This is a genomic window from Pseudomonas sp. 31 R 17, from assembly GCF_900004915.1.
Taxonomy (GTDB): domain Bacteria; phylum Pseudomonadota; class Gammaproteobacteria; order Pseudomonadales; family Pseudomonadaceae; genus Aquipseudomonas; species Aquipseudomonas orientalis_A.
Genome location: NZ_CVTN01000031.1, coordinates 1 through 115,343 on the forward strand (window position 1 = coordinate 1; position 115,343 = coordinate 115,343).

94 protein-coding genes, 2 tRNA genes and 1 pseudogene are annotated in these 115,343 nt (G+C 61.8%); 39 read left to right on the top strand and 58 right to left on the bottom strand.

Going from position 1 to position 115,343, the window contains the following annotated elements; genetic code table 11:
• Positions 1-38: 38 nt before the first annotated feature.
• The 6 genes from BFP89_RS00860 to BFP89_RS00885 form a co-directional block, all read right to left on the bottom strand.
• Positions 39-881, bottom strand: a complete 843-nt coding sequence (locus tag BFP89_RS00860; RefSeq protein ID WP_065883306.1) for an IS3 family transposase — start codon at positions 879-881, stop codon at positions 39-41.
• Positions 878-1,186 (bottom strand): transposase, encoded by a 309-nt coding sequence (locus tag BFP89_RS29130; RefSeq protein ID WP_065883309.1) that lies wholly within the window; start codon positions 1,184-1,186, stop codon positions 878-880. Before BFP89_RS29130 ends, BFP89_RS00860 begins: the two co-directional genes overlap by 4 nt.
• 129 nt (positions 1,187-1,315) lie before the next feature.
• Positions 1,316-2,869, bottom strand: coding sequence for an ABC transporter permease (locus tag BFP89_RS00870; protein WP_065883311.1), 1,554 nt, complete (start codon positions 2,867-2,869; stop codon positions 1,316-1,318).
• Complete coding sequence (locus tag BFP89_RS00875) at positions 2,869-3,894, bottom strand: iron ABC transporter substrate-binding protein (protein WP_065883313.1); 1,026 nt, start codon at positions 3,892-3,894, stop codon at positions 2,869-2,871. Before BFP89_RS00875 ends, BFP89_RS00870 begins: the two co-directional genes overlap by 1 nt.
• A 158-nt stretch (positions 3,895-4,052) precedes the next feature.
• Positions 4,053-4,139 (bottom strand) — tRNA-Leu (locus BFP89_RS00880).
• Positions 4,140-4,293: 154 nt separating this feature from the next.
• Positions 4,294-4,380, bottom strand: a tRNA-Leu gene (locus BFP89_RS00885).
• Between the two features lie 226 nt (positions 4,381-4,606).
• Between BFP89_RS00885 and rnr the strand changes: the two genes are divergently transcribed.
• The 7 genes from rnr (at position 4,607) to dnaB (ending at position 11,881) form a co-directional block, all read left to right on the top strand.
• On the top strand, positions 4,607-7,237 hold the full coding sequence (rnr, locus tag BFP89_RS00890; protein WP_065883316.1) for a ribonuclease R: 2,631 nt from the start codon (positions 4,607-4,609) through the stop codon (positions 7,235-7,237).
• Complete coding sequence (rlmB, locus tag BFP89_RS00895; protein WP_065883318.1) at positions 7,234-7,989, top strand: 23S rRNA (guanosine(2251)-2'-O)-methyltransferase RlmB; 756 nt, start codon at positions 7,234-7,236, stop codon at positions 7,987-7,989. The genes rnr and rlmB overlap by 4 nt, the downstream gene beginning before the upstream one ends.
• A 307-nt stretch (positions 7,990-8,296) precedes the next feature.
• Positions 8,297-8,719, top strand: a complete 423-nt coding sequence (gene rpsF / locus BFP89_RS00900; protein WP_003236224.1) for a 30S ribosomal protein S6 — start codon at positions 8,297-8,299, stop codon at positions 8,717-8,719.
• Positions 8,720-8,747: 28 nt separating this feature from the next.
• Positions 8,748-8,978, top strand: coding sequence for a 30S ribosomal protein S18 (gene rpsR / locus BFP89_RS00905; RefSeq protein ID WP_002551829.1), 231 nt, complete (start codon positions 8,748-8,750; stop codon positions 8,976-8,978).
• A gap of 36 nt (positions 8,979-9,014) precedes the next feature.
• Positions 9,015-9,908, top strand: coding sequence for a hypothetical protein (locus BFP89_RS00910; protein WP_065883320.1), 894 nt, complete (start codon positions 9,015-9,017; stop codon positions 9,906-9,908).
• Between the two features lie 18 nt (positions 9,909-9,926).
• The gene (gene rplI / locus BFP89_RS00915) at positions 9,927-10,373 is read left to right on the top strand and encodes a 50S ribosomal protein L9 (protein ID WP_003171376.1); all 447 of its coding nucleotides are present in this window, start codon (positions 9,927-9,929) and stop codon (positions 10,371-10,373) included.
• A gap of 110 nt (positions 10,374-10,483) precedes the next feature.
• Positions 10,484-11,881 carry a replicative DNA helicase gene (gene dnaB, locus BFP89_RS00920; RefSeq protein ID WP_003188079.1) on the top strand — a complete coding sequence of 466 codons (1,398 nt, stop codon included), beginning with the start codon at positions 10,484-10,486 and terminating at the stop codon, positions 11,879-11,881.
• 13 nt (positions 11,882-11,894) lie between these two features.
• On the opposite strand, the gene BFP89_RS00925 is transcribed toward dnaB, so the two are convergent.
• Entirely contained in the window at positions 11,895-18,032 is a 6,138-nt protein-coding gene (locus tag BFP89_RS00925) for an NEL-type E3 ubiquitin ligase domain-containing protein (protein WP_176718384.1), read from the bottom strand.
• A 478-nt stretch (positions 18,033-18,510) separates the two neighbouring features.
• Here BFP89_RS00925 and BFP89_RS00930 point away from each other — a divergent pair, with 478 nt between their 5' ends.
• The 6 genes and pseudogenes from BFP89_RS00930 to BFP89_RS00955 all read left to right on the top strand — a co-directional run bounded on the left by BFP89_RS00930 (position 18,511) and on the right by BFP89_RS00955 (position 24,352).
• Positions 18,511-20,814 carry a YgiQ family radical SAM protein gene (locus tag BFP89_RS00930; protein WP_065883324.1) on the top strand — a complete coding sequence of 768 codons (2,304 nt, stop codon included), beginning with the start codon at positions 18,511-18,513 and terminating at the stop codon, positions 20,812-20,814.
• A 245-nt stretch (positions 20,815-21,059) separates the two neighbouring features.
• Positions 21,060-21,475: pseudogene (locus BFP89_RS00935) on the top strand (hypothetical protein).
• Positions 21,472-21,921, top strand: coding sequence for a hypothetical protein (locus tag BFP89_RS00940; protein ID WP_065883326.1), 450 nt, complete (start codon positions 21,472-21,474; stop codon positions 21,919-21,921). The pseudogene BFP89_RS00935 and the gene BFP89_RS00940 overlap by 4 nt, the downstream one beginning before the upstream one ends.
• Positions 21,922-22,216: 295 nt before the next feature.
• Positions 22,217-23,140, top strand: a complete 924-nt coding sequence (locus BFP89_RS00945; protein WP_065883328.1) for an NAD synthetase — start codon at positions 22,217-22,219, stop codon at positions 23,138-23,140.
• Entirely contained in the window at positions 23,133-23,582 is a 450-nt protein-coding gene (locus tag BFP89_RS00950) for a hypothetical protein (RefSeq protein WP_065883329.1), read from the top strand. Before BFP89_RS00945 ends, BFP89_RS00950 begins: the two co-directional genes overlap by 8 nt.
• A 320-nt stretch (positions 23,583-23,902) precedes the next feature.
• Complete coding sequence (locus BFP89_RS00955) at positions 23,903-24,352, top strand: hypothetical protein (protein WP_065883331.1); 450 nt, start codon at positions 23,903-23,905, stop codon at positions 24,350-24,352.
• A gap of 91 nt (positions 24,353-24,443) precedes the next feature.
• On the opposite strand, the gene BFP89_RS00960 is transcribed toward BFP89_RS00955, so the two are convergent.
• Complete coding sequence (locus BFP89_RS00960) at positions 24,444-24,932, bottom strand: Hcp family type VI secretion system effector (RefSeq protein ID WP_065883333.1); 489 nt, start codon at positions 24,930-24,932, stop codon at positions 24,444-24,446.
• Positions 24,933-25,119: 187 nt separating this feature from the next.
• Between BFP89_RS00960 and BFP89_RS00965 the strand changes: the two genes are divergently transcribed.
• The 5 genes from BFP89_RS00965 (at position 25,120) to BFP89_RS00985 (ending at position 33,496) form a co-directional block, all read left to right on the top strand.
• Positions 25,120-26,034: an NAD synthetase gene (locus BFP89_RS00965; protein WP_065883334.1), complete on the top strand. Its 915-nt coding sequence runs from the start codon at positions 25,120-25,122 to the stop codon at positions 26,032-26,034.
• The gene (locus BFP89_RS00970; protein ID WP_065883336.1) at positions 26,031-26,537 is read left to right on the top strand and encodes a hypothetical protein; all 507 of its coding nucleotides are present in this window, start codon (positions 26,031-26,033) and stop codon (positions 26,535-26,537) included. The genes BFP89_RS00965 and BFP89_RS00970 overlap by 4 nt, the downstream gene beginning before the upstream one ends.
• 201 nt (positions 26,538-26,738) lie before the next feature.
• A complete protein-coding gene (locus BFP89_RS00975) occupies positions 26,739-30,029 on the top strand; it encodes a transglutaminase family protein (RefSeq protein WP_065883338.1) in 3,291 nt (1,096 codons plus the stop codon).
• Positions 30,030-30,119: 90 nt separating this feature from the next.
• A complete protein-coding gene (locus tag BFP89_RS00980) occupies positions 30,120-32,606 on the top strand; it encodes a circularly permuted type 2 ATP-grasp protein (RefSeq protein WP_065883340.1) in 2,487 nt (828 codons plus the stop codon).
• Positions 32,606-33,496, top strand: a complete 891-nt coding sequence (locus tag BFP89_RS00985) for a transglutaminase family protein (protein WP_065883341.1) — start codon at positions 32,606-32,608, stop codon at positions 33,494-33,496. The genes BFP89_RS00980 and BFP89_RS00985 overlap by 1 nt, the downstream gene beginning before the upstream one ends.
• A gap of 71 nt (positions 33,497-33,567) precedes the next feature.
• Here the strand turns inward: BFP89_RS00985 and BFP89_RS00990 are convergent, their stop codons facing one another.
• Complete coding sequence (locus tag BFP89_RS00990; RefSeq protein WP_065883342.1) at positions 33,568-33,750, bottom strand: hypothetical protein; 183 nt, start codon at positions 33,748-33,750, stop codon at positions 33,568-33,570.
• A 333-nt stretch (positions 33,751-34,083) separates the two neighbouring features.
• On the opposite strand from BFP89_RS00990, the gene azu reads away from it, so the two are divergent.
• Complete coding sequence (azu, locus tag BFP89_RS00995) at positions 34,084-34,530, top strand: azurin (protein ID WP_065883471.1); 447 nt, start codon at positions 34,084-34,086, stop codon at positions 34,528-34,530.
• Between the two features lie 124 nt (positions 34,531-34,654).
• Here azu and nadE read toward each other — a convergent pair whose 3' ends face one another.
• The 3 genes from nadE to BFP89_RS01010 form a co-directional block, all read right to left on the bottom strand.
• Positions 34,655-35,482: an ammonia-dependent NAD(+) synthetase gene (gene nadE / locus BFP89_RS01000; RefSeq protein WP_065883343.1), complete on the bottom strand. Its 828-nt coding sequence runs from the start codon at positions 35,480-35,482 to the stop codon at positions 34,655-34,657.
• Positions 35,483-35,485: 3 nt separating this feature from the next.
• Positions 35,486-36,700, bottom strand: a complete 1,215-nt coding sequence (pncB, locus tag BFP89_RS01005; RefSeq protein WP_065883346.1) for a nicotinate phosphoribosyltransferase — start codon at positions 36,698-36,700, stop codon at positions 35,486-35,488.
• 209 nt (positions 36,701-36,909) lie between these two features.
• Entirely contained in the window at positions 36,910-37,800 is an 891-nt protein-coding gene (locus tag BFP89_RS01010) for a LysR family transcriptional regulator (protein ID WP_065883348.1), read from the bottom strand.
• Between the two features lie 154 nt (positions 37,801-37,954).
• On the opposite strand from BFP89_RS01010, the gene BFP89_RS01015 reads away from it, so the two are divergent.
• The 9 genes from BFP89_RS01015 (at position 37,955) to BFP89_RS01055 (ending at position 49,017) form a co-directional block, all read left to right on the top strand.
• Positions 37,955-39,445, top strand: a complete 1,491-nt coding sequence (locus BFP89_RS01015) for an L-piperidine-6-carboxylate dehydrogenase (protein ID WP_065883350.1) — start codon at positions 37,955-37,957, stop codon at positions 39,443-39,445.
• Between the two features lie 150 nt (positions 39,446-39,595).
• Positions 39,596-40,879 (top strand): L-pipecolate oxidase, encoded by a 1,284-nt coding sequence (locus tag BFP89_RS01020; RefSeq protein ID WP_065883352.1) that lies wholly within the window; start codon positions 39,596-39,598, stop codon positions 40,877-40,879.
• A gap of 374 nt (positions 40,880-41,253) precedes the next feature.
• On the top strand, positions 41,254-42,387 hold the full coding sequence (locus tag BFP89_RS01025) for a branched-chain amino acid ABC transporter substrate-binding protein (RefSeq protein ID WP_065883353.1): 1,134 nt from the start codon (positions 41,254-41,256) through the stop codon (positions 42,385-42,387).
• A 210-nt stretch (positions 42,388-42,597) separates the two neighbouring features.
• Positions 42,598-43,512: an ABC transporter permease subunit gene (locus BFP89_RS01030; protein WP_034125666.1), complete on the top strand. Its 915-nt coding sequence runs from the start codon at positions 42,598-42,600 to the stop codon at positions 43,510-43,512.
• A 2-nt stretch (positions 43,513-43,514) separates the two neighbouring features.
• Positions 43,515-44,792, top strand: a complete 1,278-nt coding sequence (gene livM, locus BFP89_RS01035) for a high-affinity branched-chain amino acid ABC transporter permease LivM (RefSeq protein WP_065883355.1) — start codon at positions 43,515-43,517, stop codon at positions 44,790-44,792.
• Positions 44,789-45,664: an ABC transporter ATP-binding protein gene (locus BFP89_RS01040; RefSeq protein WP_065883356.1), complete on the top strand. Its 876-nt coding sequence runs from the start codon at positions 44,789-44,791 to the stop codon at positions 45,662-45,664. Before livM ends, BFP89_RS01040 begins: the two co-directional genes overlap by 4 nt.
• Complete coding sequence (locus BFP89_RS01045; RefSeq protein ID WP_065883357.1) at positions 45,661-46,377, top strand: ABC transporter ATP-binding protein; 717 nt, start codon at positions 45,661-45,663, stop codon at positions 46,375-46,377. The genes BFP89_RS01040 and BFP89_RS01045 overlap by 4 nt, the downstream gene beginning before the upstream one ends.
• Positions 46,378-47,141: 764 nt before the next feature.
• On the top strand, positions 47,142-47,906 hold the full coding sequence (locus tag BFP89_RS01050) for an SDR family oxidoreductase (RefSeq protein ID WP_065883359.1): 765 nt from the start codon (positions 47,142-47,144) through the stop codon (positions 47,904-47,906).
• A gap of 205 nt (positions 47,907-48,111) precedes the next feature.
• Positions 48,112-49,017 (top strand): cation diffusion facilitator family transporter, encoded by a 906-nt coding sequence (locus BFP89_RS01055; RefSeq protein ID WP_065883360.1) that lies wholly within the window; start codon positions 48,112-48,114, stop codon positions 49,015-49,017.
• A 123-nt stretch (positions 49,018-49,140) separates the two neighbouring features.
• On the opposite strand, the gene BFP89_RS01060 is transcribed toward BFP89_RS01055, so the two are convergent.
• The 5 genes from BFP89_RS01060 to ureE all read right to left on the bottom strand — a co-directional run bounded on the left by BFP89_RS01060 (position 49,141) and on the right by ureE (position 53,212).
• Entirely contained in the window at positions 49,141-50,250 is a 1,110-nt protein-coding gene (locus tag BFP89_RS01060; RefSeq protein WP_065883362.1) for an AGE family epimerase/isomerase, read from the bottom strand.
• 561 nt (positions 50,251-50,811) lie between these two features.
• Complete coding sequence (locus BFP89_RS01065; protein WP_065883363.1) at positions 50,812-51,384, bottom strand: HupE/UreJ family protein; 573 nt, start codon at positions 51,382-51,384, stop codon at positions 50,812-50,814.
• A 20-nt stretch (positions 51,385-51,404) separates the two neighbouring features.
• Positions 51,405-52,019, bottom strand: a complete 615-nt coding sequence (gene ureG, locus BFP89_RS01070) for an urease accessory protein UreG (RefSeq protein WP_017849719.1) — start codon at positions 52,017-52,019, stop codon at positions 51,405-51,407.
• Between the two features lie 21 nt (positions 52,020-52,040).
• Complete coding sequence (locus BFP89_RS01075; protein ID WP_065883366.1) at positions 52,041-52,715, bottom strand: urease accessory protein UreF; 675 nt, start codon at positions 52,713-52,715, stop codon at positions 52,041-52,043.
• The gene (ureE, locus tag BFP89_RS01080; protein WP_065883367.1) at positions 52,712-53,212 is read right to left on the bottom strand and encodes an urease accessory protein UreE; all 501 of its coding nucleotides are present in this window, start codon (positions 53,210-53,212) and stop codon (positions 52,712-52,714) included. Before ureE ends, BFP89_RS01075 begins: the two co-directional genes overlap by 4 nt.
• A gap of 350 nt (positions 53,213-53,562) precedes the next feature.
• Between ureE and BFP89_RS01085 the strand changes: the two genes are divergently transcribed.
• Entirely contained in the window at positions 53,563-54,060 is a 498-nt protein-coding gene (locus BFP89_RS01085; protein ID WP_065883473.1) for a C40 family peptidase, read from the top strand.
• Between the two features lie 5 nt (positions 54,061-54,065).
• On the opposite strand, the gene BFP89_RS01090 is transcribed toward BFP89_RS01085, so the two are convergent.
• Positions 54,066-54,698 (bottom strand): TetR family transcriptional regulator, encoded by a 633-nt coding sequence (locus BFP89_RS01090; RefSeq protein WP_065883368.1) that lies wholly within the window; start codon positions 54,696-54,698, stop codon positions 54,066-54,068.
• Between the two features lie 150 nt (positions 54,699-54,848).
• Positions 54,849-55,220, bottom strand: coding sequence for a hypothetical protein (locus tag BFP89_RS01095; protein ID WP_065883373.1), 372 nt, complete (start codon positions 55,218-55,220; stop codon positions 54,849-54,851).
• A 358-nt stretch (positions 55,221-55,578) separates the two neighbouring features.
• Here BFP89_RS01095 and BFP89_RS01100 point away from each other — a divergent pair, with 358 nt between their 5' ends.
• The gene (locus BFP89_RS01100) at positions 55,579-57,645 is read left to right on the top strand and encodes an AsmA family protein (RefSeq protein WP_065883375.1); all 2,067 of its coding nucleotides are present in this window, start codon (positions 55,579-55,581) and stop codon (positions 57,643-57,645) included.
• A 131-nt stretch (positions 57,646-57,776) separates the two neighbouring features.
• Here BFP89_RS01100 and BFP89_RS01105 read toward each other — a convergent pair whose 3' ends face one another.
• Positions 57,777-58,307 carry a ferritin-like domain-containing protein gene (locus BFP89_RS01105; protein WP_065883376.1) on the bottom strand — a complete coding sequence of 177 codons (531 nt, stop codon included), beginning with the start codon at positions 58,305-58,307 and terminating at the stop codon, positions 57,777-57,779.
• Positions 58,308-58,404: 97 nt separating this feature from the next.
• Complete coding sequence (locus tag BFP89_RS01110; RefSeq protein ID WP_065883378.1) at positions 58,405-59,295, bottom strand: DMT family transporter; 891 nt, start codon at positions 59,293-59,295, stop codon at positions 58,405-58,407.
• A gap of 138 nt (positions 59,296-59,433) precedes the next feature.
• Between BFP89_RS01110 and BFP89_RS01115 the strand changes: the two genes are divergently transcribed.
• Together BFP89_RS01115 and BFP89_RS01120 are read left to right on the top strand one after the other, a co-directional pair.
• On the top strand, positions 59,434-59,733 hold the full coding sequence (locus BFP89_RS01115; RefSeq protein WP_065883380.1) for a PsiF family protein: 300 nt from the start codon (positions 59,434-59,436) through the stop codon (positions 59,731-59,733).
• Positions 59,734-59,910: 177 nt separating this feature from the next.
• Positions 59,911-60,924: an AI-2E family transporter gene (locus tag BFP89_RS01120; protein WP_065883382.1), complete on the top strand. Its 1,014-nt coding sequence runs from the start codon at positions 59,911-59,913 to the stop codon at positions 60,922-60,924.
• A gap of 123 nt (positions 60,925-61,047) precedes the next feature.
• Here the strand turns inward: BFP89_RS01120 and BFP89_RS01125 are convergent, their stop codons facing one another.
• Complete coding sequence (locus BFP89_RS01125) at positions 61,048-62,316, bottom strand: Hsp70 family protein (protein ID WP_065883383.1); 1,269 nt, start codon at positions 62,314-62,316, stop codon at positions 61,048-61,050.
• A 238-nt stretch (positions 62,317-62,554) separates the two neighbouring features.
• Between BFP89_RS01125 and BFP89_RS01130 the strand changes: the two genes are divergently transcribed.
• The gene (locus tag BFP89_RS01130) at positions 62,555-63,493 is read left to right on the top strand and encodes a DnaJ C-terminal domain-containing protein (protein ID WP_065883385.1); all 939 of its coding nucleotides are present in this window, start codon (positions 62,555-62,557) and stop codon (positions 63,491-63,493) included.
• A gap of 79 nt (positions 63,494-63,572) precedes the next feature.
• Positions 63,573-69,524, top strand: coding sequence for an NEL-type E3 ubiquitin ligase domain-containing protein (locus tag BFP89_RS01135; RefSeq protein ID WP_065883387.1), 5,952 nt, complete (start codon positions 63,573-63,575; stop codon positions 69,522-69,524).
• A 65-nt stretch (positions 69,525-69,589) separates the two neighbouring features.
• Here BFP89_RS01135 and ureC read toward each other — a convergent pair whose 3' ends face one another.
• The 23 genes from ureC to BFP89_RS01250 form a co-directional block, all read right to left on the bottom strand.
• The gene (gene ureC, locus BFP89_RS01140) at positions 69,590-71,290 is read right to left on the bottom strand and encodes an urease subunit alpha (RefSeq protein WP_065883389.1); all 1,701 of its coding nucleotides are present in this window, start codon (positions 71,288-71,290) and stop codon (positions 69,590-69,592) included.
• A gap of 118 nt (positions 71,291-71,408) precedes the next feature.
• On the bottom strand, positions 71,409-71,714 hold the full coding sequence (locus tag BFP89_RS01145; protein WP_065883391.1) for an urease subunit beta: 306 nt from the start codon (positions 71,712-71,714) through the stop codon (positions 71,409-71,411).
• Positions 71,711-72,244, bottom strand: coding sequence for a GNAT family N-acetyltransferase (locus BFP89_RS01150; RefSeq protein WP_065883393.1), 534 nt, complete (start codon positions 72,242-72,244; stop codon positions 71,711-71,713). Before BFP89_RS01150 ends, BFP89_RS01145 begins: the two co-directional genes overlap by 4 nt.
• A 5-nt stretch (positions 72,245-72,249) precedes the next feature.
• Positions 72,250-72,762, bottom strand: coding sequence for a GNAT family N-acetyltransferase (locus tag BFP89_RS01155; protein ID WP_065883395.1), 513 nt, complete (start codon positions 72,760-72,762; stop codon positions 72,250-72,252).
• 9 nt (positions 72,763-72,771) lie between these two features.
• Positions 72,772-73,074, bottom strand: coding sequence for an urease subunit gamma (ureA, locus tag BFP89_RS01160; RefSeq protein ID WP_003171437.1), 303 nt, complete (start codon positions 73,072-73,074; stop codon positions 72,772-72,774).
• Positions 73,075-73,218: 144 nt separating this feature from the next.
• Positions 73,219-74,058, bottom strand: a complete 840-nt coding sequence (locus tag BFP89_RS01165; protein ID WP_065883396.1) for an urease accessory protein UreD — start codon at positions 74,056-74,058, stop codon at positions 73,219-73,221.
• A gap of 31 nt (positions 74,059-74,089) precedes the next feature.
• A complete protein-coding gene (urtE, locus tag BFP89_RS01170; RefSeq protein ID WP_065883398.1) occupies positions 74,090-74,788 on the bottom strand; it encodes an urea ABC transporter ATP-binding subunit UrtE in 699 nt (232 codons plus the stop codon).
• A gap of 132 nt (positions 74,789-74,920) precedes the next feature.
• The gene (urtD, locus tag BFP89_RS01175) at positions 74,921-75,754 is read right to left on the bottom strand and encodes an urea ABC transporter ATP-binding protein UrtD (RefSeq protein ID WP_163032567.1); all 834 of its coding nucleotides are present in this window, start codon (positions 75,752-75,754) and stop codon (positions 74,921-74,923) included.
• Entirely contained in the window at positions 75,751-76,818 is a 1,068-nt protein-coding gene (urtC, locus tag BFP89_RS01180) for an urea ABC transporter permease subunit UrtC (RefSeq protein ID WP_065883403.1), read from the bottom strand. Before urtC ends, urtD begins: the two co-directional genes overlap by 4 nt.
• Positions 76,818-78,320: an urea ABC transporter permease subunit UrtB gene (gene urtB / locus BFP89_RS01185; RefSeq protein WP_065883405.1), complete on the bottom strand. Its 1,503-nt coding sequence runs from the start codon at positions 78,318-78,320 to the stop codon at positions 76,818-76,820. The genes urtC and urtB overlap by 1 nt, the downstream gene beginning before the upstream one ends.
• Positions 78,321-78,457: 137 nt before the next feature.
• Positions 78,458-79,723 (bottom strand): urea ABC transporter substrate-binding protein, encoded by a 1,266-nt coding sequence (urtA, locus tag BFP89_RS01190; protein WP_065883407.1) that lies wholly within the window; start codon positions 79,721-79,723, stop codon positions 78,458-78,460.
• 183 nt (positions 79,724-79,906) lie between these two features.
• Positions 79,907-80,917 carry a FecCD family ABC transporter permease gene (locus BFP89_RS01195; RefSeq protein ID WP_065883408.1) on the bottom strand — a complete coding sequence of 337 codons (1,011 nt, stop codon included), beginning with the start codon at positions 80,915-80,917 and terminating at the stop codon, positions 79,907-79,909.
• On the bottom strand, positions 80,914-81,861 hold the full coding sequence (locus BFP89_RS01200; protein ID WP_065883410.1) for an ABC transporter substrate-binding protein: 948 nt from the start codon (positions 81,859-81,861) through the stop codon (positions 80,914-80,916). Before BFP89_RS01200 ends, BFP89_RS01195 begins: the two co-directional genes overlap by 4 nt.
• Complete coding sequence (locus tag BFP89_RS01205; RefSeq protein ID WP_065883412.1) at positions 81,858-82,646, bottom strand: ABC transporter ATP-binding protein; 789 nt, start codon at positions 82,644-82,646, stop codon at positions 81,858-81,860. Before BFP89_RS01205 ends, BFP89_RS01200 begins: the two co-directional genes overlap by 4 nt.
• The gene (locus tag BFP89_RS01210) at positions 82,646-84,754 is read right to left on the bottom strand and encodes a TonB-dependent receptor (RefSeq protein WP_065883413.1); all 2,109 of its coding nucleotides are present in this window, start codon (positions 84,752-84,754) and stop codon (positions 82,646-82,648) included. Before BFP89_RS01210 ends, BFP89_RS01205 begins: the two co-directional genes overlap by 1 nt.
• A 158-nt stretch (positions 84,755-84,912) precedes the next feature.
• Positions 84,913-86,289 (bottom strand): PepSY-associated TM helix domain-containing protein, encoded by a 1,377-nt coding sequence (locus BFP89_RS01215; RefSeq protein ID WP_065883415.1) that lies wholly within the window; start codon positions 86,287-86,289, stop codon positions 84,913-84,915.
• 140 nt (positions 86,290-86,429) lie between these two features.
• A complete protein-coding gene (locus tag BFP89_RS01220) occupies positions 86,430-88,490 on the bottom strand; it encodes a TonB-dependent copper receptor (RefSeq protein WP_065883417.1) in 2,061 nt (686 codons plus the stop codon).
• Between the two features lie 93 nt (positions 88,491-88,583).
• Positions 88,584-88,973, bottom strand: coding sequence for a DUF2946 domain-containing protein (locus tag BFP89_RS01225; RefSeq protein WP_065883419.1), 390 nt, complete (start codon positions 88,971-88,973; stop codon positions 88,584-88,586).
• 10 nt (positions 88,974-88,983) lie between these two features.
• Complete coding sequence (locus BFP89_RS01230; protein WP_065883420.1) at positions 88,984-89,466, bottom strand: copper chaperone PCu(A)C; 483 nt, start codon at positions 89,464-89,466, stop codon at positions 88,984-88,986.
• 47 nt (positions 89,467-89,513) lie between these two features.
• Positions 89,514-89,906: a DUF2946 domain-containing protein gene (locus tag BFP89_RS01235; protein ID WP_065883422.1), complete on the bottom strand. Its 393-nt coding sequence runs from the start codon at positions 89,904-89,906 to the stop codon at positions 89,514-89,516.
• 282 nt (positions 89,907-90,188) lie between these two features.
• Positions 90,189-90,512, bottom strand: a complete 324-nt coding sequence (locus BFP89_RS01240) for a helix-turn-helix domain-containing transcriptional regulator (RefSeq protein WP_065883425.1) — start codon at positions 90,510-90,512, stop codon at positions 90,189-90,191.
• Positions 90,513-90,635: 123 nt separating this feature from the next.
• Entirely contained in the window at positions 90,636-91,361 is a 726-nt protein-coding gene (locus BFP89_RS01245) for a cobalt-precorrin-6A reductase (protein ID WP_065883427.1), read from the bottom strand.
• Positions 91,358-92,563: a bifunctional cobalt-precorrin-7 (C(5))-methyltransferase/cobalt-precorrin-6B (C(15))-methyltransferase gene (locus tag BFP89_RS01250; protein ID WP_065883430.1), complete on the bottom strand. Its 1,206-nt coding sequence runs from the start codon at positions 92,561-92,563 to the stop codon at positions 91,358-91,360. Before BFP89_RS01250 ends, BFP89_RS01245 begins: the two co-directional genes overlap by 4 nt.
• A gap of 38 nt (positions 92,564-92,601) precedes the next feature.
• Here BFP89_RS01250 and cobG point away from each other — a divergent pair, with 38 nt between their 5' ends.
• From cobG to BFP89_RS01275, 5 genes are all read left to right on the top strand, one after another.
• Positions 92,602-93,948 (top strand): precorrin-3B synthase, encoded by a 1,347-nt coding sequence (gene cobG, locus BFP89_RS01255; protein WP_065883432.1) that lies wholly within the window; start codon positions 92,602-92,604, stop codon positions 93,946-93,948.
• Positions 93,941-94,567: a precorrin-8X methylmutase gene (locus BFP89_RS01260; RefSeq protein ID WP_065883434.1), complete on the top strand. Its 627-nt coding sequence runs from the start codon at positions 93,941-93,943 to the stop codon at positions 94,565-94,567. The genes cobG and BFP89_RS01260 overlap by 8 nt, the downstream gene beginning before the upstream one ends.
• On the top strand, positions 94,567-95,298 hold the full coding sequence (locus tag BFP89_RS01265) for a precorrin-2 C(20)-methyltransferase (RefSeq protein ID WP_065883437.1): 732 nt from the start codon (positions 94,567-94,569) through the stop codon (positions 95,296-95,298). Before BFP89_RS01260 ends, BFP89_RS01265 begins: the two co-directional genes overlap by 1 nt.
• The gene (cobJ, locus tag BFP89_RS01270) at positions 95,298-96,935 is read left to right on the top strand and encodes a precorrin-3B C(17)-methyltransferase (RefSeq protein ID WP_065883439.1); all 1,638 of its coding nucleotides are present in this window, start codon (positions 95,298-95,300) and stop codon (positions 96,933-96,935) included. The genes BFP89_RS01265 and cobJ overlap by 1 nt, the downstream gene beginning before the upstream one ends.
• Before the next feature lie 238 nt (positions 96,936-97,173).
• Positions 97,174-97,953, top strand: a complete 780-nt coding sequence (locus BFP89_RS01275) for a hypothetical protein (protein ID WP_065883440.1) — start codon at positions 97,174-97,176, stop codon at positions 97,951-97,953.
• On the opposite strand, the gene BFP89_RS01280 is transcribed toward BFP89_RS01275, so the two are convergent.
• From BFP89_RS01280 to BFP89_RS01340, 13 genes are all read right to left on the bottom strand, one after another.
• Positions 97,950-98,546 (bottom strand): MarC family protein, encoded by a 597-nt coding sequence (locus tag BFP89_RS01280; protein WP_065883442.1) that lies wholly within the window; start codon positions 98,544-98,546, stop codon positions 97,950-97,952. The two genes, BFP89_RS01275 and BFP89_RS01280, sit on opposite strands and share 4 nt — an antisense overlap.
• A gap of 179 nt (positions 98,547-98,725) precedes the next feature.
• Positions 98,726-101,497, bottom strand: a complete 2,772-nt coding sequence (locus tag BFP89_RS01285; RefSeq protein WP_065883443.1) for a hybrid sensor histidine kinase/response regulator — start codon at positions 101,495-101,497, stop codon at positions 98,726-98,728.
• 101 nt (positions 101,498-101,598) lie between these two features.
• Positions 101,599-102,891: a phosphoribosylamine--glycine ligase gene (gene purD / locus BFP89_RS01290; RefSeq protein ID WP_065883445.1), complete on the bottom strand. Its 1,293-nt coding sequence runs from the start codon at positions 102,889-102,891 to the stop codon at positions 101,599-101,601.
• 137 nt (positions 102,892-103,028) lie between these two features.
• On the bottom strand, positions 103,029-104,636 hold the full coding sequence (purH, locus tag BFP89_RS01295; protein ID WP_065883446.1) for a bifunctional phosphoribosylaminoimidazolecarboxamide formyltransferase/IMP cyclohydrolase: 1,608 nt from the start codon (positions 104,634-104,636) through the stop codon (positions 103,029-103,031).
• Between the two features lie 81 nt (positions 104,637-104,717).
• Positions 104,718-105,038: a DNA-binding transcriptional regulator Fis gene (gene fis, locus BFP89_RS01300; protein ID WP_007250933.1), complete on the bottom strand. Its 321-nt coding sequence runs from the start codon at positions 105,036-105,038 to the stop codon at positions 104,718-104,720.
• Positions 105,035-106,048: a tRNA dihydrouridine synthase DusB gene (gene dusB / locus BFP89_RS01305; RefSeq protein WP_065883448.1), complete on the bottom strand. Its 1,014-nt coding sequence runs from the start codon at positions 106,046-106,048 to the stop codon at positions 105,035-105,037. The genes fis and dusB overlap by 4 nt, the downstream gene beginning before the upstream one ends.
• 184 nt (positions 106,049-106,232) lie before the next feature.
• Positions 106,233-107,468, bottom strand: coding sequence for a DUF3426 domain-containing protein (locus tag BFP89_RS01310; RefSeq protein ID WP_065883450.1), 1,236 nt, complete (start codon positions 107,466-107,468; stop codon positions 106,233-106,235).
• A gap of 30 nt (positions 107,469-107,498) precedes the next feature.
• A complete protein-coding gene (prmA, locus tag BFP89_RS01315) occupies positions 107,499-108,377 on the bottom strand; it encodes a 50S ribosomal protein L11 methyltransferase (RefSeq protein ID WP_065883451.1) in 879 nt (292 codons plus the stop codon).
• 267 nt (positions 108,378-108,644) lie between these two features.
• Positions 108,645-110,006: an acetyl-CoA carboxylase biotin carboxylase subunit gene (accC, locus tag BFP89_RS01320; RefSeq protein WP_065883452.1), complete on the bottom strand. Its 1,362-nt coding sequence runs from the start codon at positions 110,004-110,006 to the stop codon at positions 108,645-108,647.
• Between the two features lie 17 nt (positions 110,007-110,023).
• Positions 110,024-110,485, bottom strand: coding sequence for an acetyl-CoA carboxylase biotin carboxyl carrier protein (gene accB / locus BFP89_RS01325; protein ID WP_065883456.1), 462 nt, complete (start codon positions 110,483-110,485; stop codon positions 110,024-110,026).
• Between the two features lie 24 nt (positions 110,486-110,509).
• Complete coding sequence (gene aroQ, locus BFP89_RS01330; protein WP_057724120.1) at positions 110,510-110,965, bottom strand: type II 3-dehydroquinate dehydratase; 456 nt, start codon at positions 110,963-110,965, stop codon at positions 110,510-110,512.
• A gap of 639 nt (positions 110,966-111,604) precedes the next feature.
• Positions 111,605-113,566 (bottom strand): methyl-accepting chemotaxis protein, encoded by a 1,962-nt coding sequence (locus tag BFP89_RS01335; RefSeq protein WP_065883457.1) that lies wholly within the window; start codon positions 113,564-113,566, stop codon positions 111,605-111,607.
• 53 nt (positions 113,567-113,619) lie between these two features.
• Positions 113,620-115,290 (bottom strand): response regulator, encoded by a 1,671-nt coding sequence (locus BFP89_RS01340; protein WP_065883458.1) that lies wholly within the window; start codon positions 115,288-115,290, stop codon positions 113,620-113,622.
• Between the last annotated feature and the right edge of the window lie 53 nt (positions 115,291-115,343).

The window sequence follows — 115,343 nt, forward strand, 5'->3', positions numbered from 1 at the left end:
TGAACTGGTCAAGTAATCCCGGACACCGATTACGGTGTTTATGCCGCTTTTTGCTCCATGGCTATTGGCGACAGGTAGTTGTTGTAGCTGTGGAGCCTGATTCGGTTGTATCGCATGAAGAAGCTGGTCATATCCCGCCTGGCTTCTTCAACTGTCGTGTAGCCCTTATTGGGCACCCACTCTGATTTAAGCGTCCCAAAGAAACGCTCTGTTGGCGCGTTGTCCCAGCACTGCCCCCTGCGGCTCATGCTTTGCGTTATCCCATGCTCCAGCAGCTCGGACTGAAAGAGCTGGCTGGTGTATTGGCTGCCTTGATCCGAATGAAACATCAAGCCTGCATGTTTGCCTCGAACCTCCACCGCCATTCTCAGCGCCTTGCTAACCAGGTTGGCGTCGTTGATCAGGGAAAACGCCCAGCCAACGATTCGGCGGGCGAACAGATCAATGACCGCTGCCAAGTGATACCAACGTTTACCAACCATCAGGCTGGTAACGTCGCCGCACCAGGCCTGATTGATTGCGGTTGGCTCGAAGTTACGCTCGAGCAGATTCTTGGCCACAAATGCTTCGACGCCTCTAGAGCGATACTGATGGCGGCGGCGCTGTCTGCTGGCCAGATTTGCCTCCGCCATGAGTTTTCCGGCCAGATGCCGTCCCACCTTGATCTGCTGGGCTTTCAAGTGCTGAGAGATCATCCGCGCGCCTGCACTTCCCCGGCTTTGGTCATGCAATTGCACGACTTTTGCTCTGAGCGCGTCACGCTTGGTATTCGGCACTGAGCGACGCTTAAGCCAGTCATAAAACGCGCTGCGGGAAACGCCCAGCGCACTGCAAAGCAGGCAGGTCGGATACGAACTCGACTCTCTCAGCTCCTCGATCAGGAAAAACGATCGGGATCCGACATCAAGAGAGCCGTAGCCTTTTTTAAGATTTCAGCCTCGGTCTCCAGGCGCTTGACCTTGGCTCGCAGCTGTTGAAGCTCTCGCTGTTCATCGCTGATTGCCTTAGTACCTGCCACTGGCTGCCCTTTCTGACGCTCTTTGCGAACCTGCTCAATCCAACGGCGCAGAGCCGTGGGGCCAACCTCCATCGACGCACAGACGTCAGGAACTGAGCAGTTATCATCAAGAACCATGCTTACAGCACGTTGCTTGAACTCGCGGGTGTAGGTCTTTCGCTCTTGCATGAAACCTCCTGATTGGGCGAATCATATCGCCCTTAAGAGGTGTCCGGGAGCATTAGGCCAGTTCAAGCCCCCTCCCACAGGTTGAAACGCATTCCAAATGTGGGAGGGGGCTTGCCCCCGATAGCCATCTCAGCGGCTCAAATACATCCGCGTCGTAAGCAGATACACCGGCAACCCCGACACCAGAATCAACAACGCCGCATAAGGCGCCGCCGCCGCAAACTCCACATTCGAGGTATGCGCCCACACGGCGGTGGCCAAGGTGTTCAGCCCGGTCGGACTAAGCAGCAAGGTCGCAGTCAATTCCTTCATCGCATCCAGAAACACCAGCGCAAACGCGGCGCCCAATGCCGGGAAAATGATCGGCAGCGTCACCCGGCAAAACGCACTGAACGACGATGCGCCGAGCGTGCGCGCCGCCTCTTCCAGCTGTGGTGCGGCCTTGTTCAGCGCCGTGCGAATCGGCGCCTGGGCCAGGGGCAGGAACAACAGCGCATAGGCGATCAGCAGCAGTGCCGACGTTTGATACAGCGCCGGCACGTAATGCAGTGCGAAATACACCAGGGTCAATGCAATCACCAGGCCGGGCAGGGCGTGCAGCAGGTACGGCAGGCGTTCGGCCCAGATCGCCAGCTGGCCTTTGTAGCGCACCACCAGCAGGCCTACCGGCACCGCCAGCGCCAGGCACAACGCCGCGCCACCCAGGGAAAGTGCCAGGGACGATAACAGCGCCTCACTGATGGCGGCGACCGGAAACGCCGCCGATGAGCCCACGGCCAGCCAATAACCGAGCATACCCAAGGGAATGCCGCTGCCAATGATCGCCAGCGCCAGGCAATAGAGTTGGCCAGGCAGCGCCCATTTACCCAGTTTCACCTGCTCGGCCTGTCGCGCCGCGCCCTGGCCGATCCGCACATGGCGGCCCTTGCCGCGCACGCGCAGCTCCAGCCACAACAAACTCAGGCACATCACCAGCAGCACCGCCGAGAGCATCGCGGCGTTGGCGTTGCTGAATTCCAGTTCGAACTGCTGGTAGATCGCGGTGGTAAAGGTCTGCAAGCCGATGATCGACAGGGCGCCGAACTCCACCAGCATGTGCAATGCAATCAACAGCGCTCCCGCGACCAGCGACGGCCACAGCAGCGGCAGGGTAATGCGCCGGAACACGCCCCAGCGATTCAGCCCCAGGGTGCGCGCCGATTCTTCCAGGGCCGGGTCCAGATTGCGCAGCGTGGCGGCTACCGGCAGAAAGACCAGCGGATACTTGGACAGGCTCATCACCAGGATCGCGCCGCCGAGGCCTTCGAAGTTGGCGCTCAGCGACACCCAGGTAAAACTGCTGACAAACGCCGGCACCGCAAACGGCAGGCACAGGATCACGCCCCAGAGGCGTCGCCCCGGCAGGTTGCTGCGTTCCAGCAGCCAGGCCAGGGACAGGCCGACCACGCCGCACACGACCGTCACGCCGACCATCAGCGACAGGGTATTGCGCAGCAGCCCGAACACATAAGGCCGCCACAGCAGATGCACCGCCTGTGCCCAGCCGGCCTGCCAGGCCTTGAGCCCGACATACACCAGCGGCAGCAGGCTCAGGCCAACCAGGAACAGCACCGGCAACAGCAGCCAGATTGAAGGGCGTTTGCGCCGGGGGCGAAAGCCGGCAGCGCTGAGCGACGGGGTCATCAGTTCAAGCCAACGTCACGTTCCAGTTCCAGGGCTTCTTCGGCATTGCCCAGGTCGGCGGGGGTGACTTTCGGCGGTTGCAGTTCGTTGAAGGGCTTCAGGCCGCGGTTGGATTGCATGCCCTTGCGCAGCGGGTATTCCGCCGAGGTGTTGGTGATCACGCGCTGGCCTTCTTCACTGGCCATGAAGGCCAGCAGTTGCTGGGCTTCCTTGGGGTGTTTGCTGGATTTCAGCGCGGCAGCCGAAGACACGGTAATCAGGCCGCCGGCATCGCCGTCGGTGAAATAGTGCAGTTGGGAGTCGAGGTTGGTTTTCTCTTTCTTCAAGGCAAACCAGTAATAATTGTTCACCAGTACGGTGGCCACTTCGCCATTTTCAACGGCCTTGAGGGCCACCATATTGTTGCTGTACACCTTGCCGAAGGCGCGCAGGCCGGTCAGCCACTCTTCGGCCGCTTCGCGCCCGTGCAGCTTGATGATCGCCACGGCCTGTTCCTGAAACGCGCCGCTGGTGGGCACGAAGCCAACCTTGCCTTGCCATTCGGGGCCGGCGAAATCCAGCACCGATTTGGGCAGGTCTTTTTCGGAAATCAGCTTGGGGTTGAAAGCGACGACGCGGGTGCGTGCAGTGACGCCCATCCAGTCGCCATTGCTGCCGACGTAATCCTTGGGCAGCACGTCGAGGGTGCCGGCATCGGTCTTCGCCAACAAGCCTTGCTCGCCGAGTTTGTTCAGCGGCGGCGATTCTTCGGTGTAGATCACATCGGCAGGGGAGCGGTCACCCTCTTCGACGACCTGGCTGGCCAGCTGGTTGCTGCTGCCTTTGCGCACGTTGACGTGAATACCGGTCTTGGCTTCGAAGGCTTTGGCGAGTTCATCGCCGACTTCTTTGTGCTGGCCGTTGTAAAGGGTCAGGGAGACCTTGTCAGCGGAATAGGCGTTGGGTGAGAGGAGAGTCAGGCCGAGCAGAGTAAGAGACAGGCCACGCAGAAGGGATGTCTTGAATCGGGTATCGCGGATCATCATCCGAAGTGTTCCTCGCTTATGTGCAACAAATCACTACAAGGATAAACGATAAAGCTTCTCAAGTGCGGACTTGAGGGTAATCGCGGGGAACGTTTTCAAGCCGGATTTTTCAAACCCCGGAAACGAAAAAACCCGCTTTCGCGGGTTTCATCTGAATTTGGTGCCCAGGAGAAGACTCGAACTTCCACGACCTTGCGATCACCAGCACCTGAAGCTGGCGTGTCTACCAATTTCACCACCTGGGCATTATCAAGCAACGTTGCCGCTGTTGATGGGGCGAACTATACGGCGGGCTTTTTAATCTGTAAACCCCTGATTCGAAAAATATAAATCAATTTTTCCGTTAAAAATCAAAGGTCTGAAACGAAAAAACCCGCTTTCGCGGGTTTGATCTGAATTTGGTGCCCAGGAGAAGACTCGAACTTCCACGACCTTGCGATCACCAGCACCTGAAGCTGGCGTGTCTACCAATTTCACCACCTGGGCATTATCTGACAACGTTGCCGTCGTCGATGGCGCGCACTATACGGAGCGATATTTACCCTGTAAACCCCTGCCATGAAAAAAGCCTGGAAAATTTCGCCAATGGTCGTGCAAGGTGCGCGCCGAGGGCTGCAAAGGGCTTTTAAAAGGCTTGATGACGTCTGAAATTTCCCGTTTCAATACGCGTATGCCAAACTAACCCGCATATAGACAAGGTGAAAACTCTCTAATGGCCGATTGGCAGTCCCTCGATCCCGAGGCCGCTCGTGAAGCGGAAAAATATGAAAACCCTATTCCTAGCCGCGAACTGATCCTGGCGCACCTCGCCGATCGTGGTTCGCCTGCTAGCCGCGAGCAGTTGGTTGAAGAATTCGGTCTGACCACCGAAGACCAGCTCGAAGCCCTGCGCCGCCGTCTGCGTGCGATGGAGCGCGATGCTCAGTTGATCTACACCCGCCGTGGCACCTACGCGCCGGTCGACAAGCTCGACCTGATCCTGGGCCGCATCGCCGGCCATCGGGACGGCTTCGGCTTCCTGATCCCGGACGACGGCAGTGACGACCTGTTCATGAGCCCTGCGCAGATGCGCCTGGTGTTCGATGGCGACCGTGCCCTGGCGCGCGTGTCCGGCCTGGACCGTCGTGGTCGTCGCGAAGGCGTGATCGTCGAAGTGGTGTCCCGTGCCCACGAGTCCATCGTCGGTCGTTACTTCGAAGAGGGCGGCATCGGCTTTGTGGTGCCGGATAACCCGAAGGTCCAGCAGGAAGTGCTGATCACCCCGGGCCGCAATGGCGCCGCCAAGGTCGGCCAGTTCGTCGAGGTGAAAATCACCCACTGGCCGACTGCGCGGTTCCAGCCCCAGGGCGATATCGTTGAGGTGGTCGGCAACTACATGGCGCCGGGCATGGAAATCGACGTGGCGCTGCGCACCTACGATATTCCTCACGTCTGGCCTGATGCCGTGCTGAAGGAAGCCGCCAAGCTCAAGCCGGAAGTTGAAGACAAGGACAAAGAAAAACGCATCGACCTGCGCCATCTGCCGTTCGTCACCATCGACGGCGAAGATGCCCGCGACTTCGATGACGCGGTCTACTGTGAAGCCAAGCCGGGCAAGCTGCGCCTGTTCTCCGGCGGCTGGAAGCTGTACGTCGCGATTGCCGACGTGTCCAGCTACGTGAAGATCGGTTCGGCCCTGGATAACGAAGCCCAGGTGCGCGGCAACTCCGTGTACTTCCCTGAGCGCGTGATCCCGATGTTGCCGGAGCAGTTGTCCAACGGCCTGTGCTCGCTGAACCCGAAAGTCGACCGTTTGGCCATGGTGTGCGAGATGACCATCTCCAAGACCGGTGAAATGACCGACTACCAGTTCTACGAAGCGGTGATTCACTCCCAGGCGCGCCTGACCTACAACAAGGTCAGCACCATCCTGGAAACGCCGAAGACCAGCGAAGCCAAGGCCCTGCGCAGCGAATACGCCGACGTGGTGCCGCACCTCAAGCAGCTGTACTCGCTGTACAAGGTGTTGCTGGGCGCCCGCCACACCCGTGGCGCGATCGATTTTGAAACCCAGGAAACCCGGATTGTCTTCGGTTCCGAGCGCAAGATCGCTGCCATCACCCCGACCACCCGTAACGACGCGCACAAGCTGATCGAGGAATGCATGCTGGCGGCCAACGTGGCCACCGCTGAATTCCTGAAGAAGCACGAAATTCCTGCGTTGTACCGCGTCCACGACGGTCCGCCGCCGGAGCGCCTGGAAAAACTGCGCGCGTTCCTTGGCGAGCTCGGCCTGTCCCTGCACAAAGGCAAGGACGGCCCGACGCCGAAGGATTACCAGGCCCTGCTGGCCAGCATCAAGGACCGTCCGGATTACCACGTGATCCAGACCGTGATGCTGCGCTCGTTGAGCCAGGCGGTGTACAGCGCCGACAACCAGGGCCACTTCGGCCTGAATTACGAGGCGTACACCCACTTCACTTCGCCGATCCGCCGTTACCCGGACTTGCTCACGCACCGCGCGATCCGCAGCGTGATCCATTCCAAGCAGAACACCCCGCACGTCAAGCGCGCCGGTGCCATGACCATTCCGAAGGCACGGATCTATCCGTACGACGAAGCGGCGCTTGAGCAGTTGGGCGAGCAGTGCTCCATGAGCGAGCGTCGCGCCGACGAAGCCACCCGCGATGTGGTGAACTGGCTCAAGTGCGAGTTCATGAAGGACCGCGTGGGCGAGTCGTTCCCGGGTGTGATCACCGCCGTGACCGGTTTCGGCCTGTTCGTCGAGCTGACCGACATCTACGTCGAGGGTCTGGTGCACGTCACCGCCTTGCCGGGTGACTACTACCACTTCGATCCTGTGCACCATCGCCTGGCGGGCGAGCGCACCGGTCGCAGCTTCCGCCTGGGCGATACCGTGGAAGTGCAGGTCATGCGTGTCGATCTGGACGAGCGCAAGATCGACTTCGGCATGCCTGACAAGCCCGCAGAGCCGGCTGGCCGCAAAAAGCGTGGCAGCGAAACCGCAGCGCCGGCGTCCAAGGGCAAGGCTTCCAGCGCGAAGACGGCTGCCGAGCCTGCACCTGCCAAGACCGGGCGTCGTTCTTCGGCCAAGGACAAGGCCCCTGAAGCCTACCGTCCAAGCGATGCCGCGGCGAAAAATGCCGAGCTGCGCAAGAGCCGCGAGTTGAAGCAACAGTTGCTCAACGAAGCCAAAAGCGGTGGTAAAGCGGCGTCTGGGGGAAAGTCCCAAGGGGCGGAAAAACCGTCGAGCAAACCGAGTAAACACCGTAAAGGCCCGCCTAAAGCGGGTTCGGCCCCCGCGAAAAGCGGCGGGTCGCGCAAACCTAAGGCCAAGTCATGAGTCTGGAAAAAATCTACGGCGTGCACGCCGTAGAAGCACTGCTGCGTCACCACCCCAAGCGCGTCAAGCAGGTGTGGCTGGCGGAAGGTCGCAGCGAGCCACGCGTGCAGACGCTGGTCGAGCTGGCCACCCAGAACAAGGTTGCCATCGGCCAGGCCGAACGCCGTGAAATGGACGTGTGGGTAGAAGGTGTTCACCAGGGCGTGGTGGCCGACGTCAGCCCGAGCCAGGTGTGGGGCGAAGCCATGCTCGACGAGCTGCTCGACCGTACCGAAGGCGCACCGTTGCTGCTGGTGCTGGATGGCGTGACCGATCCGCACAACCTCGGCGCCTGCCTGCGTTCGGCGGATGCGGCCGGCGCGCTGGCGGTGATCGTGCCTAAAGACAAGTCGGCCACCCTCACGCCGGTCGTGCGTAAAGTGGCCTGCGGCGCGGCGGAAGTGATTCCGCTGGTGGCCGTGACCAACCTGGCGCGCACCCTGGAGAAGCTTCAGCAGCGCGGCTTGTGGATTGTCGGCACGGCAGGCGAGGCCGAAGTCAGCATCTACGACCAGGACCTCACCGGCCCGACCATCCTGGTCATGGGCGCCGAAGGCAAGGGCATGCGTCGCCTGACCCGCGAGCATTGCGATTACCTGGTGCACTTGCCGATGGCCGGCAGCGTCAGCAGCCTGAACGTGTCGGTGGCGACGGGCGTATGCCTGTTCGAAGCGCGGCGTCAGCGCGGTGCCAAGGCCAAGACCAAGAAGTAAGCCGGGCCTGGCCTGGATCAAAATGTGGGAGGGGGCTTGCCCCCGATAGCGGTGTTTCAGTTACAGATGTTGTGACTGACCCACTGCAATCGGGGGCAAGCCCCCCCACAGTTGTTTTTGTGGTGTTTGGTCGATTGTTCAAATAATCACCAATCACCTTGCGCGCTTTCTCCCCCTTCTCTACAATTGCGCCCCTTGCCCACCTGGCAGGCACGCATGTGCCTCCCCTGCGGCAAGATCCATAAGTGTCATTCACTCCTTGTCTGACCGTTTTTGAGCGGCAGGCTACAACCCGTAAGGAGCATTCATGCGTCATTACGAAATCATCTTTTTGGTCCACCCGGATCAAAGCGAGCAAGTCGGCGGCATGGTTGAGCGTTACACCAAGCTGATCGAAGAAGACGGCGGCAAAATCCACCGTCTGGAAGATTGGGGCCGTCGTCAACTGGCCTACGCAATCAACAATGTTCACAAGGCTCACTACGTGATGCTGAACGTTGAATGCACCGGCAAGGCCCTGGCCGAGCTGGAAGACAACTTCCGCTACAACGATGCAGTGATCCGTAACCTGGTCATCCGTCGCGAAGAAGCCGTTACCGGCCAATCCGAGATGCTCAAGGCTGAAGAAAACCGCAGTGAGCGCCGTGAGCGTCGCGACCGTCCTGAGCACGAAGGCGCTGATAGCGCTGATAGTGATGACAGCGACAACAGCGATAACGCTGACGAGTAATCCACGGACCTTTTAAGGAGCCTATCAAATGGCACGTTTCTTCCGTCGTCGTAAATTCTGCCGCTTCACCGCTGAAGACGTGAAAGAGATCGATTACAAAGATCTCAACACTCTGAAAGCCTACGTATCCGAGACCGGCAAAATCGTTCCAAGCCGTATCACCGGTACCAAAGCACGTTATCAGCGTCAGCTGGCCACCGCTATCAAGCGCGCCCGCTTCCTGGCCCTGCTGGCCTACACCGACAGCCACGGCCGCTGAGACCGGGCAGTCGACAAGTAGTAAGGGATTGAATGCATGCGCGCCTTAGCTGAGTTCATCATGCGCGGTCGTGTGCAGGCCACTCTGGTAGTGGCTGGCTGTGCGGCATTGCCGTTGCTTTATTGGTTGGGTGCTGCCGCAGGTTGCCTTGTGCTCCTGCGGCGCGGTTTGAAGGACGCCCTGGGCGTTCTTGCCCTGGGTTTGTTGCCGGCCTTGATCTGGTGGCTGCAAATGGGTGATCCACGGGTACTTCTGGTACTGCTGGGATCATCGAGCCTTGCGTTGGTTCTGCGCGCAAGTGAGTCCTGGGTCCGTACGCTGCTGGTCAGCGTGGCAGTGGGGTTGGTGTACTCAGTGATGCTTGGCGCGGCTTTCCGCCCGCAAATCGAGGCGCTGGCGCAGGAGATCATCAAGATCCTGCCGCTGGCCCTCGGGGATCTCTACCAGCAATTGTCGGTAGATGAGCGAGCGCGGTTTGCGTCACTGATTGCGCCGGTCCTGACCGGCCTGATTGCGGCTTTGCTGCAGGTTGTCAGCGTGCTGAGCCTGATTCTTGGGCGTTATTGGCAGGCGTTGTTGTATAACCCGGGTGGTTTTGGTCGCGAGTTTCGCAGTATCAGGATTCCCGCGGGACCGGCGATGTTGCTGCTGGCGTGCATGGTTGTCGGACCGAACTTCGGTCCACAGATGGCCTTGCTGGCGCCGATTTGCAGCGTACCGCTGGTGTTTGCCGGGCTGGCCCTGATTCATGGGCTGGTGGCGCGAAAGCGCCTGGCCAGGTTCTGGCTGGTGGGGTTGTACGTCACGCTGTTGCTGTTCATGCAGCTGATCTATCCGTTACTCGTGGTCCTGGCCATTGTCGACGGCCTGATTGATTTTCGCGGACGTCTGGCGTCGAAAGATGCCGATAGCGCGAACGGTGAAGGTTAAAAGTTAGAGGATTTTCACATGCAACTGATCCTTCTGGAAAAAGTCGCCAACCTGGGCAACCTGGGCGACAAAGTGAACGTTAAGGCCGGCTACGGTCGTAACTACCTGCTGCCATACGGCAAAGCCACCGCTGCAACCGCTGCCAACCTGGCTGCGTTTGAAGAGCGTCGTGCCGAGCTGGAAAAAGCCGCAGCAGACAAAAAAGCTTCGGCCGAAACTCGCGCTGCCCAACTGGCTGAGCTGGAAGTGACTATCACTGCCACTGCCGGTGACGAAGGCAAGCTGTTCGGTTCGATCGGCACCCACGACATCGCTGATGCACTGACCGCCTCCGGCGTTGAAGTGCAGAAGAGCGAAGTTCGTCTGCCGAACGGCACCATCCGCAACGTAGGCGAATTCGACGTAGCCGTGCACCTGCACGCCGAAGTTGAAGCCACCGTACGCGTTGTCGTGGTAGCAGCTTAAGTCGCACCTAACTGACTGGCACCTCGTGTGTCAGCCGGTTAACATCGGGCACGATCCTGTTTACAGGTCGTGCCTTTTGTTTTTTTACACACCCCAAATTTCAAGTGGCCATGAACGAAATCTCCGCTCCTGAGCAATACGATCTGCAAACCGCTGCCCTGAAGGTGCCGCCGCATTCCATCGAGGCCGAACAGGCCGTGCTCGGTGGCTTGATGCTGGACAACAACGCCTGGGAACGCGTGCTGGATCAAGTCTCGGACGGTGACTTCTATCGCCATGACCACCGCCTGATCTTCCGCGCCATCGCCAAGTTGGCCGACCAGAACTCACCGATCGACGTGGTGACCCTGGCCGAGCAACTGGACAAGGAAGGCCAGACCTCCCAGGTCGGCGGCCTGGGCTACCTCGGTGAGCTGGCGAAGAACACGCCGTCCGTCGCCAACATCAAGGCGTATGCGCAGATCGTCCGCGAGCGCGCCACCTTGCGCCAGTTGATCGGCATCAGCACCGAAATCGCCGACAGCGCCTTCAACCCCGAAGGCCGCACCGCCGCCGAAATCCTCGACGAAGCCGAGCGCCAGATCTTCCAGATCGCCGAAGCCCGTCCGAAAACCGGCGGGCCGGTCAGCGTCAACGACCTGCTGACCAAAGCCATCGACCGCATTGACACCCTGTTCAACACGGATGCGGCGATTACCGGCATTTCCACCGGCTACACCGACCTCGACGAAAAGACCAGCGGCCTGCAGCCGTCCGACCTGATCATCGTCGCCGGCCGTCCGTCGATGGGTAAGACCACCTTCGCAATGAACCTGGTGGAAAACGCCGTACTGCGCAGCGACAAGGCGGTGCTGGTGTACTCCCTCGAGATGCCAGGCGAATCGCTGATCATGCGTATGCTGTCGTCGCTCGGCCGTATCGACCAGACCAAGGTGCGTTCCGGCCAATTGGAAGACGACGACTGGCCACGCCTGACCTCGGCGGTCAACTTGCTCAACGACCGCAAGCTGTTCATCGATGACACCGCCGGTATCAGCCCTTCAGAGATGCGTGCGCGTACCCGCCGCCTGGTGCGTGAACACGGCGATATCGCCCTGATCATGATCGATTACCTGCAGTTGATGCAGATCCCGGGTTCGAGCGGCGACAACCGTACCAACGAGATTTCCGAAATCTCCCGTTCCCTGAAAGCCCTGGCCAAGGAATTCAACTGCCCGGTGGTGGCGCTGTCCCAGCTCAACCGCTCCCTGGAACAACGCCCCAACAAGCGCCCGGTCAACTCCGACTTGCGGGAATCCGGGGCGATCGAGCAGGATGCTGACGTGATCATGTTCGTGTACCGCGACGAGGTGTACCACCCCGAAACGGAACACAAGGGCATCGCCGAGATCATCATCGGCAAGCAGCGGAACGGCCCGATCGGCTTTATTCGCCTGGCGTTCATCGGTAAGTACACGCGCTTCGAGAACCTGGCGCCGGGCAGTTACAACTTCGACGACGACGAGTAAACGCTGGCCGGGATCATTCGGCCAGCACTTGCCGGGTCAGTGTCTGGATCAGCTCGGCTTCTTCGATAGCGAGCTGGGCCTGCTCGTCATCGGTTTGCTTCTTGTAGTCCGCTTCCGGCAGTAGTCCGGCGACAAAACTGTCGCGTAATGCATTCAATCGTTCCTGAGCGGGTTGGCGCTGCGCTTCGAATTGCGCTCGGTATTTGTTGGTTATATAGACCTGCCAGAACTCCCTGGAAACCAGTGCCTGGAATTCCTCAGGTGAATTATCCAGGGCCACGATTTTTTCATAAGCGCTATCCAGCCTGTCCTGAGTGACGTCACCCATCTGGGTAAAGGCCGTCCGCTGAGGCTGTCCGGGCAGCTGGAGGCGATCCTTGAGGCCGTAGCGATAAGCCAGCCTGATCTCGACTTCCTCACTCAGGCGCAGGCGATGGGGGCGTTTCCCTTCTTCCGATACCGTCGGATCGTTGACGATCATCTCGCTGCGCTGGATGTCGGCTGAGGCGAACTTGTCCACTTCATGCAAACGGAACAGCCCTCTGGACAATGCCGATAGCGCCTTGCCTTGTGATTGGTCCATGGCTTGACTCAGGGCCCTGTATACCAGGACCGCGACCTCCAGGTTGCCAAACGAGAACGCCGCTCGGTCGCAGCACGCAGGTTCGCCGGCCCGATCGAAAACTTCTTTGCGCAGCTGTTCGGACTCCGGACTGTTTTCGGAGATGGCGTCGATCAACTCCCAGACTCTTCGCCGGTGATCCTGCTGGCCCGTATCCAGTTGCTCCAGGCGCCTGAGCAGGTCGAAGAAAGGCTCCGCTCCCTGCTGTTCGCGCAGCATATTCCATTGCGCTCGCCTGGCGGAAACCTGGGCGGAGGCCAGTCCGTTGGTCAAGCGTCGAAACGACTCGTCGCCCCGATTTCTAAAGGGTGCCGGTGACCTGTTTTCGGTGGATGTGACCACTAGACGGTTCGGCTGCCCCACTTGGGCGAGCCCGGCTGTGATCAACCGTTCTGCGTATTGCGCGACCCGCGTCAACGTCTGATCGGACAATGGATTGCCGGTAACAGAGGTCACGTTATTGAGTCGGGCCGCCTGGGCCAGGAGCGCATCTGTAGGCGCGATGACGGCGTCAGGGATCTCTGTAATCCGGTTGGCGTTCAGGTTGATCGTGTCCAGCAGCGGCTGCTCCGCCAGGCCCGTCGGCCATGTCTCAATGCCTGTGCCCGACAGATTAATCGAGCGGATATCGGGTATCTGGCTGAAGTCGGGGGTCACGCCGAGCTGTTGGTTTCCCTGTAACAAGAGCGCTCTGAGCGTGACGCGTTCCGCCAGGATGCGGGCGGTGTCCGGGGTCAGGCGAATACGGTTGTTATGCAGATACAAGCGCGTAAGGCCGTGCATCTCGCCCAATGCCGGGGGAAGGTCCCTGAGCTGATTGTCTGCCAGGTTCAGCCAGCGTACGTGTCGGTATCGCGTCAGGAAGCTTTCCGGGGAAACACTCAGGTTCATATTATTCAGCTTGAGTGAGCCTACGTGGCTGAAGTCTACGTCAAGGTCTGGCAGGCTCGGCAGTGTCAGTCCACTGAGATCGAGTTGCAGGCCGATCGGTGTGCCGTCATTGGCCAGCATCTGTGGTGTTTCTCGTCTCCAGCAACTCAGAATACGAGCTTTAGCGATGTCGCGATCCCCCCGAGTCACTGCATTGGTTGCCAATTGGCCTGCGCGAACGTAGCCCTGACGGCGAACGCCTCCCGAAAAGGCCCAGGCGTCCAACTGTGATTGGAGTTGATTGAACTCAAGTTCCAGCCTGTCCAGCTCTGCCGCCACTGTTCCTTTGGGCAGCCCCCAGAGAAACTCTCGAGTTTGCTTGATGTTCTTGCCCGGATACATCCGCTGATACCTTTCAACCCTTGGATTGCCACAGTCAAACGCGCTGTCGATTGCGTTCTTGATCAGGTTCGGATGGTTTTCATGCAGATTGCGCCAATAGCTGTCGAATTTTCTCCAGTATTTAGCGGGGAAGTCATTGCCTTGCAGCTGCGTGACGTTATTGATCCGGACGATGGCCTCCAATTGATCGATCGGTGGGTTCAGGCAGGTTTCAGGCACTGCGCGCAGGCGGTTATTGAGCAGTTTGACGCTTTTCAGGCGGGTTTGACTCAGCAGCCCTGTTGGCCATTGATCGATCTGTGTACTGCTGAGGTCCAGGGTTTGCAGTTTCGGCATGCCACTGAAATCGGGTGTTATCCCCAGCGGGTTTTCCGACAGATCGATATGTTCAAGTTGGGTCAGGCCGGCCAATTTTTCAGCGCTGGGTACATCCAGCCTGATCTGGTTCGAGCTCACGTTCAGCCAGGTCAATTGGCTCATTTCGCTGACCGCTGTGGGAAGCCTGTCGAGTTTGGAGTGGGTGATGCTCAGTCGCTCCAGGTTGGAGAAATTGCCCAGGAACGTATCGGCCCCGTCCGACCAGTTGATCGACACAAGATCCAACTTCCGTACATGGCTGAAGTCGGCTTTCAGTCCTGGAAGCGCAGCCGTACCCGGCGGCATCCTGAGTGATGTCCCGGTCTCACGACGCCAGCAGCGTTTGACCTCATCGGTAACGAGCCTGGGCCAGCTTGCAGATTCGGATGCGTTCGCATGCCGCCATGCTTTCAACTCCCTGCCGAGGGTTCTGTATTCGGTTTCTCGTCGAGCCAGTCCCCCAGCAATGTCGTTGCCCAGAGACTGGATAAAGGCGTTGATCTGTCCCTGGTCAAACGACGGAAACAGTGTGTGTACTCGCCGCTGCGGACTGCGCAGTTGATTCAAGAGGGTGCTGGCACTGTCGGCCAATTGCCGAAAGAATGACCATTCATGCCATTCGCCTCGTACACCTCCCGGAGCACCGACGAGGGCGCTGACCCACACATTGGCGGCATTGCGCCGGATGGCATGGCTTTCACCGAGGCGGCTGCTGTTGTAGACGTTAGCCTCGTCCATCGCTACCGGATCGCCCGGTTTGACGATGCGCCAGACTTTGCCAGTCGCCGAGGAAGCGTCGCGGTCGAGCATGACCCGGTAGGTGCCGTTGTCGATGGTCACGTATCGACGCTCGCCCATGGCGTGGATACCGTCTGCATCGGCATTGTCTGGCACATGCCAGTGGGGTATCCGGAAAGCACTGATGCTTGAGGTTGATAGCGGCGCCTCCCGCGAAGGTGTGAGGAATTGCGGCAGATGCGCCTGTTGTACGCGCGCCTGTTCAAGCATGTCCTGGGCCAGCACGGCGATGTCGTGGGGCTCAAGGCCCAGCTCATTGCGTTGGGTTTCGGTGAGCGCGCGCAGGGTGGCGCCGAGTAGGCTGTTCTGCCCGGCGACGGCCGTTTTCAGTTCGCCACTGCCCTGTAGGTAGCCGGCATATTCAGTGCCGGACTTGACCAGCATGACGAAGCTGTCTGCGTCTTCGCTCCCATAGGTGTCCAGCAGTGAGCCTCGGTGGGTGATCCGCCCGGTCTGATCGGTGGCGCCTTGGTAAACCTTTACACCGAGGTCGCTCGGCCAACCCGGCAAGAGCGTCAGCAGGTTGCAGAACAGGGCCTGGCTGTGCGCGTTGAGCCCGAGGCCGCTCGGGTCCGAAAGTGCGTTGAGCGCCTCAGTGATGGTGCTTTGTTGAATGCTCTTGTGAATGGCTTCGCGTACTGGAGCCTCCAGGAACGAGTAAAGGCCGATGTCGCGTAATGCGGGATGACGCCGTAGCAAATCTGCGGCCATTGCTCGTGACAGGTCCGGAAAGCGACGCCGCAACAGGCTGATGGCGGGGTCACCACCGGCTGTCTGCCCAAACAGTGCCGTGGGTGCAAACCGAGTGGCTGGATGTTGTGCATTCATGTGGTCGCGCAGTCGGCCATCGCGTAACGCCTCATACACGGCTGCTTGATGCGTCTGAAGGTGTGCCGCGAGTTTTTTTCTCAGCTCAAGCAATCGGCTCGCCAGGTGGAGCGCTTCACTGCCGTGACCTGCCTGGCCCAAGGTGCTACCCGGGATGAATCGTTCATGTTCCTGCAAGACCTGTTGCATGAGTGAGCCGACCGGCGAGCCAAATGCCGGTGCCAGGTAACGATCACGCCCCTCCTGGCGCAGCTCGATGGTGGCCAATGGTTGTGTGTGGGGCGCGAGCATCGGGGTGTAGCTGGACAGCAAGGTTTTGCCGTCAGGGGTGTACAGCTTGATCGTGCAGGTGCCCAGGTCTGCCAGCAGTGCAGGCATGATCTGGTCGGCGATGGGCGGCAGCGGGCCATCGCTGCGCCCTAGCGCTGTTTGCAGCTGGGTGAGCCCTTCGCGCAGTTGCTGATTCTCGATGGCTTGTGTCAAGGCGACAGGGCCGGGCCGGCGATCGAACCAGATATCCAGCAATTCCTGGCGATCAACGGCCGCGACATCCAACGCGCGCTTGCTGGCGGTCGGGCTCAACGGCAGTTCGCTGGGCGAGATCATGTGCTGCAGCAATTGGGCTTCGTTCAGCGCGCGGGTATCGATGGAGTCGAGTGTCCAGCGGTCATGTTTGGCCGAGTAAGTGACATAGGGGTGAATGCTTGAAGTGCCCGGCATGTCCAGTTGATAGCGCCCGGAGCGCTTCTCGAGGGTGACCTGGGCGAATTTGGTTTGGTTGTCGACCTGCAGCTTGATGTAGCTGCGGCCGCCCTTTTCAAACAGGCCTTGAGGGTTTTGTTCAAGTCCTGTCAGGTAGTTCGGGTCGATTTGTGTGTAGTCGTTGATGAACCACAACCCTGGCTTGCCGTCTGTGGCAATAGCGTAGTTGGGGTTGCCCAGCGCGCTCATCAACCGACGGGTGCGGCGGGCAGACAACTTGGCCGCCGCCCCCTGTAAACGCAGCCCCACCAGCAGGTCAAGAATGTCGCCGACGGCTTGCACCAGCTCTGCCTGCTGGCCCCGGCGCAGCGCCGCAATGGCAGACCAGGCCTGGTAGACGAGGGTGCCCAGCATTGCGACCAGCATGATTTTGCCCAAGCCGGTCACGCCACCGGGGAGCGGAATCAGCAGCATCGACAAGGTCTCGCTGACCAGATAGGTGGCCAACGCAACGGCGGCCTCGCGGTCCGCCATTTTATTGGTGCGCGCCAGTCGGATAAGGTCCGATTGGATTGGCCACGACTGGTAGATCGGCAAGGTGAGGGCGAGGCTGCGGATGTCCGTGCCGATTTTTTCCACCGCCAGTTTTTGCCTGTTTGGGGTCTTGCTGGCAAACAGGTCATACAGGATCCGTGCGTGCCAGGAGAGGTCGTCCCGGTTGACATTCAGCGGTTTGATGAAGGCTCGCAGCTTTTCCTGATTGTTCAGGGAGATGGCCTTCATGAACCAACTGAAGTGTGCCAGCCCCACGTCGTTGCGGATCTGGTTCTGCAGGGCGTCCACGGCTTCTTGCCCAGAGGCGTGCCGCCGTAGTGCGCCGTTGGGGCGGTCCGGGAAATAACTGTAGACGCAAGAACCGTCTGGCGTATCAAAGCGACGAGTGAAAAACGGCAAGGCAATCTTGTCGCCGCCGGCGTCCAGTTGGTAGAGGTCCCAATGCACGCTGGTGTCGAACAGCCAGCTTTTGAGATCATTGAATTCCCGCTCGCTGATACTCCAGGACTCATTGGTGCGATAGGCGTCCCTCAAAGCGACCAGCAGCTTGGTGCCTTGCAGGCCGGAGAGCGGGTTGGACAGACGCTTCATGAACTCTTTTTCGATGTAGTCGCTGATGCGCTTGCCGATGTCCACGCTCCTTGCCACGCCCACGAACTCTTTGACGCTGATGACGTCGCCGCTGATAGAGCTGGCGCGTTGTTCTTCGGTGGAGAAATACGCGGTAAACCCGAAGTTGCGATACGCGGCCTCCAGCAAGGTGATCGAGCGTTCGTACTCACGTACGCCCAGGTCCTCTTTGTAGATACGCACGTTGTTGCCCAGGCGATCATTGGCGGGGAGGTCATCCTGGGAGACCGGCAACTGCCGGATCCGCGTCTTCAGGTAGGTAGTACGCGAATTGATGGCCGTGCCGGTTTTGCTCTTCAGCGCGCGCTCCAGAGCGTCGACCATTTGCCGGCTCAGGTCGTCGTAAAGAGCTGTGAGGGCGTTGCCAAGGGTTTGCTCGCGCTCCACCAGCTCTTTGCTCAGGCGCAGGTATTCTTTTTGCTCATCCACGCCCATCTTGCCCATGAAGGCGGTTACGTTTTCCTGTATCAGCTGATAAATCTGTTGTTCGGCCCAGCTTGCATTGGTAAGTAATGCAGGTTGCTCTGCATCAGGGGTGACTGAGTTGGTCATGGTGTGTGCTCAGGAAGAGAGCGCTTGGCATGGCAGCCTGGCAGGCGCTCTGTTGAAAGGACCGAGCGACATTAGGGCGGACAGTATCGAAAGAAGCGGTGCATAAAGCTGTGCGCTGAAAACGCCCCGGCCCTTGCACCATCAATGACGACGAGTGATCAGCACCCCCATGCGGGCCCTGCCACCAGCAAAACCGGGCTATAAGCGCCGTCGGGCGCGGCGTGGCTAAAAGCCGACCACTGTCGTCGGAATTGGTCAAAATTTGTGCTATATTCCGCGCCCGCGATTTTTCATCTCAACACCGGTCACCGTCATGCAAACAGCCAAGCCGTTATTTGACTATCCCAAGTACTGGGCCGAATGTTTCGGTCCTGCGCCATTCCTGCCGATGAGCAGGGAGGAGATGGATCAGCTTGGCTGGGATTCCTGCGACATCATCATCGTCACCGGTGATGCCTACGTTGACCATCCGTCGTTCGGCATGGCGATCATCGGCCGGCTGCTGGAGTCCCAGGGCTTTCGCGTCGGGATCATCGCCCAGCCGAACTGGCAGTCCAAAGACGACTTCATGAAGCTCGGCGAGCCGAACCTGTTCTTCGGCGTCGCGGCCGGCAACATGGACTCGATGATCAACCGTTACACCGCCGACAAGAAAATCCGTTCCGACGACGCCTACACCCCTGGCGGCATGGCCGGCAAACGCCCGGACCGTGCGAGCCTGGTGTACAGCCAGCGTTGCAAGGAAGCCTACAAGAACGTGCCGATCGTGCTGGGCGGTATCGAAGCCTCCCTGCGCCGTATCGCCCACTACGACTACTGGCAGGACCGTGTGCGCAACTCGATCCTGATCGACGCCACCGCCGATATCCTGCTGTACGGCAACGCCGAGCGGGCCATCGTCGAAGTGGCCCAGCGCCTGTCGTGGGGCCACAAGATTGAAGACATCACCGACGTGCGCGGCACCGCGTTCATTCGCCGTGACACCCCGGCGGGCTGGTACGAAGTGGACTCCACGCGCATCGACCGCCCGGGCAAGGTCGACAAGATCATCAACCCGTACGTCAATACCCAGGACACCCAGGCTTGCGCCATTGAGCAGGAAAAAGGTCCGGTTGATGATCCGGACGAAGCCAAGGTCGTGCAGATCCTGGCCAGCCCGCGCATGACCCGCGACAAGACCGTAATCCGCCTGCCGTCGGTGGAAAAAGTCCGTGGCGACGCGGTGCTCTACGCCCACGCCAACCGCGTGCTGCACCTGGAAACCAACCCAGGCAACGCTCGTGCCCTGGTGCAGAAGCACGGTGAAGTGGACGTGTGGTTCAACCCGCCGCCCATTCCGATGACCACCGAAGAAATGGACTACGTGTTCGGCATGCCTTACGCCCGTGTCCCGCACCCGGCGTACGGCAAGGAGAAGATCCCGGCCTACGACATGATTCGCTTCTCGGTGAACATCATGCGTGGCTGCTTCGGCGGCTGCACCTTCTGCTCGATCACCGAGCACGAAGGCCGCATCATCCAGAACCGTTCCGAAGAGTCGATCATTCGCGAGATCGAAGAGATCCGCGACAAGGTGCCGGGCTTTACCGGCGTGATCTCCGACCTCGGCGGGCCAACCGCGAACATGTATCGCATCGCCTGCAAGAGCCCGGAAATCGAATCCGCGTGCCGCAAGCCGTCGTGCGTGTTCCCGGGCATCTGCCCGAACCTGAACACCGACCACTCGTCGCTGATCCAGCTGTACCGCAGCGCCCGTGCGTTGCCGGGTGTGAAGAAGATCCTGATCGCCTCCGGCCTGCGTTACGACCTGGCCGTTGAGTCGCCGGAATACGTCAAGGAGCTGGTGACCCACCACGTCGGTGGTTACCTCAAGATCGCCCCGGAGCATACCGAGGAAGGTCCGCTCAACCAGATGATGAAACCGGGCATCGGCAGCTATGACAAGTTCAAGCGCATGTTCGAGAAGTACACCAAGGAAGCGGGCAAGGAGCAGTACCTGATCCCGTACTTCATCGCCGCTCACCCCGGCACCACCGATGAAGACATGATGAACCTGGCCCTGTGGCTCAAGGGCAACGGCTTTCGTGCCGACCAGGTGCAGGCGTTCTATCCGTCGCCGATGGCCACCGCCACCGCGATGTACCACTCGGGCAAGAACCCGCTGCGCAAGGTCACCTACAAGAGTGATGCGGTGACCATCGTCAAGAGCGAAGAGCAGCGCCGTCTGCACAAGGCGTTCCTGCGCTACCACGATCCGAAAGGCTGGCCAATGCTGCGTGAAGCGCTGACCCGCATGGGCCGCGCCGACCTGATCGGGCCGGGTAAGGACCAATTGATTCCGCTGCACCAGCCGAGCACCGACAGCTACCAGAGCGCGCGTCGCAAGAACTCGACGCCGGCCGGCAGCCACAAGGTCGCCAGGGAAACTACCACCAAAATCCTCACCCAGCACACCGGCCTGCCACCGCGTGGCAGCGACGGCAGCAACCCGTGGGACAAGCGCGAACAAGCCAAGGCGGCGGCGCAGGCGCGCAACAAACAGGCGGCGAAGGAACGTACCGATGCGGCCAAGGGCAAAGGCGGCAAGCCTGTGCGCAAGCCGGTGGTGCCGCGTTGATCGCAGCCTGATCTGCCAAACGCCAGCCTCGTGCTGGCGTTTTGCTTTCTAGTCGGTGGTGAGCCTGTTTGGTATGGTGGCGCCTATCAGATTGCTATCGGGGGCAAGCCCCCTCCCACACTTGACTGAGTTCCAGCATAAGAATGCGGTCGAATGTGGGAGGGGGCTTGCCCCCGATAGCGTCAGTCCAGTCTCCACCCTTTCAAGGAAGAACACCCCATGGGCAACCCCTGGCCGGCATCGGCATGGACTCCAACCGCTCCCGGTTCATGGCGCGCCAGCGCATTGAAAGTCAGATCAACCTGCCACGGCTGTTCGCGGCCATCCCCGTGAAGGACGCTTCCAGAAGGAGACATTTGATATGGGTCTTTCCTGCGGCGCAGCGGTGATCGGCTGGATCGTTGTATTCAGCGGCAGCGTCGCTGTGCCGTTCACTGCCGGTGCCAGTGCGTTTGTGGTGGGTATCGGCGTCACTGCGGCGCTGGCGAGCAGCGCCCAATGCGGATTTGGCTACAGCTCCACCGAAATCCGCCACGCCACGCTGACCCAATTGAAAGATGCGCTGGGCGGCCTATTGGGCATCGCCGGTAGCTATCGAACCGGGCATGTCGGTACGACCAGCACCATTGCGATCGGCTTGTACGAGGATTTGACCGAATGAGCGGCTTCCCCGATATGCGCAGTTTTCTCGCCCGTTATTTTCCGGTGTTCATGGGCACCGTCTTCACGGCGATCTTCTCCGGCTCGGTCGCAGTTTCCACGGCGGGCGTGACCTATTTGCGTGGGGTAGAGCCAGCGCTCAAGTCCAGCTATTCGGGGGCTGCGATTCTGCTGCTGGTGGTGGTGCTGGTGTTTGGCAACGTGATGATCGCGCGTGGCTATCCCTGGGCGGCCAGGCTGGTGGCGGGATACCTCGGCGCATGCCTGTTGTTCGTCTTGCCGATGATTCAGTACGACCTCAACCGCCTGGTGTACGGCTCGGCGGTGTTGTTCCCACTGCTGGGCTTGCTGTTGCTCAACAGCAAGCGCCACCGCGAAATGCGTCAGCGGCTACTTGAAATACGGCGCCTGCGACAGGCCGTCGTTGCCCAGCGTAGAGCCCGTTGATTGGGTAGATTCACCACCTGTGTTCGCACCCTCATCAGGAAGTCTGGCCCGCGTTGCGATCTCGCGCTAAACCAGCCGGCCGCCCAGGCTTGTAAAGCGCCAGTCTCGGCTTGGCGTTTGCTTTGTGGTCGGTGGTGAGCCTGTTTGGTAAGGTGGCACCCATTAGATTGCCATCGGGAGCAAGCCCCCTCCCACACTTGACTGAGTTCCAGCATGAGAATGTGGTCGAATGTGGGAGGGGGCTTGCCCCCGATAGCGTCAGTTCAGTCACCCCCCTTCAAGGACGAGCACCTCCATGAGCAACCCCCTGCTCAGCATCGGCATGGACTCCAACCGCTCCCAGTTCATGGCGCGACAGCGCATTGAAAGCCAGATCAACCTGCCGCGGCTGTTCGCGGCCATTGACGCAGACCCCGGCATTGTTGGTGCGGGCGTGGTGTATATCGACGCCGACTTCAACGTGGTGACCCTGCGTGAGTTCCAGCCTATCTGCAGCATTGCCCCCAAGCGCGTTATTTTGCGTGAGGCGCAGAAATACATCGCCCCGGCGCAGTTTGCGCAACAGGTCCAGGACAACCCCCGCGAATCGCGCCTGGTGGGGGAGGCGATCAACACCTCCCTATCCTGCGCGGGCGCGATTATCGGTTGGATCGTTGTGCTCAGCGGCACCGTTGCTGTGCCGTTCACGGCGGGCGCCAGCACTGTGATTACGGCCATCGGCTATACCGCTGCCACGGCCAGCACGCTCCAGTGTTTTGCCAGCGGCTATCGCGTCAGCAATGAGATCAGCGACCCCTCCAAAAATGACAAGCTTGATAGCTCGCAGTGGTACCAGTACACGATGATCGCGCTGGACGCGGCGTCGTTGATCGGGGTCGGTGCATCGACGTTGACCACGGTAAAACTGGTGCGGTTGAACCAGGCGACCACCGGCAAAAGCGTGCGGGACGTGCTGCGCGGATTGAACCGGCAAGAGCGCGCCAAGCTTACCAAGGAGCTGCTCAGCATCAAGGACCCGCGCATGAGCGCCAAAATGCTCAAGTTGAAGCAGCTGTCCGGCGAGACGACCAAGCGGTTCACGCCCGCTCAGGTCAGGCATGCCACAGTGACCCAGATACAGGATGCATTGGGCGCGGCCATCGGCTTTACCGGCAGCGCAATTTCCGGGAATGTGCGCACCATTGCCGTGGGGCTGTATGAGGAAATGAGCGATGAATGAGCTACCTGGTATTCGCAGTTTTCTGGCGCAGTACTTTCCGGTCTTCATGGGCGCTATTTTCGCGGCGGTGTTCAGCCTTGTGTTTGCGGTGCCACTGATTTTCGACAGTTATTTCCCAAGCTTGCCGATGGACGACAACCTCAAGTATTCCTTCCTGGGTGGCCTCGCGCTGACGTGGGGCATCGTGCAGTGCAATTTCATGATCGCCCGCGGGCGACCGCAGTGGGTATGGCCGCTGGCGGCGCTGCTCGCACTCTGTGTTCTGGCGGTACTGCCCACTATTGCCTTTGGTCCTCATCCTCTGTCCTATGGATTGAGCCTGCTGTTTCCGCTGCTCGGGTTGTTGCTGCTCAACAGCAAACGCCACCGCCAAATGCGCCGCAAACTGGTCGAAGTCCGCCGCCTGCGCCAGACCATGACTGCCCAACATAAACGCCGTTGATTGGGTAGATTCACCACCTGTGTTCGCACCTTCACCAGAAGGTCTGGCCCGCTTTAGGATATCTCGCTAAACCAGCCGGCCGCCCTGACCTGTAAAGCGCCAGTCTCGGGTTGGCGTTTCGCTTTGTGGTCGGTGGTGAACCCGTTTGATAGGGTGGCGCCCATTGAATGGCTATCGCGGGCAAGCCCCCCTCCCACACTTGACTGAGTTCCAGCATGAGAATGCAGTCGAATGTGGGAGGGGGCTTGCCCCCGATAGCGTCCTTTCAGTCTCTACCTCTTCAAGGAAGAACACCCCATGGGCAACCCCCTGGCCAAAGAATGGGCGAACTGATGACGCTCCGGGACTTTTTCAGGCATTACTTTCTGACATTTCTGGGCGGCGTATTTGCGGCGTATTTTTCATTGGCGTTGGCCATGGCGCTGGCGTTCGTCACCTATTTTGCTGATGCGCCCCTTGCGCAAGTCGGGCGCAAGATCATGCTGGCCGGGGCCGTGTTCACGCTGCTGACGGTGCACAGCAACTTTATGATTTTGCGCGGCGAACCCTCCTGGACATGGTTGATGGTCGGTATCTACGTGGCCTGCCTGCTGTTTGTGTTGCCGATGTTCCAATACGCCCCTCATCCTGTTCTTTATGGGCTGGCGCTGGTTTTTCCACTGTTCGGGCTGCTGATACTCAACAGCAAGGGGCAGCGAGAGATGCGAGCCAAATTGGTTAAAATTCGCCACCTGCGGCAAGTCGTTATCGCGCAGCGAAAAGCTCGTTGACTGAGTAGGGTCGTCACCTGGCTTGCGCTCCAACCTTCCTTGGCACAAACGTGAGCCGGCCGAGGCTGGAGGACAGTTCCGGCTTGCGGTGTCAGATTTTGACGTTTTGGCGAATGTTCCAGCCGTATTTGACCGCGCCACCGTCTTTGCCTCCGTCGGCCTTCTGCGGCTGATAGCTGACTTCGCTGATGGCGAAATTCAGGCCGATTACTTCAGTCAGTACGTCGCTCGTCGTTACTGCGTCGGTTTGGTAGGAGGTGACCATGACCTCCTTCATCGTGATGACCAGATACTCCACGGCGCTGCTGCCGCCGGCCTTGCGCACCACCAGCCTGGCCTCGGGGTAATGCTTGCCGGTGGAGCAGGCCATCATCAGGTTGGGTGAAGACTTGTCCATGACCTTGGAGATAGACAGATTTTCAATATTGACCTTGCCGGCACCGCCGCCGCTGCCGGTGTGCATGGAGCCTGTCTGGGACATGCCCCAACCCCATTTGCTGATTTCGATTTCATCGCGATGCCCCTGGTCTTTGGACTCACCCTTGATGTCTGCGAGCTTTAAAAACATATCAGTTGCCATGGTCGCTCCCTGTTTGAGTGTTCGCCGGTAGTGGCGCGGGGCGTACTTTTTCCTATGCGGGATATGGCCTACAAGACGCTGCATCATGATCAGGAAGTGCCTGTCTTGATAAAGCGAAGCTTCTGACATTTTTTGTAGATAGCCACTCTTTAACCTCTGCGCTCTTGTGAAAAACCGGAGTAAAGGGATGACTTCCAGCGTGTTGAAAGACGGGTTTCCCAGTGCGCACCTCGCGACGCGGGAGTGGATTGAAAGCAGCATTGATCTACGAAAATTGTTTGCCGCGATTGATGCCGATCCCGCCATCGTCGGTGCGGGGGTGGTGTATCTGGATGCGCAGATGCGGGCGATTGTGCTGCGCGAGTTTCAGCCGATTTGCAGTGTGGCGCCGAAGAAGGTGCTTTTGCGTGAGGCGCCGGGCTATGTCGGGCGGGTGGAGTTTGCTCGGCGCTTGGCGAATGAGCCGCGTGAGTCGCAGGTGGCGTTTGAGGCGGTGAATACAGCGTTGGCGTGTACTTCTGCGGTGATCAGCTGGTTGGTGATCGCGGGAGGATTAGCATTGAGTCCTTTTACTTTTGGGGGCTCTGGGGTCGCGGCTGCGATAAGCGTGGTAGGCGCGTCAGCCAGCACGTTTCAATGCGCCCTGGGTATTCGACGAACGCGAAATGAATTTGTAGACCCAGCGCTGAATGACGAACTGGACCGCAATGAATGGTACCAGGCCATAACGATTGGGCTAGACGCCGCTTCGTTATTAGGTGCTGGCAACACAGCAATGTCTACGATTCGAATGGTCAGTACGCTTAAAAAGGCAACGGGGAAAAATACGCATCAGGTACTCAAGGGGCTAAATCGGCAGGAGCGGGTCAAGCTCACCAGGGAGCTACTGAGTATCAACCATCCGGACATGACCCGGAAAATGATCAAGCTGAAACAAATGGCTGGAGAGATACCCAAGCGCTATACCTCGGCAGAAGTAAAGCATGGAACCCTCTTGCAGATGCTGGATGCTCTTGGTGCCGTATCGGCCGTTGCCGGCAGTGTACGGGCCGGGAACATCCGGATCATCGCAGTTGGGCTGTATGAGGAAATTTCAGAATGAGATTTTTCAGACGGACATACCTCATACCGGTACGCCCATTTCTTTTGCGTTACTTTCCCGTCTTCATCGGTGCGATTTTTATGAGCATTTTGGGGGGGACCGCCGTTGTGGCGCTGCTGGAACATTATTATCCGCGTACAGCCCCGTGGGCTTTATCGGCGTCTTCTGCTGAGGAAGCCTGTGTAGTGTTGGCCCTCTTTACCACCCTGTGCAATGTCATGATTGGCTATGGGCGTCCCAAGTGGGTTTGGGGTATGTATGGCTTTTTCATTGCCTGTCTGTTGGTCGCTTTGCCGGCTTTGCGTTTTTCACCGCATCCATTCATTTTCGCAGAAAGTATCGTTTGGCCGCTGGTCGGCCTACTGCTGCTTCGCAGCAAACGCCACCAAGAATTTCGTGCAAAAGCCGTAGAACTCCGCCACCTGCGCGCAAAAGTCCAAGCCGCCATCAACAAGCGCCGCCAACACGAGCGCGCCATCATCAGAATAAAAAAAACGAGGTGATTCCCCACCTCATCGCACACCCAATCGCTACCGCTGCACCCACTCGCGCCACAAATATGTGCAGCGCCTGCACCATGACCCCACCGTTGGCGTCGTTTTGGTGCTGTACTGCACCGGGTCTTACGATAAAGCGCAATGACCGCCGCTCTGGCATAAGTCTTGCGCGCGTTGTGCCCATGCCCTGGCTCGCAGGAGGCCGCCGTGTCGATTCATGTCGCGTTGCACCACGTTACGCATTACCGCTACGACCGTGCTGTCGAACTCGGCCCGCAAATTGTGCGCTTGCGCCCGACGCCCCATAGCCGCACGCGGATATTGTCCTACGCGCTGAAGGTGCTGCCCGAGCAGCATTTCATCAACTGGCAGCAGGACCCGCAGGGCAATTACCTGGCGCGTCTGGTCTTCCCGCAAAAGACTGACGAGCTGCGCGTTGAGGTCGATCTGGTCGCCGAGATGGCGGTCTTCAACCCGTTCGATTTTTTCCTCGAGCCCTACGCCGAGAACATCCCGTTCAGCTATGCCGCCGATGAGCAGCGCGAGCTGGCGCCTTACCTGGAAACCTTGCCGCTGACGCCGAAGTTTGCCGCCTACCTGGCCGGTATCGACCGTACGCCGTTGCCGGCCGTGGATTTTCTGGTCGGACTCAACCAGCGCCTGGCCGCCGATATCGGCTACCTGATCCGCATGGAGCCGGGGGTGCAAACCCCGGAGTTCACCCTGGAAAATGCCTCGGGCTCATGCCGCGATTCGGCCTGGCTGCTGGTGCAGTTGCTGCGCAACCTCGGGCTGGCGGCGCGGTTTGTCTCCGGCTATCTGATCCAGCTTACCGCCGATGTCAAAGCCCTGGATGGCCCCTCCGGCACCGACGTGGATTTCACCGACCTGCACGCCTGGTGCGAAGTGTATCTGCCCGGCGCCGGCTGGATCGGCCTGGACGCCACTTCCGGGTTGTTTGCCGGTGAAGGCCATATTCCGTTGGCCTGTAGTCCGGATCCGTCTTCAGCTGCGCCGATCAGTGGCCTGGTTGAGCCGTGCGAGTGCGAGTTCAGCCACGAGATGTCGGTGGAACGCCTCTGGGAAGCGCCACGGGTGACCAAGCCCTACACCGAAGAGCAATGGCTGGCGATCCAGGCCCTGGGCCGGCAGATCGATGCTGACCTGCACAGGGACGATGTGCGCCTGACCATGGGCGGCGAACCGACGTTCGTCTCTATCGATGACCCCGACGGCGCCGAATGGAATACCGCCGCCCTGGGCCCGGACAAGCGTCGGCTGTCCGCCGAGCTGTTCCAGCGCCTGCGCAGGCACTACGCGCCGCAGGGCCTGGTGCATTTCGGCCAGGGCAAGTGGTACCCCGGCGAGCAGTTGCCGCGCTGGTCCCTGAACTGCTACTGGCGCCGCGACGGCGTGCCGATCTGGCACAACAGCGCGTTGATCGCCGATGAACAAGCCGACTACGGCGCGGATGGCGTACTGGCCGGGCGCTTCCTGGCCAGCGTCGCCGAGCGTCTCAAGCTGCCGGCCCGTTTCGTGTTCCCGGCGTTTGAAGACAATTTCTACTACCTGTGGCGCGAGGGCGCGCTACCGCAGAACGTCACCGCCCAGGACCCGCGCCTGAGCGATGACCTGGAGCGCGAGCGCCTGCGCAAAGTGTTCAGCCAGGGCCTGGATAAAGTCATTGGCCAGGTACTGCCGCTGGCGCGCACCGCCGCCAATGATCGCTGGCAGAGCGGGCGCTGGTACCTGCGCGACAACCATTGCCGCCTGGTGCCGGGCGATTCGCCGTTGGGTTATCGACTGCCGCTGGCCTCGCAGCCGTGGGTGACGGCTGCGCAATATCCGTTTGTGCATCCCACCGACCCGAATCAGGACCAACCGGCGCTGCCGACCACCGCCCAACTGCACAGTCATGACGAGCCGGCCCCGAGTGATGAGCGCGTGCCGCAGGTCGATGAATCCGCCGACTGGCTGACCCGCACTGCGCTGTGCGCCGAAGCGCGGGAAGGGCGCCTGTACCTGTTTATGCCGCCGCTGGAGCGTGTCGAGGATTACCTGGAGCTGGTGACCGCCATCGAGGCCACCGCCGAAGAACTGCATTGCCCGGTGCTGCTGGAAGGCTACGAGCCGCCGTCGGATACACGCCTGAGCAATTTCCGAGTGACGCCGGACCCCGGCGTGATCGAGGTTAACGTGCAACCGTCCGCGACCTGGGACGAGTTGGTGGAGCGCACCGAATTCCTCTACGAAGAGGCGCGGCAAACCCGCCTGACCACGGAAAAGTTCATGATCGACGGTCGTCATACCGGCACCGGCGGCGGCAACCATTTTGTGCTGGGCGGCGCCACGCCCAAGGATTCACCGTTTCTGCGCCGGCCCGACCTGCTGCGCAGCTTGATCAGTTATTGGCACAACCACCCCTCGCTGTCCTATCTGTTTTCCGGCCTGTTTATCGGCCCCACGTCCCAGGCGCCGAGAGTGGATGAAGCGCGCAACGACGCGCTGTATGAGCTGGAAATCGCCTTTGCGCAAATGCCCGCGCCAGGCGAAGAATGCCCGCCCTGGTTGGTCGACCGTCTGCTGCGCAACCTGCTGATCGACGTCACGGGCAATACCCATCGCGCCGAGTTCTGCATCGACAAACTCTATTCCCCCGATGGCGCCACCGGCCGCCTGGGCCTGCTGGAACTGCGCGCCTTTGAAATGCCGCCCCATGCGCGCATGAGTCTCACCCAGCAGTTGCTGTTGCGGGCGCTGGTCGCGCGGTTCTGGCGTGAACCTTACGCACCATCGAAGTTGGCGCGCTGGGGCACCGAACTGCATGATCGCTTCCTGTTGCCGCACTTTATCGAGCAGGACTTCGCCGATGTGATCGCCCAGCTCAATGCCGCCGGTTATCCGCTGCGCGCCGAGTGGTTTGCCGCGCACCTGGAGTTTCGTTTTCCCAAGGTCGGCGACTATGCCGTCAGCGGTATCGAGCTGGAACTGCGCCAGGCCCTGGAACCCTGGCATGTGCTGGGCGAGGAGGGCGCGGTCGGCGGTACGGTGCGCTATGTGGACTCGTCCCTGGAACGCCTGCAAGTGAAGTTGAGCGGCTTGGCACCGCAACGTTATGTGCTGACCTGCAATGGCATCCCGGTGCCGCTGCAGCCGACCGGCCGCGTCGGCGAGTTTGTCGCCGGCGTGCGTTACCGCGCCTGGCAACCGGCCAACTGCCTGCAGCCGACCATCGCGGTGCACGCGCCGCTGGTGTTCGACCTGGTGGACACCTGGATGCAGCGCTCGCTGGGCGGCTGCCAGTACCATGTGGCCCATCCGGGCGGGCGCAATTACGACAGCTTGCCGGTGAATTCCAATGAAGCCGAGAGCCGGCGGATGGCGCGGTTTTTCCGCTTGGGGCATAGTCCAGGCAAGCTCTGCGTGCCGACTGTGGTGGTGAACGATGAATTGCCAATGACGCTGGATTTGCGCCGCTTCCCCAATAAAAATGATTGAATGACAATCCAAATGTGGGAGGGCCCTCCCACAAGGATTTGCAGTGTTTGTTGAGTTAACCTGAGCCCCCTTGCCTCTGCCGAGCGTTCCATGTCCGATTTGCTCGACCGTTACCCGCTGACTCCGGGCACCTATCACGAACTGCTGGATGACAGCGGCGCAGTGCGTGCCCACTGGCAGCGCCTGCTCGACCACCTGCAACGCAGCACGCCGGCCCAACTGGCCCAGCGCCAGGCATTGCTGACGCGGCAGATCCAGGAAAACGGCGTGACCTACAACGTCTACGCCGACCCCAAGGGCGCCGATCGCCCATGGGAACTGGACCTGTTGCCCCATGTGCTGGCCGCTGACGAGTGGCAGCACCTGTCGGCCGGCATTGCCCAGCGGGCGCGCCTGCTCAATGCCGTGCTCGCCGACCTCTATGGCCCGCAGCGCCTGATCAAGGAAGGCCTGCTGCCCGCCGAGCTGGTATTCGGTCACAACAACTTCCTGTGGCCGTGCCAGGGCATCCAGCCACCGGACGGTGCCTTCCTGCACCTGTACGCCGTGGACCTGGCCCGTACGCCGGATGGACGCTGGTGGGTGACGGCCGACCGAACCCAGGCCCCGTCGGGCGCGGGTTATGCCCTGGAAAACCGCACCATCGTGTCCCGCGCCTTCCCGGATCTCTACCGTGACCTGCAGGTGCAACACCTCACCGGTTTCTTCCGCACGCTCCAGGAAACCCTGGCCCGCCAGGCGCCCGGCGATGACCAGCCACCGCTGATCGTGCTGCTGACGCCGGGGCGCTTCAACGAAAGCTATTTCGAACACCTCTACCTCGCGCGTCAGCTCGGCTACCCCCTGGTGGAAGGCGGCGACCTCACCGTGCGCGACAGCACCGTGTTTCTCAAGACCCTCAGTGGCCTGCGCCGCGTTCACGCAATCATGCGGCGCCTGGACGACGACTTCTGCGACCCCCTGGAGCTGCGCACCGATTCGGCCCTCGGCGTCCCCGGCCTGCTGGATGCCGTGCGCCAGGGCAATGTGCTGGTGGCCAATGCCCTGGGCAGCGGTGTGCTGGAGTCCCCGGGCCTGCTTGGCTTTCTGCCGAAGATCAATGAGTTTTTATTTGGCGAAGCACTGATCCTGCCGTCCATCGCCACCTGGTGGTGCGGCGAGGCGCCGGTGCTGGCCGAGGCGTTGGAGAAGCTGCCGCAGTTGTTGATCAAACCGGCGTTCCCCTCGCAGAGTTTCGCCCCGGTGTTCGGTCGCGACCTGAACGCCGAGCAACGCCAGGCCCTGGCCGACCGCATGCGCGCCAGGCCCTACGCCTATGTTGCCCAGGAGCTGGCGCAGCTGTCCCAGGCGCCGGTGTGGCACACCGTGGACGACCACTTGCAACACCGCGCCATCGGCATGCGCGTGTACGCCGTAGCCAGTGACGACGGCTACCGTGTGCTGCCCGGCGGCCTGACCCGCGTAGCCGCCGAAGCCGATGCCGAAGTGGTGTCGATGCAACGCGGCGGAGCGAGCAAGGACACCTGGGTACTCGGCGAACGTGCGCCCGGTGGCGAGCAGTGGCGCGCCCAGCGCGTGATTGGCGCACACGACCTGGTGCGCCGCGATCCGTATCTGCCGTCGCGGGTGGTGGAGAACCTGTTCTGGTTTGGCCGTTATTGCGAGCGTTGCGATGACAGCGCGCGCTGGCTGCGTATCGTGCTGGCGCGCTATGTCGACGGCGACGACCCGCTGGCCTTGCAGGCGGCGGTCGAACTGGGCGAAAGCCTGCGACTGTTGCCGGAAGAGGGCGAGTTGCCCGAGCGCTTGCTGGCCGCCTTGCTCGGCGATGACTGGCCCTCGAGCCTGCGCGCCAATTTGCAGCGCTTGCAGTGGGCGGCGTCCCAGGTGCGCGGCAAGTTGTCCCGGGAAAACTGGCAGGCCCTGGTGGAGCTGCAACGCGAAGCCATGGAATTGGAGCGTGAAACCCCGGACTTCGGCGAGTTGCTGGACTTCCTCAACCGTCTGGTGATGTCCCTGGCGGCGCTGTCCGGGTTTGCCCTGGACGATATGACCCGCGACGAGGGCTGGCGCTTCTTGATGATGGGCCGGCGCATCGAGCGCCTGCAGTTCCTGAGCAGCAGCCTTGCCGCGTTCCTGCGCGGGGTGGCGGTCTTCGATCAGGCCGGGCTGGAATGGTTGCTGGAACTGGGCAACAGCAGCATCACCTACCGTTCGCGGTACCTGGCGGTGCCGCAACTGATTCCGGTGCTCGACCTGTTGTTGCTCGACGAGCAGAACCCCCATGCGGTGCTGTTCCAGCTCAAGCTGGTGAGCCGCACCTTGCGTCGCTTGAACGATGATTTCGGCGTGCCACGGGAAACCGGCCTGGGAGCGTTGGTGGAACAGTTGGCGCGTTTCGATCTGGGATGCCTGGAGAACCCGCTGTTCGGCGAATCCGGCGTGCGCGCCGCGTTGGATGGCCTGGCCGACCTGCTGCAAGCGGTCGCCGATGAAAGCGGGCAAGTGTCGGACCGCCTCGCCCTGCGCCACTTTGCCCATGTGGATGATGTCAGCCAGCAAACGGTGTCGGTGTGATGAGTGCGCGCTACCAGATTTTCCATGACACCCATTATCACTACGACAGCCCGGTGTCCCTTGCCCAGCAGCTGGCGCATTTATGGCCGCGACCCTGTGCGTGGCAACGGTGCACCTGGCAGACCCTGGATATCAGCCCGCAGCCCTCGTCACGCCGCGATGAGCTGGACGTGTTCGGCAACCCGATCACTCGCCTGGCGTTCGAACGGCCCCATGACGAATTGCTGATCAACGCCGGCCTGACCGTGGAAGTGCTGGCGCGGCCGCCGTTGGACTTGCGCCAGTCGCCGGCGTGGGACCGCACCCGGGACAGCTTTACCTACAGCAGCCAGCCGCTGTCACCGCAGGTCATCGAAGCCTGCCGCTATCGCTTCGAATCGCCTTACGTGCATTTGAAAAGAACCTTCGTCGAGTTCTCCGAAAGCTGCTTCCCGCCCGGCGCACCCCTGTTGATAGGCGTGCAGGCGCTGATGCAGAAGATCTTCAGCGAATTCACCTTCGATGCCGAAGCCACCCAGGTTGCCACGCCGCTGGTGGAAGTGCTGGAGCGCCGTCGTGGCGTATGCCAGGACTTCGCCCACCTGATGCTCGCCTGCCTGCGCTCGCGGGGCCTGGCGGCACGCTATATCAGCGGCTACCTGCTCACCCAGCCGCCGCCCGGCCAGCCACGGCTGATCGGCGCCGATGCTTCTCATGCCTGGGTGTCGGTGTTTTGTCCGGTGTCGGGTTGGGTGGATTTCGATCCGACGAATAACGTGCGGCCGGCACTGGAGCACATCACCCTGGCCTGGGGCCGGGACTTTTCCGATGTGTCGCCGTTGCGCGGGGTGATATTGGGGGGAGGGAACCATGACCCGGAGGTGCGGGTGACGGTGATGCCGCTGGAATGATCGTGCTTCAGGTGCGCCGGGACGCGGAGCGTCCCAGGCTGCATTCCCACGCAGAGCGTGGGAACGATCAATTATTCAGCCGGATCTTTTGGTGTTTCAGTGTCGTCGCCGGTTGCTTCAGCGTCGACGTCCGGGTTCAGTGCGCCCGCTTCTTCATCAGCAGCGGCTTTCTTGCGTTGCAGCTTTTCCTCTTTCTTCTGTTCCTTGGCCAAGTCTCTCTGACGTTTGGCGAAGGAGTAATTAGGTTTGGCCATGGGCGATCCTCTAGGGTCGAAGGTGAGGGTGGGCGGCGCGCGGCTGCCTTGGGTCGCTATGGTAGCAGCTTCGCAGCGCGCTTGGCCTTCACTTACCGCTGGCGTAAGCGGCAAACAGGCCGTTGAACAGTTGATTGAGGGGCATGGGGCGGGCTCCAGTGGGGGATGGGCCGATCATATCCGGTTGCCGTGGAGGCGGATGTTAGATTGTGTTGATCAGCCTGATAGCCTAAAGTTGTATACAATCTGTTGATGCAGATCATAAGAACTTAAGCCTGCTTGAGGCACCCTTTGTCGCAATACGCGTTTTCCAACCCTGCCCTGGAGATTCACATGTTCGCCAAACTCGTTGCTGTTTCCCTGCTGACTCTGGCTAGCGGCCAGTTGCTTGCTGCAGAGTGCAAGGTCACTGTCGACTCCACCGACCAGATGTCGTTCAACACCAAAGAAATCACCATCGACAAGAGCTGCAAGCAGTTCACCGTCGAGCTGACGCACTCGGGCAACCTGCCGAAAAATGTCATGGGCCATAACTGGGTGTTGACCAGCGCCGCCAACATGCAGCCGGTTGCCAGCGACGGCATGGCCGCCGGTGTCGACAAAAACTACCTCAAGGAAGGCGACGACCGCATCATCGCCCACACCAAGCTCATTGGTGCCGGCGAGAAAGATTCGGTGACGTTCGACGTGTCGAAGCTGACGGCGGGCACGGACTACATGTTCTTTTGCTCGTTCCCAGGCCATATTTCGATGATGAAAGGCACTGTGACCGTCAAGTAAGACCGCGTTATCGTTCATCGGGGGCAAGCCCCCTCCCACACTTGATTTGTGAACACAGTCAATGTGGGAGGGGGCTTGCCCCCGATGGCATTCTGGCAATCAATGCAAAACTACCGGCCTCACCTCAAGGCGCAAACGGCATCACCCGCTTGTGCTCGGTCTTGCGGTACGTCTCGCAGATAATCCTGAACGCCTCTTCACGCACGGGCTCACCGTGCAGGAACGCGTCGATTTCGGCATAGGTCACGCCATGTGACGCTTCGTCCGGCTTGCCCGGCGACAGGTCCTCCAGGTCGGCGGTCGGGACTTTCTCCACCAACGACTCCGGCGCGCCGAAATGCCGCGCAATCGCACGCACCTGGTTTTTCACCAGCCCGCTCAGCGGCGCCAGGTCGCAGGCGCCATCCCCGAACTTGGTGAAAAAGCCCATCACCGCTTCCGCCGCATGGTCGGTACCGATTACCAGCCCACCGGCCGCGCCTGCGATGGTGTACTGCGCGACCATGCGCATGCGCGCCTTGGTGTTGCCCAGCACGAAATCGCGGGAGGCCGCCGGTTTGTCATCGAACGCCGCGACTTCCTTGGCCAGGGCTTTGACCGCCGGACCGATGTTGACGGTGTGGCGCTCGTCCGGCTCGATGAAGTCCACCGAAGCCTGGGCATCGAGTTCGTCGAACTGGGTTTCGTAGGGCAGGCGCACGGCGATGAAGCGATAGGCCGCGTCGCCGCTGCTGGCGCGCAGTTCCTGCACCGCACGTTGGGCCAACAGGCCTGCGGTCAGGGAATCGACACCCCCACTGATGCCCAGTACCAGCGACTTGAGCCCGGAATTGCGCAGGCAGTCCTGGATAAAGGCCACGCGCCTGGCGACTTCTGCCTCAAGGGCGGCCTGGTCTTTGAACGGCGCTTGCACCTTGAGCTGCTGCGCAATCTCACGCTGTACGGCTTGCATGCTTCACTCCTTGCTGGATAGGGCAGGTACTTTGAAAACGTGACGCAAATAGGCGACAAAATTCGGGTCGGTGCAGTGGGTCTTGCCCGCTTCATCGGAAATCTTGGCGACGGGCTGGCCATTGCACGCGGTCATTTTAAGCACGATGCTCATCGGTTCCACCCCTGGAATGTCGCAGGTCAGGTTGGTGCCGATGCCAAAGCTCACATTGATGCGACCACGCAGGGCGCGGAAAATCTCCAGGGCCTTGGGCAACGTCAGGCTGTCGGAGAACACCAGGGTCTTGCTCATCGGCTCGATACCCAGCTTATGGTAGTGGGCGATGGCCTTTTCCGCCCACTGCACCGGGTCGCCGGAGTCGTGGCGCAGGCCGTCGAACAGCTTGGCGAAGTACAAGTCGAAGTCGCCCAGGAACGCATCGGTGGTGATGCAGTCGGTCAGGGCGATGCCCAGCAGGCCACGGTATTCGCGGACCCAGCAGTCAAGGGCGGCGATCTGGCTGTCGATCAGGCGCGGGCCGAGTTGCTGGTGCGCCATGATCCATTCATGGGCCATGGTGCCCAACGGTTTCATGTCGAATTCGCGGGCCAGGTGCACGTTGCTGGTGCCGACAAACCGCCCGGGAAAGTCGTGCTTGAGTACGCTGACCACTTCTTCCTGCACTCGGTACGAAAAGCGTCGACGCGTGCCGAAGTCGGCCACTTGCAGCTCCGACAGTTCATCGCTGGCGGCATTCGCCGTCAGCCAGTCGAACTTGCGGTACAGCTGCTCGCGGGCCTGTTCCAGGATCACGGTCTGGTAGCGGTAGCGGTTACGCACTTCGCTGACGATGGCCAGCATCGGCACTTCAAACAGGATCACATGCAGCCACGGCCCGCGCAGGCGGATAAACAGCTCGCCGTTCTCGATGCCGGTCTGCACGTAGCGCAGGTTGAAGCGAAACAGCCCGAGGAAGCGCAAAAAGTCCGGCTTCATGAAGCTGATACGTTCCAGGAAGCCCAATTGGTCCGGGCTCAGGCTCAACTCGGCGAGACGCTCGATCTGGTAGCGGATCTCCGCCAGGTACGGGCGCAGGTCTTCGCTGTTGCGGCAACGAAACTCCCATTCAACTTCCACGTTCGGGTAGTTGTGCAGCACCGCCTGCATCATGGTCAGCTTGTAGAAGTCGGTGTCGAGCAGGTTCTGCACGATGCGATCGGCAAACACACTCTCGCTCATAACGGGAATCTCCAGACGGGTCGACGCTGGGCGCCGGCCTTTACGCACAATTGAGGAAGGGGGGCTAGTGGCGCATAGACCTGTGGGGTATTGCCAGTGATTTTTTCGGGTGTGGCTACTGGCCTCATCGGGGGCAAGCCCCCTCCCACCTTTTGGAATGCATTCCAAATGTGGGAGGGGGCTTGCCCCCGATGGCGGTAGTCCAGGCACTAAATAACTTGCTCAAGCATCCACTTCACAAACGCGCGCACCTTCGGCACCTCTGCTGAATGCTCCGGATAAGCCAGATGGTAAGCATCCTGGCTCGGCATTGCATATTGCCAAGGGATCACCAGCTTGCCCTCGGCCAGTTCCTCCTCCACCAGAAAGCGCGGCAGCAGCGCCACGCCGCAGCCTACCTGTGCCGCACGAATGCACATATAAAAGGTGTCGAAGCGCGGCCCGTGATAACTGTGCTCGGTGTGCAAACCCTGGCTGGCGAACCAGTCATGCCAGCCCTGGGGCCGCGAGGCGTTCTGCAGCAGCACCAGTTCGCTCAGTTGGGTCGGGTCGGTGAACCGCTCTGCCGGCAGGCTCTCGGGCGAACACACAGGTACAAGCTCTTCGCTGAGCAACTTCACGCTCTCGGTGCCGGGGCGTGAACCCTGGCCGAAATAGAACGCCATGTCGGCCTTGCCCTGCAGCAGCTCATCCGGTTCCTGTTCGTTGCACAGGTCCAGATGGATGTTTGGGTGGCGCAGGCGCCAGCCCTTGAGGCGCGGCACCAGCCAGCGCGCGCCGAAGGTGTAGGGCGTGGACACGCGCAGCACTTCGGTTTCGCCGCCGTAGGAGCGCAGGTAGTGGGTGGACATCTCCACCAGGGAGAGGATCTTGCGCACTTCCACCAGGTACAGGTCGCCCGCCGGCGTCATCTGCAAGCGGCGCCGCACGCGGCGAAACAGCAGGTGCTGCAGCAGCTCTTCCAACTGCGCCACCTGTTTGCTCACCGCGCTTTGCGTGAGGTTCAGTTCCTCGGCGGCGCGGGTAAAGCTCAGGTGGCGCGTGGCGGCTTCGAAACACTGCAGGGCGGTGATCGAGGGCAAATGTCTTTTGTTCAGCACGGCATGCCTCTTTTTATTCTTCGCATGAATAAACGGAATGATATCTCGCCTAATCGTCGTTTGTTGGCAAGTCTTGGGCCAGCTACAAATGAGGCCTGGATCGCCGTGTCTGCGGCGGCGCAATTTTGTGTTTGCAGATTTGAAGGAGTACCCCATGGTTGCTGCATTGCTTGACCGTCTAGGCGTAAACCCGGCGCTGTACCAGGCGGGTACACAGCCTGTGCATTCACCGATCGATGGCAGCCGCATCGGCGCCGTGAACTGGGAAGGGGCCGCCGAGGTGGAGCAGCAGGTCAGTCGCGCCGAGCATGCATTCGACGCCTGGCGCAAGGTACCGGCCCCACGTCGCGGCGAGCTGGTACGCCAGTTCGGCGACGTGTTGCGCGAGTACAAGGCCGATCTGGGCGAGCTGGTCTCCTGGGAAGCCGGCAAGATCACCCAGGAAGGCCTGGGGGAAGTCCAGGAGATGATCGACATCTGCGACTTCGCCGTCGGTTTGTCGCGCCAGTTGTACGGCTTGACCATCGCCTCCGAGCGTCCCGGTCACCATATGCGTGAAACCTGGCACCCGCTGGGCGTGGTCGGCGTGATCAGCGCGTTCAACTTCCCGGTCGCGGTGTGGGCGTGGAACACCACCCTGGCGCTGGTGTGCGGCAATGCGGTGATCTGGAAACCGTCGGAAAAGACCCCGCTCACCGCGCTGGCCTGCCAGGCGCTGTTCGAGCGTGTGTTGAAGAATTTCAAGGATGCGCCGCAGTACCTCAGCCAGGTGATCATCGGCGGCCGCGACGCCGGCGCCGCGTTGGTGGATGACCCGCGTGTGGCGCTGATCAGCGCCACCGGCAGCACCCGCATGGGCCGCGAAGTGGCGCCCAAAGTCGCCGCGCGCTTTGCCCGCAGCATCCTTGAGCTGGGCGGCAACAATGCGATGATTCTCGGCCCGAGCGCAGACCTGGACATGGCCGTGCGTGCGATCCTGTTCAGTGCCGTCGGCACCGCCGGCCAGCGTTGCACCACCCTGCGTCGGCTGATCGCCCACGAATCGGTCAAGGCGGAAATCGTCAACCGCCTCAAGGCCGCCTACGCCAAGGTGCGCATCGGCCACCCGCTGGAAGGCAACCTGATCGGCCCGCTGATCGACAAGCACGGCTTCGACAACATGCAGGACGCCCTGGAGCAGGCCTTGAGCGAGGGCGGCAAGGTGTTCGGCGGCAAGCGCCAGCTGCAAGACCAATTCCCCAACGCTTACTACGTGGCGCCGGCGATTGTGGAAATGCCCGAGCAGAGCGACGTGGTGTGCACCGAAACCTTCGCGCCGATTCTGTATGTGATCGGCTACAGCGACTTTGCCGAAGCGCTGCGCCTGAACAACGCGGTGCCACAAGGCTTGTCGTCGTGCATCTTCACCACCGATGTGCGCGAAGCCGAGCAGTTCATGTCGGCGGTGGGCAGTGACTGCGGGATTGCCAACGTCAATATCGGCCCGAGCGGCGCAGAGATCGGCGGCGCGTTTGGCGGTGAGAAAGAGACCGGCGGCGGGCGTGAGTCGGGCTCGGATGCGTGGCGCGGGTATATGCGCCGCCAGACCAATACCGTGAACTATTCGCTGGAGTTGCCGTTGGCGCAGGGCATTACGTTCGACTGAGTCCATGTGGGAGGGGGCTTGCCCTCGATTGCGGTGGGTCAGATGCACATTTGTTGACTGATACACCGCATCGGGGGCAAGCCCCCTCCCACAGTTGAGCTCATTTACACGTCAAGATTGTGGTCTGTTAGGTCTCATCGGAGTCTGGCAATGGCGCTGCGCGAAACATGTTTATGGGAACACCTCACCCCCAACCGGCCGGATCGTGCCGCGCTCAAGGGTGAGGTCAAGGTGGATGTGTGCGTGATCGGCGCCGGCATCACCGGTTTGTCGGCCGCCATTCATTTGCTCGAACAGGGTAAAAGTGTTGCGGTGCTGGAGGCCCATCGCACCGGCCACGGTGGTTCGGGGCGCAACGTCGGGCTGGTGAACGCCGGTATGTGGATCCCGCCGGACGAGATCGAAGCCGGGTTCGGCACAGCGGTAGGCAGCCAGCTCAACCGCATGCTGGGCGCAGCACCGGCGCTGGTGTTCGGCCTGATCGACAAGTACAACATCGATTGCCAGTTGCGTCGCGAGGGCACCCTGCACATGGCGCATAACGCCCGTGGCGAGGCGGATCTGCGCAGTCGTGAAGAGCAATGGAAGCGCCGTGGCGCGCCGGTCGAGTTGCTCACAGGGCAGGCCTGCGAGCAGGCCACCGGCACCACGAAAATCGCCGCCGCCTTGCTGGACCGACGCGCCGGCACCTTGAACCCCATGGCCTACACCAGCGGTCTGGCGAATACGGCCGTCGGGTTGGGCGGGCAGTTGTTCGATCATTCCCCCGTCACCCGGCTTGAGCGCCAGGGTGCAGTCTGGTCTGTGCAGACCGTCCAGGGCGCGGTGCAGGCCGCCCAGGTGGTGATCGCCTCCAATGCCTATACCGAAGGTGAATGGACCGAACTGCGGCGTAATTTCTTCCCCGGTTACTACTATCAGGTGGCGTCGGCGCCGCTCACCGATGACGCCGCCGGGCGCATCCTGCCTGGCGGCCAGGGTTCATGGGACACGCGCCAGGTGCTGAGCAGCATTCGCCGCGACGCCGATGGTCGTCTGTTGCTCGGTAGCCTGGGCAACGGTAACCAGAAACCGGCCTGGTTCCTCAAGGCGTGGGCCGATCGGGTGCAGCAGCATTACTTCCCCTATCTCAAATCGGTGCAGTGGGAATACACCTGGACCGGCTGCATCGCGTTTACCCCCGATCACTTGATGCGTTTGTTCGAGCCGGCGCCCGGGCTGGTGGCGGTCACCGGCTACAATGGACGCGGCGTGACCACCGGCAGCGTGGTCGGCAAGGCGTTTGCCGACTATTTGTGTCACCACAATCCCCAGTCGCTGCCGATTCCCTTCGCACCGATGCAACCCCTGGCGGGAGCGGGCCTGCGCAGTTGCCTCTATGAAGCGGGGTTCTCGCTGTACCACGCGGGGCAATGCCTGCGGATCGTGGTCTGACCCGCGTAACAGCGCTCGTTAGCCGGTATTTTCTTAGCCGGCTACCCATCTGTATTGGTGCAAGTCGTAGCAATCACGCACTGTAAATGTGCAGTTCCGTTACGCACGGGGTTACAGCGCCTGGAGCTGTCGTTTATCCCTTCGGTTGCAGGTGCCACCGTTCAAGGTTGCACTTTTTTGGCTTGCTGGTTGCACCCGTCGAGACTAGACGGTTGCACGTCCTGGCGGGGGGACGCGAAACGCGTGCAATAACAATGACACCGTGTCTTTTTGAAGAATAAAAAAGTAATGGCACGCGGCTTGCTCTGAGCTTTCAGTGAAAGGTTTGAATGCAAGTTGTCGTGCCAAAAATCAAAAATATCGGAGCACCACTCATGTCCCAGACGTTTTACAAGAAAGGTTTTCTGGCCCTCGCCGTTGCAGCGGCGCTGGGTGTTTCTACGTTTGTTCAAGCTGATGTGAAAATTGGTGTGGCAGGCCCGATGACGGGCGCCAACGCCGCTTTCGGTGAGCAGTACATGAAGGGTGCCCAGGCGGCAGCCGATGTTATCAACAAGGCCGGTGGCATTAACGGCGAGCAGATCAAGCTGGTGGCCGGCGATGACGCCTGCGAGCCAAAACAGGCCGTTGCCGTGGCCAACCGCCTGGCCGACCAGGACAAAGTGATCGGCGTGGTCGGGCACTTCTGCTCGTCCAACACCATCCCGGCGTCTGAGGTCTACGACGAAGCGGGCATTATCGCGATCACGCCCGGCTCCACCAACCCACAGGTCACCGAGCGCGGCCTGGGCGCCATGTTCCGCATGTGCGGGCGCGATGACCAGCAGGGCATCGTCGCCGGCGACTACATCGTCGACGTGCTCAAGGGCAAGAAAGTCGCGGTGATCAATGACAAGGACACCTACGGCAAGGGCCTGGCCGACGCCACCGCTGCCCAGCTGACCAAGCGCGGCGTCAAGCCGGTGCTGGAAGAAGGCCTGACCCGTGGCGAGAAAGACTTCAGTGCCCTGGTCACCAAGATCCGTTCCATTGACGCCGATGTCGTGTACTTCGGTGGCCTGCATCCCGAAGCAGGTCCTTTGGTTCGCCAGATTCGCGAGGCAGGCCTCAAGGCCGCGTTTATGTCCGATGACGGCGTAGTGACCGATGAACTGGCAAAAACCGCCGGTGGCAACCAGTACGTGGATGGCGTCTACATGACCTTCGGTGCTGACCCGCGTCTGTTGCCAGAGAGCAAGGCGGTGGTGGATGCCTTCCGTAAAAGCGGGTACGAGCCGGAAGGCTACACCCTGTATGCCTACGCCTCGATCCAGGCCCTGGCCGCCGGCTTCAACGGCGCCAAGTCCAACAAGGGTGAGGACGCTGCCAAGTGGCTCAAGGCCAACCCGGTTAAAACCGTCATGGGCGAAAAAGCCTGGGATGCCAAAGGCGACCTGAAAATCTCCGACTACGTGGTTTACCAGTGGGATAAAGACGGCAAATACCACCAGCTGGAAAAGCAGAAGTAATTCAACCGACTGCATGACCTCCCTGTAGGAGCGAGCTTGCTCGCGAAGAACGTCAACGATAACGCTGGTTTCCTGGATGCACACGGCGTTCTCTGGTTTTTCGCGAGCAAGCTCGCTCCTACAAGGGAGGGCGCGTGCCTAGCCTCTGTTTTCCTCCAGAAGCGCCGCACACCCCTCGGTGTGCAGGTGCTCACCGCGTGAGATTGCGTTATGGATGGTATTTTCCTGCAGCAACTGGTCAACGGCCTGACCCTCGGGTCGGTCTATGGCCTGATCGCCATCGGCTACACAATGGTCTATGGCATCATTGGCATGATCAACTTCGCCCACGGCGAGGTTTATATGATTTCCGCTTACCTCGCGGCGATCAGTCTGGCACTGCTGGCTTACTTCGGCATCGAATCCTTCCCGCTGCTCATTCTCGGCACCCTGATCTTCACCGTGGTCGTTACCGGCGTATACGGTTGGGTCATCGAACGTGTCGCCTACAAACCGCTGCGCAACTCCACCCGACTGGCACCGCTGATCAGCGCCATCGGCATCTCCCTGATCCTGCAGAACTACGCGCAGATCGCCCAGGGTGCCAAGCAACAAGGCATTCCCACCCTGCTCGCCGGCGCCTGGCGCGTGGATATCGGCACCGGCTTCGTGCAACTGACCTACACCAAAGTGTTCATCCTCGTGGCGGCTTTCGCCGGCATGGCGTTGCTCACCTACATCATCAAATACACCAAGCTCGGCCGCATGTGCCGGGCCACCCAGCAAGACCGCAAGATGGCCTCGATCCTGGGCATCAACACCGACCGCGTGATCTCCTACGTGTTTGTCATCGGCGCCGCCATGGCTGCCCTGGCCGGCGTGCTGATCACCCTCAATTACGGCACCTTCGACTTCTACGCCGGCTTCATTATCGGCATCAAGGCGTTTACCGCAGCGGTGCTCGGCGGCATCGGCTCCCTGCCTGGGGCGATGCTGGGCGGGATCATCCTCGGTATCTCCGAGTCGTTGTTCGCGGGGTTGATCAACTCTGACTACAAAGACGTGTTCAGTTTCTCCCTGCTGGTGGTGATTCTGATTTTCCGTCCCCAGGGCCTGCTTGGTCGCCCACTTGTGGCGAAGGTGTAAACATGTCTGCTGCCAAATCCATTGATATCAAGAAAAGCGTGGTCGATACGGTCCTCGCCGGGCTGATTTCGCTGATCGTGTTCGGCCCGATCGTAGGCGTGGTGCTCGACGGCTACAGCTTCAACCTGGAACCTGCGCGCGTTGCCACGTTGGTCGCCATTGTGATGGCCGGGCGTTTTGCCTTGAGCCTGTTCCTGCAAACCCCCAAGGGCGTGAAGATCCTGCAGGGTTTCGAAAGCAGCGGCTCCGGCGTGCACGTGTTGCCGCCGGACTACAAATCGCGGCTGCGCTGGATCATTCCGGCACTGATCGTGATCGCCATCGTGTTCCCGATTTTCGCCAACAAGTACCTGCTCACCGTGGTGATCCTCGGGTTGATCTACGTGTTGCTCGGCCTGGGGCTGAACATCGTGGTGGGCCTGGCCGGTCTGCTCGACCTGGGTTACGTGGCGTTCTACGCCATCGGCGCCTACGGCCTGGCGCTGGGTTATCAATACCTCGGCCTGGGCTTCTGGAGCGTGCTGCCACTGGCGGCGATCGCGGCGGCTTTGGCGGGGTGCATACTCGGATTCCCGGTGCTGCGAATGCACGGGGACTACCTGGCCATCGTGACCCTGGGCTTTGGTGAAATCATTCGCCTGGTGCTGAACAACTGGCTGTCGTTTACCGGCGGGCCAAACGGGATGCCGGTGCCTTCGCCGACGTTCCTGGGCCTTGAGTTCGGCAAGCGTGCCAAAGATGGCGGGATTCCGTTCCACGAGTTCTTCGGTCTCGATTACAACCCCAACATCAAGTTCATGTTCATCTACATCGTGCTGTTCCTGGTGGTACTGGCCGTGCTGTACATCAAGCATCGCCTGACCCGTATGCCGGTGGGTCGCGCCTGGGAAGCCTTGCGCGAAGATGAAATCGCCTGCCGGTCCATGGGCCTGAATCACGTGCTGGTCAAACTCTCGGCGTTCACCATCGGCGCTTCCACCGCCGGGTTGGCCGGGGTGTTCTTTGCCAGCTACCAGGGGTTCGTCAACCCGTCGTCGTTTACCTTCTTCGAGTCGGCGTTGATTCTGGCCATTGTGGTGCTGGGCGGCATGGGCTCGACGGTCGGCGTAGTCATCGCGGCGTTCGTGCTGACCGTGGCGCCGGAACTGCTGCGCAGTTTCTCCGAATACCGCGTGCTGTTGTTTGGCGTGTTGATGGTGGTGATGATGATCTGGAGACCGCGTGGCCTGATTCGGATCAGCCGCACGGGTGTGACACCACGCAAGGGGGTGGCGCCATGAGCAAGGAAGTCGTGCTGTCCGTCGAACACCTGATGATGCACTTCGGTGGCATCAAGGCCCTGAGTGATGTGAGCCTCAAGGTTGAACGCAACTCGATCTTTGCCCTGATCGGCCCCAACGGCGCCGGCAAGACCACGGTGTTCAACTGCCTCACCGGCTTCTACAAGGCCAGCGGCGGCAAGATCGAACTCAACGTGCGCGGCAAGCAGACCAACGTGATCCAACTGCTTGGCGAGCGTTTCCAGGCCACCGACTTTGTGTCGCCCAAAAGCTTCCTCAGCCGCGTGTACTACAAAATGTTCGGCGGCACCCACCTGGTGAACCGCGCCGGCCTGGCGCGGACCTTCCAGAACATTCGCCTGTTCAAGGAAATGTCGGTGCTGGAAAACCTGCTGGTGGCCCAGCACATGTGGGTCAACCGCAATATGCTCGCGGGCATCCTCAACACCAAGGGCTACCGCAAGGCTGAAAGCGATGCGCTCGACCACGCCTTTTACTGGCTGGAAGTGGTCGACCTGGTGGACTGCGCCAACCGTCTTGCTGGCGAGCTTTCCTACGGCCAGCAGCGCCGCCTGGAAATCGCCCGTGCCATGTGCACGCGACCGCAGATCATCTGCCTGGACGAACCGGCAGCGGGCCTCAACCCGCAGGAAACCGAAGCCCTCAGTGCGATGATTCGCCTGCTGCGCGACGAACACGACCTCACGGTGGTGCTGATCGAACACGACATGGGCATGGTGATGAGTATTTCCGACCACATCGTGGTGCTGGACCACGGCAACGTGATCGCCGAGGGCGGGCCGGACGCGATCCGCAACGACCCGAAAGTGATTGCCGCCTACCTGGGCGCGGACGAAGAGGAGCTGGTATGAGCGGGCCTATCCTCGAAATGAAGGACCTGGACGTGTTCTACGGCCCGATCCAGGCCCTGAAAAAAGTCTCGCTGCACATCAACGAAGGCGAAACCGTCAGCCTGATCGGCTCCAACGGCGCGGGCAAATCCACGCTGCTGATGTCGATCTTCGGCCAGCCTCGGGCCGAGTCGGGGCAGATTCTCTATAACGGCGTGGACATCACCCACAAGTCGTCCCACTACATTGCCTCCAACGGCATCGCGCAGTCGCCGGAGGGGCGGCGGGTATTCCCCGACATGACCGTCGAGGAAAACCTACTGATGGGCACCATTCCCATTGGCGACAAGTTCGCCGGTGAGGACATGCAGCGCATGTTCGAGCTGTTCCCACGGCTCAAGGAGCGGCGCAACCAGCGGGCGATGACCATGTCCGGCGGCGAGCAGCAAATGCTCGCCATCGCCCGCGCGCTGATGAGCCGGCCCAGGCTGTTACTGCTCGATGAGCCGAGCCTGGGCCTGGCGCCGATTGTGGTGAAGCAGATCTTTTCCACCCTGCGCGAGCTGGCCTCCACCGGGATGACCATCTTTCTGGTGGAGCAGAACGCCAACCACGCCCTGCGCCTCTCGGACCGGGCGTATGTGATGGTCAACGGTGAGATTCGCCTGACGGGGAGCGGCAAGGAATTGCTGGTGAACGAGGAAGTGCGCAACGCCTACCTCGGCGGTCACTGACTGCGCAATACCCTGTGGGAGGGGGCTTGCCCCCGATAGCGATTCGTCAGTCAGCACATCTGACACTGACCCACCGCCATCGGGGGCAAGCCCCCTCCCACATTTGATTTCGAGTGGCTTTTGAAATTGTGGAAAACAATTCCAGCCCTCCTCCAAAGCGCGACATATAGCCGCCGCAAATCCCTGTTTTGTCACAGTTTTGACTTGTCCCCATCCACTGTGGAACCGGCTGTGGGTAACGTGGGAGTACCTGGCTGCAAGCCTTTGAATACGTGGCCTACAGGCTTGTGGTCGTTTTTTGATCAGGGGCTTTTTCACGACCGTCCGAGGGTTTTGTCAACCTGTTTAAAGACACAGGTATATGACCGAAACAGGTCAGTTCAGCCTGTGGATAAGTCTGTGACTAAACTCTGGAAAGACCGCCGCAGAGGCCGGAATGACTGGCCTGTAGCCATCGTTCGTATCCCATCGAGTGAAATTGCCTGCATACGCCTTGCGTTCTGGTCAAGCAAAAAACTTTCCGCAAACACCTGCAAGCCTTGTATACCGTGGCCCGAGGCGATGTGCACTTGCCCCCAAAGACTGTGGGCGCAGTTGTGGATAACCTGCGCGTACATGGCTGCAGGCCGCGATTCATATAGCGCTGCCAGGTGTGGTTAAAAAATGATCAAGCCAGCATGTAGGTGTGCGTATAGCGGTTGCCGCAACGGCGGCGTAAGGGCATTCTGCTGGCAACTTTTTTCGTTGCCCGCAAGGAGAACACCATGTCCGACACGCTGTTTATTACTGGCGCCACATCAGGTTTCGGTGAAGCCTGCGCCCGCCGTTTTGCCGAGGCCGGCTGGAAACTGGTGCTCACCGGCCGGCGTGCCGAGCGCTTGAACGCGCTGGTCGAAGAGCTCTCCCGTCAGACCGAAGTGCATGGCCTGGTGGTGGACGTGCGTGATCGCCAAGGCATGGAAGAGGCCATCGCCAGCCTGCCGCCATCGTTCGCCACGCTGCGCGGGCTGATCAACAACGCCGGCCTGGCCGTGGGCACCGACCCTGCGCCCAAGTGCAACCTCGACGATTGGGAAACCATGGTCGACACCAATATCAAGGGCCTGTTGACCACTACCCACCTGCTGCTGCCGCGCCTGATCGCCCATGGCCGTGGCGCCGGGATCATCAACCTGGGTTCCATCGCCGGCAGCTACCCCTACCCGGGCAGCCACGTGTATGGCGGCTCCAAGGCGTTCGTAAAGCAATTCTCGCTGAACCTGCGCTGCGACCTGCAAGGCACTGGCGTGCGTGTGACCAACATCGAGCCGGGCCTGTGTGAGAGTGAGTTTTCCCTGGTGCGTTTCGGTGGGGATCAGGCGCGCTATGACGCGACCTATGCCGGCGCCGAGCCGATCCAGCCGCAGGATATTGCCGACACAATCTTCTGGGTGCTCAACACCCCGGCGCACGTGAATATCAACCGGCTGGAGTTGATGCCGGTGAGCCAGACCTGGGCTGGGTTTGCGATTGAGCGTGGGGCCAAGTAAGGCTTTAGACCGAGGCGCTGCCATCGGGGGCAAGCCCCCTCCCACATTGGATCGGGTTCACAGATTTTGATTTGTAATCCATTCAAGTGTGGGAGGGGGCTTGCCCCCGATGGCGTCAAATCGGCCAAAAACAGGCCATAAGGTACACTCCACCCCTGAAAACCCCTCCGCACTGTGCGGTCTAAAGGTTTTGACGGGAGGAAATGTGAGTAACCGAGGTGAGCAGGCACTGCTCAAACAATCGACCATCCTGATGTTCGCCGTCGCGATCGCCGGGATTGGCACGGGTGTGATATCCGGCGCCCAATCCATTCTGTTCGACGGCTTTTTCTCGCTGATCGCCACCGCCATCAAGGTGCTGATGCTGATCACGGCCAAGCTGATCGCCAAGAAAAGCAACGAGCGTTTCCAGTTTGGCTACTGGCACCTGGAGCCGATGGTGCTGTTGATCGAAGGCAGCTTCCTGCTGCTGATCGCCATCTATGCGTTTCTCAACGGTGTGTTCGGCATCATCAATGGCGGTCGCGACATCGAGTTGGGGCTGGTGATCGTGTATGCGGCGGTGTTTACCGTGGTGGAATTTGCTTACTTCTTCTATGTGCGTTACCGCAATCGCACGCTCAAGTCATCGCTGATCCAGTTCGACAACATCAGCTGGCTGGTGGACGCTATGCTGTCGGTGGGTTTGCTGATCAGCTTTCTGGCGGCACTGGTGCTCAAGTCCCAGGGCTATGGCGAGTGGGCGGTGTACGTCGACCCGCTGATCCTGATTCTGCTGGCCCTGAGCATGCTGGCGCCGGCGTTCAAGATCCTGCGCCCGGCCTTGCGTGAGGTGCTGGGGATTGCCCCGGATCACTTGGACGACACCGTGCGCGAAGTGATGGACGCGGCGCAGGCCAGGCATGGCTTCGACGACTACGTGTCCTACGTGCAGAAGCACGGGCGGGCACGATTCATTGAAATTCATGTGGTGTTGCCGGCCGATTACCCGGTGGATAAGGTCGCGACCCTCGACGGGTTGCGCGAAGAGATATCCACAGCGCTGGGCACGCCGGATGCGGCGCGCTGGTTGACGATCAGTTTTACTGGGGATCGCAAGTGGATTGCGTGAGGGCTGTTAGACCGAGGTGAGGCTATCGGGGGCAAGCCCCGTCCCACCTTTGATTTGTGAATACAGTCAAATGTGGGAGGGGCGGTGCGACGATTCGACTTGCCCCCGATGAGGCCCTGAAGATCAGCCCAAATACTGGATCAGACCCTGATAGCAAGTCGCCAAATGATAAGGCGTGGTAGACGGCATATCCCTCCGGCTCACCTGACCCTCGGCATCCAGGCATTCATGCCAGCCCTTCTCATGCAGGAAATGCTCTTGCAGCGCCAGCAATTGACGCTGCAGCACCGCCTCGCTGCCGGGGCGCAAGGTCAATGCCCGCAGGTACTCGGCCTGGGCCCAGATACGCTGGGTGCCGTCGCGCACCGTGCCATCCACTGAAAGCATGCCACTGACCGCACCGCTCAACTTATCCACACCGGTGTGTTCGGCATAGGCGAACGCCCGTGTCAGCGACGCATGCAGCGGTGTGCCGCGCAGTACGGGCGAGGACTCGAGCAAAAAGAACCATTCGAACTGGTGCCCCGGTTCAAACCAGTTATCCACAGCACCCAGCGGTTTTTCCAGCATCACGCCATGTTCGCGGTCGATGAAGCGTTGTTGCATGGCCGTCGCCAATGCCAGCAAGGCCGCTTGTACCTCGGCGTCCTCACGCACCGCGAGGGTGGCAAGGAAGCCTTCGGCCAGGTGCATCAACGGGTTTTGCAACGGGCCGGACTTGAGCGAGGCCCAGTTGCGGTCCAGCACCGCTTCATACAGGCCGTCACCGGTGGCGAAGCGTTGGGCGACCACTTCCAGCGCGGCGTTGAGCACCGACTCCACCAAGGGTTCACGTACCTTGGCCCAGTATTGGGCGCAGGCAAAGATGATAAAGGCGTGGGTGTAGAGGTCTTTGCGTTTGTCCAGTGGCTGCCCGGTCGGGTCGATGCTGTAGAACCAGCCGCCGTGTTCGGCGTCGTGGAAATGCTGTTGCAGGGAACGGAACAATTGCGCCGCACGCGCTTGCGCGAAGTCCGTGCCGGGCTCGCCGATCAGGCTGGCAAACAGGTACAACTGGCGGGCGCAGGCCATGGCGCGGTAGCGTTGCGGGGGCAGTGGCTGATGATTGGCGTCCAGCGCCTCAAACGGTAGTGCCAGGTCGGCATTCCAGCCCGGGCCCTGCCACAGCGGCACGATCAGGTCATGGAAGTGCGTGAGCACGGAATTCAAAGCGGGTGGAGAAGCGATGGGCATTGGCTGGCGTCGTCACGGCAGGGGTGTGGCGCGCATGTTATCAGGCTTGGGAACTGTGGTGTCTGTGGCGCCGCTATCGGGGGCAAGCCCCCTCCCACCTTTGATTTGTGAATACCGTCAAATGTGGGAGGGGGCTTGCCCCCGATGGCGGCCTCAGGGCCTACCAAGATGGTGGATTGGACCGAGTACATATCCGTTTCTGCGGTAACGGCTGCTATGGGTTCCGCTTTTACAGCGGCTCACTTTTGAAAAGCGCAAAAGTAAGCAAAACGCTCTTGCCCCACCACTCGGCACCTCGCCCAGGCTCGGTGTGCCCGAACGCAGGCTTGAATCCGTGGGCCGCCGCCACGCGCCATCCATGGCGCGGGGCGGCTAACCCGGCGTCCTGCCGGGTTGCCCACGGATTCAAGCCTGCGTTCGGCCAGCGTGGTTTAACGGGGCGCCTGAGATCAAGATCAAAAGCAGATCAAGATCAAGGGCGACTCGCTTCGCATCGTGGTTACGGTTGAGCGCTACAAAGTTGTGTAGATGCCCCGATGAGGCCTTCAGCAGCGCTGAAGATCAGCCCGCCAGCAACCAGACTCCAGTCGCCGCCGAAGCCGCCCCCGCCACCCGTACCAACGGTGCCGCCGCCGCAGGCAGGAAACGCACCACCGCGTAACCCGCCGCATGCAACGCAGCCGTCGCGCCGACAAACCCTGCCGCGTACGCCCAGGGGCTGGACATGTCCGGCAGTTCCAGGCCATGGGCCACGCCATGGAACAATGCAAACAACGCCGTTGCCCCCACCGCCACCCACAGCGGTGGCCGCACTGCCAGCGCTACCGCCAGGCCCAGCGCCAGCACCGATGCGGCGATCCCGCTTTCCAGTGCCGGCAGTTGCAGGCCTTCAAAACCGAGCATGCCACCGATCAACATGGTGCCGACAAAGGCACACGGCAGCGCCCAGCGTGCGTTGCCTTTTTGCTGCGCCGCCCACAGGCCGACCGCAACCATGGCCAGCAGGTGGTCGAGCCCGCCCAATGGGTGGCTGATACCGGCGACCAGGCCATTGTCGCCGTGGCCCGGGTGAGCGAAGGCGAGGGCGGGGGCCAGCAGCAGCGCGGCGGTGGCGAACAGTTTCTTGAGGTTCATAAACAGGCTCCGTAGGGGAATCAGGCAGCGGTCAGCAGGCCTTGACGTTCGATAAAGGCGACGATTTCATCCAGGCCGACGCCGGTTTTCTGATTGCTGAACACAAAGGGTTTGCCATTGCGCATGCGTTGGGTGTCGCTGTTCATCAATTCCAGCGAGGCGCCCACCAGCGGCGCGAGGTCGATTTTGTTGATCACCAGCAGGTCGGATTTGCAAATACCGGGCCCGCCCTTGCGCGGCAGCTTGTCGCCGGCGGACACATCGATCACGTAGATGGTGAGGTCCGACAGCTCGGGGCTGAACGTCGCCGACAGGTTGTCGCCGCCGGACTCCACCAGAATCAGGTCCAGGCCGGGAAAGCGGCGGTTGAGCTGGTCCACCGCCTCCAGGTTGATCGAGGCATCTTCGCGGATCGCCGTGTGCGGGCAGCCGCCGGTTTCCACGCCGATGATGCGTTCCGGTGCCAGGGCCTGGTTGCGCACCAAAAAATCAGCGTCTTCGCGGGTGTAGATGTCGTTGGTGACCACCGCCAGGTTGTAGCGGTCGCGCAGCGCCAGGCACAGGGCCAGGGTCAGGGCGGTCTTGCCGGAGCCGACCGGGCCGCCGATGCCGACGCGCAGGGGTTGTGTGTTCATGGTGGGTTCTCCAAAAAAGACTCAGGAACGGAACAGGCGGCTGTACTGGCGCTCGTGGGCCATGCACGCCAAAGACAGGCCAAACGCGGCGCTGCCAAGGTGATCGGGTTCGACGCGGCCAGCCTCGTGCTGGGCCTGCTGCAACAGCGGCAGCAGTTCGCTGGTCAGGCGCTGCGCGGCTTGCTGGCCCAGGGGCAAGGTTTTCATCAGCACGGCCAACTGGTTTTCCAGCCAGCTCCAGAGCCATGCGGCGAGGGCGTCGTCGGGGCGGATGGCCCAGGCCCGTGCGGCCAGGGCCCAGCCAAGGGCCAGATGGGGTTCAGGCTGTTGGTCAAGGAAATCACGGGCGTCGGCGTCCAACTCCGGCAGACCACTGAGCAGTTGTTGCAGGGAGTAGCCCATCTGCCGGCTCTCCTGATACAGCTCGCGGGTTTCGCGGCTGGCACGGTGTTCTTCACACAACTGCGCCAGGCGCGGCCAGGCCTGTTCCGCTGCGGCGCGGCAGTGGGCGAGCAGCAATGGCGCTTCGAAACGTGCGAGGTTGAGCAGCAATTGGTCGCTGATCCAGCGTCGCGCGCTGGCGGCATCGTTGACGCGGCCGTTCTCCACCGCCATTTCCAGGCCCTGGGAGTAGCTGTAGCCGCCAATCGGCAATTGCGGACTGGCCAGGCGCAACAGCGCCCAGGCCGGGTTCATGGACGCACGCCGAACTGATGCAGTTTGGGCGCGTAATTGAAGTCTTCGTCACCATGGCGCGAGTGATGATGACCGCCGCCATAGGCGCCGTGCTCGGGCTGGAAGGGCGCTTCGATGGGGTGCGCATCGGCGCCCAGCTGTTCCAGCATGGCCTTGAGCACATAGTCATCGAGCAGGCGCAGCCAGCCATCGCCGACCTGCAGGGCGACATGGCGATTGCCCAAGTGATAGGCCGCGCGGGTCAGTTCAAAGGCGTTGCGGCAGGTGACGTGCAGCAGTTGTTCAGGGCGCGCGCAGACACGTACGACGCGTCCGTCCTCGGCTTGCAGGAATTCGCCATCGTGCAGCGGCGGTTGCCCACGCTCCAAAAACAGGCCGACGTCTTCACCGTCGGCACTGAAACAGCGCAGGCGGCTTTTGCTGCGGGCTTCGAAGTTCAGCAGCAGCTCGGCGGACCAGAGGGCCTGGGGGGCGATTCGGCGGTGGATCACCAGCATCGGAGGGTTTCCAGCTATTAACGATAAAGGGGCTATAAAGGTGGTAGAGCAAGGGCCTTGCCAACCCGGCAGGCGCGTAGGAAATCCCTGTCAGCAGGGCGCGAGCGCTACACGGCAGAGCATTCGTAAAGGGCGAGCGCGTTGCAATTTGGTGCGCTTGAGCGGCGCTCGGCACCAGGAAGGGGCATTTTGCGTGGAGTAAGCCGACGTATTGCATGAAACATCTTTCATACAATTCGTCATTTTGGCTTTAAGGAATAATCCTACAAGAGCCAGAGAATCGGCCTTCGTGAGCTTACGTGGTGGTTCTTTAAGATTCGCGCCGTGTTTAATCCGTCGCGATGTTCATCATGTTCAAGTCACTTATCTGTTCTGTCATTGTCAGCCTGTCTTGTCTTATTTCCTCAGCCTCGGCCACTCTTCAACAGCCGCCGACGTTTGTTTCCGCCCATGCACCGTCTTCGGTCGAAAACGTGATCGACCGCGCCCATCAACTGCTCGGTACGCCCTACAAGTGGGGCGGTACGTCCACCGAGCAAGGGTTCGATTGCAGCAGTTTCCTGGTCTATCTGTTCAAGACCCAAGCCAATATCCAGCTGCCGCGCACCACGGCTGCGATGCACCGCTCAACGGCCGCGACCATCAAGCGCGCGGCGTTGAAGCCGGGCGACGCGGTCTTTTTCAAAGGCAATGGGCAGGGACGGGTCAGTCACGTCGGGCTGTATATCGGCGATGGCAAATTTATCCATTCACCGCGTACCGGCAAGAACGTGCGTATCGATTCGTTGAGCAATAGCTACTGGAACAGGCACTACACCACCGCCAAGCGCTTTCACAAGGCCGGCTGATCGTTCTACTCGGTGCTGCCCAGGCCTTGCCAATGCTTGAGGCCGATAAAGATAAAGCGCAATTGCTGGGTGATCTTCGCCTGGGGCGTGAGGTGGGCAGGCAAGGCCTGGGCGGGAGGGTCGATGATGTCGGGCAGGGTGGCAAATACACTTTTGACGATCAGGTCGGCCATCACGTGCAAGCCGTCGGCGTCCAGGTGCTGCAGCTTGGGCATCAGCGTAAGGTCGGCCGCCAGGTCGCGGGTGATGTCTTCGCGCAGCGCGCCGATGGCTTGGCGCACGGCCAGGCAACCGCCGTATTGTTCGCGGGCCAGGAACAGGAATTGGGAACGGTTGGCCGAGACCACATCGAGAAAGATCCGCACGGACGCATCGATGATCCCGCCCATGACGAATTCGTTGTGGCGCACCAGGCGAATCGTGGCGCGGAATGTCTGGCCGACTTCACTGACCAACGCGAGCCCAAGCTGGTCCATGTCGGCAAAATGGCGATAGAAGCCGGTGGGCACGATGCCCGCTGTCTTGGCCACTTCGCGCAGGCTCAGGCTGCCAAACCCACGGCCACACTCCATCAGATGGCGGGCAGCGTCCATCAAGGCGAGGCGAGTCTGTTGCTTCTGTTCGGCGCGGGGCAGCATGAGCGGATGGGCTTTGTCGGCGAGTACAACGACGCACTCTAGCAAAAGCGCTTTGCCGGCGTCGAACTTGACGGGGGCAGACGTGACGCGGTCTATAGAAAAGCAAAAGCCCGATCGGTAGATCGGGCTTTTTTCTGGGCCACCACGGGCTTAGCTCTGTGCTTGATGCAGTTCTTGCAGACGGTCGGCACCGCCTTCAGCGATACCCTGGGTGTAGGCACGGTCATTGGCTTGTTCAGCGCCGCCTTCTACCAGACCTTTTTCCTGCAGGCGGTCGTTGCCACCTTCAGTCAGGCCTTCGGTGTAGGCACGTTTGTTGGCCTGCTCCGAACCGTTTTCAGCGACAGCGCCTTTGGCGTAGTCACGGTTTTCATCTTCCTGCGAACCGCTGCGGGCCAGGGTCTGGCTCGACTGCACGGCCTGGGACTGGTTCTGTGGGGTGGCCTGTTCGGCGGCTGGCAGGGCAAAGGCACTGGAAGCCAGGACGGATAACAGGACGGTAGCAAGTACTTGGCGTTTCATGATGGTTGCTCCTCGGGAGGGCGATAAAGTGGGTACAGGGCTAATGCTACTCTTGATAAGTCGATATAAAAGTTCATAAACACAATGGTAATAATCAACAGAATTGATTGTTCTCGCGGGAGGCTCTAGCTCGCGCCTCTCAAGCACGCGGTTTTGCACCGTAGTGGGTATTTTCGACACGCACCTGGGTAACAATGGTGCGTGGTTGATGAGCGGAAACGGTCTGATCGATCAGGAAAATCGCTTTTTTCGGCTAAATCGACCGTTGCGTTAAACCCCCGGGCACTTTGCCAGTCGTAGTCCTATAAGCTGTTTCAAAGGCTGTTGCCCAGCCAGTCGTAATCAGGAGTTTTGTGCAATGACGCGCACTCGAAAAATCGTCGCCTGGTGCTGCGCCAGCTTCGTTCTGTTAATTGCCATTGCGGTATTGGTCCTGGTGTTTTTTGACTGGAACCGCATCAAGCCGCCCCTTAATGCCAAGGTCTCCGAAGAGTTGCACCGCCCGTTCGCCATCAACGGTAACCTGGCGGTGGTGTGGCAGCGTGAGCCCGACGAGGGCGGCTGGCGGGCCTGGGTGCCCTGGCCCCACGTGATTGCCGAAGACCTGAGCCTGGGCAATCCCGATTGGTCCAAGCAACCGCAGATGGTCACGCTCAAGAAGGTCGAATTGCGTATTTCACCCTTGGCGTTGCTGGCACAACGCGTGGTGATCCCGCGTATCGACCTTACCGAGCCGAGCGCCGACTTGCAGCGCCTGGCCGACGGACGCGCCAACTGGACCTTCAAGTTCGACCCCAAGGACCCCGACGCCGAGCCTTCGAACTGGGTGGTGGATATCGGCGCCATCGGCTTCGACAAAGGCCACGTCACCCTCGACGACCAGACCCTCAAGACCCGGCTCGATGTGATCATCGACCCGCTGGGCAAGCCGATCCCCTTCGGTGCAATCGTCGGCGACGCGGATGCCAAAAAAGCCCTGGAAAAAGGCTCGGCCCCCCAGGACTACGCGTTCGGCCTCAAGGTCAAGGGCCAGTACCATGGCCAGGCGCTCGCCGGCACCGGCAAGATCGGCGGCCTGCTCGCCCTGCAGGACGCGGCCAAGCCGTTCCCGCTGCAGGCCCAGGTCAAGATCGGCGACACCAGCATCGCCCTGGCCGGCACCCTGACCGACCCGCTGAACCTCGGCGCCCTGGACCTGCGCCTCAAACTCGCCGGTGCCAGCCTGGGCAACCTCTACCCGCTGACCGGCGTGACGTTGCCCGATTCGCCGGCCTATTCAACCGACGGTCATCTGATCGCCAAGCTGCATGAAACCAGCGGCGCGTCCTTTCGCTATGAAAACTTCAACGGCAAGATCGGCAACAGCGATATCCACGGCGACCTGGCCTACGTGGCCAGCCAGCCACGGCCCAAGCTCAGCGGCGCGCTGGTGTCCAATCAACTGCTGATGGACGACCTGGCGCCCTTGATCGGCGCCGACTCCAACGCCAAGCAGAAAGCCCGCGGCGGTGAAAGCAAGCAACCGGCAACCAAGGTGCTGCCGGTTGAAGAGTTCCGCACCGAGCGCTGGCGCGACATGGATGCCGACGTGGAATTCACCGGCAAACGCATCGTGCACAGCGCCGAGCTGCCGTTCACCGACCTTTATACGCACCTTGTGCTCAACGACGGTGAGCTGAGCCTTGAACCCCTGCGCTTCGGCGTGGCCGGCGGCAAGCTCGATGCGCAGATCCGCTTGAACGGCCGCACCACGCCAATGGAAGGCCGGGCGAAGCTCACGGCGCGTAACTTCAAGCTCAAGCAGTTGTTCCCAAGCTTTGAGCCGATGAAAACCAGCTTCGGCGAACTCAACGGCGACGCCGATATTGCCGGGCGCGGCAACTCCGTGGCAGCGCTGCTGGGCACCTCCAACGGTGACCTGAAGATGCTGATCAACGACGGTGCGATCAGCCGTAGCCTGATGGAAATCGCCGGCCTCAACGTGGGCAATTACGTGGTGGGACGCCTGTTTGGCGACAAGGAAGTGAAGATCAACTGCGCTGCGGCGGACTTCGGCATCAAGACCGGCCTGGCGACAACCCGCTTGTTTGTGTTCGATACCGAGAACGCGATCATCTACGTCGATGGCACGGCGAATATGGCGACCGAGCAGTTGGACATGACGATCACGCCGGAGTCCAAGGGCTTCCGCCTGTTCTCCCTGCGCTCGCCGTTGTATGTGAACGGGCCGTTCATCAAGCCCAATGCCGGCGTCAAGGCCATCCCCCTGGCACTGCGTGGCGCGGGCATGGTCGCCCTGGGTGTGATCGCAGGTCCTGCGGCCGGGTTGCTCGCCTTGGTCGCGCCAAGCGGCGGCGAGCCGAATGCGTGTGCACCGTTGCTGCAACAGATGAGAGAAGGCAAGGCGCCCAAGACCGTGAAGTAACTGACTGCCCCTGAAACCAAATGTGGGAGGGGGCTTGCCCCCGATAGCGGTATATCAGCCAATCAATCTTTGACTGAAACACCGCTATCGAGAGCAAGCCCCCTCCCACATGGGTAGTGCTGTGCGGCTGATTACAGGCCTTCCAGAATATCCGCCATGTCGTCGGCGTGTTCTTCTTCCTGGGCCAGGATGTCTTCGAAGATGCGACGGGTGGTCGGGTCTTTATCACCGATGTACTGAATGATTTCACGGTAGCTGTCTACCGCGATCCGCTCGGCCACCAGGTCTTCGTAGACCATTTCTTTCAGCGAGTTGCCCGCCACGTATTGCGCGTGGGAGTTCTTCGACAGCAGGTCGGGGTTGAATTCCGGCTCGCCGCCCAACTGCACGATGCGCTCGGCAAGTTTATCGGCGTGTTCGGCTTCCTGGGTGGCGTGCTCCAGGAATTCATCGGCGGCGACGCTGGCTTTCAGGCCGCTGGCCATGAAGTAGTGACGCTTGTAGCGCAATACGCAGACCAGTTCGGTGGCCAGCGATGCGTTGAGCAGGCGGATAATTTCTTCGCGGTCGGCGTCATAGCCTTCGGTCACGGCACCGTTTTCGACGTTCTGGCGGGCGCGGCTGCGCAGGGTCGCAACGTCAGTCAAGTGTGCTTCAGTCATCTCAATCTCCTGGGGCTAATCCGGTTTTACGCCACGCTCTGCCGGCGTGATCGCTCCCAGTTGTGAGTCGCGAGAGAGGCGAAAAGTTTTATCGGATTTAACAGGATGTGTCACGACGAGGTCTGACCGGCGTGGTCCAGCGCTCCGACAGGACGACCCCACCCAAGGTCAGCAACCCTCCCACCAGGTGATAAAGCGCCAGCGCTTCCTTCAGCACCACCGCCGCGATCAAGGCAGTAATCAGTGGAAGCAGGTTGAAAAACAACGTGGTACGGCTTGGCCCCAGGGTTTTGACCGAGTGCATCCACGCCAGCGGCGCCAGCATCGAAGCCAGCAGGCACGCATACAGCACCAGCGGGATATTCGCCCAGCCCAGGCCCGCCTTGGCGGAGAACAGGAACAGCGGAAACAGCACCGCCACCGCCACCAGCACTTGCAGATACAACAGCACCAACGGCGGCAGGCGCAGTTGCCATTTTTTCAGCAAGGTGCTGTAGACCGCGTAGGCCAGGGTGGCGACCAGCATCATGGCGTCACCGAGGTTGATCCCGTGTTGCAGCAACGCGCCCAGGCTGCCGGATGACACCACCACCAAAACCCCCGCGAACGACAGCACCGCGCCGGTCAGCGCGCCGAAGGTCAGGCGCTGGCCGAGGCTGATAATGGCGGCGGTCAGGGCCATCAGCGGCATCAGCGAGAGGATGATGCCCATGTTGGTGGCACTGGTCAGCGTGGCCGCGTAATAGGCCAGGCTTTGATACACGGCCATGCCCAGCACCCCGAGCATGAAAATCTTGCCCAGGTTCGGGCGGATCAGCGGCCAGTTGGCGATCACCGGCTTGAACATGAACGGAGTGAACAGCAGCGCCGCGAACAGCCAGCGATAAAAGCCGATTTCAGCCGGGAAAATCGAACCCACCGCCAGTTTGTTGACCACGGTGTTGCCGGCCCAGATAAGGATGGCCAGCAGGGGATACGCGTATTGCATCGAAAGCAAACCCAATGTGTTGAAGAGGTGGAAGCGATACCGTCGGACGACTATTCGCCGCCGGTGAAGTTGTAACAGGTTTTGACTACACTGCGTTGTAGGCCGTGCCCTTCGGTACGGTAACAGGGAGAAAACTCCATGAAGATGCTGCGTATTCCGCTGTTGATGATGGGCCTGCTGCTGTGTTCCCAGGGTTTTGCCGCCACCGCCCAGCAAAACAAAATGACCACCTGTAACGCCGAGGCCACCACCAAGACCCTCAAGGGCGATGAGCGCAAGGCTTTCATGAAGACCTGCCTGTCGGCCCCGGCGGCCAATGATGCCAAGACCCTGACCCCGCAGCAGCAAAAGATGAAAGACTGCAATGCGTCGGCGAAAACCCAAGCGTTGACCGGCGATGCGCGTAAAACATTCATGAGTACCTGCCTGAAGAAGTAATAGCCCCAGGCCATAGAAGGCTGCGACACTCGCACGCAGTCCCTTTGTAGGCGCGAGCTTGCTCGCGAAAAACGTGAACGATCAAACGGGCACCCTGACTAAACGCGGTGCCCTTTCGTTTTTCGCGAGCAAGCTCGCTCCTACAACATCCTTTAACGCCGTTCGTTTTGAGGCTGTATGCCAACGTTTTCTCAGCGTCATGTGTTGTTGCTGGCCAGCTACATCATCATTTTCGGCGGACTGCTGCTGGTGCTGCCGCTCAAATTGCTGCCCAGCCTGCTGGCCGGCCTGTTGGTCTATGAACTGGTCAACATGCTCACCCCCCAACTGCAACGGCTGATCGAAGGGCGGCGTGCGCGCTGGCTGGCGGTGGCCCTGCTCGGCACTCTGATCGTCAGCGTACTCGCGCTGATCTTCGCCGGCGCCATCAGCTTTCTGCTCCATGAAGCGGAAAACCCCGGCGCTTCGCTCGACAAATTCATGGGCGTGGTCGATCGCGCGCGCGGCCAGTTGCCGCCGTTTTTGGACGCCTACCTGCCCGCCAGCGCCGCCGAGTTTCGCGTGGCCATCGGCCAATGGCTGAGCAAGCACCTGAGCGAACTGCAGCTGGTGGGCAAGGACGCCGCGCACATGTTCGTCACCTTGCTGATCGGCATGGTGCTGGGCGCGATCATCGCCCTGCAACGCGTGCCTGACCTGACCAAGCGCAAACCCCTGGCTGCGGCGTTGTTCGACCGCCTGCACCTGCTGGTCCAGGCGTTTCGCAATATCGTCTTCGCCCAGATCAAGATCGCCGCGCTCAATACCGCCTTCACCGCCGTGTTCCTCGCCGTGGTCCTGCCGCTGTGCGGCATCCACCTGCCGCTGACCAAAACCCTGATCGTACTGACCTTCCTGCTCGGCCTGCTGCCGGTGATCGGCAACCTGATGTCCAATACCCTGATCACCATCGTGGCCCTGTCGTTGTCGATCTGGGTGGCGGTGGCGGCGCTGGGGTACCTGATCGTGATCCACAAGGTCGAGTACTTTCTCAACGCGCGGATTGTCGGCGGGCAGATCAGTGCCAAGTCGTGGGAGTTGTTGTTGGCGATGCTGGTGTTCGAGGCGGCATTCGGCCTGCCGGGGGTGGTGGCGGGGCCGATTTACTATGCGTATCTCAAGAGTGAGTTGAAGCTCGGCGGGATGGTTTAAGCCTTGTGTTGCCTGGGCTGACGCTATCGGGGGCAAGCCCCCTCCCACATTTGAAGGTGTTCACACATCAAACTGTGGGAGGGGGCTTGCCCCCGATGGGCGCGCCGCAGTTTCAGCTAAAACTCAACTGCCGTAGCGCTTACTCGCCTCAATCGCCAAACCACTCCCAATACTGCCAAAGATATTGCCTTCCACGTGCCGCGCATTCGGCAGCATCGCCGCAATGCTGTGGCGCAGCGCCGGGATGCCGCTGGAGCCACCGGTAAAGAACACCGTGTCCACCTGGGCCACGCTCACCGAGGCGTCATTGAGCAACTGCGTGACACTGCCGCGCACGCGTTCGAGCAGGTTGTCGATGGATGACTCGAACAGCGCCCGGCTCAGGTCCACGCTCAGGCCCGCTTCGATACGGTCCAGTGGCACATGGCGGCTGTCGTCCTGGGTCAGTTGGATCTTGGTCTCTTCCACTTCCATGGCCAGCCAGTGCCCGGCGCGCTGTTCGATCAATTTGAACAGGCGGTCGATGCCGCCGGTGTCTTCGATGTCGTAGCGCATGCTGCCCAGGGCCAGCTGGGATTTTTGCGAGTACACCGAGTTGATGGTGTGCCAGGTGGCCAGGTTCATGTGGTGGCTGGTGGGCATGTAGGCGCCGCTTTTCATGCGGCTGCCATAGCCGAACAGCGGCATCATGCCGGCCAGCGAGAGCTGTTTGTCGAAGTCGGTGCCGCCGATGTGCACGCCGCCGGTGGCGAGGATGTCGCTCTGGCGGTTGTCGTTGTGGCGGCGATCCGGCGACAGACGCACCAGCGAAAAGTCGGAGGTACCGCCGCCGATGTCGACAATCAGCACCAGCTCTTCTTTCTCGATGGTCGACTCGTAGTCGAACGCCGCCGCAATCGGTTCGTACTGGAACGAGATGTCCTTGAAACCGATCGCGCGCGCCACGTCGACCAAGGTGTTTTCCGCCTCCTGGTCGGCCATCGGGTCGTCATCGACGAAGAATACCGGACGGCCCAGCACCACTTCTTCGAACTCACGACCGGCATTGGCTTCGGCGCGGCTCTTGAGCTGGCCGATAAACAGTGCCAGCAGGTCGGTGAACGGCATTGCGGTGCCGAGCACGCTGGTGTCGTGCTTGATCAGCTTGGAACCCAGCAGGCTCTTGAGCGAGCGCATCAGGCGGCCTTCGTAGTTCTCCAGGTATTCGTGCAACGCCAACCGACCGTACACCGGACGACGCTCTTCAAAGTTGAAGAAGACCACCGACGGCAGGGTGATTTTGTCGTCCTCCAGCGCGATGAGCGTCTCCTCGCCGGGGCGTATCCAGCCGACGGTGGAGTTGGACGTGCCAAAGTCGATGCCGCAGGCACGGGCTGGAGATTCGTTTTTCATGTCTATCGGGTTCCGGTTGCAAAACGGCCGCGCAGTGTATGCCAGTCGACGCCGGATGCGTAGGCCGACCATCTGTTAAATACTGCTTGAAAGCGCGACATTTGCCCCCACATCTGGTGCATACGGCATGTGCCGAATGACACTGCGACGCACCCCAGGCCGCAAGACTCAACACGTGCAAACCAGCGCACCTTGTGGCCAGGCTGTGCGATCTCGATTTAAGGATGGTGAACCGCCGATGGATTTCAAAGATTACTACAAGATTCTGGGGGTCGAGCCAAGCGCCGATGACAAGGAAATCAAGGCCGCCTATCGCAAGCTCGCCCGCAAGTACCACCCGGACGTGAGCAAGGAGAAGGACGCCGAAGCCAAGTTCAAGGACGCGTCCGAAGCCTATGAAGCGCTCAAGAGCGCCGACAAGCGCGCCGAGTACGACGAACTGCGCAAATATGGCCAGCATGGCCAGCCGTTCCAGGGCCCGCCCGGTTGGCAGAGCCGTGGCGGCTTTGGCGGTGGCGCCGGCACTGAAGACTTCTCGGATTTCTTCAGCTCGATCTTCGGCTCGCGGGGCGACGCGTTTGGCGGCGGCCAGCGTCGTCCTGCCGGACGCAAGGGCCAGGATGTGGAGATGCAGCTGTCGATCTCCCTTGAGGAAACCCTGTCCACCGAATCCAAGCAGATCAGCTTCCAGGTGCCGCAATACGATGCGTCCGGTCGGCACGTCAGCAACACGGTCAAGAGCCTGAACGTGAAGATCCCCGCCGGCGTGGCCGACGGCGAGCGTATCCGCCTCAAGGGGCAGGGTGCGCCGGGCATTGGCGGTGGGGCCAATGGCGATCTGTACCTGATTATCAAGTTCGCGGCCCATGCCCGTTTCGAGGTGGATGGCGAAAACCTGATCATCAACTTGCCGCTGGCGCCGTGGGAATTGGCCCTGGGCGCTGAAGTGGCAGTGCCGACCCTGACCGGCAGGATCAACCTCAAGGTGCCCGCCGGCAGCCAGAACGGCCAGCGCATGCGCGCCAAGGGCCACGGTCTGTTGAACAAGGCCGGGCAGCGCGGTTATCTGTTCGTGCAGCTCAAGGCGGTGATGCCTAAAGCCAGCGATGAAGAGGTCAAGGCGCTGTGGCAGGCGTTGGCGGAAAAAGCCGCATTCAACCCGCGCGAGCACTTCTGAACCGGTTAACTATGTAGGCTTTTCAACACGGGTCGTTCGATAGGCTGGGGGCTTTGCTCTCAACCAAGGACGACCCGCCATGCCGGATTCTCTGCCTCCTCCTTCCAGTGCCGAAGGGACCTTCAACGTCGACCTGCGCGGCGTTCACTACGACTTCCTCAAAGACCGCGTGCCCGCCTGGTTCAACCAATCGGCTGCGCAGCGCCAGCAAGAACTCGCTGACCACGAAATGGAGCTGCCCAGCTGGTACTTGAGTGCCACGGCGCAGTCCAGAAGCGAGCTGGCGGCCAGCCATATTCGTTACCGCGACGCCTTGAACCGGGTCGAGAACACCCTGGGTACGATCAAGGACGTACTGGATTTCGCCGAGCAGCCGCTCAAAGACGCCATCAAGCAGCAGTTCAACCTGGATCTGGATGTGCGCCAGGTGTACTTGGTGCGCAAGTACGCATTTAAAGGCCGCGATGACTTTTATGGTTTTCTGGTATTCGACCAGCAGAACGATGGGTCCCTGAGCTACGAGTACCGGGGTGTTTCCCTGCTCGAGGCGGCCCTGGCCAATTTCGAGGCCGACGAGGAACAACCGCTGCCGTGCAACGACTGCCAGCTCATTACCACGTGGAGTGGCTATGACGGCGAGGTGTTGTCCACCTTCCACGCCGTAAACGCCCAGGCGGTGAGCCTTGCGCCCCATGCATTTGCCAGGCTCTGCCGCACCCTTGATCTGGGTGAGCAGTATCAGCAGCACCTCAAGGCGATTGTGCAGCCCGAGGACGGCGCCGAGCGTGACGCGCTGGAGAAGCAATTAGAAGAATATCACCGCCAGTCACTGGCCCTGGGCAGCGAAATCGCCCGGCGCCAATACACCGGCAGCCTCACCAATGGCCGCACGGGTTGGGGCATCAGCGACACGGCTTATCGCATGCTCCAGCAGGTGGTGGCCGATCCCGCCAGCGCCACGCTCGATGGCAAGCCGGTGACCTTTGCGGCGTTGCAGGTGTTCGGCAGTACGCTGGTGGGCCCCGTGCTGATTGGCCCGAACCGTCAAGATAGCGAGCGGGTCGAGCGTGTGGTGGTGTATATCCCCAACGACCCCCAGCAGCCCGTCAAGGAGTACGCCTCCAGCGCCGACTTTATGGTCGATCTGCGCACGCGCTTGCACAGTGCGTCCTATCGGCGGTTTTTCAGCAGTTTTGTGCCACAGCGTGAGCAAGGGGTGTTTTTCAAGCAGTTCGACGCCCTGTACAAACCCGCCAACGGCGCGGCCGCCGATTACCCGATCAAGCCGAGGGCGGCGCGGTTGCCGCTGGCGCAGATGGGGATCAGCGGCAATCTCTGGGAACAACTGCGCCAGGCCCAGGTGCGCAAGATCCTGTCCGACGGGCGGGCGGTGGCGGTGCCCACCGGCGATGAAGACCGCAAGGCGCGGCTTGAGCGCTTGTCGAGCTACCTGGATGCGGTCATCAGCGTGTACAACCTGGCGGCGTTCGTGGTGCCGGGCTTGGGGCCGATCATGCTGGCGGTGGGGGCCGCGCAAATGGCCAGCGAAGCCTTCGAGGGCATTGAAGCGTACGAGCAGGGCGACGTTAAGTCGTTGTGGGCACATTTTTCCAGTGTGGCGCTCAATGCGGCGTTTATCGGCACCGGGGCCAAGGTCCTGCCGCAAGTGAAGGTATCGAGCATGGTCGATAACCTCAGGCCCATCACTCAGCCCGATGGTCAATCGCAACTATGGAACCCGGACATGGGGGCGTACAAAATCCCTGTAGACCTGGGCGCTGACGCCAAGCCGGATCGCCTCGGGCTTTACCAGCACAAGGGTGAGACGATCCTGCCCCATGAAGGCGACTATTACCGGGTCAAGCAGGATGCCCGCACCGGCGACTACCGCATCCAGCACCCGAGCCGCCCCGAGGCCTATGCGCCCCTGCTGGAGCATAACCATGCCGGTGCCTGGAGCCATGAAGTCGAGGAGCCGCTGACCTGGGACACCCCCACCCTGATGCGGCGCCTGGGCCTCACCCGTGAACCCCTCAGTGCCGAGCGCCTGGAGCACGCCCGGGACGCCAGCGGTGTCGGCGTGGACGCGTTGCGCGAGACCTTCGTCGAGCATCAGCCGGTGCCCATGTTGCTCAACGAGAGCATCACGCGTTTCAAGCTGCACCAGCAACTCACGACGTTCATCGAGCAATTGCGCAGCAGCGACCCGGCGGTCTACGCCAAGGCCGACATCGCCTTGCAAATGCACATTCTGCGACGGCGCGGCCTGCTGCCCCAGGAACCCCCTCTGCGGGTGCTTGACCGTCACGGCACGCTGTTGTGGGAAGACGATGCACGGCCATCGCTGGCCAAGCGCGTGGTGGTGCTCAGTGAGCAGCACATCGCCCGTGGCGAGTTGCTTGAAGAGGTGCTGAACACGCTGCAAGGCGTTGACCCCGCGCTCAAAGGCATTCCCGGCACTGGCGAGGATTCACTGCAGACCCGGGCCGGTCTGTTGCGCCAGGACATTGCCGGTGTGGTCGAGACCTTCAAGGGCGCGCTGCTCGAGGAGCGTTACAACGCCCTGAGCGCCGGTGATGATCCCGATGTGCGGCTCATCCGTGACAGCTACCCACACTTGCCCGAACCGGTCGCGGCGCAGTTACTCAAGCACCTCGATACGCCGGCACTGGAGGCACTGCGCGACACGGGGCGGCTGCCGCCGGAAAGTGCCGAACTGGCGCAGTGGTGCGAGCAGGAAACCCGTGTGGCCAAAGCCTATGAAGGGCTGCACCTGGACACACTGGCGCACATCGACAGCCAGCGCCTGGCCCTGCGCACCCTTGAAACCTTGCCGGGATGGCCACGGGGGACGCGGGTGGAGCTGCGTCAGTATTCGGCTGCCGGCCCGCTGCTCGACGCCATCGGCTCGCCGGACTGGCCCCACACCAGGGTGCTGGTGCAGATGGACAACGGCCTGTTCCAGGCACCGGCGCCACGGGATTTCTACGCTGGCGCCTGGGATGCTTTGTCTGGTCCCGAGCGCCAGGGCCTGGGGTTCACCGATGCGCAGCAATTGAAGGCGGCGATTCAACACACTCCACTGCCGCGAGAGCCATTGCGTACGGTGCTGCTGGAGCACCCGGTGCGCAAGCCGGCTTACGACCCGGCCATGCGCCTGCTGGGTGGGGGGCGCGGCATCATCCAACGGGTCACTGACCTGCTGCGCTCATCCGAAAGCCGTGAACGGGAGCAGCGCAGAACGCAATACAAGCGCCTGGATACAACGCTCAAGGAGTGGGTCAAGGTGCACGAGCAGCCCACGGCCAGTGCTCTGGCGCGTGTGCAGGACCCCGCAGTGAGTATCGCGAACAGCATCAGGCGGTGCTGGCGACGGGATAGCGGCGAATCGCTGCACTTGTCCGGAGCCGGGGTACTGGAGTTGCCAGCGTTGGAAGGGGATTTCAGCCATGTCCAGTCGCTGGAGTTGTCCAGGTTTCGCTGGTCTGACAGTGCCCACAGGTTCCTGAGCAACTTCAGCCAATTGCGCAGTTTGCGGATCAGGGACTGCGGGTTGACTGAACTGCCGGAAGTGGTGGGTGATATGAACACGCTCGTCTCGTTGGACCTGAGCGGACAGGGACGTAGTGCTGGGCGGATATACCGTGGGCGAGTCAGCAGCAATCAAATCCGACTGACCCGCCAAAGCGCCGGAAAAATCAGTGCGATGGCTGATCTTGAGACACTGTCGCTGGCGAATAACCCGCTGAGAGTAATACCGGACTTCAGTGGCATGCCCCGGTTGAAAACCCTCAACCTCGCGCACACCGAAATGGATCAGTGGCCAACCGGCCTGAGCAGCCAGGCCAACCTTGAAATGGTGGATCTGAGCTTCAACCGACTGCGTGAAGTGCCGGAGCAGAACCTCAGGCCTGCACCCGACCAGCTTGACAGGGTCGCCAGGATCAACGGGGTGACCTTGCTGCGCGAAAACGCATTCCCCGCCGAGTATTGGCGCGAGCTCGACAGCTATTGGAAGCGCTTGAGCGAGACCCGCCCAGACCTCATCAAGGGCGCCCTACCCGATGCATTCGACAGTGGTAATCCCGATGTCGAAAAATATCGGCGGGTGTACCCAGGTAAAAGCAGCCAGCAAGCCAGGGAGTTCCTCTGGCGGTCAGGCGCGGACGCGGGTGCGGAGCTGACCAGGCTGGAGCAGGAGTTCGACGTGCTGCAAAACCAGTTGAGTGCCTGGGTCTTTTCGGGCGGCGGTGAGCGTCAGCGTTATGTGCGCATGGGCGAACGGCAGGCCAACACGGCCGCGATGACGGACAGGTACACCGCGCAGCAACGTATCCTCGAATGCTGGCGACGCGAGACCGAACCGAAGTTAGCCAATGACGGCACACCTATCGGCCTGGAGCTGGATTTGAGTGGCTTGAACCTGCCCAGCCTGCCGGATCTGGACGTGGACTTCAGCCACGTCGGCTCACTCAAATTGAACAACATGCACTTGAGCGCTTCACCCGAGGGGTTTCTCGCGCGCTATCGGCACCTGCGCTGGCTGGACATGTCGAATAACCAGCTGCGCGAGTTGCCGCCGGCCCTGGGGGACATGCACGGCCTGACGCGTTTGATGCTGCAAAAAAACCAGATCCGTCTGACCGCGCAAACGGCGCGTATTCTGTCTGAACGCACCACCCTGCGCGCGTTGCTCATACATGACAACCCACTGGGTATCAGCCCGGACTTCAGCGGTATCACCGATCTGCGTACCCTCAGCCTGGCCAGGACCCAGATCGACACCTGGCCGGTCGGCCTGGCGGAACAACCGGCCCTGGACACCATCGACTTGCAAGACAACCAGATCACAAGCATTCCCGCCGCCGTGATTGCCCCCTCGGCGGAACGGTTGGAGCAGATGACCCGGATCAACCGCGTGACCCGCGTGACCGACAATCCGTTATCCGAAGAGACCCAGCAGCGGGTGCAGGATTATGCTGCCCGGCTGCGGCAGGCGAGGCCGCCCGGGGCGCAGGAAATCAATCTGTTGGTGGAGTCCGCCAGGCAGGTTCGCGGGGGCCGGGTGATCACGGCCGCGCAAGAAACGCCGTTCCTGCGCTGGACCTCCAACCTGTCCGCCGAGCAAATCGCCGCCAGACGGACCCAGTGGTTTGCATTGCGCGACCAGCCGGGTGCCGATGGTTTGTTCAACAGTGTGCTCGAGCGCCTCGATCTGGCTGGAGCTGACCGGGGGGAGCAGCAGCGTCGGGTCTGGGAAATGCTGGACGCGATCAGCGAAAACACCCCGCAATCGGACCGGTTGCGCCAGGAGCTGTTTGATCGGGCGGGTGAGCCGCGTTGCTGTGATCGTGCGGCGTTTACCTTCAGCAACCTGGAGGTGCAGGTGCTGGTCCACCGGGCTCGCGCACAGGCGCTCGGTGAGACGCCGGGGCGCGCCTTGTCGCAGTTGTCCAGAGGCCTGTTCCGTCTGCATGAGGTCGATAAAATCGCTTCGGCGGATATCCAGCGCAGTGAAGCCATCGTTAACGATCCGGCGGTGTCCCTGGCCGAAAAACAGCCCCACAGAAGCCGACTGAATGAGGAAGTGGAAATCCGCCTGGCTTATCGTCACGGCCTCAAGGACCGTCTGAAATTGCCCGCGCAACCCGCCCATGTCAGGTTTACCGGCCTGGTGGGTGTCACTGCGCCAATGCTCGATGCGGCCTATGAAAAAGTCGTCGCGCTGAATAACTCGGCGCAGGAGTTTCAGGCGCTGCTGGCCCGGGAGTTCTGGCAGGACTATCTGGCCCACAAATACCGGCCGCAGTTCGAAGCACAGAGCCTGCCGCATCAGGAAGAGCTGGTCACGCTGACTGATCGTTTCAACGCGGGGGACCTTACCGAAGGCGTGTACAAGCAAAAGGCCAACGATGAGCAGGCCAGGCTGGCGGTCAAGGAAGCGGCGTTGATCGAGACCTTGAGTCGCCAGGAATTGGCGGAGCATCCCTTGGACGGTGAATCGTCCGAGGAGGAAGCGACTGACCTGTAGCGGCCAGGAGGTCCGGCCTGCGCCCGCCACCTGGCGGGCACCGGCCTGCTGTGGATCAAAAGCCGTTAAAACAGGAAGTAACGCTGCGCCATGGGCAATACCTCGGCGGGCTCGCACCACAGCAACACGCCGTCGGCCTTGACCTGGTAGGTCTGTGGGTCAACGTTGATGTGGGGCAAGTAGTCGTTGTGGATCAGGTCGGTTTTCTGCACATCGCGGCAGCCCTTGACCACGGCGATCTGCTTCTTCAGTCCCAGGGCCTCGGGCACTCCGGCGTCCTGTGCCGCCTGGCTGATAAAGGTCAGGCTGGTGGCGTGCAGCGAGCTGCCGAAGCTGGCGAACATGGGCCGGTAGTGTACGGGCTGCGGCGTAGGGATCGAGGCGTTGGCGTCGCCCATCAGGCTTGAGGCAATCGCGCCACCCTTGAGGATCAGGGTCGGCTTGATGCCGAAGAACGCCGGGCGCCAGAGCACCAGGTCCGCCCATTTGCCCACTTCGATGGACCCGACGATATGGCTGATACCGTGGGTGATCGCCGGGTTGATGGTGTATTTGGCGATGTAGCGCTTGGCGCGGAAGTTGTCGTTGCCGGGGCCGTCGCCGGGCAGGGCGCCGCGCTGTTTTTTCATCTTGTCGGCGGTCTGCCAGGTGCGTGTGATGACCTCACCGACACGGCCCATGGCCTGGCTGTCGGAACTGATCATCGAGAACGCGCCCAGATCATGCAGGATGTCTTCGGCGGCGATGGTCTCGCGGCGGATACGGCTTTCGGCGAAGGCCACGTCCTCGGCGATGCTTGGATCGAGGTGATGGCAGACCATCAGCATGTCCAGGTGTTCGTCGATGGTATTGCGCGTGAACGGCCGGGTCGGATTGGTGGAGCTGGGTAGCACGTTTGCAAAGCCGCAGGCCTTGATGATGTCCGGTGCATGGCCGCCACCGGCGCCTTCGGTGTGGTACGTGTGAATGGTGCGGCCCTTGAGTGCGGCCAATGTGGTTTCAACGAAGCCGGACTCGTTCAGTGTGTCGCTGTGGATCGCCACCTGCACGTCGTACTCATCGGCCACGCTCAGGCAGTTGTCGATGCTCGCGGGCGTGGTGCCCCAGTCTTCATGCAGCTTCAAACCAATGGCGCCGGCCTTGACCTGTTCGATCAGCGGCTCGGGCAGACTGGCGTTGCCCTTGCCGGTAAAACCGATGTTCATCGGGAACGAATCGCTGGCTTGCAGCATGCGCGCCAGGTGCCATGGCCCCGAGGTACAGGTGGTGGCATTGGTGCCGGTGGCCGGTCCGGTGCCGCCGCCGATCATGGTGGTGACGCCGCTGGTGAGCGCTTCTTCGATCTGCTGCGGGCAGATGAAATGCACGTGGGAGTCGATGCCGCCGGCGGTGAGGATCATGCCTTCGCCCGCGATCACTTCGGTGCTGGCGCCGATGGCCATGGTCACGCCGGGCTGGATATCCGGGTTGCCGGCTTTGCCGATCGCATGGATACGGCCGTTCTTGAGGCCGACATCAGCCTTGACGATGCCCCAGTGGTCGATAATCAGCGCGTTGGTAATCAGGGTGTCCACCACCTCATGGGCGAGCAACTGGCTCTGGCCCTGGCCGTCGCGGATGACCTTGCCGCCGCCGAATTTGACCTCTTCGCCGTAGACGGTGAAGTCCCGTTCCACTTCGACGAACAGCTCGGTGTCGGCCAGGCGCACCTTGTCACCGACGGTGGGGCCGTACATGTCGGCGTAGGCTTGGCGGGTGATTTTCATGTGTGTGCCCTGAAGAGTATGTGTTGAATGTGAAGTCGCTATCGGGGGCAAGCCCCCTCCCACCTTTGGTTTGTGAACACAGTCAAAATGTGGGAGGGGGCTTGCCCCCGATAAGGCCCTAAAGGTCGCCCATGATCCGCCCGGCAAACCCGAATACCCGCCGCCCGCCGCTTAAATCCACCAGCTCGACCTCACGACTCTGTCCCGGCTCGAACCGCACCGCCGTTCCCGCCGGAATATTCAGGCGCATGCCGCGGCTTGCAGCGCGGTCAAACGCCAGCGCGTCATTGGTTTCGAAAAAATGGTAATGCGAACCCACCTGGATCGGCCGGTCGCCGCTGTTGGCCACGCTCAAGGTGACGGTGCGGCGCCCGACATTCAGTTCGATCTCGCCAGGCTGGATCTGATATTCACCAGGAATCATGCAGGTTGCCCCAGGGTCTTGAAGTAGATGGCGGTCGGGCTGTAGCGCCCGTCCGGGCTTTGGCAGTAGTCGGGCAGTTCGCCGACTTTGGTGTAGTGCAGGGACCGGTAGAAGGCCTCGGCACCGGAGCCGGCCTCGGTGTCCAGGTACAGCAGGCCGCGCTTGTGCTGGCGGGCGGCGAGTTCCAGGGTGTTCATCAATTGCTGGCCCAGGCCATGGCGGCGGGCACTGCTGTGCACCAGCAACTTTTGCACCTCGGCGCGGTTCAGGCCGTTTGCTTTCTGGCACAGCGCCAATTGCACGCTGGCGACCACTTGTTCTTCGCGCACCACTACCCACAGCAGCAGGCTGGCGTCTTCGATACCGGCTTGCACGCCGTTCAGGTACTCGCGGGCCTGGGTCTCATCGAAGTCGGCCATAAAGCCCACCGATGCGCCATGCTGCACCGCGTCCAGCAACAGCTCGATCAAGCCCAGGCGGTAATGGGCAAAACTTTCCGCATTGACGCGACGCAGGTGTGCAGCGCTCATCGATCTCACTCCTTGGGCGGTTTGGCGCCCGGATTCAGCGTCAGTTGCATAAAGGTCAGGTCCAGCCAGCGGCCGAACTTGATGCCCACTTGGGGCATCTGCCCGGTGGTGATGAAGCCCAGGCGTTCATGCAGGCGGATCGAGGCCTGGTTGCCGCTTTCGATGGCCGCGACCATGACGTGCTTGCCGCAGCTGCGGGCGCGCTCGATCAGGGCCAGCATCAACTGCGGGCCGAGGCCTTTGCCGCGCTGGTCATTGCGCACGTACACCGAGTGTTCGACGCTGTAGCGAAAGCCCTCGAAGGGGCGCCAGTCGCCGAACGAGGCGTAGCCGGTGACTTCATCGTTTTCCACCGCCACCAGGATCGGGTACTGCTGCGCCTGGCGTGCGCTGAACCAGGCGTGGCGGTTGGCCAGGTCCACCGGTTGCTCGTTCCAGATTGCCGTGGTGTTGAGCACCGCGTCGTTGTAGATGGCGCGGATCGCCGGCAGGTCGTGTTCGGTTGCATCACGAATCATCGCTGCACCTTACGCAATGGGTTGATGAACGGTGACCAGCTTGGTGCCGTCCGGGAAGGTGGCCTCCACCTGGATATCCGGGATCATTTCCGGGATGCCTTCCATCACCTGTTCGCGGCTGAGCAGGGTGGTGCCGTAGTGCATCAGGTCGGCCACGGTGCGGCCATCGCGGGCACCTTCCATCAGCGCGGCGGAGATATAGGCGATGGTTTCCGGGTAGTTGAGCTTCACACCGCGCGCCAGTCGCCGTTCGGCGACCAGGCCTGCGGTGAAGATCAGCAGCTTGTCTTTTTCCCGTGGGGTCAGGTCCATGGTTCAAGGTCCTTTAAATGCATTCTTAAATACAATGAAGATCAAGTGTGGGAGGGGGCTTGCCCCCGATTGGGGGGTGTCAGGCACTGCATCCGTTACTGACCCACCGCCATCGGGGGCAAGCCCCCTCCCACATTTTGATCTTCATGTGCTCCAGATTCGTGGTGCGACTGCTTCGCGGCCCAGCAGCGCCGGGCGCAACAACCGCCATAAATCAATCAACCACCCCCGCGCCAGCAGCGCTTCACTGGCCAAACAACGCGCCACCAGCAACCCGGGCAATTGGGTCAAGTCGCCGCGCACCGCGTGTGGCAGTGAGCGGCAGTGTTCGAGCAATTGGGGATCGATCTCACCGGTCACCAGCAACGTGGCGAACACCGGTTGCCCGTCCAACCCGATGGGCGAATCCAGCAAGCCATCGGCGCCCACAATGCGCTGGCGCTCATGCCAGAGCAACTGGCCGTCGCGGCGGATATCCAGGTGCGATTGAAAGTGCCCGAGGTCGAAGCGCTCGCCACTGGCGGGGCGTCCGAGGGCGACCACATCCCAGTAGAACAGCCGCGCATCGCCTTGCAGGTCGATGCGCGTGGTGAGCTCGGCCTGGGCCGCGCTGAACACGATGGTTTCCTGGGGCAGCCATTCCAGCGTCGCGCCGGCCTCGACGGTCAACTCGACGTGCTGAAATGCCGGGCCGCCGGCGCGGTACCACTTGGCTGCGCCGGGGCTGGTCAACTGCGCCCAGGCATCGGTGCCGACGTGGGCGCTGATGTCCAGGCGATCGCCACCGGCAATCCCGCCGGGCGGGTGCACGATGATGTGCTGGCACACCTCGGGGCCTTCGGCATACAGGTGCTTTTGCACCCGCAGCGGGCCAAGGTGACGGCGCATGACCGGGCGCGTGGTGTCGCCGAAACGCGCATAGCCCAGTTCCAGCTCGGCGTGCCAGCTGGGGGTGAACAGGGCAGGGGAAACGGGCAGGTTCATGGCTGAGTGCTTATCGTCAGGAGGCTACAGATTAGATGGTTACGAGACCGCGTACACCCTCGCTTTCCATATTTTCACCACGGCCCTGCTGCACGATTTCGCCGCGTGACATCACCAGGTACTGGTCGGCCAGTTCGGCGGCAAAATCATAGAACTGCTCCACCAGCAGGATCGCCATATCGCCACGGGCGGCGAGTTGCTTGATGACGGCGCCGATTTCCTTGATCACCGATGGCTGGATGCCTTCGGTGGGTTCGTCGAGGATCAACAGGCGCGGACGGCTGGCCAGGGCGCGGCCGATCGCCAACTGCTGCTGCTGACCACCGGACAAGTCGCCGCCGCGTCGATGCTTCATTTGCAGCAGTACCGGAAACAATTCGTAGATGAACGCAGGCACTTCCCTGGCTTCGGCGCCCGGGAAGCGCGAAAGGCCCATCAGCAGGTTTTCTTCCACGGTCAGGCGCGCGAAAATCTCGCGTCCTTGCGGCACATAAGCGATCCCGGCATGCACGCGCTGATGCGGCTTGAAACCGGTAATGGTCTTGCCTTCCCAGTTCACTGCGCCTTCCTTGGCCGGCAGCAGGCCCATCAGGCACTTGAGCAGGGTGGTCTTGCCCACGCCGTTGCGCCCGAGCAGGCAGGTGACTTCGCCGATCTTCACATCAAAGGACAGCCCGCGCAGGATGTGGCTACCGCCGTAATACTGGTGCAGCTTGTCGACTTGCAGCATCCAAAAACCTCCTCAATCCCCTGTAGGAGCGAGCTTGCTCGCGAAAAACCTGAGGGCACCGCGTGCATTCAGAATGCCCGCGCTATCGTTGACGATCTTCGCGAGCACGCTCGCTCCTACGGGAAAACCACCTTAGCGACCGAGGTAAACCTCGATCACCCGCTCATTTTCCTGCACCTGTTCCAGCGACCCTTCGGCCAATACGCTGCCCTGGTGCAGCACGGTGACGTGGTCGGCAATCGAGCCGACAAAGCCCATGTCGTGCTCCACCACCATCAACGAGTGCTTGCCGGCCAGGCGCTTGAACAGTTCGGCGGTGAATTCGGTTTCGGCGTCGGTCATGCCCGCCACCGGTTCATCCAGCAGCAACAGTTGCGGGTCCTGCATCAGCAGCATGCCGATTTCGAGGAACTGCTTCTGGCCGTGGGACAGCAAACCGGCGGGCCGATGCACCGAGGCGGTGAGGCGGATGGTGTCGAGCACTTCATCGATGCGGTCTTTCTGCTCGCCACTCAGGCGTGCGCGCAGGCTGGCCCACACCGACTTGTCGGTCTTCTGCGCCAGCTCCAGGTTTTCGAACACGCTCAACGCCTCGAACACGGTCGGCTTCTGGAACTTGCGACCGATGCCGGCCTGGGCGATCTGCACCTCGCTCATGCCGGTCAAGTCCAGGGTTTCGCCGAACCAGGCGTTGCCGTGGCTGGGCCGTGTCTTGCCGGTGATCACGTCCATCAGCGTGGTCTTGCCCGCGCCGTTGGGGCCGATGATGCAGCGCAGTTCACCGACGCCGATGTAGAGGTTGAGGTCGTTGAGCGCCTTGAAACCGTCGAAGCTGACACTGATATCTTCCAGGGTCAGGATGGTGCCGTGACGGGTGTTCAAGCCCTTGCCGGCCGCCTGGCCGATGCCGATCGCATCGCGGCCGCTGCCCGCATCGAAAATAGGTTCAAGCATGACGTTCCTCATTTCTTCAGCAGCCCGATGACGCCCTTGGGCAGGTACAGCGTGACGATGATGAACAGCGCCCCGAGGAAGAACAGCCAGTACTCCGGAAAGGCCACGGTGAACCAGCTCTTCATGCCGTTCACCACCCCGGCGCCGAGCAGTGGACCGATCAGCGTGCCACGCCCGCCCAGGGCCACCCACACGGCGGCTTCGATGGAGTTGGTCGGCGACATTTCGCCGGGGTTGATGATGCCCACCTGCGGCACATACAACGCGCCCGCCAAACCGCACAGCACCGCGCTCAGCACCCACACGAACAGCTTGAAGCCACGCGGGTCATAGCCGCAGAACATCAGGCGGTTTTCCGCGTCACGCAGTGCGGTGAGCACGCGGCCGAATTTGCTGCGGGCCAGGCGCCAGCCGATGTACAGGCTGGCCACCAGCAGCAGTACCGTGGCCACGAACAACACCGCCCGCGTGCCTGGTTCAGTGATGCCAAAGCCGAGGATGCTGCGGAAATTGGTAAAGCCGTTATTGCCGCCAAACCCGGTTTCATTGCGAAAGAACAACAGCATCCCGGCAAAGGTCAGGGCCTGGGTCATGATCGAGAAATACACGCCCTTGATCCGTGAGCGGAAAGCGAAGAAGCCGAACACCAGGGCCAGCAAGCCCGGCGCCAGGACCACCAGGCACAGCGCCCACCAGAAGTGTTGGGTGCCCACCCAGTACCAGGGCAACTCGGTCCACGACAGAAACGTCATGAACGCCGGCAACTCATCGCCCGATGCCTGGCGCATCAGGTACATGCCCATGGCATAACCACCGAGGGCGAAGAACAGGCCGTGGCCGAGGGACAACATGCCGGCGTAACCCCACACCAGGTCCAGCGCCAGTGCGACGATGGCATAGCAGAGAATCTTGCCGACCAGCGTCAAGGTATAGGCCGACACATGCAGCGGGTTGTCCGGCGACAGCAGCGAACCCAAGGGCAGAGCCAGCAGCAGCAACAGGATCACCACGCCCACTGCAATCGTCACCTTGGGGCCGGCCTTTTGCGTGGCCGTTAGCATCAATGGCTGATTCATCAGTCGATCACCCGTCCTTTCAGTGCGAAGAGTCCCTGCGGGCGTTTCTGGATAAACAGAATGATCAGCGCAAGGATCAAAATCTTGCCGAGCACCGCACCGATCTGCGGCTCCAGGATCTTGTTGGCGATCCCCAGGCCAAAGGCCGCCGTCACGCTGCCGGCCAACTGGCCGACACCGCCCAACACCACCACCAGGAACGAGTCGATGATGTAGCTCTGGCCCAGGTCCGGGCCGACGTTGCCGACCTGGCTCAGCGCCACGCCGCCCAGGCCCGCGATGCCGGAGCCGAGGCCGAAGGCGAGCATGTCCACGCGTCCGGTGGGCACGCCGCAGCAGGCGGCCATGTTGCGGTTCTGGGTGACGGCGCGCACGTTGAGGCCCAGGCGCGTCTTGTTCAGCAGCAGCCAGGTCAACACCACCACGAACAGGGCGAACGCAATGATCACGAGACGGTTGTACGGCAGCACCAGGTTGGGCAGCACTTGAATGCCGCCGGACAGCCATTGTGGATTGGACACTTCAACGTTCTGCGCACCGAACACCAGGCGCACCAACTGAATCAGCATCAGGCTGATGCCCCAGGTGGCGAGCAGGGTTTCCAGTGGCCGGCCATACAGGTGACGAATCACCGTGCGCTCCAGCGCCATGCCGATGGCGGCGGTGACGAAGAACGCCACCGGCAGGGCGATCAGCGGGTAGAACTCGATGGCCTGGGGCACGTAGCGCTGCATCAGCAACTGCACCACGTAGGTGGAATAGGCGCCGAGCATCAGCATCTCGCCGTGGGCCATATTGATCACGCCAAGCAGGCCGAAGGTGATCGCCAGGCCCAGGGCCGCGAGCAATAGAATCGAGCCCAGGGACATACCGCTGAAGGCCTGGCCGAGGATCTCACCGAACATCAATTTGCGTTTGACCTGGGCCAGGCTGGTTTCGGCGGCGGTGTGCACGGCGGCATCGGTTTCGACGCCGGGCGCGAGCAAGGCTTCCAGGCGCGTGCGGGCCAGCGGGTCGCCGGTGCTGCCGAGCAAGCGCACCGCGGCCAGGCGCACCACCGGGTCGGTGTCGACCAGTTGCAGGTTGGCCAGGGCCAGGCTGAGGGCGCTGTGCACCTCCTCATCGGTTTCGGCGGCGACTTGCTGGTCGAGGAATTTCAGTTGCGCAGGCACTGCGCTTTTTTGCAGGGTACGCGCAGCATTCAAGCGCACCTTGGGGTCGGCGGCGAGCAATTGCTGACTGGCTTGTACATTGTCGATCAGGCCGCGCAGGCGGTTGTTCAGGCGCAGGGTTTTGGTTTCGCCGTTGAGCGTGAGCTGGCCTTGCGCAAGGGCGTCCACCAGCTCGATGCGCGCAGGATCGGGGTTGGCGGCCCACGCCTGGAGGAGTTTGGCTTGCTGCACCGGGTTGGCGGCAAGGAAGTCGTCGGCGTCGCTGGCGTGTGCGGCCAAAGGCAGCAACAGCAGCAATGCCAGGAAGCAGCGTTGAAGGGCAGTGGGCATACACAATGTCCTGATCATGCGGGGACAGTGTGGGAGGGGGCTTGCCCCCGATGGCAGTGTGTCAGTTGATGAATATAGGTCTGACACTCCGCTATCGGGGGCAAGCCCCCTCCCACATTTTTGACCTGTAGTGGGCTTCAGTTGCTCTTCACCGCATAGTCCGGTTTTTTGTCATTGCCCGGAATGTACGGGCTCCACGGCTGGGCGCGGATCGGCGCTTCGGTCTGCCACACCACCGAGAACTGCCCGTCGGCCTGGATCTCGCCGATCATCACCGGCTTGTGCAGGTGGTGGTTGGTCTTGTCCATGGTCAGGGTGAAGCCCGACGGCGCGGCGAAGGTCTGGCCGGCCAGGGCTTCACGCACTTTGTCGACGTCGGTGGACTTGGCTTTCTCCGCCGCCTGGGCCCACATATGGATGCCTACGTAGGTGGCTTCCATCGGGTCGTTGGTCACGGCTTTGTCCGCGCCCGGCAGGTTGTGTTTCTTGGCGTAGGCTCTCCAGTCGGCGACGAATTTCTGGTTCACCGGGTTCTCCACCGACTGGAAGTAGTTCCACGCCGCGAGGTTGCCCACCAGCGGCTTGGTGTCGATGCCGCGCAGTTCTTCTTCGCCCACCGAGAATGCCACCACCGGTACATCGGTTGCCTTCAGGCCCTGGTTGGCCAGTTCTTTGTAGAACGGCACATTGGAGTCGCCATTCACGGTGGAAATCACTGCGGTCTTGCCGCCGGCGGAGAACTTCTTGATGTTGGCGACGATGGTCTGGTAATCGCTGTGGCCGAACGGGGTGTAGACCTCTTCGATATCCTTGTCCGCCACGCCTTTGGCATGCAGGAACGAGCGCAGGATCTTGTTGGTGGTGCGCGGGTACACATAGTCGGTGCCGAGCAGGAAGAAACGCTTGGCGCTGCCACCTTCTTCGCTCATCAGGTATTCCACCGCCGGGATCGCCTGCTGGTTGGGCGCCGCACCGGTATAGAACACGTTCGGCGACATTTCCTCGCCTTCGTATTGCACCGGGTAGAACAGCAGGCCATTGAGTTCTTCGAACACCGGCAGTACGGATTTACGCGACACCGAGGTCCAGCAGCCGAACACCACGGCGACCTTGTCCTGGGTCAGCAACTGCCGGCCTTTTTCCGCGAACAGCGGCCAGTTGGACGCCGGGTCCACCACCACCGGTTCGAGCATCTTGCCGTTCACACCGCCCTTGGCGTTGATCTCGTCGATGGTCATCAGCGCCATGTCTTTAAGCGAGGTTTCGGAGATCGCCATGGTCCCGGACAACGAGTGCAGGATGCCGACCTTGATGGTCTCGGCGGCCTGGACGGTCCAGGTCAAGCCCATAGCCGCAATGGATGCCGACAGGGTGAATGCCTTGATCAAACTGCGACGCTTCATGGTGCGATCTCCGTGAACTCAACAAGGGTGTGAGGGACAAGTTGAGCAGGGGATTGCAAGCGCTGTGCCGAGTCGCCAAACCCCATGAAATGCCTGTTTTGCCCGCGCTTTTGCAGGCGTGACGCACCAGGAAATGGCAGGCGCAAGTGTCGGTGCGTGGCGGTGCGCTACAACGGGGCGCGGTCAGCGCCTGCGCATCAAGCCGATAAAAAACAGCCCGCCGATGGCCGCCGTTGCTACGCCAATCGGCAGGTCTTCAGGGGCGATCAGCGTGCGTGCCGCGACGTCGACCCATACCAGGAACACACTGCCCAGCAGCACGCACACCGGCAGCAAGCGCCGGTGCTCGGCGCCTACCAGGCGCCGGGCGATGTGCGGCACCATCAGGCCGACAAAGCCGATGGAGCCGCTGATCGACACCAGCACGCCGGTCATCAACGACGCAATCAAAAACACCTTGAGCCGCACGTTGCGTGCGTTCAGGCCCAGGGTCACGGCGGTCTGCTCACCGGCCATCAGGGCATTGAGCGGACGCGCCATGCCCGACAGCAGGGCCAACCCAAGCACCACCGTGGCGGCGGGAATCGCCAGCAGCTCCCAACGCGCCAGGCCCAGGCCGCCGAGCATCCAGAACATCACCGCTGAGGCGGCGCGGTGGTCGCCCATGAACAGCAGCAGGTTGGCCACCGCCATCATCACGAAGGACACCGCCACGCCGCACAGCAGCAGGCGATCGCTTTCCAGGCGGCCATTGCGACTGGCCACGGCCAGCACCACCAGCATGCTCAGCAGCGCACCGATAAAGGCCGCAATGGGCAGGGTCAGCAGGCCGATGACTTCGCCCACATGCAGCACCACGATCACCGCGCCGAGGGTGGCGCCGGACGTCACGCCGAGCAAATGTGGGTCGGCCAACGGGTTACGCGTCACGGCCTGCAACACCGCGCCGATCAACGCCAGCCCGGCGCCCACCAAGGCGCCGAGCAGCATGCGCGGCACGCGGATCAGCCAGACGATATGTTCCTGGCCCGCACTCCAACCCACTTCACCGATGCCGCACGTCTTGTGCAGCAGGATCCGCCACACCACGTCCACCGGCACCCGCGCCGATCCGAACCCCAGCGAGATCACGCAGGAGATCAGCAAAAACGCGCCCAGGGCACTCAGCAGCAAGGCGTAGCGACGGTCGATCATTCGCCGTGGAACCCTTTGGCCAGGGCTTGCACCGCCAGCACGTTGTCGATACCCGGCGTGGCCTGCACGTACGGGATCACGATAAAGCGCCGGTTCCTGATGGCGTCCACCGATTGCAGGGCCGGGTTATCGAGCAGAAATTGCTCTTTCTGCTTGGCCGTGATTTCGCTGTAGTCGACGATCACGATCACCTGCGGGTTGCGCTCCACCACGGTTTCCCAGTTGACCCGGGTCCAGCTGGCGTCGACGTCGTCGAGGATATTGCGCCCGCCAGCGGCGTCGATTAACGCGTGTGGCATGCCCAGGCGTCCTGACGTCATGGCGCGGTCTTCGCCGCTGTCGTAAAGAAACACCCGTGGCTTGTCGGCGGGCAGGTCTTTTTGTACCTGGGCCACCTGCGCCTGCATCTGGGCGATCAGCGCGTTGGCACGGTCTTGCACGTCGAAAATCTTGCCCAGGTTGCGCAGGTCGTTATAGGTGTCTTCCAGTGTGGCAGCGGGGCGCTTCATCACGAACGCACACGACTCGGTCAGCTCATACACGTTGATACCCAAGGGTTGCAGGGTGTGCGGCGTGAGGTCGCCGCCCACGCGCATGCCGTAGTCCCAACCGGCGAAGAAGAAATCCACGTTGGCATTGAGCAAGGTTTCCACTGATGGGTACTTGCTCGCCAGCTCCGGCAGGCCGTCGAGGATCGCGGCCATGTCCGGCGGCACTGACTTCCAGCCCGTCACGCCGCTGTAGCCGGCCATGCGTGGCTTGAGGCCCAGGGCGAGCATCATCTGGGTCATGTTGATGTCGTGGCTGACCGCGTGTTGCGGGGCTTGCTGGAAGGTCACGTCGCGGTTGCAACTCTTGATGGTCAGCGGGTAATAGGTGGCTTCGGCGAGCGCTTGGGCAGTGGCGAACATCAGGGCGAGAGACAGCAGGGCGCGCAGGATCATGGTTGGGTTATCCAGGTGATTCGGGGGTAGCCGGACAAGGGATGGGTGTCGATCAGGGCTTGGACGCCAAACACGTCGCGCAGCAACGCGGCGGTCAGCACTTCATGGGGCGTGCCGCTGGCGACGATGCGCCCGTGATGGATCACGTACAGGCGATCACAGAACGCGGCGGCCAGGTTCAGGTCGTGGATGCTGGCCAGGGTGCCGATGTTCAACTGCTTGACCAGCCTTAACAGCTCCAGCTGATAGCGCGGGTCGAGGTGGTTGGTCGGCTCATCGAGGATCAGCAGTTGCGGTTGCTGGGCCAGGGCGCGAGCCAGGATGACGCGCTGCTTTTCACCGCCCGAGAGGGTGGCGAAGGCGTGGTCTGCGAAACCCTGCATCCCCACCGACTGCAGTGCGTTGCGGATCAGTTGCTGGTCGTGCTGGGTGTCGCTGTCGAACAACCCCTTGTGAGGCGTGCGGCCCATGGCGACCACTTCATCCACGCGCAAGCCGAACGCGTCGGGGAATTCCTGCAGCACCACCGCGATGCGTTGCGCACACCACTTGGCGCTTTGCTTCCAGACGTTCTGGTGCTCAAGCATTACCTCGCCGCGCTCCGGCCGGGTGAATCGATAGGCACAGCGCAGCAGGCTGGTCTTGCCGCTGCCGTTAGGCCCGATCAGGCCGACAAACTCCCCGGCAGCGACCTGCAGGCCGGCGTCACGCAGTTGGAACCGGTGAAGGCAGTGGTCGTGGCCGGGTGGAGTCCAAGCCAGGTCGGTGAGGGTGAGCGAGGTCATTAAAAGGTGTAGTCGGCAGTAACGAACATGGAACGAGGTACACCCAGAATCCACTGCTGCCCATCGTTGTACTGGCTGACTGCATAAGTACGATCGAACAGGTTGTTGAGTTGCAGGCCCAGTGTGGTGTTGCGCATGGCGTTCCACGACAGTGTCGCATCGACCACGGTGTAGCTCGGCACCTCGTTCTGGTTGGCCATGTCGGCATACCGTGCATCGACATAACGCACACCGGCACCGGCACGCACGTTGTCTGTCACGGCCTTGCTCAGCCACAGGTTGGCGGTGCGGCGCGGCACGTCCACTGGGCGGTTGCCGTCGCGCGACACCTGCACGCCGCCGACGTCCTGTTTGAAGTCGTCATACTGCGCTCGCACGATGGCGGCGTTGGCTTGCAACTGCCAGGCGTGAGGCAGTTGCAGGTCGAGGCTGGCCTCCAGGCCGTCGGAGGATTGTTGGCCGACTTGCTGCTTGAAATCCGGGGCGCCCGGCACGTCCGTCAGCAGCTTCTTCTTGACGATGTGGTAGGCCGCCAGGGTCCATTCACCCCGTGCGTCCCAGAATGCTTGCTTGATACCGACCTCGGTCTGCCTGGCAGTGGACAGGTCGAACTGCTGCTGGCTCGGGCTCAGGGAAATCAACCCGCCGACGCCGTCGGTGCTGGTGGCGTACTGGCCGTAGACCGAAGTCTGCGGGGTGATCGCGTAGACCAGTCCGGCTTTCCAGTTATTGCCGGTGAGGGTTTTGTCGGATTGGCCACCGGTGCGCAGATCGTCGCGGTCGATGTGCGCGTAGTCGCGGCGGATGCCGGTGACCAGCGCGAGTTTATCCGTGAGTTGCAGGCGGTTTTCCGCGAAGCCGGCCACCGTCCTGGTGGTGGTGGCGAACACCGGTTTGAACGGGTCCTGGCTGGCAAATGGCGCAGGCGCCGGGTGATACAGGTCGACGGGTTGGCCGGTTTGTGCCACGTCATTAAACGGCGTGTTGCTCGCCAGGCGGAAGCGAATGCGGTTGTATTCCACGCCCGCCACGGTCTGGCTGTCGAGGCCGAACAGGGTGTGCTTGAAGGTGAAGGTCTGGCGGTCGCCCACCTGTTCCTGATCGTGCTTGATCCCGAAGTTGCCGCTGCGGGTCAGTTGGCCGTTGGTGAAGTTGTAGTTCTCGGCGTTCTGCCAGCGACGCTGGTTTTTCAGGTAGTACAGCTCGTTGGTGGCGCTGACGTTATCGCTCAACTGCCACTCGCTGGTCAGGCGTGTCCACTGGTCGTTGTAGTGCTGGGTGTCGTTGCTGACGTTGTAGTTCTTGTCGCGCAGGCCCTTGTGCAACTGGCCGTTGATCAGGGGCGTGCCGAAGTAGTTTTGTGGGCGCTGGTCGCCGTAGTCACTGGTCAGGGTGAAGCTCAGGTTGTCGGCCGCCTGCCAGCGCAGGGCGCCGCTGATGAAGTCGCTGCTGGCGTCGCCACGGTCGATGAAACCGTTGCTGCGCAGACGGTTGAGGTTCAGGCGGTAGCTAAGGGTATCGGTCAGTGAGCCGCCACTGTCCAGGGCTTGTTGCTGGCGGTCGTAGGAACCGTAGCCGAGGCGGATGCGGTTTTCGATCGCGCCCGTGAAAGGCTTTTTCGGGACCGTATTGACCACCGCGCCGGTAGCGCCTTCGCCGTACAGCACCGAGGCCGGGCCGCGCAGCACGTCCACCCGTTCCACCGCCCAGGTGTCCACCGGGAAGGTCGAGGTGCCCATGCCGGTGTACATGCGGTTACCGTCGTACAGTTGCATCACCGAGCTCTGGCCGGTAAAGCCACGGGCCTGCAGCGAGGTGCCACCGTCGCCCGGGGTGCCGGTGCGGGTGATGCCGGTGGCGCGGGAGATGGCGTCTTGCACGCTGGCGTCGCCACGTGCTCGGATCTGCGCGCCGGTCTGGCTTTCTACGCTGCCGGGAGTTTGCAGCGCCGTCAGGTTCAGGCGCGAACCGGCGGTAGTCGGCGTATTGAGCTCGACACGTTCGTTATCCACTGCCGGTGCCGTGATGGCGCTCTCGGGCAGGGTCATGGCCTGGACGTTGGTATGCAGGGCGAGCAGGCACAGGCCGCACGCTAGGGAGTTGTTCATCGGTCGATTCAATCGCTTCTTGAAGGGGGGCTCGCCGCAGGGCGCGGCGAGCAACGATAACGCAGAAAGTGTTATAAGTTAACACTTATTGGCTGCGCGACAACAGTCGCGCAAGGCTACACAAGCCCGCAGCGTCGGGCATCTCGCCTGCTTCATGCTTAACCTGAGGCAGATTCACCTTGGGCAAAAAAGCGTGACAGCACCAGGCGATCCAGCGCCCACACCAGGATCAACGATGCGCCCACCAACGGGAAAATGATCGCCAGCCCGAGCATGATCACCATCGCGGTTTTCCACTTCGGCACGTCATGACGCAGCGGCGGCACACCCAGCCCGCCCTGTGGCCGACGCTTCCACCAGATCACCACGCCACTCACCGCGCTGAGCAGGATCATCAGGCAGATCACCAGCACGATCAGTTGGTTGATCCAGCCGAACATCTTGCCTTCGTGCAACATCACGCCGGTCTCGGTGGCGCGTGCGACCAGGTTGTAATGCGCCCAACGCACATCGGCCAGGACCTTGCCGGTGTACTGGTCCACATGCAGGGTGGCGTCATTGCGCGGGTCGTTGGCGAACACTGCGACGGTGAATACCCCCGTGGCGGTGGTGGGGAAGGTGATGCTGTAGCCGGGCTCGACCTTGCGCGCATTGGCCAGGTCGACCACCTGTTGCAGGCGCACGGTCGGCGTGGCGGGGCCTGCATGCATGGCGCCGTGGTTCATGTGTTCGGCGTGGTCGCCGGACATCGGCATCGGCGTGTTTTCCATGGCCCAGGGCACGGTCTGTTGGGTGGCCGTGTTGAGCACGCGTGCCTGCTGGTCGGACTGCGGCACGTTGTTCCACATCGCCGCCGGAAAAGTGTTCCACAGGGCGGCGTATTGCTTGCCCCAGAAGCCCGTCCAGGTCATGCCGCTGAGCAGCATCACCAGCAAAAACGCTGCGCCCCAGAAACCGGCGACGGCGTGCAGGTCGCGCCAGAACACGCGGCCACGGCGGTTGAGTCGGGGCCACAATACGCCGGCCGATGACTTGCCGCGTGGCCACCACAGGTACAGGCCGGACACCACCAGCATTACGCCCCAGCCGGCGGCGAGCTCTATCAGGCGATCACCGGTGGTGCCGATCATCAACTCGCCGTGCAGGGCGCGGGCGATGGCTTGCAGGTTGTATTTGGCGTCCTGCTCACCCAGGACGGTGCCGCGATACGGGTCGACGAATACGCTGATTTCGCGGCCCTGGTTATGCATCACAAACTGTGCGCTGCTGGTGGCATCGGCGGGCGGAAGGTACTTGCTGATCGCAGCCTGGGGGTAGGCGGCTCTGGCGCGTTGCAGCTGCTCGTCGGCGCTCAGCGCGTGTTCGGCGGCGGGAACGCTGAGCAGGTGGCCGTACAGCAACGGGTCGAGCTGGGGTTTGAACAGGTAGATGATGCCGGTCAGGGCCAGCAGCACCATGAAGGGGGCGACGAAGAGGCCGGCGTAGAAGTGCCAGCGCCAGGCCAGGTTGTAGAAGGAGATCTTTGGTGTGCTCATCAGGGGCTCCGCAAGGCTTTTGATTTTTTGTGTCGGTTACACCGCTATCGGGGGCAAGCCCCCTCCCACATTGGATTGGGTTCACATAGTTGGATTTGGGAACCTGGTCAAGTGTGGGAGGGGGCTTGCCCCCGATGCTGTTAGAAGCTCATATCCACCTTGGTCCAGAGCGTACGCCCCGGTTCCTTGATGGCCTGCGGGTTGCTTGCCGGGTAACCGAACCCGGCATTCCCCGCCAGGTTCAAATGCTCGGCGTATGCCTTGCCAAAGAGGTTGTCGACCCCGCTGCTGACCTTGAAGTGCTTGTTGATGCGGTACGCGGCATTGAGCGAGAACACGCCAAAACCGCCGCTTGTGTCGTAGTCCTTGCCGACCACGTTGCCCTTGTTCGGGTCGATGCGGTTCTGCGCCGCGACCACGCGCCACAACGCGCCGGCACTCCAGTCGTCCTGGCTGTAGGTCAGGCCCAGGCGCGCATCCAGCGGCGGCATCTGCGGCAGGGCTTTGCCGTCGCTGCTGTTCTTGCCCCAGGCGTAGGCGAGGCTCGCGTCGGCTTTCCAGTGAGTGGTCAGCTTGTACGCCGCGCCCAGTTCACCGCCCATGATGCGTGCGTCGACATTGCGTGCCTGGGAGGTGGTGCCCATCATGCCGGGCCGGTAGTCGAACAGGATGAAGTCGCGCACCTGGCCGACATAAGCCGAGGCCCAGGCGTCAAGGTTGGCGGTTTTGTACTGCGCGCCAACATCCAGCTGGGTGGTCTTCTCCGGCTTTACGCCGTCGAAGGCATTCACCGAGCCGGCCGCTCCGGTGTTGGGGGAGAACAGTTCCCAGTAGTCCGGGAAACGTTCAGCGTGACCCAGGCCCGCATAAACGGTAGTGGGCGTGTCCGCAAGATCATGCTCAAAGCGCACGAAGCCCGAGGGCAAGGTGTCTGCGCGGGTGGCGTCGGCGGTGGGGTTGGCACGGCTCATCATTGCCGAGCCGGTGCGTTGGCGAAAATCCCTGGCCGAGGCACGGTCCAGGCGGGCGCCGGTGATCAGGCGGCCATTGTCGGCGGCGTACCAGGTCAGTTCACCGAATACGCCGTAGTTGTGAAAGTCGGCGTCCTTGCTGCGCGGCAGGTCCTTGTAGGTGTCGATGCCCATGCTGCTGCGCGCGCGGTGTTCGTTGGTCTGCGCGTCCAGGCCGCCGATCAGTTGCACATCGGCCCAGCGCCAGGTCGCCTTGATCCGCCCACCGAGGGTGCGCCGGTCGACGTTGGAGGCCATGGGCCCGGCCATCATGCCGGTGCCCGAGGGGACGCGCAGGCTGTAGTTGTCCATGACGTGGTCGGCGTAGTTGTAGTAGACCTGGGCCTCGACCTTGTCCAGCACTTCGCCGATGTTGGATTTTTCCAAACGCAGGCCGAGGCTTTCGCGCAGGAACTGCGAGCCGTCCATGCCGCGCCCGGCATAGCGCGCTTCGCCATTGCCACGGCCGGCGGTGAGTTCCAGCAGGGTGTCGGCGTCGGGGGTGAAACCGACGGCCACGTCGCCATTCCACTTGTCATAACGCGAGGCGACGCGGTCGTTGTTGCCGTCCTTGTAGTCGTCGGCATGGGCCTGGTTGCCGATCACCCGCACATAGCCCAACGGCCCTCCGGCAGCGGCATCGATGACCTTGTCGAAACGCCCGTTGGAGCCGGCCAGCACACTGGCATTGACCCGCGTGCCCAGCTCGCCGAACTGCTCGGGCTCGCGCTCGAACAGGATCGTACCGGCTGACGCACCGGGGCCCCAGAGCACGGTTTGCGGGCCTTTGATCACGGTGAGTTTGTCGTAGGTTTCCGGCGAGATATACGAGGTGGGCGCATCCATGCGGCCCGGGCAGGCGCCGAGCATCATGCCGCCGTTGGTAAGGATATTCAGGCGCGAGCCGAACATGCCGCGCAACACCGGGTCACCGTTGGTGCCGCCGTTGCGCACCAGGGCGAAGCCGGGGATGGTCTTGAGGTAATCGCCGCCATCGCTGGCGGGCACCGGCTGGCGTGGATCCTTGGGGTGGGTGACAACGGTGAGCGGCGAGCTGGGGGCGATCGCGGTGACGACCGTGGGGCTCAGTTCGTGTTCGTCAGCATGGGCTTGTGGCGCAAGCAGCGCGCCGCACAGAACGGCGAAAACCGGGGCAGCGCCCAATCGGGTGTCAGCAGAAAACCTGGACATGAAAAATTCCATCAATCAGTCGTAAACAACACGGCCAGCAGCCTGCGGCTGTCTGTTTGAAGTCGGCCGGGGTGAAGTAGCGCGGTGAAGGGCTTACGACGCGATGGGCGGCGCACGACTGCGCGCGCCAGGGAAGATGCTCTGCCGGGCATGGCCCAGGCGCGGGGTGGGAATGAGCGCGTTGGCGGGCGGCGGGGTGCCGAGGGTGATGCAGGAGACGCTGCCGGGCAGGGCGGGGCAACTGAACAGCAGGCTGCAATAGCCGCATTTTTCCCAGAGGACATGATGTTCGTCGGGGGCTTTGCTCGGCTTGGGCTCGCCGTGGCACGCGGGCATGTCCATGGACATACCGGCGTGATGATCCATCGGCATCGCCTGGGAAATCAGCGGACCGATAAAGATCATCAACATGGCGAACAGGCTGACCCAACTGCCGCGCATCAAGCGGCGGCGTGGAGACAACCTGGCGCTGCGGGCGCCCATCGGGGTAGGCCTACTGGGCGTGCTTATGCTCGTGAGCGGTCATCGGTGGCGACTTCTGAACCGATACGTTTACCTCGACCTTGCCGGCTTTTTCAAACATCAGGGTCAGTGGGAATTGCTTGCCATCGGCCAACAGGCTGCGGTCCTTGAGGCCCAGCAGCATCACGTGATAGGCCATCGGCGCGAACGTCAGCTCGCCCTTGGCCGGTACGGCAACGCTGGGCACTTGCTGCATCTTCATCAGGTCGCCCTGCATCACATGCTCATGCAGCTCGGCTTTCTCGGCCACGCTGGTTTCCACGCCGAGCAGGCGATCCGGGGCAGTCCCGGTGTTATGAATCACAAAGTACGCCGCGACCGTGGGCGCATTCGGTGGCAACTCCCGGGACCAGGGGTCGCTGACCAACAGGTCACCGGCCTTGTAGTCCTCGGCATTGGCAGCACTGAACACCGGCAGCAGCAACGCCGCCAGAAGCAGGGAAGATTTAAGCATGGCAGTTCTCCGGAACGGTTCTGAACGCAGTTCACTTGCGAAGAAGATCAGACCGTTGGAGAAGCGCGGGGATTGAGGCTCGGCCATTGCCGGCGCGGGGCGGGATTGCGCAACACGCGCGGCGGCAGGCTCTGCAGCGCTTGCTGGCGCATCACATACAACTGCGGCACATGCCCCGGCAACGCCACCCACGGCGCCGAGCCCGAGCAACACCAGCAATGCTGCATGGCGGAGTGATCGTCCGGCGCTGCCGGGATTTCCAACTGACCCAGGGCAATGGCCTGCAGGCTGGCGCCATTGGACGAACAGAACCCACCCAACAGCAGGCGCTTGACCGGGTCATCGGCCTGCTGCATCGCACTGGCCAGCGGCATGGCAAACGCATTGAACAGCACTGCAAGGCAGGCGATCCAGGCAATTGCAAAGCGTTGACGGGCCATGGCGGATAATCCGTAGGGTTAAACGATCAGGCGGGTATTTAGCCTGATCGGGGGGGATAAGTAAAAACGCGTGGTGTGGTGTGGTGTCGCAGTGTCGGATTTGAGGATAGACGGGGAATTGAGTGGGTGCCGAACTTCAAGGCTACGCAGGTCAACTGTGGGAGGGGGCTTGCTCCCGAGTGCGGAGGAACAGCCAGAAAATCAGTGACTGACACACCGCTATCGGGGGCAAGCCCCCTCCCACATTGCCTGTAGCCTCGCTGATGCTGGTTGTTGTACCAATTATGCAGCGGGAACTCCGTGCACCTGCATGTCGACACCTAAGGCTTTTCTGATCACTGCAAAAATCGCGGCGAGGTTATCCATGCTTGGATTACCGCTGGCTGAGAGCATTCGGTGCAGGCTTTTACTCGGTTTGGCAGTTTCTTTCGCAAGTCCTTCAAAACCCACCGTGGCGTTGACCAAATCACGCAGAATCACGCGGGAAACTTCCGGCTCACCGTTGAGAAACAGCGTAGCGGCCTCGTCGAGAAGAGCTTGGGCAAATGCAGGGTCGCGCTGGGCACGTTCAGCGATGGTGTGCTTGTAGCTACGGGTTAACGCCATGCTGGTTACCTCTTTTGTTTCAATTTCTTGTCACGCTGTCACGTCGGTATTCTTCAATCTCGATCATTCGCCGTCCTGAAGGTAACAAATAGGTTACTTATCAAGCAAGCGAGAGATCCTGACTTATCGAATGAAATTTGCCAACGCGATGAGTGTTTCTTCAGGCGACAAGAGTTCACGGTCTACATGAGCCAACACCGGCCGCTTCAACACCAACACCGGCACCCCACGTTCCCGCGCCACTTCCAGCTTCGGTTCGGTGGCGGTGCTGCCGCTGTTCTTGCTGATCAGCACATCAATCCGGCGTCGTTCGAATAACGCCCGCTCATCCTCGATCAGAAACGGCCCGCGTGCGCCGATCACTTCACAGCGCTCGTTGCCCGGGTACACGTCCAGCGCGCGCAACGTCCAGAACTGGTCGGCGGGGATTTCATCGAGATGCTGCAAGGGTTCGCGACCCAAGGTGAACAGCGGGCGCTTGAAGGGCTTCAATCCTTGGATCAGTTCAGCCCAGTCAGACACTTCGCGCCAATCATCCCTGGCCTGTGGCTGCCACGCCGGACGTCGCAATGCCCAGCACGGCACAGCGCACAACCGTGCAGCCCGGGCCGCGTTGTGGCTGATCTGCGCTGCATACGGATGGGTGGCATCGAGGATCAGGCTGATGCGTTCATCACGAACAAACTGCGCGAGCCCTTCAGCGCCTCCATAGCCCCCGACGCGAACCTGGCAGCTCAGGTCGGTCGGCACGCGGCCCACGCCCGCCAAACTGTAGATATGCTCCGGCCCCAGGGTGCGGGCAATGGCCAGCGCTTCCGTCACGCCGCCCAGCAACAGAATCCTGTTCATAGCGGCTTGATCACTTCGAGCAGCGTGATCGGCAACGCCTGGCGCCAGGTGTCGAACTCGCCCAATGGCTGCGCCTGGGCGACGTGGAGGCGGGTCAGTTCGCCGCCGTGCTCGGCGCGCCAGTTCATCAAGGTCATTTCGCTTTGCAGGGTCACTGCATTGGCCACCAACCGTCCACCGGGCCGCAATTGTTGCCAGGAGGTGTCGAGCACGCCGTCGCGGGTGACGCCGCCGCCGATGAAGATGGCGTCGGGTACCGGCAGGCCGTGCAACGCGTCCGGGGCTTTGCCGCGAATCAGGTGCAGGCCGGGCACGCCGAGGGCGTCGCGATTGTGTTCGATCAGGCCTTGGCGGCCCGGGTCGGGCTCGATCGCCAGGGCACGGCAGCTGGGGTGCGTGCGCATCCATTCGATGCCGATGGAACCGCTGCCCGCGCCCACATCCCACAGCAGTTCGCCGGGCATCGGGGCGAGGCGGGCGAGGGTCATGGCGCGCACATCGCGTTTGGTCAGTTGGCCGTCGTGCTGGAACGCCGAGTCCGGCAGGCCCGCCAGGCGCGACAAGGGCGGCGTCTCGCTGGAGGCCAGGCAATCGATGGCGACCAGGTTCAGATCGGCAGTGCCCAGGTGATGCCAGTCTGCGGCCAGGCCGTCCAGGCGCCGCTCGTTCGCGCCGCCCAAGTGTTCAAACACCGTCAATCGGCTGGGCCCGAACCCTGCCTGCGTCAATAACGCGGCAATCAACGCAGGGCTGCCACCATCATTGCTCAGCACCAGCAAGCGCACGCCGCTGGCCAGGTGCGCGTTGATTGCCGCGAAGGGGCGGGCCACCACGGACACCGTCACCACGTCCTGCAACGGCCAGCCCAAACGCGCCGCCGCCAGGGACACCGACGACGGCGCCGGTATAACCAGCAGCTCATCCGCCGCAATCTGGCGCGCCAGACTGGCGCCGACGCCATAGAACATCGGATCACCACTGGCCAATACGCACACAGGCTCCCCACGCCGTGACAACACCGGCTCCAGGGAAAACGGGCTCGGCCACGCGTGGCGCTCGCCACTGATACACAACGGCAACAGGTCCAACTGGCGTTGGCCGCCTATAATCCGCGTAGCGCGCAACAGGGCGTGCCGGGCATTCCTGCCCAGGCCCTTGAAGCCGTCTTCACCGATGCCTACAACCGTCAGCCAGGGCGACATAGCAATTCCTTGAACGACATCCGACGGGCAGGCTTTTCATGCCGCCGGACAAAGCAGGCATAATACCGCGCCTTTACCCGTCAACCGGTAGCCCCGTGAACCCAACGCCCGCTGTAAATACCTTGCGCCCCTCGGCCTGTCCGGGGTTGCTGCGTATTGTCCAGGCGTTGGACGGCGGTATCTGTCGGGTCAAACTGGCCGGTGGTTCGATTACCGCGGCCCAGGCCAACGCCGTGGCGGATGCTGCCCAGGCGTACGCGGGCGGGGTGATCGAGGCGACCAACCGCGCCAACCTGCAGATTCGCGGGATCGGCGCCGAGCAGGACGCCTTGATCGCAATGCTGCTGGCGGCCGGCCTCGGCCCGAGCAACGCGGCCGGTGATGACGTGCGCAACCTGATGCTCAGCCCCAGCGCCGGCATCGATCCGCAGATGCTGTTCGACACCCGCCCGCTGGCCGCGCAGATTCTTGCCACGTTGGACAGTCATCCGCGTTTTCATCAGTTGTCGGCCAAGTTCGCCGTGCAGCTGGACGGCGGTGAAGCCCTGGCGATGCTCGAGCATCACCATGACCTGTGGCTGTCGGCGTTTGTGCGCGAGGGGCAAACGCTGCTGGCGTTCGGCCTGGCCGGCTGCCCCGGCCTGAATGCGCCGGTGGCGGCCGTGCCGCTGGACCAGGGCCATGCGCTGGTGGTGGCGGTGCTGGAGGCCTTTCTCGACCTGGCGACGCCCGAGCAAACGCGCATGCGTCATCTGGCTGTGGATAAGTTATTGAGCCGCCTGAGCCTGCCGCTGCTGTCGGCGAAAGGCTTCAAACGCCCAGCCAGTGGTGCGTTGCTGCACATCGGGAGTTATCCCCAGCCTCGGAAGAATAAGTTCTACGTCGCGGCAGTCGCGCCTCTGGGCCGTCTGGATTCGCGGATGCTCCAGGGCGCCGCGCAGTTGGCCAGCGAGTACGGCGATGGCACGTTGCGCTTCACGCCCTGGCAAGGCGTGCTGCTGCCCAACATTGCACGCCCTGGCGCCGTCACCGACCGCTTGGGGCAACTGGGCTTTCTCTGTTCAATCGAGCAACCCCTTGCGCGCATGATTGCCTGCACCGGTTCCAGCGGTTGCGGCAAGGGCCTGGCCGATACCAAGGCCGACGCGGTGCAACTGGCCACCCTGCAACCCGGCGTCGAGGTGCACCTGTCCGGTTGCCCGCGCTCCTGCGCCGCCGCGCACACCGCGCCGGTCACCTTGCTGGCGGTGAGCCCCGGCCATTACGACCTCTATTTTCGCGACGCCGCCCATCCAGGTTTTGGCCGGCTGCACGCGCGCACTCTTTCCATTGAAGCGGCGGGCGCCCTGTTACGCGCTCGCCCACGGAGCAACACCGATGATTGATTACATCCGCGACGGTCAGGAGATCTATCGCAACTCCTTCGCCATTATTCGCGCGGAAGCCAACCTGGACCGCATCCCGGCCGACCTGGAAAAACTCGCGGTGCGGGTGATTCATGCCTGCGGCATGGTCGAGGCGATCGACGGCCTGCAATTCTCCGAAGGCGCGGGCAAGGCCGGGCGTGATGCGCTCGCGGCGGGCGCACCGATTTTATGCGATGCGCGGATGGTCTCCGAAGGCGTGACCCGCGCGCGCCTGCCGGCCAATAACGCGGTGATCTGCACCCTGCGTGACGACAGCGTGCCTGAGCTGGCGCGGGCGTTGGGCAACACCCGTTCCGCCGCTGCGCTGGAGCTGTGGCGCCCGCACCTGGCAGGCAGCGTGGTGGTGATCGGCAATGCGCCGACCGCCTTGTTCTACCTGCTGGAAATGCTTGACGCCGGCGCGCCGAAACCGGCGTTGATCCTCGGCTTCCCGGTGGGCTTTGTCGGCGCCGCCGAATCCAAGGCGATGCTTGCCGCCGACAGCCGTGGCGTGCCGTTCGTGATCATGCAGGGCCGTCTGGGCGGCAGTGCCATGGCCGCCGCCGCCGTCAACGCGCTCGCCACGGAGGTCGAATAATGCACCCACGCGGACGTCTGATCGGCCTGGGCGTAGGCCCCGGCGATCCGGAGCTGATCACCCTCAAGGCTCTGCGCCTGCTGCGCGAGTCGCCCGTGGTGGCGTACTTCGTGGCCAAGGGCAAGAAGGGCAATGCGTTCGGCATCATCGAAGACCATCTGGTGCCGCAACAGACCCTGATGCCCCTGGTGTACCCGGTGACCACCGAGGCGCTGCCGGCGCCGCTGTCCTATGAGCAAGTGATCAGCGACTTCTACGACACCGCCAGCGTCGATGTGGCCGCGCACCTGGATGCGGGCCGCGATGTGGCGGTGATCTGTGAAGGCGACCCGTTCTTCTATGGCTCCTATATGTACCTGCATGACCGCCTTGCCGAGCGCTATGAAGCGCAGGTCATCCCGGGCGTGTGTTCGATGCTTGGCGGCGCTTCGGTATTGGGTGCGCCGCTGGTGTATCGCAACCAGAGCCTGTCGGTGCTGTCGGGGGTGTTGCCGCACGACGACCTCAAGCGCCGGCTGGCGGACGCCGACGCGGCGGTGATCATGAAGTTGGGGCGCAACTTCCACAAGGTGCGCCAAGTGTTGGAGGAACTCGGTCTGGCCGGGCGCGCGCTGTACGTGGAGCGCGCCACCATGGCCAATCAGAAAATCGTGCCGCTGGACCAGGTGGAGCCGATGTCGTCACCGTATTTTTCCTTGATCATCGTGCCCGGTGAACGGTGGCAAGGTTGATGAGCCCGGCGATTGTCATTCTGGGCCAGGGCAGCCTGGCGACTGCGCGCAGGATCCAGCAGCTTTACCCGGCGGCGCAGATCCATGGCCTGACCGGTCGGGTCGACGGCGCGGACCAGGTCTACAGCGAATTCGGCGCCACACTGCGCCAGCTCTACCAGCAGGGGACACCGCTGATTGCGCTGTGCGCCGCCGGCATCGTCATCCGTACCCTCGCGCCGCTGCTGCTCGAAAAAGGTGAGGAGCCGGCCGTGCTGGCCGTTGCCGAAGACGGCAGCGCCGTGGTGCCCCTGCTGGGCGGGCTGGGCGGTGTGAATGTGATGGCGCGGGAGATTGCCGCTGCGCTGGGGGTGGCGGCGGCGATCACCACCAGCGGCGAGTTGCGCTTTGGTACCTGCCTGCTCAACCCGCCCAGGGGCTATGAATTGGCGGACCTGGAGTTGGGCAAGCGCTTCGTCTCGGACCTGCTCGCCGGTGAAAGCGTGCGCATTGAAGGCGAAGCGCCCTGGCTTGCGCAGGCCAACTTGCCACAGGCCGCACAGGCGCGCCTGGCGATTCATGTGGGCAGTGCCGAGCGCGTGCCGGCCGCCAACGAATTGGTGATTTATCCGAAAACCGTCTGCGCCACCTGCAAGCCGGGCGCGCAGCTGGCCGCACGTGTGCGCACCGCCTTGCATGAGGCGGGCCTTGCCGTGCAATCGCTGGCGTGCCTGCTTGCCAGCGACCTGCAGATGGCCGAAGCGTCGCTGCATGAGGCTGCGCTGGAACTGGGCGTGCCGCTGCGGTTTGACAAGGTCGAGCCGCAGGCGGACATCACCCTCAGCGTGGCTGAACAGCCGTTGGACGTGTCACAGGTCGGTCGCCCACGCGGGCGCCTTGCCGTGATCGGGCTCGGCCCGGGCGCCGCTGACTTGATGGTGCCGGCGGTCAAGGCCGAGTTGGCGCGCTGCACCGATGTGCTGGGCTACGAAACCTACGTGCGCATGGCCGGGCCGTTCCGTGATGATCAGGTGCAGCACTGCACGGACAACCGCGAAGAAATGCAGCGTGCCCGTCACGCCTTCGAGCTGGCCGCCCAAGGGCGCTCGGTGGTGGTGGTGTCGTCCGGCGACCCGGGTGTGTTCGCCATGGCCGCTGCGGTGATCGAGGCGTTGCATGAGTCCAGCGACCCGGCCTGGCACCAGGTCGACCTGCAAATCCTGCCGGGCGTCTCGGCCTCCCTGGCCACCGCTGCCCAGGCCGGGGCGCCGCTGGGGCATGACTTCTGTGTGATGTCGCTGTCGGATAACCTCAAGCCGTGGTCGATCATCGAAAAGCGTCTGGACCTCGCGTCCCAGGCCGACCTGGCCCTGGCCTTCTACAACCCGATTTCCCGTGCGCGGCCGTGGCAACTGGGGCGTGCGCTGGAGATCGTCGCGCAGCACCGTACCCCTGAAACGCCGGTGGTGCTGGGCCGCGATATCGGTCGTCCGGGCCAGACGCTGCGCGTCACCACCCTGGGGCAACTCACCCCGGACCAGGTGGACATGCGCACCATGGTGCTGATCGGCTCGTCCACCACCTGCACCTTTGCGCGTGCCGGTGGCGGTGAGTGGGTGTACACCCCGCGCTGGTACGGCGATAAACCCGCCGGCTGAAAACAGCTTGGCGGTGGCCCGAAAGCTCCGAATGACACCAGGATTTTTCTGTTGCCGTTCGGGGCTTTTTCTTTTTTTCACGACGAAACCACGAGGCTCATCGTGCATGCCGCGTTATTGCGGGTCGGCGTGTTTTGCCGGGCCGCGCCAAGGGATGTTTGTTGCCTGGAAAGCCCGTCGCTGAGTGGACTAGTGTGGTTACAAGCCCCGAGTCGGGGTGTACGTGGAGAATTGGGAAATGGAGCGACACCACAGAAGGATCAACAGTACAAAACGGCGCAAGCTGATTGCCGCCTACAAATTGCCGGGCGCGCCGGGCACGCCCGCGACGTTACCGCTGGACACCGAAGATGACTGCAATGCGGCGGTGGTCAACAACGGTGTGATTTCCTTTGCCGAGGGGCTGTCCGGGCTAAATCGCGAGTACATCCGTAAAAGCTATCTGCTGGCCAGCAGTTACGTGAGCGATGTATTGAAGGTGCATCGGGGCACCGAGGCCTGGTACGACGAATTTATCAAAGTGATGGTCAGCCTCGGCTGGCTGCCGGTGCGCAGCAGCTTCGAGCGCGTCTCGCGCGCGGGCAGGGGGCTGACGGTGCAACTGACGGCGCTGAATATCATCGGCGCGATGCTCGCCTCGATGTCCATGTCGGGGCCGTTGCTCAGCCTGCTGCCGAAACTGGCCGCCGATGCGCTGGAGACCTTGAAGCAACTGCCGGCATCTTTCGATTTGTTCAAACGCAACAGCAGCGTGCATCAGGGCGGTGACTTCGGCGTGGCGTCCTGCGCTGAAACCAATGGCGAAGTGATGATGGTCCTGGTGACCTACAGCAGCCATGGCGTGAGCAAGCAGGTGGGGTTGCCGTTCCTCGAGTGGGACAGCTCATCGTTCGAGGCCTTCAGCGGGCAGACCTGCCTGGTGCTCAATACCTCGGTGGTCAATGAACAGACCCTGCAACTGATGCGCGACAGTGCGGGTGACAAAGTGCAGTCGGCCATCGCCAAGTACCGGATCTAGGTCACCAGATAGCCACGGACCCCGGTAAAGATAATTTGCGCGGCCAGGGCGCACACGAACAAGCCCATCAACCGGCTGACAATCTGCAAGCCCTGGTCGCCAAGAATGCGTTCGATCCGATTGGACAGGTACAGCACCACGCCCACCGTGAGACTGGCCAGGGCGATGCTGAGGATGGCGGTGAGCTTGTCGTCCCAATGGGGCTGGCTCACCCCCATTACCAGCAATGCACCGATGGTGCCGGGGCCGACCGTGAGCGGGATAGTCAGCGGTACGATGGTCACGTCCTGCTGCACGTTATCGGTTTGCACCGCCGACTTGCCCTGGGCCATGCCCAGGGCGGAGATAAACAGCACGCTGCCGGCGCCGATGCGGAACGCGTCCACGGTGATGCCGAACACACTGAATATCACCCGGCCGAACAGGTACAGCAGCACGCTCGACACCAGCGTCGCCAACGCGACTTTCCAGGCCAGGCGCCGCCGCTCCTTGCTGGAATAGCCGCGGGTCAGGCTGATAAAGCAGGACAGCACGAAGAACGGGCTGTAGAGCACCAGCATCTTCAGGTAAACGCTGAATAACACGTGGAGCATGGGGGGACTCGCGGGCGGTGGAAGTGTGGAGGAGTCTATCAGGCGCAAGAGATCAAATGTGGGAGGGGGCTTGCCCCCGATTGCAGTGTGACAGTCAGCTTATTTGTCACTGACCCACCGCTATCGGGGGCAAGCCCCCTCCCACATTTGATCACCCATACCACTTGATTGGATTTCAATCAGGACGGCGCGTGTTCCGGGCGTTGCTGGCGTTGCACAACCCAGTAATCCACCAGCTCGCGCAACTGTGACAATTCCACCGGCTTGGCCATATGCCCGTCCATTCCGGCCTGGCGCGCGCGTTCTTTATGTTCCGAGAGAATATGCGCCGTGAGCGCCACCACCGGCGTGCGCACACGTTGGTGGCTGACTTCCCACGCGCGCAACTGCTGGGTGGCGGAGAAACCATCGAGGATCGGCATTTCACAGTCCATCAGCACCAGGTCATAGCGCTGGGCTTTCATCGCCTCCAACGCTTCTTCGCCGTTGCTGGCGGTATCCGGGTTGAGGTTGAGCTTGCCGAGCATGCCGCGTATCACTTTGGTGGAGATACTGTTGTCCTCGGCCACCAGGATGCGGAAGTCGCTGGGCACGGTAATGGCTGCCGGCGCGGCGGGAGCGAGGCGAGGGTGGGGGGCGCCTTTGCTGCGCTGGGTCAGTTCGTCGGCCAGGGTGGTCTTGAGCGTATAACCGGCCACCGGCTTGGCGAGGATGCGCTTGATCCCGCAGTTGCGCGCGATGATCTTGCTCGGCGCGTTGCTGATACCGGTGAGCATGATCAGCAGGATATCGTGGTTCAGGCTCGGGTCTTCCTTGATCTTGGCTGCCAATTGCATGCCGGTCATGCCGGGCATGTTCTGGTCCAGCAACACCACATCGAAGTAATCGCGCAGGTGCGCCTTGGTGCGCAGCAGGGCCAGGGCTTCTTTGCCGGAAGCCACGGCGCTGACGTTCAGGCCCCAGGCCGAGCATTGCTGCAGCAGCACCTTGCGGCAGGTGTCGTTGTCGTCCACCACCAGTACCCGTGCGTCCTTGAGCGGACCGTCGAGATCGGAGGTCGGGTGCTCGAGGCGTTCGGGGTCCAACGGCAGGGTCAGCCACAGGGTGCTGCCCTGGTGACTGCCGCTCTTGACGCCGAATTCGCCGTTCATCAACAGGATCAACTGGCGCGCGATCACCAGGCCCAGGTGGCCGCTCAAGCGTGTGGCCGAGAGGAAGTTCTTGCTGTGCAGTTCGCTGTGCATCAGGGCGTCGCGTTCGGCGGCGTCCATGGGCACGCCGCTGTCTTGCACGGCAATGCGCAGGCGTGGCTGGGGGCTGCGCTCGTCGAGGGCAACGACGATCAGCACTTCGCCCTCGTCGGTTTTATGCAGGGCGTTTTCCAGCAGGCTCAACAGCGCCTGGCGCAGGCGTGTCGGGTCACCGCTGATCACGCGCGGCACCTGGGGCTGGATAAAGCTGATCAGCTCGACGTTCTGCTGCTCGGCCTTGGCGCGGAAGATGCTCAGGCAGTCGTCGATCAGCGCATTGAGGTCGAACTGCACATCATCGAGTTCGATCTGCCCCGATTCGAGCTTGGAGATGTCGAGGATTTCGTTGATCAGCGTGAGCAATTCGTTGCCGGCGCTGTGGATGGTCTGCACGTAGTCGCGTTGTTTGACCGACAACGGCGTGCCCAGCAGCAACTCGGTCATGCCCAGCACGCCGTTCATGGGGGTGCGGATTTCGTGGCTGATCTTCGCCAGGAACTCGGCCTTGGCCGCGATTTCGGCGTTGCTCGCGGCCAGGTCGCGGCTGAGGCTGAAGCGCGTTTCAACAATGGCGCGCTGGCGTTCACCGAGGGCCAGGCTCATCAGCAGGCCGCTGATGCAGATGAAACTCAGCAGGGTGATGATCAGGCCTTGCGGTGCCAACAACGTGAGGCCGAGCAGGGCGGGAAGAATGATCAGCGTGCCGATGTTGAACACCACCATCCCCGCCACGAACAGGCGCGCCGGACGATAGCCCCGTTGCCAGTGATAGGCCGAGACAAACAGCATGCTCAGGCCGGCCAGCGCCACCAGGGCATAGGTGATGATGTTCAGCGGCAGGGTGTTGACGAACAACAGCAGCAGGCCACACAGCACGATCACCAATATGTCGGCCATCAACAGTTTGTTCAGCGGGTGCGGGCCCAGCGGCATGAAGAAGCGATAGGCAAACATCAGCCCGCACGGCGCGGTCAGCAGCAGGGCGAGGTAGGCGCCGGGGGTCTGGATCGCGTGCCAGTTGGGCAACCACGGCCCCACCACGTTGAGCAACAGCGCCAGGCTGAGCATCAGCAGGAACTCACACGCGGCCAGCCACAGGCTGCTGCGCGAGCGGTGGTAGGCGAAGCGCGTGAGGTTATGCAGGATCAGCATGAGCAGGACGCCGAACAGCAAGCCGTAGACCAGCGTCTGGTTCTGGTTGGCGGCGGCGAGTACGGCAGGTTCCAGGGTGATATAGGGGCGCAGCTCGTGTTCCGACACCAGGCGCAGGTAAACCTCGAGCGGGCGCTGGCTCTGTGGCATCGGCAGCATGAAGTCACTGCTGGGCAGCGGTCGCTCGGCCTGGGGTTGGCGCGTGCCGGTGGTCTGCTGCTCCACCAGGCTGTTGCCGTCCAGCACATACAGGCTCAGGCTCGACAAGTCCGGGGCGAACACCCGCAGCACCTGTTCATGCTTGCCGGGTTGCAGCTTGAAGCGTACCCACAACGCACCGTCCGGCGGCGCGGCGGTAATCCGGTCCAGTTCGATGGGGCTGAATTGATTGGTGTAGCGCGAGGAACGGATGTCGCTCAGTTGCAGGTCGGCCTGATCATCGAGCAAGACTGCCCAACCACTGCCTTGCGCCGCGGCTTGAGCCGGGACCAGGCAGAGCAGGGTCAGCAGACTGACGGTAAAACCTAAGGCGATCCTGAGCCAGCGCACGGCGAAGTCCCTTCGTAGGTGAATGCACGGGTTAACTATGCGCGGGGCGGCATGAGTACGGCAAGGGCCAGAGGCCCTTACCTACCCGAACGGATAGCTACTCAGTGGTTCTCGCCGCGTTCACGGGCAATGGCGCGGTAACCGATATCGGTGCGGTAGAAGCAGCCTTTCCAGTCGATTTTTGCGGCCAACTTGTACGCTTGCTGCTGCGCGGCATCGACGCTGGCGCCCATCGCGGTGGCGCACAGCACGCGGCCACCGGCGGTGACGACCTTGCCGTCCTGCAGCGCAGTGCCGGCATGAAACACCTTGCCTTCCAGCGCAGCCGCGGCGTCCAGGCCTTCAATCACATCGCCCTTGGCGTAATCGGCAGGGTAACCGCCGGCCGCGAGCACGATGCCGACGCTCGGGCGTGGGTCCCACTGTGCTTCGACCTTGTCCAGGGCCTGGGCCAGCGCGGCTTCCACCAGCAGCACCAGGCTCGATTGCAGGCGCAGCATCACCGGCTGGGTTTCCGGGTCGCCGAAGCGGCAGTTGAACTCGATGACTTTCGGGTTGCCGGCTTTGTCGATCATCAGGCCGGCGTAGAGGAAACCGGTGTAGACGTTGCCTTCGTCGGCCATGCCGCGCACGGTCGGCCAGATCACCAGGTCCATGACGCGCTGGTGCACCTGGGCGGTGACCACCGGCGCCGGGGAATAAGCACCCATGCCGCCGGTGTTCGGGCCGCTGTCGCCGTTGCCGACGCGCTTGTGGTCCTGACTGGTGGCCATCGGCAAGACGTTCTTGCCGTCGACCATCACGATAAAGCTGGCTTCTTCGCCGTCGAGGAATTCCTCGATGACCACGCGCGAACCGGCATCACCAAAGGCGTTGCCGGCGAGCATGTCGCGTACGGCGTCCTCGGCTTCCTGCAGGGTCATGGCGACGATCACGCCTTTACCGGCGGCCAGGCCGTCGGCCTTGATCACGATCGGCGCACCTTTTTCACGCAGGTAAGCCAGGGCCGGCTCGATCTCGGTGAAGTTCTGGTAGTCGGCGGTCGGGATCTTGTGGCGCGCCAGGAAGTCCTTGGTGAAGGCTTTCGAGCCTTCCAGTTGAGCGGCGCCGGCGGTCGGGCCGAAGCAATCCAGGCCACGGCTGCGGAACAGGTCGACGACGCCGGCCACCAGCGGCACTTCCGGGCCGACGATGGTCAGGGAGACGTTCTTTTCGGCAAAGTCCGCCAGTTGCTCGAGCGCCAGCACGTCGATGGCGACGTTTTCGCACTTGGCTTCAATGGCGGTACCGGCGTTGCCGGGCGCAACGAAGACTTTCTGCACACGGGGGTCCTGGGCAACCTTCCAGGCCAGGGCGTGTTCACGGCCACCGCTGCCAATGATCAAAACATTCATTTCAAAAACCTCAAATTCTGTGGGCGTCGCAGGAACGCTTTATGTGGGAGGGGGCTTGCCCCCGATTGCGGTGTGTCAGATAAGGATCAGTTGCCTGACACACTGTCATCGGGGGCAAGCCCCCTCCCACATTTGGATCAGTGGCGGAAGTGGCGCATGCCGGTGAAGACCATCGCAATGCCGGCTTCATCAGCGGCGGCGATCACTTCAGCATCACGCATCGAGCCACCCGGTTGGATCACGGCGGTCACGCCGGCTTTCGCGGCATTGTCCAGGCCGTCACGGAACGGGAAGAACGCATCGGACGCCATCACCGAGCCCACCACCTGCAAGCCGGCGTGTTCAGCCTTGATCGCGGCGATACGCGCCGAGTTCACACGGCTCATCTGGCCGGCGCCGACACCGATGGTCTGGCGGTTCTTGGCGTAGACGATGGCGTTGGACTTGACGTACTTGGCCACTTTCCAGGCAAAGATCAGGTCGTTGATCTCTTGCTCGGTGGGCGCGCGTTTGGTCACCACTTTCAGGTCTTCGCTGCCGATCATGCCGATGTCGCGGCTCTGTACCAGCAGGCCGCCATTGATGCGCTTGTAATCCCAGGCAGCGGCGCGGTCAGCCGACCATTCACCGCAGGCCAGCAGGCGCACATTGGCTTTGGCCGCGACGATGGCGCGGGCCTCTTCGCTGACGCTTGGCGCGATGATCACTTCGACGAACTGGCGCTCGACGATCGCCTTGGCGGTCTCGGCGTCCAGTTCGCGGTTGAAGGCGATGATGCCGCCGAACGCTGACTCGGTGTCGGTGGCGTAGGCCAGTTCGTAGGCCTGGCGGATCCCGCCTTCAGCGTCCGGGCTCACGGCCACGCCGCACGGGTTGGCGTGCTTGACGATCACGCAGGCCGGTTTGACGAAGCTCTTCACGCATTCCAGCGCGGCGTCGGTGTCGGCCACGTTGTTGTAGGACAGCTCCTTGCCTTGCAGCTGGGTCGCAGTGGCAATGCCCACTTCGGCCGGGTTTGCCTCCACGTAGAACGCCGCGCTCTGGTGCGGGTTCTCGCCGTAGCGCATTTCCTGGGCCTTGATGAACTGGCTGTTGAAGGTGCGCGGGAACTGGCTGCGGCCTTCTGTGCTCAAGGTCTCGGCCGCCTGGTTCACGGTGCCCATGTAGTTGGCGATCATGCCGTCGTAGGCGGCGGTGTGTTCGAACGCCTTGAGCATCAGGTCGAAACGCTGGGCGTAGGTCAGACCGCCGGCCTTCAGGCTTTCCAGCACTTGGGCGTAGTCGCCGGTATTGACCACGATGGCCACGTCTTTGTGGTTCTTGGCCGCCGAGCGGACCATGGTCGGGCCGCCGATATCGATGTTTTCAATGGCGGTCGGCAGGTCGCAGCCTGGCTTGTTGATGGTGGCTTCGAAGGGGTAGAGGTTGACGGCGACCAGGTCGATCGGCTTGATGCCGTGCTCGGTCATGATGGCGTCGTCGATACCGCGACGACCGAGGATGCCGCCGTGAATTTTCGGGTGCAGGGTTTTGACCCGACCGTCCATCATTTCCGCGAAACCGGTGTAGTCCGCGACTTCTACTGCGGCCACGCCGTTGTCCTGCAGCAGTTTGAAGGTCCCGCCCGTGGAGAGGATTTCCACGCCCAGGGCTTCCAGCTCCCGGGCAAATTCGAGGATCCCGGTCTTGTCGGAAACACTGATCAAGGCGCGGCGGATCGGCAGGCGGGTAGTCTGGTCGGTCATTTCAATTTCCATCAAAAGCAAAGGAGTCAGCAAAAAAGGCGACCGTTTTTACGCGGGCGCCTTTCTGGTTTGATTGAATGCTTACAGCAAATCGTACTGCTTGAGCTTTTTGCGCAAGGTCCCACGATTGAGGCCCAGCAGCTCACTGGCTTTGGTCTGGTTGCCCTTGACGTAGTTCATCACGCTTTCGAGCAGGGGCGCCTCGACTTCGGAGAGCACCAGGTTGTACACGTCCGTGACGGAAGCACCCTCGAGGTGGGCGAAATAATTGTGCAGCGCCTTCTCGACACTCCCGCGAAGGGTCTGGCCTTCTTCGCTCGGCGTGTTGAGGTGCTGTTTCAAATTGACGTTGTCGCTCACGGGTGCTGTTCCACTCACTAAAGTCTCGGTCATCAAGGTCATGCGGCCACCCCTTCTCCATCCCCTGTTGCCAGGCTCTTGTCACGTTCGGCGAAGAATTCACGAACGATGGCGACCTGTGCCTGCGTTTCATCCAAACGATTGAACTGAGCGCGCAATTCCTTGGCGCCCGGCAAGGTGGCGAGGTACCAGCCGACATGCTTGCGAGCAATACGTACGCCCATCACGTCCCCATAGAAGGCGTGCAGGGCGGCCAGATGCTCCAGCAGAATACGTTCCACCTCGGTCAGTCCCGGTGCCGGCAACACGTCGCCGGTACGCAGGAAATGCTCGATTTCACGGAAAATCCATGGCCGCCCCTGGGCGGCCCGGCCGATCAACAAGCCGTCGGCACCGGTGGCGTGCAGCACGCGCCGGGCTTTTTCGGCTGAATCGATATCGCCATTGGCAAACACCGGCATCGACACGGCCTGCTTGATCGCGGCAACCGTGTCGTACTCGGCTTCCCCGGTATAAAGGTCGGCGCGGGTGCGGCCATGCACCGCCAGCGCTGCAATACCCGCCTGTTCGGCGATCTTCGCCACCGTCAGGCCATTCTTGTTGTCCCGGTCCCAGCCGGTACGAATCTTCAGGGTCACCGGCACATCGACTGCGGCGACAACGGCCTGCAGGATCTCGGCAACCAACTGCTCATCTTTCAACAGGGCGGAACCTGCGGCCTTGTTGCAGACCTTCTTGGCCGGGCAGCCCATGTTGATATCAATGATCTGCGCGCCCAGCTCCACATTGGCCCTGGCCGCATCCGCCAGCATCTGCGCATCTCCCCCGGCGATCTGCACCGAGCGCGGCTCGGGATCACCTTCGTGGATCATGCGCATCCGCGACTTGCGGGTGTTCCACAAACTCATGTCGCTGGTGACCATTTCAGAGACTACTAGACCCGCGCCCAAACGTTTGCAGAGCTGACGAAAGGGCTGGTCCGTGACGCCCGCCATCGGGGCGAGGATCAAGCCGTTGTGCAATGTATATGGGCCGATGCGTACCGCCGACATAGGACTTCCCTGTTGTGGGGCCGGATCATTAGAGTTCGAAAAAGGGTTGGCATGATACCCGCTCTCGATGACTGGATAAAGGCTGAATTGGATAAAATCTGAACAGTTATTTTTTTATCGCCATCGGTTTGGTTGACGCCGGTGCAGTCAATAATTCGTCGTCAAACCACGGTTGCGGCGTGCTTCATTCGGGCGAATGGAAGGTCAGGCTGTAATTCACGGCTTTGTTGCCGGGGTCGAGGATGTCCAGGGAGATGTGGATCGGCACCTGCGACGGCATTTCGCTGACCCCGGCCAGTTCGCCGCTCAGGTATTCGGCGGGCTTGAAGCGCCGACTGGCGATCAGGCCGCCGTTGAGGTCGGCAAAACGCAGTTCCAGCAGCGGGAAGGGCTGGGAGAAGGTTGCGCGGTTGTAGATGATCGCATCCACCACCAGGGCCCCGGCGAACTCCGGGTGGCTGCGCACCACCAGGTTGCTGCTCTTGATATGGGCGATGTCGACCCGCGATGGCACGGTGCAGCCCAAGGTTGGGCACAGTTGCTGGAACCACGGGCGGTAGGTGTCCTGGCGGGCCAGTTCGTCGAATTGGTAGGCGATGTACTGGCCTGCCAGGCCGGCGGCAGCGAGCAGCACCAGCACGATCCAGATCAGGCGGCGACCCCAGCCTGACGCGCGCTTGTGCGCATACAGGTGCAGCGGATCGTCTTCCAGGTCCTGGAACAGGTCGTCGTGGGCGCTGGAGTCGGCGCGCACTCGCTTGCGCCGCGATTGCGCACGCTCGTCGACTGCGTTCGCCGCCGGGGTCAGGGGCGTGAACGGTGGGTCCGGATCATCGTCGTCGTGCGGGGCCTCGCGCAGTGGCGGCTCGTCGTCGATATCGTCGGTGTGAAAGGACATGGACGGTTCGGTGCGGGCGCTCGGCGCAGGTTCCGCTTCGGCGGGCAGGTCGCGTTCCTGCGGCGGCTCGCTGAACAGACTGGCGGCCCATTTTTCTTCCTCGGCCTTGACCGTATGGCGGCTGGCGCTGAGGGCGTCGTCCTTGTGCCGACGGTCGGCCCCCGGCTGGCGCCGTTCGGTGCCGACGGGCTGGGCGTGCTGAATCTCGCGGCGCTCGAGTTTGGCCAGTTCTTCGTCCAGGTCCAGGCTGTCCAGGTCCAGTTCTTCGGCCGTCCACTGCTTCTGGCTGATGGCGCGTGGGGCTTCGGCGGCAGGCTCAAGCTCCGGGGCGTGGTCGGGAGCATGGTCAGGAGAGTGGCCAGGTTGCATGTGCGCCCGTTGCTCCAGCAACTGGCGAGCTGCATTGAACACTTGCAGGCACGAGCCGCAGCGCACCACGCCGCGGGCCACGTTCAACTGAGCGTGGCTGACGCGAAAGCGCGACTGGCAATGCGGGCACTGGGTGACGAAACTGTCGGTCATGCGGCCATCCGATTCAGGCAAGCGCTCATTCTAGCGCCGACGTCCACTGATGCGCACCCAACCGTCACGGTTGGCGATGGGGTCCAGCTCGAAATCCCGGGCGTAGGCGGCAGCGACCTCTTCGCCCTGCTCGGCGAGGATGCCCGACAGCGCCAGGCGCCCGCCCGGCTTGACCAGGCTCGACAACTGCGGCGCCAGTGAAACCAGCGGGCCGGCGAGAATATTGGCGACCAGCACGTCGGCCTGTACCTGGGGCAGGTCCTCAGGCAGATAGAGTGGGAATTTGCCTTCAGCAATGTGATTGCGCCCGGCGTTATCGCGGGAAGCTTCCAGCGCTTGCACGTCGATATCGGTGCCCACGGCTTCGTTGGCGCCCAACAGCAGGGCGGCGATCGCCAGGATCCCCGAGCCGCAGCCGAAGTCGAGCACGTTGCAGTCGGTCAGGTCCTGGCCGTCCAGCCATTCCAGGCAAAGCGCGGTGGTGGGGTGAGTGCCGGTGCCGAACGCCAGGCCCGGGTCCAGCAGCAGGTTGACGGCCTCCGGCTCGGGTGCGGCGTGCCAGCTCGGTACGATCCACAGGCGCTGGCCGAAGCGCATGGGCTGGAAGTTATCCATCCAGCTGCGTTCCCAGTCCTGGTCTTCGATCACTTCGCTGTGATGCTCGGGCAGCGGGCCGCCGGTGAGCAATTCCATATGCGCCAGCACGGCGGCGGCATCGGTGCCGTCTTCGAACAGGGCCAGCAGATGGGTGTGGGACCACAGCGGGGTGGTGTTGAGTTCCGGTTCGAAGATCGGCTGGTCTTCGGCATCCATGAAAGTCACCGATACGGCGCCGACTTCGAGGAAAGCGTCTTCGTAGGTTTCGGCTTGTTCCGGGCTGATGGCGAGACGAACTTGCAGCCAAGGCATGGCGGGCACCTTTGAAAAAAATGAGTGTGCAGCGCGTAGGCCGCGAAAGCGCGCAAGTTTACGCGAGCGAACGGCAGAAGACGACATTACTGAATGAATGCGGAGCAAATGTGGGAGGGGGCTTGCCCCCGATTGCAGTGTGTCAGTCTCAATATCTGTAACTGGTCCACCGCTATCGGGGGCAAGCCCCCTCCCACATTTGGACTGTGTTCATCCTGATGCACAAACAACAAAACCGCCCGAAGGCGGCTTTGTTGGGTGGAGCACTTACTGGTTGGCCAGCTTGTGTTCCAGGTAGTGAATGTTCACACCACCTTCGCAGAAGCCTTCATCACGAACCAGGTCCCGATGCAGCGGGATGTTGGTCTTGATGCCGTCGACCACGATTTCGTCCAGGGCGTTGCGCATGCGGGCCATGGCCTCGTCGCGGGTGGCGCCCCAGGTGATCAGCTTGCCGATCAGCGAGTCGTAGTTGGACGGAACCTTGTAGCCGCTGTACAGGTGCGAATCCACACGCACGCCGTTGCCGCCGGGCGCGTGGAAATGCTTGACCAGGCCAGGGCTCGGCATGAAGGTTTGCGGGTCTTCGGCGTTGATGCGGCACTCCAGGGAGTGGCCGTGGATCTTCACGTCGTCCTGGGTGAAGGACAGCACGTTGCCGGCGGCGATGCTGAGCATCTCCTTGACGATGTCGATACCGGTGACCATCTCCGACACCGGATGCTCTACCTGCACACGAGTGTTCATCTCGATGAAGTAGAAACGGCCGTTCTCGTAGAGGAACTCGAAGGTACCGGCGCCACGGTAGTTGATGTCGATGCACGCCTTGACGCAGCGCGCCAGGACTTCTTCGCGAGCTTTTTCGTCCAGACCCGGTGCCGGGGCTTCTTCCAGGACCTTCTGGTGACGACGTTGCAGCGAGCAATCGCGGTCACCCAGGTGGATCGCGTGGCCCTGGCCGTCGGACAGTACCTGCACTTCCACGTGACGTGGGTTGGTCAGGTACTTCTCCAGGTAGACCATCGGGTTGCCGAACCAGGCGCCCGCTTCGGAGCGGGTCTGCTTGGCGGCTTCGATCAGGTCTTCTTCCTTGTGCACCACGCGCATGCCGCGACCACCACCACCACCGGCGGCCTTGATGATCACCGGGTAACCGACTTCGCGACCAATGCGCAGCGCGGTTTCCTCGTCTTCCGGCAACGGGCCGTCGGAACCTGGAACGGTGGGCACGCCGGCTGCGATCATGGCGTCCTTGGCCGAAACCTTGTCGCCCATCAGGCGGATGGTTTCGGCTTTAGGGCCGATGAAGGCGAAGCCGGATTTTTCCACCTGTTCGGCGAAATCGGCGTTTTCCGCGAGGAAGCCGTAGCCCGGGTGGATGCCATCAGCGCCGGTCACTTCAGCGGCCGCGATGATGTTCGAGACTTTCAGGTACGAGTTCGTGGCCAGTGGCGGGCCGATGCAGATGCTTTCGTCCGCCAGTTTCACGTGCATCAATTCGGTATCGGCCGTCGAGTAAACAGCGACGGTCTTGATGCCCTCTTCCTTACAGGCGCGCAGGATACGCAGCGCGATCTCGCCGCGGTTGGCGATCAGGACTTTTTGCAGTTTCTTCGCAGGTTTCAACATCGAAGGTGCTCCGCGGTTCAAACGATGGTGAACAGCGGCTGGTCGTACTCAACCGGCTGACCGTTTTCTACCAGGATGGATTCAATGACGCCGGCTTTTTCCGCAGCGATGTGGTTCATCATCTTCATCGCTTCAACGATGCAGATGGTGTCGCCCACTTTCACGGTCTTGCCCACTTCAACGAAGGCCGGCGAGGTCGGTGCCGGGGTGCGGTAGAAGGTACCGACCATTGGCGACTTGACCACGAAACCGTTCAGCTCAGGGGCTGCCGGGGCCGCAGGTGCTGCGGCTGGAGCGGCGGCGGCAGGTGCGGCAGCGGCTGGCGCCGGTGCTTGCATCTGGGGTGCGTAGAACTGTTGGGCCGGGGTCTTGCTGTGACGGCTGATCCGTACGGACTCTTCGCCTTCCTTGATTTCCAGCTCGTCGATACCGGATTCTTCCAGCAGTTCGATCAGTTTCTTAACTTTACGGATATCCATGAATCATCAACTCCCAAGGGTCGGTCAGGGGCGTTTAGCCTGTTCTTCAACGTGTTCCAGGGCGGCCTCCAGGGCCAGTCGGTAACCGCTGGCGCCAAGGCCGCAGATCACTCCTACCGCTACATCGGAGAAGTAAGAGTGATGGCGGAAAGCTTCGCGTTTGTGCACGTTCGATAAATGCACTTCGATGAATGGGATGCTCACCGCCAGCAGCGCGTCACGTAATGCAACGCTTGTATGCGTGAAAGCGGCGGGATTGATCAGAATAAAGTCCACGCCTTCGCCGCGCGCGGCGTGGATGCGATCAATCAATTCATACTCGGCATTGCTTTGCAGGTAGAGCAAATGGTGGCCGGCAACACGGGCCCGCTGTTCCAGATCGAGGTTGATCTGCTCCAGCGTCACTGCCCCGTAGACGCCCGGTTCACGGGTGCCGAGCAGGTTCAGGTTGGGTCCGTGAAGAACCAGTAAGGTCGCCATCGGCTGTTCCTTGTTATTGGTTGGGGTAGCGCAGAACCCGGCGACTATGCCGCAAAGCCTTTGTGACTGTCCAGTTCTATGCAGTAGCCAGCACGATTAGCGAGGATAGCGAAAAATTTGTGACTGTGATTTGGGATCCGGTCATTGGTAATACAGTCGTGAAATCGCGGGAGATCCCATGTGGGAGGGGGCTTGCCCCCGATGACGGCCTCTGGGCCGACCAGGATGCTGGATCAGACCGAGTACATATCCGTTTCTTCGATCACGGCTGCTAATGGTTCCGCTTTTACAGCGGCTCACTTTTGAAAAGCGCAAAAGTAAGCAAAACGCTCTTGCCCCACCACTCGGCACCTCGCCTGGGCTCGGTGTACCCTCACTCCGGCTTGAATCCGTGGGCCGCCGCAATGGGCCATCCATGGCCCAGTGCGGCTAACCCGGCGTCCTGCCGGGTTGCCCACGGATTCAAGCCTGCGTTCGGCCAGCGTGGTTTAACGGGGCGCCTGAGATCAAAAGCAGATCAAGATCAAGAGCGACTCGCTTCGCATCGTGGTTACGGTTGGGCGCTACAGAGTTGTGTAGATACTTGTGGCTATCGGGGGCAAGCCCCCTCTCACATTTTGATCTCCACTGGAGGGGAGATCAGACGCGGAAAGCCTGCACCGCCGTGTTGAGCTGCCCGCCCAGCACCAGCAGGTGTTCGCCCTGGCTGCGCCCCTGGCCGATACGCAGCAGGTTGTCCTCGCCCAGTTGGTGAATGCGTTCGCTGTTATCGCGAATCTCGCTCACGGCCCCGCTTTGCTGCGCAGTGACGTCAGCGATGCGTACCGCCGTCTCGGAAATGGTCTGGATCGCCCCGACGATTTCGTCCAGCGCGCCATCGGCGGCCTGGGCTTGCTCGGCGGTGGCTTCGGCGTGTTCGACCTGCGCACGCATGCCTTGCACCGATTGGTGGGCGGCGCTTTGCAGGCTGCTGATCAAGCCCTGGATTTCGGCGGTGGCGCCGGCTGTGCGCTGGGCCAGGGTGCGCACTTCATCGGCGACTACGGCAAAACCCCGGCCGGCCTCACCGGCGCGGGCGGCTTCGATAGCGGCATTGAGCGCCAGCAGGTTGGTCTGGTCGGCGATCGAGCGGATCACCGTGAGCACGCCGCCGATGGTGGCGGATTCTTCGGCCAGTTTCTCGATCATCTGCGCGTTTTGCTGCACTTCTCCCACCAGGGCGTGCAACCCGGTCAGGCTCAGGCCGATGACGCGCTGGCCTTGTTCCACGGCGATGCCGGCACTGCGACTGGCGCCAGCGGCCTGGCTGGCATCGCCCGCTACTTGCTGGATGGTCGCTTCCAGTTCGCCCAGGGAGTCACGGATCTGCGCGGTATCCCCGGCCTGGCGTTCGGCGCCGTCGTGCAGGCCGCTGCTCAGTTCGGCAAGGGCGCGGCTGCTGCCGGCAACTTCTTCGGCGTTGCCGCGAATCGTCCCGACCAGGTCCACCAGATAAGCGCGCAGGCGGTTGAGCGAGGCTTGGATATCGTGCAGTTCGCGGTTGGTCCTGCCCAGGTCGATCGGCTGGCTGAAGTTGCCTTCGGCCCAGGTGGACAGCGCCGGGGCGAGGGCGGTCAGCACCCGCGCCAGGCGACGCTGCAAGGTGTCGATCAACAGGGCAATCAGCAGGATCAGGCCAATCATCAGCCCTTGTATCAGGCGCACTTCGCCCTGGATGCTGGCGTGTTGCGCGCGCACCACCGGCTCCAGGCCGGCGATGGCTTGGCGCACACCGGTGATCTTGGTGCGGGCGGCGGCGGCGAGGTCGGCGCGTTGCTGGATCTGTTCGCGGGTGCGCTTGAGTTCGGCGGGGTAGCGGGTCAACAGGCCGTTGAGTTCACGCTTGAGGTCAACGCCGGTGTCCAGCGCTTCGGTTTTTTCAGTGTTTTCCAGACCCATCAAGGCGGAAAAATCGTCGGTGCTGGATTCGGCGCTGGCCTTCACGCCCAGTAACGGCAGTTGTGCCAGCAGGTCGGCCTGGCTACGGATGTTGGCGATTTCACGCTCGACGTCATCGGCCAGCTCGGCGCGCCCGCTGCTGACCAGTTTTTCGCGCGCCAGGGACAACTTGCCCAGGTGTTGCGAGGCCGCCAGCAGCGGCGGCAGGTAGCGCGCGGCGTCCGCAGAATTGGCCGCGCCGGCGTACTGGCTCAGTTGCTCCAGGTTCGCCCCCAGTTCGCGTTCGGCTTGCAGCAGCAGCGCTTGCGGGTCGCCGGCCAGTTTACCGGCGGCGAGCAGGTCGGTTTTGCTGAAGGCATCCAGGTCCGCAAGGCTGGGGCGCAGGCTTTGCGCCAACTCGGGCGGCAGTGAGTCGAGCTGCTGCAACAGGCTTTCCAGGCTCTGGCCGGCGCTGCTCAACCGCAGGGCATCGCCGCTGGCCAGGTAGTCGTCGATATTGCGTGCGGTCTGGTTCTCAAAGGCCTGGGACAGCCCCAGATAGCGCTCCATCAACAGGTACGGGCGCTCCAGTGCTCGTTGCGACCACCACAGCGTCGCGCCAAGTGCCAGGCACACGGCAACCAGAAGAAGGGTATTGAGATTGGTCAGCAGCTTCAGGCGCATGCGTGGTTTCAACCGACAGCAAAAGATAAGTGCCTGAAGTTATTGCGTTTCCATTACAACCTTATGACCGATTCGGTGAATTCCGGTGAAAAGATGGCACTTTGCTTTGATGGACGAGCCGCCTGCACGCGGTTGCGTCCGGCATGCTTGGCACGGTACAGCGCCTCGTCGGCCTGGGCGGCCATCATCAGGCCGTCGGAGCCGTCGCACAGTTCCACCAACCCGGCACTGAAGGTGCACCATAAGTCCTGTGGCTGGGCCGGGTAGTGGATTTCGGCAAAGCGCCCACGGATGTCGTCCAGCACCCTGCAGGCCGATTCGAGGTCGGTGTCGGGCATCACGATGGCAAATTCCTCACCGCCATAGCGGCCGATGTAATCGGTCTTGCGCAGGCGCTGCTTGAGGAACAGGGCCAGGCTCTTGATGACGCGATCGCCCATGGGGTGACCGTGGCTGTCATTGACCCGCTTGAAGTGGTCGATATCCAGCATGGCGAAGCTCAGCGGCTTGTTTTCGCGACGGGCGCGGAAGCTGCAGTCTTCGAGCAATTGCAGGATATGCGTGTGGTTGTACAGCCCGGTCAGGCTGTCGCGCACCATCCGCGCCTTCAAGTTGCGCGCGCGCGCCGCGCGGTTGCGCACGGTGGTGATCAGATGGCGCGGCTTGATCGGCTTGGTCAGGAAATCGTCACCGCCTTCGCTCATTGCATCGAGCTGTTTGTCCAGATCGTCTTCGGCCGACAGGTAGATGATCGGCACGCTGACATAGCGGTCGTTGTGGCGAATCACCTTGGCCAGCTCGGTGCCGGTGCAGGCGGGCATGTACATGTCGAGGATGATCAGGTCGGGCTGGAAGTCCGCCAGCTCGGCCATGGCCTGGATCGGCTCGATCAAGGTGCGGGTGACGATGCCGGCGCTGTTGAGCAGGCGCTCGGTATGCAAGGCCTGGGCACGGGAGTCGTCAATGATCAGCACTTTATACGGCTCGTATTGAGCGACGCAGGTCAGCACTTCGATCTTTTCCAGCAGGCTTGAGGCTTCCAGCGTGCCGGTGAGGAATTCTTCGCCGCCGGCGCGCACGGCGGCCAGGCGCGTCGGCGTGTCGGTTTCATGCAGGCTGAAAAACAGCAGCGGCAGCTTTTGCTCCAGGCCCTGCTGGGCTTCGGCGGCCAGTTTGAGCCCCAGTCCGGGGCTGCAGAAGTCCACGTCCATCACGATGGCCGACGGCAGGCGCTCGGCCATGGAGGCGCGAAACGCTGCGACGCTGTCCAGGGACTGCGCGCTCATGCCGAAGAATTCCAACTGCTTGGCCAGGCGCTCGGCGCGGTCATGGTCGGCCAGCATGACGTAGATCGGTTTGCGCATCGGCGGCAGCAGGGTTTGCTCGAGTTGATCGCCCTGGCGCAGCCCGGTGCGCGACAGGCGCTGCATCAAGCGGTTGAGTTCGGTGATCAGGTGGCTGCTCAGGCGGCCACGGTTTTCGTCCACGGCCTTGAGGGACTCGCCAATGTGCTGGGCCAGTTGGCGGTGCTCGGGCTGTTCAAAACGCTCGGCAAAGCGCAGCAGGCGCAGATTGGCTTCGCTGAGCTCGGAGAAGTCGGCGTTCGACCATTCGCTGCGTTGCAGGCGCTGCCAGATCTCAAGAATTTGACGTGCCTGATGAATTACCCGCTGGGCAAAATGCTGCTTGAGACGCTCGCGGCTGGGGTCTTCTGACTCGGTCATATCCTGACTACTGTGAGGGTGCATGCTGAGGTCAACTAGTGGCCCTATGCTAG

Excerpts from the sequence above, each read along its gene's own strand:
- rplI (WP_003171376.1), top strand. The coding sequence starts at position 9,927 with ATGCAACTGATCCTTCTGGAAAAAGTCGCCAACCTGGGCAACCTGGGC.
- BFP89_RS01215 (WP_065883415.1), bottom strand. The coding sequence starts at position 86,289 with ATGAGCACACCAAAGATCTCCTTCTACAACCTGGCCTGGCGCTGGCAC.
- BFP89_RS01065 (WP_065883363.1), bottom strand. The coding sequence starts at position 51,384 with ATGAACCTCAAGAAACTGTTCGCCACCGCCGCGCTGCTGCTGGCCCCC.
- BFP89_RS01115 (WP_065883380.1), top strand. The coding sequence starts at position 59,434 with ATGAAGATGCTGCGTATTCCGCTGTTGATGATGGGCCTGCTGCTGTGT.
- BFP89_RS01205 (WP_065883412.1), bottom strand. The coding sequence starts at position 82,646 with ATGACCTCGCTCACCCTCACCGACCTGGCTTGGACTCCACCCGGCCAC.
- BFP89_RS01085 (WP_065883473.1), top strand. The coding sequence starts at position 53,563 with ATGTTCAAGTCACTTATCTGTTCTGTCATTGTCAGCCTGTCTTGTCTT.
- cobJ (WP_065883439.1), top strand. The coding sequence starts at position 95,298 with ATGAGCCCGGCGATTGTCATTCTGGGCCAGGGCAGCCTGGCGACTGCG.
- BFP89_RS01210 (WP_065883413.1), bottom strand. The coding sequence starts at position 84,754 with ATGAACAACTCCCTAGCGTGCGGCCTGTGCCTGCTCGCCCTGCATACC.
- aroQ (WP_057724120.1), bottom strand. The coding sequence starts at position 110,965 with ATGGCGACCTTACTGGTTCTTCACGGACCCAACCTGAACCTGCTCGGC.
- urtB (WP_065883405.1), bottom strand. The coding sequence starts at position 78,320 with ATGCCCACTGCCCTTCAACGCTGCTTCCTGGCATTGCTGCTGTTGCTG.
- purH (WP_065883446.1), bottom strand. The coding sequence starts at position 104,636 with ATGACCGACCAGACTACCCGCCTGCCGATCCGCCGCGCCTTGATCAGT.
- BFP89_RS01125 (WP_065883383.1), bottom strand. The coding sequence starts at position 62,316 with ATGAAAAACGAATCTCCAGCCCGTGCCTGCGGCATCGACTTTGGCACG.
- BFP89_RS00970 (WP_065883336.1), top strand. The coding sequence starts at position 26,031 with ATGAGATTTTTCAGACGGACATACCTCATACCGGTACGCCCATTTCTT.
- BFP89_RS01120 (WP_065883382.1), top strand. The coding sequence starts at position 59,911 with ATGCCAACGTTTTCTCAGCGTCATGTGTTGTTGCTGGCCAGCTACATC.
- BFP89_RS01150 (WP_065883393.1), bottom strand. The coding sequence starts at position 72,244 with ATGAGCGCTGCACACCTGCGTCGCGTCAATGCGGAAAGTTTTGCCCAT.
- BFP89_RS00930 (WP_065883324.1), top strand. The coding sequence starts at position 18,511 with ATGCAAACAGCCAAGCCGTTATTTGACTATCCCAAGTACTGGGCCGAA.
- BFP89_RS01280 (WP_065883442.1), bottom strand. The coding sequence starts at position 98,546 with ATGCTCCACGTGTTATTCAGCGTTTACCTGAAGATGCTGGTGCTCTAC.
- BFP89_RS01130 (WP_065883385.1), top strand. The coding sequence starts at position 62,555 with ATGGATTTCAAAGATTACTACAAGATTCTGGGGGTCGAGCCAAGCGCC.
- purD (WP_065883445.1), bottom strand. The coding sequence starts at position 102,891 with ATGAATGTTTTGATCATTGGCAGCGGTGGCCGTGAACACGCCCTGGCC.
- rnr (WP_065883316.1), top strand. The coding sequence starts at position 4,607 with ATGGCCGATTGGCAGTCCCTCGATCCCGAGGCCGCTCGTGAAGCGGAA.
- BFP89_RS01195 (WP_065883408.1), bottom strand. The coding sequence starts at position 80,917 with ATGATCGACCGTCGCTACGCCTTGCTGCTGAGTGCCCTGGGCGCGTTT.
- BFP89_RS01020 (WP_065883352.1), top strand. The coding sequence starts at position 39,596 with ATGGCGCTGCGCGAAACATGTTTATGGGAACACCTCACCCCCAACCGG.
- BFP89_RS01225 (WP_065883419.1), bottom strand. The coding sequence starts at position 88,973 with ATGGGCGCCCGCAGCGCCAGGTTGTCTCCACGCCGCCGCTTGATGCGC.
- rlmB (WP_065883318.1), top strand. The coding sequence starts at position 7,234 with ATGAGTCTGGAAAAAATCTACGGCGTGCACGCCGTAGAAGCACTGCTG.
- BFP89_RS01165 (WP_065883396.1), bottom strand. The coding sequence starts at position 74,058 with ATGAACCTGCCCGTTTCCCCTGCCCTGTTCACCCCCAGCTGGCACGCC.
- BFP89_RS01235 (WP_065883422.1), bottom strand. The coding sequence starts at position 89,906 with ATGGCCCGTCAACGCTTTGCAATTGCCTGGATCGCCTGCCTTGCAGTG.
- BFP89_RS01050 (WP_065883359.1), top strand. The coding sequence starts at position 47,142 with ATGTCCGACACGCTGTTTATTACTGGCGCCACATCAGGTTTCGGTGAA.
- BFP89_RS01230 (WP_065883420.1), bottom strand. The coding sequence starts at position 89,466 with ATGCTTAAATCTTCCCTGCTTCTGGCGGCGTTGCTGCTGCCGGTGTTC.
- BFP89_RS01110 (WP_065883378.1), bottom strand. The coding sequence starts at position 59,295 with ATGCAATACGCGTATCCCCTGCTGGCCATCCTTATCTGGGCCGGCAAC.
- BFP89_RS01200 (WP_065883410.1), bottom strand. The coding sequence starts at position 81,861 with ATGATCCTGCGCGCCCTGCTGTCTCTCGCCCTGATGTTCGCCACTGCC.
- fis (WP_007250933.1), bottom strand. The coding sequence starts at position 105,038 with ATGACCTTGATGACCGAGACTTTAGTGAGTGGAACAGCACCCGTGAGC.
- BFP89_RS01015 (WP_065883350.1), top strand. The coding sequence starts at position 37,955 with ATGGTTGCTGCATTGCTTGACCGTCTAGGCGTAAACCCGGCGCTGTAC.
- rpsR (WP_002551829.1), top strand. The coding sequence starts at position 8,748 with ATGGCACGTTTCTTCCGTCGTCGTAAATTCTGCCGCTTCACCGCTGAA.
- BFP89_RS01025 (WP_065883353.1), top strand. The coding sequence starts at position 41,254 with ATGTCCCAGACGTTTTACAAGAAAGGTTTTCTGGCCCTCGCCGTTGCA.
- BFP89_RS00870 (WP_065883311.1), bottom strand. The coding sequence starts at position 2,869 with ATGACCCCGTCGCTCAGCGCTGCCGGCTTTCGCCCCCGGCGCAAACGC.
- cobG (WP_065883432.1), top strand. The coding sequence starts at position 92,602 with ATGCCGCCGGACAAAGCAGGCATAATACCGCGCCTTTACCCGTCAACC.
- BFP89_RS01250 (WP_065883430.1), bottom strand. The coding sequence starts at position 92,563 with ATGTCGCCCTGGCTGACGGTTGTAGGCATCGGTGAAGACGGCTTCAAG.
- BFP89_RS01075 (WP_065883366.1), bottom strand. The coding sequence starts at position 52,715 with ATGAACCCGGCCTGGGCGCTGTTGCGCCTGGCCAGTCCGCAATTGCCG.
- BFP89_RS01240 (WP_065883425.1), bottom strand. The coding sequence starts at position 90,512 with ATGGCGTTAACCCGTAGCTACAAGCACACCATCGCTGAACGTGCCCAG.
- BFP89_RS00980 (WP_065883340.1), top strand. The coding sequence starts at position 30,120 with ATGTCCGATTTGCTCGACCGTTACCCGCTGACTCCGGGCACCTATCAC.
- dnaB (WP_003188079.1), top strand. The coding sequence starts at position 10,484 with ATGAACGAAATCTCCGCTCCTGAGCAATACGATCTGCAAACCGCTGCC.
- BFP89_RS29130 (WP_065883309.1), bottom strand. The coding sequence starts at position 1,186 with ATGCAAGAGCGAAAGACCTACACCCGCGAGTTCAAGCAACGTGCTGTA.
- ureC (WP_065883389.1), bottom strand. The coding sequence starts at position 71,290 with ATGAAAATCACCCGCCAAGCCTACGCCGACATGTACGGCCCCACCGTC.
- BFP89_RS00990 (WP_065883342.1), bottom strand. The coding sequence starts at position 33,750 with ATGGCCAAACCTAATTACTCCTTCGCCAAACGTCAGAGAGACTTGGCC.
- BFP89_RS00875 (WP_065883313.1), bottom strand. The coding sequence starts at position 3,894 with ATGATGATCCGCGATACCCGATTCAAGACATCCCTTCTGCGTGGCCTG.
- BFP89_RS01260 (WP_065883434.1), top strand. The coding sequence starts at position 93,941 with ATGATTGATTACATCCGCGACGGTCAGGAGATCTATCGCAACTCCTTC.
- BFP89_RS01155 (WP_065883395.1), bottom strand. The coding sequence starts at position 72,762 with ATGATTCGTGATGCAACCGAACACGACCTGCCGGCGATCCGCGCCATC.
- BFP89_RS01030 (WP_034125666.1), top strand. The coding sequence starts at position 42,598 with ATGGATGGTATTTTCCTGCAGCAACTGGTCAACGGCCTGACCCTCGGG.
- BFP89_RS00960 (WP_065883333.1), bottom strand. The coding sequence starts at position 24,932 with ATGGCAACTGATATGTTTTTAAAGCTCGCAGACATCAAGGGTGAGTCC.
- pncB (WP_065883346.1), bottom strand. The coding sequence starts at position 36,700 with ATGAGCGAGAGTGTGTTTGCCGATCGCATCGTGCAGAACCTGCTCGAC.
- accC (WP_065883452.1), bottom strand. The coding sequence starts at position 110,006 with ATGTTGAAACCTGCGAAGAAACTGCAAAAAGTCCTGATCGCCAACCGC.
- ureA (WP_003171437.1), bottom strand. The coding sequence starts at position 73,074 with ATGGACCTGACCCCACGGGAAAAAGACAAGCTGCTGATCTTCACCGCA.
- azu (WP_065883471.1), top strand. The coding sequence starts at position 34,084 with ATGTTCGCCAAACTCGTTGCTGTTTCCCTGCTGACTCTGGCTAGCGGC.
- BFP89_RS01135 (WP_065883387.1), top strand. The coding sequence starts at position 63,573 with ATGCCGGATTCTCTGCCTCCTCCTTCCAGTGCCGAAGGGACCTTCAAC.
- BFP89_RS00950 (WP_065883329.1), top strand. The coding sequence starts at position 23,133 with ATGAATGAGCTACCTGGTATTCGCAGTTTTCTGGCGCAGTACTTTCCG.
- BFP89_RS01335 (WP_065883457.1), bottom strand. The coding sequence starts at position 113,566 with ATGCGCCTGAAGCTGCTGACCAATCTCAATACCCTTCTTCTGGTTGCC.
- BFP89_RS01245 (WP_065883427.1), bottom strand. The coding sequence starts at position 91,361 with ATGAACAGGATTCTGTTGCTGGGCGGCGTGACGGAAGCGCTGGCCATT.
- BFP89_RS00955 (WP_065883331.1), top strand. The coding sequence starts at position 23,903 with ATGGGCGAACTGATGACGCTCCGGGACTTTTTCAGGCATTACTTTCTG.
- BFP89_RS00965 (WP_065883334.1), top strand. The coding sequence starts at position 25,120 with ATGACTTCCAGCGTGTTGAAAGACGGGTTTCCCAGTGCGCACCTCGCG.
- prmA (WP_065883451.1), bottom strand. The coding sequence starts at position 108,377 with ATGCCTTGGCTGCAAGTTCGTCTCGCCATCAGCCCGGAACAAGCCGAA.
- BFP89_RS00910 (WP_065883320.1), top strand. The coding sequence starts at position 9,015 with ATGCGCGCCTTAGCTGAGTTCATCATGCGCGGTCGTGTGCAGGCCACT.
- accB (WP_065883456.1), bottom strand. The coding sequence starts at position 110,485 with ATGGATATCCGTAAAGTTAAGAAACTGATCGAACTGCTGGAAGAATCC.
- BFP89_RS01090 (WP_065883368.1), bottom strand. The coding sequence starts at position 54,698 with ATGCTGCCCCGCGCCGAACAGAAGCAACAGACTCGCCTCGCCTTGATG.
- BFP89_RS01095 (WP_065883373.1), bottom strand. The coding sequence starts at position 55,220 with ATGAAACGCCAAGTACTTGCTACCGTCCTGTTATCCGTCCTGGCTTCC.
- BFP89_RS01275 (WP_065883440.1), top strand. The coding sequence starts at position 97,174 with ATGGAGCGACACCACAGAAGGATCAACAGTACAAAACGGCGCAAGCTG.
- nadE (WP_065883343.1), bottom strand. The coding sequence starts at position 35,482 with ATGCAAGCCGTACAGCGTGAGATTGCGCAGCAGCTCAAGGTGCAAGCG.
- BFP89_RS00945 (WP_065883328.1), top strand. The coding sequence starts at position 22,217 with ATGAGCAACCCCCTGCTCAGCATCGGCATGGACTCCAACCGCTCCCAG.
- urtC (WP_065883403.1), bottom strand. The coding sequence starts at position 76,818 with ATGAATCAGCCATTGATGCTAACGGCCACGCAAAAGGCCGGCCCCAAG.
- BFP89_RS01100 (WP_065883375.1), top strand. The coding sequence starts at position 55,579 with ATGACGCGCACTCGAAAAATCGTCGCCTGGTGCTGCGCCAGCTTCGTT.
- rpsF (WP_003236224.1), top strand. The coding sequence starts at position 8,297 with ATGCGTCATTACGAAATCATCTTTTTGGTCCACCCGGATCAAAGCGAG.
- BFP89_RS01045 (WP_065883357.1), top strand. The coding sequence starts at position 45,661 with ATGAGCGGGCCTATCCTCGAAATGAAGGACCTGGACGTGTTCTACGGC.
- urtD (WP_163032567.1), bottom strand. The coding sequence starts at position 75,754 with ATGAGGAACGTCATGCTTGAACCTATTTTCGATGCGGGCAGCGGCCGC.
- dusB (WP_065883448.1), bottom strand. The coding sequence starts at position 106,048 with ATGTCGGCGGTACGCATCGGCCCATATACATTGCACAACGGCTTGATC.
- BFP89_RS01145 (WP_065883391.1), bottom strand. The coding sequence starts at position 71,714 with ATGATTCCTGGTGAATATCAGATCCAGCCTGGCGAGATCGAACTGAAT.
- urtE (WP_065883398.1), bottom strand. The coding sequence starts at position 74,788 with ATGCTGCAAGTCGACAAGCTGCACCAGTATTACGGCGGTAGCCACATC.
- BFP89_RS00985 (WP_065883341.1), top strand. The coding sequence starts at position 32,606 with ATGAGTGCGCGCTACCAGATTTTCCATGACACCCATTATCACTACGAC.
- BFP89_RS01265 (WP_065883437.1), top strand. The coding sequence starts at position 94,567 with ATGCACCCACGCGGACGTCTGATCGGCCTGGGCGTAGGCCCCGGCGAT.
- livM (WP_065883355.1), top strand. The coding sequence starts at position 43,515 with ATGTCTGCTGCCAAATCCATTGATATCAAGAAAAGCGTGGTCGATACG.
- BFP89_RS00940 (WP_065883326.1), top strand. The coding sequence starts at position 21,472 with ATGAGCGGCTTCCCCGATATGCGCAGTTTTCTCGCCCGTTATTTTCCG.
- urtA (WP_065883407.1), bottom strand. The coding sequence starts at position 79,723 with ATGAAGCGTCGCAGTTTGATCAAGGCATTCACCCTGTCGGCATCCATT.
- BFP89_RS01105 (WP_065883376.1), bottom strand. The coding sequence starts at position 58,307 with ATGACTGAAGCACACTTGACTGACGTTGCGACCCTGCGCAGCCGCGCC.
- BFP89_RS01060 (WP_065883362.1), bottom strand. The coding sequence starts at position 50,250 with ATGCCCATCGCTTCTCCACCCGCTTTGAATTCCGTGCTCACGCACTTC.
- ureG (WP_017849719.1), bottom strand. The coding sequence starts at position 52,019 with ATGAACACACAACCCCTGCGCGTCGGCATCGGCGGCCCGGTCGGCTCC.
- BFP89_RS01310 (WP_065883450.1), bottom strand. The coding sequence starts at position 107,468 with ATGACCGACAGTTTCGTCACCCAGTGCCCGCATTGCCAGTCGCGCTTT.
- ureE (WP_065883367.1), bottom strand. The coding sequence starts at position 53,212 with ATGCTGGTGATCCACCGCCGAATCGCCCCCCAGGCCCTCTGGTCCGCC.
- BFP89_RS01220 (WP_065883417.1), bottom strand. The coding sequence starts at position 88,490 with ATGTCCAGGTTTTCTGCTGACACCCGATTGGGCGCTGCCCCGGTTTTC.
- BFP89_RS01040 (WP_065883356.1), top strand. The coding sequence starts at position 44,789 with ATGAGCAAGGAAGTCGTGCTGTCCGTCGAACACCTGATGATGCACTTC.
- BFP89_RS01340 (WP_065883458.1), bottom strand. The coding sequence starts at position 115,290 with ATGACCGAGTCAGAAGACCCCAGCCGCGAGCGTCTCAAGCAGCATTTT.